Genomic DNA, 115,343 nt, shown 5'->3' with positions numbered 1-115,343 from the left:
GGAATGGTAGTAAGAATATGAATCCTAGGATTAGTGAAGCTATGATTGACCAAATGGGTATTCTATGTTTATTTAATTTGAGGAAGAATTTTGGAAAGTAGCCATCAGCAGCTATACCATAAAAAGTTCTGGTAGTAGTTCCAATGTAGATTAACCCAGTACCACTAGGAGATATTATAGCGTCCACAAGTAATAAATATCCCCAATAAATTAAACCAGCTATACCTAGGGTAGATCCAAGCGTAGTTATCTCTCCATAGAATGGACCACTAGACCAAGGTCCAGATGATAATGCGCTCCAATTCCCTGGAACATATCCTTTACTTATATTTATTGCATATTGCCAGTTTATAGCGCCTATAAATGAAACTTGAAGTAGTGTATAGATTATTATAGCCAAGAGTAATGCTATGACTATTGCCCTTGGTACATCTCTTTGTGGATCTTTAGCTTCTCCAGCAAATTCTACTGGTTGCCTAAATCCCAAGTATGCGAAGACTATTCCAGTACTGGGTATTGCATAAAGCATCGCTGATGGTCCTATAATCCCAGAGGAAGCCCCAGATACAAGTGAAGGAAATAGACCTCCATAAGACGTAAAATTCTTTATATTGAAACCTATAGCTAATAGTAGTATAAATGTAATTGTTGGGACTATAAGTTTCCAGAAAGTTATTCCAGTATTAGTCTTCCCTAATACTTTTATTCCGAAGTAATTTATAAAGAAAAATACTATTAGTAGCAAGGTGGCAAGCCCAATTCCAGGTAACGTTAGAATTGTTACTCCATCAGCTGTAGTGGTCAGTAAACTACCCATATACGAGTTAATGGAACTGATGTATGTTATCGCTGCTTCAGCTTCTATTGCAGGCACTGTCATGGCTGATAATAAGTAAAGAAACCCCAAAATGTAACCAGCGTAACTCCCATGCGTATAATGCGGATATCTAACGATCCCACCAGTTCTAGGTATTGCACTTCCTAGCTCAGCATAAGCCAATCCTACGAACATTATAAGGATTCCTCCAATTATCCAAGCTAGTACTGCAGATGGCCCAGCTACTGAAGCAGCAGCTAATGATGCGAATAACCAACCAGATCCTATTATTGCCCCTAAACCTAAAAATGACATATCTAATAGGGTTAGTTCTTTTCTTAACAGTTTATCACTTTGTTGTGCGGAAACTTTTGTGCCTTCCTCAGCCATAATTAAACTTTAAAAAATAAAACTATATAAATCTTCATTATCCACAACTTATAATTAATTATACTTTACCGAAGAATTAGTACTAACTTTTTATGTATAAGCCTGCTTATATTGAATAATTTAATGTTATTTTGTCTTATTTTATTCTTTTTAGAAAATACTGAATACAAATAGTATTATAGTTAAATGAAAGCACGTCAATCATTCAAAAGTTTTAATAGCTTTTTTGAGTAAGCTAGTTCTGGAAAAGGGTGTAACATAATGGTTGTGAAAATAACATTTTTCCATGACGTATTATGTCCCTTCTGTTTTGTAACGTCTAGGAGGTTAAGGAGTGTCGCAAGGAAATTTAATGATGAGATAGTGGTTAAGCATAAGGCTTTCATGATAATATCGTCGCTGGACGATCTAAAAGCAGCTGCCCCAACGGAAGAGGAAGCTAGAGAATTATTTAAACAAGAATTTTCTATCATAAAAAGGTATTTTCCGGACTATGATCCAGAAAAAGTAATAGGTAAGGGTAAAATAACGTGGGTTTGGTCTCTTCCTCCTTTGATGGCATGTAAGGCAGCTGAGTATCAAAGGGGCGATAATGGGTATTGGGATTACTTTGATAAGGCTCAAGAGAGGTTCTTCTTGGAAGGTGAAAACGTTAATGATGATAATGTTTTGATTCAGATAGCAGAAGAGTTAGGCTTAGATATAGAGAAATTTAAGGAAGATTTTAAGTCTAAAAAGGCTCGGATGTCAGTTTATGAAGATGAAGCTGAAGCTCATGCCATGGGAATTAGGGGAGTACCAGCGTTGTTGGTTAATGATTATTGGCTAATTAGGGGAGTTCAAGATGAGGCCTATCTTGAATCGGTTATAGAAGATTTATTATCTAATGGTGGAGAACCTAAAAAAGTGAAACTAAAAGCTTATTGGGAAGCTACTTAAAATCTTTATACATGCTTAAACGAATTAAAGATTTCATGTCAACGCCAGTTTTCCAAGTAGAAGCAAATACTTCACTTCAAGAAGTATGTAAGTTAATGCTAGAAAGGGGAGTAGGATCAGTAGTAGTGACAGAACAAGGTGTCCCCAAGGGAATATTTACTGATAGAGATGCAATTAAGGCAATTGCTGCAGGGTTAAGTTCCAGTGATGAGGTTAGATTGGCAGCTACCATGGGGAATCTAATAATTGTTGACGAAGATACCGATGTCTTTGATGCATTAAAAATAATGGCATCAAATAAGATTAGGCATTTGCCAGTTAAGAATAAGAGTGGGAATATTATAGGAATGTTTTCGATAACCGATGTTCATAAGGTTTATAGCTAGCTAAAAATATTAATTAGTATTCATATATCCTTATAATGTGAAAGTAGGCTATCTGATAGACAGTAATGGTGAAATTACTAACCTCAGCAATGCAATTAAGCTAGAAGTCATAGATGGGTCCAAAGAGATTATAAGTTTAGCTTACGGAAAGCTGTCAGATATACCCAAACTTAATGTTCTAATTGGGAGAGATTATTTACAAGGTGAAGTTTTATTTCTGAAAAATTATACAGATTTTCTTGTAGATAAAAATAAGCTTGCCAGTGTAATTCCCATTCGGTTACCTTTAAATAGACAAGACGCAATTTGTGTTGGGACTTTCAATTGCTATGGTATATCTTTTAAGGATGTGATTTTCTCATATCCATTTCCTTTTAGAGACTCATCGTTTAATTCCGCAATTATTTTTGAGGTTCTTGATCTAGATATAATTAGAGAAGTAAATAGGGTAGTTAAAAGTGGCTCTAAAGTATACATGATCTTGCGTGATAGATTATTTGGTGGAGCTGATCCGTTAGAAGGTTTAAGAAAGCTTTCCAGTAAATTTAAAGTAGTTATGGTCAAGGAGAAGGAAGGATTTTGGATAATTGAAGGAGTTAAAAAAGATAATCCAGTACTTCATGCTTTGAAAGGCTAAGTTTCCTTCTATCCTTTATCATTTGGCAGTGAATCCAGGCTTAACTAGTTTGCTTAAGTCTAATATTTTATTTATTTCATTATCACTATACCCTAATTCCCTTAAGGCTTCACGTATAGACATTCCCTTATTTAACTTCTTTCCTATTTCAGAAGCTTTATCATAGCCTATTACAGGAGATACTATGGTTATGAGTGAAGGAGATGATTCAGCATATCTCTTCATTTTCTCCACATTTGCTACCATTCCATCAATTACCAATTTTGACATCTTCTCTAAAGCCTCAGAGACGAAATTAACTTGAGTTACAATATTATAACCAACTAATGGAATACCCATTGATAACTCAAATTCCCCTAACATTGAAGCGAATTGATTTGCATGATCCAATCCCACAACCTGGGCTGAAATTAGTAAAGCAGCCTCAACTGTAACTGGATTAGTTTTACCAGGCATTATCGAGCTACCAGCAATCTCTTCTTGTGTGGGTAAATCTATTTCGTTAAGACCAGTTAAAGGACCGGAAAACATTAACCTCATATCTTGTCCTAATCTGTACAGGTTTACTGCAATGTTTCTCAATGCTCCACTTAATAGTAAGAGATCCGTGAGTAATCTCATTGCCCTAAACCTATTAGCTGGCTTAAATCCTAAACCAGTGATTCTGTTTATTTCATTAATAACTCTCTCTTGAAATTCGGGGTGAGTATTTAGTCCAGTACCAGTTGCAGTACCTCCAATTGGCAACTCCTTTACATATTCTAAAATATTCATAACTTGCTCGCGTTCATGTTGGAAGGCATCAGCATACGCTGAAAGTTCTTGACCTAAAGTTACAGGCAAAGCATCTCTTAAATGGGTTCTACCTGCTTTTACAACATCCTTATATTCCTCCGCCTTCTTATTTAAAGAAGATATTATTTGTTGTAATGCAGGAAGTAATCTATTCGTGACCTCAGCTACTGCAGCGATTCTAATTGCTGTAGGTATAGTATCATTCGATGACTGGCCAAAATTCACATGATCATTTGGATGCACTTTAAGGTTAGAGTAACTAGAGGCTACTTCTGCTATAACCTCATTTACGTTCATATTAAGTCCAGTCCCAGATCCCGTTTGAAAGACATCAAGTACTATTTTATCATCTAATTTTCCATCAATTAAATCTTCAGATGCCTTAATAATTGAATCCGCAATTTTTTTGTCTAATAATCCAAGATCTGCGTTCACTTTGGCGCAAGATTTCTTTAAAACTCCCATAGCCCAAATAATTCTTCTAGGAAACTTTGTTCCGGTATTCATAAAAAGCTTGGGCGCAGTATCGGTATATTTCATAAGTAAAAGAACGTAATCCATTGTATTAAATCTTTATAAGCAATTACCTTTGAAAAAATCTTTAACCCACTTTACGTAATACCCAATGTATATGCCCGTAATAAGACTTGAAAATGTTACCAAGATTTATGAGGGGAATGTAAAGACTGTCGCGCTCAGAGATATAAACCTAAGTATTGATGAAGGAGAGTTTATTTCAATATTGGGACCTTCTGGCAGTGGAAAATCAACTCTCTTATCAATCTTAGGAATTTTGGATAGACCATCTCAAGGGAAGGTATATATTTATGACATGGACGTAACTAAGCTAAGTGATAACGAAATCTCAAAAATCAGAAATGAGTATATAGGCTTTGTATTTCAGAATTTTAATCTAATTCAGAGGCTTAGTGTACTACAAAACGTTGAATTACCACTAGTAGCCAGAGGAATAGCAAAAAAGAAAAGGGAGGAGATAGCAATAAATTCTCTAAAATTAGTAGGATTAGACGGATTAATAAACAAAAGACCGTCAGAACTTTCTGGGGGACAACAGCAAAGAGTAGCTATAGCTCGTGCATTAGCTCAAAATCCAAAGATCATATTAGCTGATGAACCTACTGGAAATTTAGATAGTATCAATGCAAAAATTGTAATGGATATATTCAAAAAGATTAATGAGGAGTTTAAAACTACAATAGCAGTAGTAACACACGATAGAGAAGTTGCGAGTTATACAAGGAGAAAGATCTACATCAGAGATGGAAAGATAGTTGGTGAAGAGAGATGATAAAGAAGTTAATAATTATCTTATTATTACTTTCATTGATTCTCCCTATAATTCCAGTAAAGTCACAGAGCACTGTTGTAATATCCAGTTGGGGATGGGGAACACCACAAAATCCAATAAGGGCACATCCAGGTTATAATGACACGCCATTTTATGTTATAGCCTCACAGCAAGTAGGGTATCAGATTGTTTACGCATATTTGATTCTCTCTGGAACACCAATAACTTCTGAAGGAGGAAGTAGCATAGCTTATGGTTCGGTGACCTCATCGTCTTTAACAACTTCACAAATAACGTTCTTCCTCAGTGTAAATGATAATGCTGAGCCGGGGACCTATAATGTACCATTAGTAGTAGTATACCAAAACGCAGTTACTGGTGCTGAAAGCCAGATAATTCAAGAAATAACTATACCCATTTATAACGTAACCTTTCCAGTTTTGGATCAAGTATTTTGGGGAACTGCACAACAACTGATATTTGCTCAAGTAGGAGAAGGCTTATTACCTCTTACCTTTAGCGTCTTTAATCCCACAACTGAACCCATGCTAAACGTAACCTTAAACGTATTCTTACCAAAGGGAATATTTTCCCAAACTGGTAGTAGAGAGTTAACAGTTACAATTCCAGCCTTACCCGCTGGAGAACCAATATTTGTATCTTCAATAGTGAACGTGAGTAATCTTGTTAAACCGGGAGTGTATACTCTTAATTATTCTTTTTCATTTACTAACTTTCTAGGATATTTCTATAAGCAATCCTCAAACAAGAATGTAAACATAACGGTATATCCTCAAGCTAAGATTAACATTTATTCCGATCCCATCCAGTCAACTCCAGATAATATAACTACCCTCATAGTAGGAATTTCAACTAACGTTAGTAGCTTTATAATTAGTATAAGGCCAGAGTTGTCCTCAAACTTTCTACCAATCTCCTCAAACTTTACGCCTACCTCTCTATCGCCTGGGGAAAAGATAATATACGCTTTCAAGATTTACATACCCCAAGGAGTAATACCCTCAATATACCCTATTCCAATAGAAATTAATTACACTGCATTGGATCAAAAACTAGCGATAGCTTATCTAACATATGCCAACATCTACTATAATGAGACCCCTAAGATAGTTGAGGCAATTTGGAATACTACGATAACGCCGTTTCCCGGAATAGGAACAATTCCCTTAACATTGGTCATCTATAATCCATTGCCAATACCCATAACTGGTGTCAACATTACATATACATTTCCTAATGGCGTATTTCCCTTACAGCCTTTCATTTTCTTACCCGGAATTCCTCAGTATTCTTCTATACCAATAACTATTCCAGTGGAAATAACTCCAAATAGCTCAGTAGGTGTACTTAATTTCACTTACAAGATTTCCTACAATCAAGATAAAACTGTGGATGGAGTGAACAATATTTACGTTTTACCTCCTGCCCCAGTGATAATTGAGGCCAATCAAACAGTAATAGGTAATGGAGAGTATGCCTTAGTACCAATTAAGGTTGTGAACCTTGGGGTGGAGTATGTTTATAACGTAAATCTAATAACCCTCACACAAGGCTTAGAGGTAATCACATCTGTAAACAATACAATTCCCTTCGTAAAGCCCAACTCATCAGTAACATTCTACTATACGCTATACGCTCCACAGAGCTTACCACCCGCTGTGTATCCGCTAGTAATTAAATTGACTTATACTTATTTTACCAACGAAATAGTGAGGACGTTTACAATTCCAGTTCTAGTTACTTCGTCACAATCGCCAATACTTATATCCTTTCTCAAAACCACGGTTTATTATAATACAAACAACACTGAAATCCTAGCAATTCAAAACCTAGGCAACTTTACGATATATAACATAAGGCTTGACTTAAATTACCCGTCACAAGAAATTTACCTCTCACAAAATCAGCTTTACATCCCATATCTTCCTCCTCGCTTCATTTATACAGTCCCATTATATGTTATACCACAAATTCCGCAAACAACGTCAATACCTATCGTAGTTACTCTGAATTATGTGTTAGGCCAGGGATCTCCACAGACCTATCAATATCAATTAAACTTACTCAGTACGGGATTCGTTAAAATGGAGATAACGCAAGTTTCCGCACAAATTGTAAACAATACAGTGGTAATTAACGGGTTATTAATAAATACTGGATCACAAAACGCACAATATGTTACAATATCCATTAATAACTATTCCTCAATTTATATTGGAAACGTACCCCCAAATAGTCCAACACCGTTCTCTTTTACTTTAGCGTTATCCCCGGGTTTATATAAGTTCAATATTACTGCAAATTACGAAAATGAGTTATATCAATCTAATATGACATTTTATACATTTTCTTACGTTGTATCTTATCCAACGTCAACTAATTCTCAAGATAAAATATCACTAACCTCAATATTATTGATAGCAGTGATAATAATCCTTATAGTTATTATAATCTATTTGAGTCTTAGGGGGTTACGGAAATGAAGATTCTGGATTTTATATCTTATGCTTTAAACTCACTAAAAGAAAGGAAGGTTAGAGCAATACTTACCATCCTTGGAATAGTTGTTGGACCAGCTACAATAATCTCGATAAACTCCATGGTATTAGGTTATTCACATACAATAATTTCTCAAATATCGAATTTTCTCTCACCTTATGACATTATCGTGACGCCTACTGGAAGGGGATTGCCATTATCTCAATACCTCATACTCCAATTAGAGACTATCCCTGGGGTCAAAATGGTCATTCCATTTTATTCGTTTCCGGCGTTAATTAGAACACCCAATGGCTATGAAGGAGCAACTGTATTTGCAGTAAACATAAACCAACTTAAGATAGCGGCTCCGGCTATAAGTTTATCATCAGGTTATTTTCCAGGTGCAGAGGTTAGTTATGAAGCTTCAATAGGTTATCAATTGGGAAATCCGCAAGGTGGATATAGTCCAATAAGACCAAATCAAGTGATACAAACAATTATATTCTATAATGGGAACAATTTCAGTAAGACATTTTTAGTAACTGGAGTTTTGAACGAATATGGAAGTTTTCTCGGAGTTGATATAGATAAGTCAATAATAGTGCCTTTATCTTTCGGTCAGTCGATTTCGAGTTCTTATAGTGGAGCAATAATAATAGTAAACTCTTTAGGTGAAGTGAATGAAGTTGCAAATGAAATAAAACAAAAGTTTGGAAATTCCTTAGATATTGTAGTGGCTGAGGAATTTATACAGTTAATAGATAACACTTTACAATCTCTTAACGGGTTGCTAGTATCTGCAGGGGCAACATCTTTCATAGTCTCGTTTATGGGCGTAACTACAACAATGTTTACAACAGTTGTGGAAAGAACTAAGGAGATAGGAATATTAAGAGCATTAGGATTTACAAAGTTTGATGTACTCACAATGTTTTTAGTTGAGGCCAGTGTAATGGGATTTATAGGTAGTATAATAGGGCTAGCGTTAGGTTCAGTAGTAGCATTAATATTAACACAAGAGCATTTCGGATTGGGCTTTAGTTTTCTAAAGGGTCTTTCAGTATCGCCGATTTATTCTCCAACCTTTATGTTATTAGTACTAATATTTTCTACAATGTTAAGTGTTATAGCAGCACTAGGACCAGCTTATAACGCATCTAGGCTAGATCCAAATAAGGCTTTGAGATACGAGTAGTTAGGAAAAAAGTTTACTAAAGAGTCTCTCTAACTCCTTTATCTCATCTTCTGATAATTTGCTTAGAAAAGAAGATAAGACATTTAAGAAGATCTTCCTACTTTCCATTAATTTTTCTCTTCCCTTTTCGGTCAATTCAACATAAATTACTCTTCTATCACTTTCACTTCTTACCCTTCTAACAAGTTCTTTCTCTTCAAGTCTATCAATTATGCTTGTTAACCCTGCTTTTGTCAACATATATTTCTCAGCTATTCTGCTCATTGGGACTTTTCCTTCTTCCTCCAACGCGCACATTACCTTGAACTCAAAGTATGATAGTCCTATTTGCTCAAGAGCCTTATCTGTATCCTTGTTTATCTTTCTAGTTAATCCAGTTATTAGATCCCAAACTTCTGAATATTTTGTAGCCAATATCACAGTTAGATATTTAACTTTATAAACAATAAAGTTTTTCCTCATTACAAAAACTCGCAAGCCCTATCTAAATTGTATTACACTCTTATTCTCAATTCCCTAAAACGAGAATTGTATCCTAATTTTGTGTGGAGAAGGTACTTATATATATATCTTTTGTAGATATTATAAATATGGAAAGTAAACTTATGAGACTGGAAGAGGCTGTGGAACTAGTGAAGAATGGAGATTCTGTGACAATAAGTGGTATAAGCATACATAGAAATCCTATGGCATTTATATATGCTTTGGTGAAGAGAGGAGTTAAGGATCTCTATTTTATAGATAGAGAGCCTGGCTTTGGTCTTGAGATCTTGTTAAAATATGGATTGGTAAGGAAATTGAGAATAGCCATGTCTACTTTGGAATGGTTCTCAAGCATCCCAAGGCATTTTAGGAAAATGATCGAAGAAAGAGAGGTTGAAATTTTGGAAGATACTTGCGGTGCTTTCATTGCTGGGATAAGGGCAGGAAGCTTTGGTATACCATTTATGCCGGTTAAGGGAATAATAGGGTCTGATTTAGTTAAAATGTATGAAAGAGAAGGTACATGGAAAGTTATCGAGGATCCATTCAGTGGAGAGAAAATTGTACTTGTGAAAGCTATTAACCCCGATGTTGCAATTATACATGTAAATAAGGCTGATGAAGAAGGAAATGCAGAGATTCTAGGTCCACTTTATGAAGATGAGTATAAGGCAAAAGCATCCAAAAAAGTCATAATAACTGCTGAGGAGATAGTTCCTAGATCCTACTTTTATGGTAGAAGGCCAACTATTAATGGGGAATATGTTTCCGCTGTAGTTCATGTACCTAAGGGTGCAGAGCCAACTAGTATGTTCCCGTATTATGATGCAGATTATGAGAAAATCATAGAGTTTCTAGAGCACTTCTAAGGTTATAAGGATCCATATCATTGATGAATCTCAAATCTTCATTAGTTAGATCTATCAACCTTTCACTATCTTTTCTCTTTACCTCAAAGTTGGTATTCTCTACTACTTTCTCATATGAGCTAAATGGATAGGTCGCCTCTAAGTACCATTTTCTATCCTCTCTATTATACGCTAAAACTCCCAAATTTGTCACTACGAATACTTTATTATTTGAAAACTTTGCTGTTCCAGTTATGAAGTCCACCTTTTTGACAAGAGATCGCTTAGAGTGTTTTAGGTTCCATAGTATTGCCTTTTTAGAAAGGGGTAGGATAAACGCTGTTGCTGCTCCACCGGGTAATTTAACTTTAGGATTATAGTAGTCATTTCCAATCATAGTTAAATTTACATTAGTTTCCTCGTCTATTTGGGCTGGACCTAAGAACATGACATCCAGTTTACCTTTCTGTGCAAAGTCAAATGCGTCAGCAGTAATTATAACTGGAGCGGCTTCAACGAAGAATGGATTTCCGGTAGATGGGGATAATGTAACTCTTGATGGATTTGAGGCTTCAGCTACTCCTATTATTCTTATCTTTTTTCCGTAAAGGTCCCTGGCCATGAAAGATGCAATTAGCGATGGGATTGAATTTAAGCCAATATATACCAATTCACCATCTTCTAATAATGTCGAAATAGCCTTAATGACGTAATCTACACTGTAACTTTTCATGAATAATTTTAAGTTTCTACGTGTTATTAAAGATATTGATGGTAAAGGTTTACAAAATAGGTGATTATTACATAGCTGGTGTAGAGCACGTAATTCAAGGATACTTACAAGATGTTGTTTTCGTTTATAGGAACAATAATAATTGGGTTAGCGTTAGTGCTGAGAGATTTAGGAGCAATGATCCTTCTATTAACAAAGTGAAAGAAGCGGTAAAGTACGCTACTCACGAGGAGGATCTAAAAAAAGCAGTAGAGGAGTTACGAAGTAGTGGTATCAAGATAGAGGAAGTCAAGGAAATACCATTCCCCAGAAAGTTTATTGAAGGGAGGAAGAAGATTCAAGAAGAGTTTGATTGATATACAATCTAAGGAACCTTTACCCCTCATGAGATATGAGTCTTAAACTTACTTTTCTTCAGCGCCAATTTCAATAATTTATCGTCAATTTTTAGCCAATTTTTTAAACCAATTATTGCATCATAATCAAATTTCTCTAACATATTCAATTCCCTAACTAACCTGCTTACTTTGTCAGCATTTGATTGGGTTGATATAATAGCCTCTTCTAGGTTATTTCCTACAATGACTTTCAATAGTATCTCTATAATAGAATTTATTCTATCTGGGACTCCGACTGTAGAATTTCTTAACGAAATCTTGACTTGTGGTAACTCATCATATCCATATTTTCTTGATAGATCATAGGTCGCGTTCTTAAGTCTTCTTCCCTTATCAACTATCCCCCCAATTATGAAAAACTTAGTATTCCTTATTATCTCCTCATTTGCAATGGTGTCACCATAAGGGTTTAGCACAATAGCGTTATCTTTAGGGATGTGATTAAGAATCTCTATTTTATTTCTACTTTCCAATTTGAAAGAATCTGGAGTATGAGCTAACTTCAGATTATAGTCAAACAAGTACTCCCTAATGGTTTTTATCGAAACTTGTATTTGTTGTTCTAGACTTGTTTTCTCCTCGTCTTGTAATAAATCAATATTCCCTAAATCTATTATGAATTGCGGACTTTTCGGTATTATGTCACTGGATATCTTTATCTCCCCATTTTTTAACAAAACGTAATCCGTAATTTCCTCTCCTCTTCCTTTTAGAATCTTTATCTTTTCTTCAACAGATGTAACCTTACCATAATCGTGTTTTTTAGATATTCCATAATCGTAAAGAAGCATGTTTATTGCAATTGATTGTAGATATCCAGTTTTGAATAGTTTTTTCAGAGTAGAAATTTTTAATGTCTCTATTCCAAGAGTGTTTGTGAGATATCTTGCTAAAGCTTTACCTAAGATCATTGTCGCATCTTTCTAGTTATTTCTGATAAATCACTCTTACTATCATTACTCAACTTTTTAGTCTCCTCAATTAATTCTGGTCTTTTAGTTTCTTCGGCAACTCTCTTTAACTCATTGAGCACTTTGGTTGCATCTTTTCCAGCCTCTAAAGCTTCTGAGTACTCTCTTAGTAATCTATAGTATCTAATCTCCAGTATCACATCTCTATCCACATGACTTTCCACAACTTGCGGATTACCTCTTTGTAAAATAACGCTTTTTGTTACCGTCTTTCTTTGATTATCTATAGGGTCGATATAGTCTGCACTGAACGTAATCGTGTATGGTTCCTTTCCAGCAGGTATGACGAGACTTCCATACACTGCAATTAGCTTTTCTACTATTGGTATTCTTATGGGAAGATCGTAATTAAAAGGCATAAAGCCCTGAGGAACTATTAAATTCAAGTTATGTGCATATGTTGATGTAGTTCTTTGGCTCTCAAAAACATTAGGCAATTCAGATATATCTTTTATATGGTAAAATTTTCCTGATGATCTATCTGCTAATTTCTTTAATATTCTTTCATTATAATCGTTGCCTATTCCTACTGTAATTATTTGAGTGTTTGGTGGAATATCAAGTTTTTCATAATCCTTAACGTTCCTCTTATCAGTTGGTTTTCCGTCAGTTAGCATGATGATTTTAGTAGGTACTTGTGATTGTTTAGCTAGGTTAATGGTGAAGCTAACGGCTTCATGAAGCCTAGTGGTATATCCTTTACCTACATCGAAAGTTATTATTCCTTTAGCTGGTCCTTGATACTTTATTTCAGGGTGGTTAGAGAAGAGAATTAGCGTTACGTAATTTCCCTCATTTAAATTATATAAAAGCTTTTGGGCTGATTGTACTGCAGTATTTAGCTTTTCACCACGCATTGATGGACTATTATCAATCATTATGATATAGTGTATGCTACTTGTTACTGAAATTTGCTGAGGGGTTATGTAAATGACAAAGCCTACTTCAGTTGGTCTATCGCTATAAGCGTAAGTATGTGATTGTTTAAGGTTAATAGCAATAGTCATATCTAAGATATTATAGTAGAAATTTTTAAGTACTATGACGCCTTTTATACAAACATGACATGGAAATGTCCAGTTTGCGGTTATGAAAATGCAGACGACTCTCTATTTTGCATCAAATGTGGTACTAAAAAACCAGAGCAACAAGCGGAGCAAGCTCCGGTACCTTCCGTTGAAAATCAAGCAAGTGGACAACAGTCAGTAGAGCAACAGCCAGCAGCTGAGCAACAACTTGCTCAACAATCCACAACATCAGAGCAACAGTCAGCAGCCGAGCAACAGACACCTCAGCAAGTGGTAGTTGAACAGCCTAGTGAACCAAAACTTGAACAGCCTCAGCTAGCTACAACTACTGTAAGTAAATATTATCTCCTTTTTATCAATACTCCTAATCCAGCATTTAATAAGACTAAATTACCCCTAGATTTCGATATATTTCCCTCAATATCCATAGGCAGAAGTCCAGAAAACGTAATAGTTATCCCAGATCCCGAGGTATCTAGAAAACACGCAATTATTAGTTTTGAGAACAACGAGTTGTACCTAGAGGATCTGAACAGCACTAATGGTACTTATATCTATGATGGAAAAGTATTTCAGCCGGTGAAGGGGAAAGTTAAGGTTCAGCCTAATTCAATTATAAAACTAGGTAATAATACTGTAGTGAGAATTGTGGGAGAATGATGAATTTAGATGAAGTTAAGAGCGTTGTGAGTAGTGCTGTTGAAATGTATAAATCCAAATACGATTCGCCATTTGCGGGAAATTTTGAAGTCAACGGTAACGTGATTTTTGTTGGAGATACGCACGGTGCAATTGACGTTACCAGTAAGGTTTTTTCCGATTTCGCTGATAACGCTGATTTAGTAGTGTTTTTGGGGGATTACGTTGATAGGGGAGAGGATCAATTGGGAAACTTACTCTTAATCTTACGTAAGATGGTAGAGAATCCTAATAAGTATATAGTATTGAGAGGGAATCACGAGAGTCCAATAACCAATGAGTATTATGGATTTAAGGAGGAGGTTAAGGAAAAGTTGGGGGAAGAAAACTACGAAATGTTTGTTGAGCTTTTCTCCTATATGCCCTATGCTGCTGTAGTTAATGAGTATTTTTGCGTTCATGGAGGTTTACCAATGGGTTTGGAGAAGGTTGAGGAGATTAAACAGTTACCTAGACCAGATGTGAATCCAGATAACCCAATAGCCTTTCAGTTATTGTGGAATGATCCGAGGGAGGGGATTGACGATCTAGACTTCTTACCAAGTATAAGGGGGGAGGGGATATATTTCTTTGGGAAAAGGGTTGTTGATAATTTCTTGGAGAACAATTCTTTAAAGGGTATAATAAGGGGGCATGAGGTGGCAGATGGTTTTAGGACTGACATGAGTGGTAAAGTAATTACGGTTTTTTCCAGTAGGTATCATCACATGAGGGCTGGAATTTTAGTTATGACAAAAGAGGGGGAATTTGATTACGCGTATGTTTAGGTGATGTAATGTGACTCTTTCATTAAGAGTAGATACAAGTCATAAGTACTCATTTAGCGGAGATGTTAGGTACATTTTCAAGGTATTATTAGTTCCAGAGAAATTGGGATCAGCTACGGGCTTCCACTACATTGTAGCTCTTGATACTAGTGGGTCCATGACGGGATATAAAATAGAGTTAGCTAAACAAGGTGCCATAGAGCTATTTAAGAGAATACCTAAGGGTAATAAGGTTTCCTTCATAACTTTCTCATCAAATGTGAACGTGATTAAGGAATTCGTTGACCCTCTAGACTTAACCAATGAGATATTACAGATAACTGCAGGAGGGCAAACTGCACTCTATACCGCTATCTTAACTGCAAATAGTTTAGCAAAGAAATATCAAATGCCAACTTACCTATTATTGCTAACTGATGGTAATCCAACTGATGAGACGAATGTGGGGAACTATTTAAAGTTACCTTATTTCGAAAAAATGCAAGTGTATTCCTTCGGAATTGGAGATGATTACAATGAACAATTGTTACAGAATATTAGTGATAAGACAAGTGGAGTAATGTATCATATTTCAGATGCTAATGAGATACCTCAAAAGCTTCCTCAAAAGGCTGTAACGCAAATAGCTGCAAAGAACGTTACAGTTGATATAACTGCTGAGGGTAATGTGAAACTTTTGAATTACGCTACAACACCCGTAAAAGTGAATGGAATAGAGAATGTTATCAAAATCTTTGGAGAAACCATTTTACCAGCCAATTATGAGGGTAACTTCTTAACTGTGAAAGTCAATTATGAGGATCCAGTAACCAATAAACCTGAATCGTTACTGCAAGTTGTTCAAGTTAAGAGAGCGCAGGATCAAAACACCTTTGTATCTGGTATAAATAATGATGTGATAAATGAATATAGGTACTACGAACTGTTGGATAAGTACGCTAAGCAAGTTCAAGCTGAACAATTGATTGAGGCTACGAAAACTCTTAATCAACTAAATGAAATAGCCCAACAGACTAGGAGGATAGACTTCATGGAGACTACTAGAAGGTTGTCAGAGGGATTAGAGACCACTAAAAGGATAGGTACTGTTGAACAGACTAAAAGGCTATCAAAAGAAGTTACTAGTGAGGTTACTAGAAAGCTTAGGGAATGATGGCAGTGTAATCTACGTCTAAAACCTTTACATCATTTCTTTCCTTATATTCAATCCCATCAACAATTGTAGGTATATTAGAGACTGTAACATAATAATTTTCTTTTAAATAATCTATTAATTTGTCCATCAATTCCTTTTTATTGGACGCTATGATTGGTACGTCATTCAAAATTAACATTCGATAGAGTCTTTCATTCTTTATTCCAAGAAAATGCAGTTTTGTCATCAATCCAATCATTTCTCCTATGACCTTTTTGTAGGCTTTTAGTGCTATCAGTAGTTTATCACTACCTTTAAGTGAGTACAAGTTATCAGTACTTTCAATTATCTTTACAGTATATTTGTAATTAGGATAGAAGTTAAAACCAATTTTTGGAGGATCAAATATTATGAGCTTTCGCAGAACGTTATTATTTAAATCATATGATATATATGCTGGAAATTCCTCTGCCAAGGAATCCACGAACTCATACCTAGTTATTATGTAACTAGTTTCAGTTGAAATTATAGATGAAATGTCAATTCCATTTAATTTCATATGTATATCTCATCTTGGTAATATTTAATTATTTCTTAATTAACGTTGATCAAACTAAACAAAAAGCTAATTTGTCATTATGTATTTTCCTAGAAGATTGAATAGTTTTTAATAAATGACGGCATTTACTTTATAGAATATCTTGACTATAATTCTATAAAATCAGCTTATTTTGTTGGATATAATCTATTAAATAATTAGCAACTTTCTTAGCTTTATTTACTAGTGAAGAGTGCATGTAAATGCTTTTTTTATTTAGCTCATCCTCATCCAATACTATTATTTCTGAATCTCTAATTGCAATATCAATTTCCAAATCTAAATACCTTATTTTCCCTCTAAGTAATTCTGGTGGTGTTGATATATTAATATAGATTCCCTTTAACGAGTTATCTATACCACTATAATACTTATGAATCTGATACCACTTATCAGAATTGTACTCTACAATATCATAGTCACCATTCTCTATCCTTTTTCCTATACCATCCAGAACTCCATTACCGTTAAACTCACGCCTAAGAGTGATTCTATATCCGTCATTATTAACTTCCTTCTCAATTACTTTCCCACCTCTTAGGTAGATCGCTTTTCCATCAGCCTTAATGTGCTCAATCTTCATGAAATCGGAAATTAGCGCTTCTAATAATTTAACTGGAGAACCTTCCTTATCCTTTTCTAGGGAGTCCACTTCCCTATTATAACTTAACTTTAACATATGATGGTACTTAATGGTGTTAACTATGCTCTTTCTGGCTTCATCTAAGTGCAGTTTATCCGGTAATGAAAGGGTTATTAAATAGAAATCCTCTCCTTGATCTCTAAACTCCCTATTTTCATATCTCAATACTAATCTCTCTAGATCTTCCTTTAATTCATTTAGTGCTCCATATTTTGCATTGCTTCTCCACTTTACGTTATATCCTTTTCTATTAAGAGGTGAACTTAAGGTTAGTAGCCTCAGCCTTTCCTCCTCATTGTTGATGTGCTCGGAAAAAGTAGTTACTCCCTTCCCTCTCCATACCATTGCGTACTTACTTACAGCCTTAGTCTCACTTAATACTATTTTTCCATCATAAGGCGGTTTTATAACGATTCCCTCTTCTAGGCATGGTTCTACTTTAAAGTTACCGTAAGTGCAACTTTCGTCTGTTTCTATTACCGAGTATAGTTTGATAGGACTTCTCCAGTGGAATGAGTACTTAAATACATAATGTAGGTCCTCCTCAATAATTCCATTTCCCATCACGATGATCTTGCCTCTATCATCCTCAAAATCCTTTATGGTAATGTCTGCTGGTAAATTATTTACTTCCAGCATAAATCGCTCAGCTATCTCCGCAGATTGCTGTACAATTTCGTATGAGAAAGAAGAAAAAATTGACGTTAACGCTGTAGCGTAAATTCCCCTTATTCTAACTCTTCCTTTCATTTTCTAAGAATTTCTCGAGCACATAATTTAATATTCCTCCTTTCTTGACATATGTTAGTTCAACGTTGTTATCTATTCTTGCAATTCCCTTGGTAGTTATTTTCTCTCCATTAGATTTCACAAACTCTATGACTAATTCTTTCTTAGGTTTAAGATCCTTAATACCTTTTATGTTAATAGTCTCATCTCCCTTTATTCCTAGACTTCTCCAGTCTTGAATTTGTATAGGTATTACACCCATAGCTACTAAGTTACTCCTATGTATCCTCTCAAAGCTCTCAGCTAAAACGGCCTTAACTCCTAACAATTTAGTTACTTTTGCCGCCCAATCTCTTGAACTTCCACTTCCATATTGTTTACCCGCTACTATCACTAGAGGAATTCCCTCCTTCTTATACTGCATTGCCACTTCATAGACACTAGCAATCTTTCTATCTGGGAAGTGGACAGTATATCCTCCTTCTTTTTCCACTAATAGGTTCTTCATCTTAGGATTGAAAAATCCCCCTCTTAACATTACCTCATGGTTCCCTCTTCTAGCACCATATGTATTCAGATCACTTACACCAAATTGTTTTAAGTATAATCCTGCAGGTGAGTCAGGGGTAATTGGACCAGCAGGCGAAATGTGATCAGTAGTTATCTTATCTCCCAATAACAATAATATTCTAGCGTTAACTATATCATCTAACTCTTCCTGCTTTTCTTCAGTGTACCATGGGGGTAGTCTTATGTAGGTTGACTTCTCATCCCAACTGTACACATCTCCTTGTGGGGTCTTTAATGAGTTCCACAATTCATTTCCTTCAAAGATATTGGAATTCTTCTTGTACAGTTCTGGCTTTAAGGCCATGTTCATATATGCCTTTATTTCCTTTAAGGAAGGCCAGATATCCCTTAAATATACTGGTTTTCCATTGGGATCGTGTCCTATAGGCTCATTGTAGAAGTCTATATCAATTCTTCCCGCTAATGCATAAGCAACCACTAATATTGGAGAGGCTAGAAAAGTGCCCTTTAATAATGGGTTTATTCTACCTTCGAAATTCCTATTTCCACTAATTACCGCATATGTTTCGATACCATTTTCCTTAATGTCCTCCTCTACATGCTTTGGCAAAGGCCCTGCATTACCTATACACGTTGTGCATCCGAAACCAACTAAGTGGAAACCTAAGGCCTCTAAATACGGTAATAATCCCGTTTCCCTTAAGTACTCAGCTACTATTGGTGATCCGGGAGCAGTGCTCGTTTTAATGTAAGTAGGTACTCTTAATCCCATTTCAACAGCCTTTTTAGCTAAGATACCAGCACCTAACATTACAGTGGGATTAGAAGTGTTTGTACAACTAGTAATTGCAGCCAGGACCACAGCGTTGTCCTCTACATATTTGCCCTTTTTCTTCTTCTCCTTACTTAGTTTTCCTTTAACTTCTCTTAAAACTATTCTCTCATCAGGATTTCTAGGTCCCGCTATTGCTGGTTCTATCTTACTTAAATCCACTTCTACCACATCCGTATACCTTATCTTCCTAGAATCATCATAGAATAAATCTTGTAGTTGGGAATATTTCTTAACGAATTCTCCATCTCTATTTGTAAGTTCAAGATAACTTACTGTTACATCATCAATTGGGAAGTACGCTGCTGTTGCACCGTACTCTGGTGCCATGTTAGCTATAGTAGCCCTATCTGGTACAGAAAGTAGCGATAAAGATGGTCCGAAGAATTCCACAAATTTACTTACCACGTTCTTTTTCCTTAATAACTCCGTAATGTAAAGAACGACATCAGTGGGAGTTACTCCTTCTTGAATCTCTCCAGATAACCTTACACCTATTACCTCTGGTACATTAAGGTAGTATGGCTCTCCTAAAAGTACAGCCTCTGCTTCTAATCCGCCAACTCCCCATCCTAGGATTCCCAGACCTTCAATCATAGTAGTGTGAGAATCTGTTCCAATAATTACCTCTGGAAATGCTGTTAACAAACCCTTTACTTCAGCCTTTGTGACTACAGTACTTAAGTATTCTAGGTTTACTTGATGGATAATCCCTTTACCTGGAGGCACAATTCTTAAGTTTCTAAATGCACCTTGAGCCCATTTTAAAAATTGATATCTTTCTAAATTTCTTTCAAATTCTTTTTTCATATTAAACTCTAGTGAGTAAACTGTACCGTAATAGTCCACATGTACCGAGTGATCTATAACTAGGTCGGCTGGAACTACTGGGTTAATCATCTTGGGGTCTTTTTTCAGTTGAATCATCTTCTCTCTCATTGCTGCTAAATCAACTAATAGGGGAACTCCGGTGTAATCTTGCATTACAACTCTAGTTGGCATAAAAGCTAACTCTTCTCCTACCTTCCATTTAGCTATGTTCTCAAGGTCTTCTTCTGTAATCTTATTTCCATCTAAATTTCTGTAAACGTTTTCAATAAGTATTCTTATTGAATAGGGTAGATCACTTATTTTATAACCTTTTTCTTCCAGTTCTTTTAAAGGATAATAATATATTTCTGACCCTTTGTATGAAAATTTGCTTGGCATATATAAACATACTCACTCCGAGCAAAAAAATTAGTTTATAAAAAGACTGTCAGTGATAAAGATATTTGCAGCACAAAGTAGTATTGTATGTGAGCGAGATTTTAGAGATCTGCAAAAAAGTTAAACTACTAGCATATTTCGGATCTTATACAAGGCAAGAGGATTTCGTAGAGGGTATCTCAGATGTAAATGTTTTCGCTATAGCTGAGGATAAATATTTAATGCTTGAACTTGCAAGTTTAGGCTTCTCTCCTATTGTACTTTCTGAAAGGAATTTTATAGATCTATGTGAAAAGGGCGATCCGATTTGTTATTATCTACTTTATGACTCTAACGTTGTTTGTGGGCAATTTTCTAAGAACATTAAATTCAATTTGAATAACTTCACTTGTGAAAGGATAAGAAAATCCATTTTTTCCTTCTTATCATCAGCAGTATCAGGTTTTTTAAGACAAGATGAAATTTCCGCTGTTTCAAATTCCTTTAGGGCTTTAAGAAGTGTAATACAGTGGAAATCATGTGTTAATCTAAAAACCATACCATTAAGAAACAATGAATTAAAGAATAGATGCAGCGAATTAAATCTTTCAGTCTGTAATGAATTTTCAGATATAGTGCTTATTAGACGTATGAGAGCACCATTATCGCTTTGGAGTTTAGACAAAATAGTTGAGGCGATCTGTAGTGAGGCTAAAATCAACTGCGTGAAACCATCTAAAGTATTGGAATTAGTTAAGAATCCCATGCAAGTTACGTACAATGAAGATGGTACAGTTATAGTAAAAGACAGTTTAGGTAAGGAAACTAAGATACCATAAAATTTTTTATTGTAAAATGATATTATAGTAATTGATGAGCGAAGAGATTAACCGTGATATGGAAAGAGCAGAAGAATATGAACAAACAACCACTAGGGTTTCCGCATTAGGTCAAAATAAATTTGAATTAAGTACTGGACTCATAATTGCAGCAAGATATGCTGATAAGTTAAGGAGAGTTGCCTTAGTAGCCTTTAGCAAGATAGCTCCTAAGGAAGTTATTATTAGAGATGTAAGTGAACTAAATAAACAACTATATGCTAAAATTGTAGAGGAGATGAAGCTAGGTAAATTGGATGTTATTAGAATATCAGTAGATGCTGAATATGATGATCAAAATAAAAAATTAATTTTCAGTAATTTGCGAATATTGAGATATATTACTGAAGAGCAATGTGTAGAGAAGTACAAGGATGTCGTTAGTGAGAATGAAAAATTGAAAGAAGAAATTTCAGAATTGAAGAAAAAATTGGAGGATATATTATCCCTTTTAAAGTAGAAATTACCCTTTTATTATTCCTATTATGAATCCTATAATGAATGTTAATGAGGTATATGGAATTATTGATTTCAAGTTCTCAGCACTTGAAATAACATAAGGCAGTCTTGCTGATAATGTATGTAAGAAGTTTATCACATCTTGAGGCGTAATGTAGCCAACTGCGATCAGTATTATAACAATAGCAAGCAATATGAGGCCTATTTGTATGATCTTTTTCACTAGAAAACCTATTAGCAACCCTAACAAAAATGCTATAACTATTGAAACTATTCCACTCGTAGTTAATGCAGGCAACATGCTAAATATATTTTGTAATCAAACTTATAACTTTGTATGGATTAGCATGAAATATGAAAGTTGTAAAGTATAATCTGAAGGCTAAGATTGAAAAGCCCGGAAAAGAATCTGTGACCATAGAGAAGAAATTTAGAAAATTGGTCAATGCAAGAAGGTTTATTGACGAGATAGTAGGAGAAGATCAAGTAAAGTGCACCCCATTGAGTAAATCTGAAACTTTAATGACTAAGCAGTGTGAAGGTGATCAAGTAAAGTACTTCTTCGAAATCAGTATAGAGAGAATTAAAAAGCCAAAGAAAGAGGAAACTAAGAAGGAAGAGAAGAAGCAAGAGCAAGGAACTACTTCTTAATCGCCATAATGTACTCTAGTTTCTCTTAACCATTTTCTAAAACATGCTTTAGAACAAAATAGATAAGCCCTGTTTTTATGTACTAAGATAAATTCGGCATAGTCTACTTCCTTCCCACACTGACTACAAACACCAAAGTTAGGAATAGACAAAATTTGTCTTATAGACCTGAATTCAGCCATATAAAAATGTTTGATTGAAAAAGTTTAAATGACTATTTCTAATGCAGTGTGTTTTTGTAGTGCGTCCTTTACTGTACCTGCAAGTTTTTCTAGATCTGTTTCTAATTTCCTGTATAACCTCTCTTTTTCTACCCAATATATGTAATTTGGTCTCCCTTTCCTTTCCTCTTTTTCAGCTGGAGCCTTTTCTCTCTGTATTAAACCTTTGTCAAGTAAGTTATTCAAAGCTTTACTTATAGAAGCTTTAGTCACGTTTAATTTTTGAGATAGGTCGTCAGTGGTCATCTTTCCATTTTGTAATAATATGTGTAGTACCTCTACATCACTTTTAGATAGACCATACATGAAGGCTATGAAGTCATGTATATCTACTTCTCTTCCATCGGGGAACCTAACTTTTTCAGCCATTTCTTTTTCACCATATATCTATTTAGCTTACTTACTTAAAAAAGTCGTGTATATCCAAATATACATTTGCCCACAAATGTATATGAATGTATTTCAATTATCTTCTCCAAGACTTTCTTATTATGATAAACACTGTTAATGGTCAATTATAAAGGCTAATAATAAATGCTGTTAAATGTTTCTGCGAAGAGATAATATATATGCGTTACTCCACATTTTGTGAAGATGGATATGTTAATGTAGTTCCAGCTTTGAAGGTTACGTTAGTAATGAGCTTACTGAGTAAGGGTATATCACTACGTGAGGCTTGTAAATCTGTTAATATGTCAATAACGGCATATGAGAGGCATAAGAAAGATAGTATGGATAAAATTCAGAAAATTAGAGAAGATAGAGAGATTAGTGACATGATCAATTCTTTATCAGAGAGAATAGTAAATAAAGAAAGAATAGATCCTATGATGTTCTGTTCAGTCTGTGGTAAGTCGAGAAGGTTATTTAACTTACCAGTATGTTTTTAAGTTATGAAAGGTAAGGCGGTAATTTTCATCTCCGCATCGTCATTTTTCCTCTCGTATTTTTCCAGAGTAACCTGGAGTATTGTAGCACCTCTTTCCACATTGAAAACCACAACTACTGAAGATAGTATAATATTTGCACTTTTCTTCCTAGGTTATATTCTAGTCCAAATTCCTTCTGGAATGTTAGCGGACCGTATTTCTGCAAATCACTTGCTTTTCCTCTCTTTATTAGGTGTAGCAATCACGTCGTTTATCTCAGCTACTTTTCCTCTTATTATGGTAGAGTATCTCGCAAGCTTTCTAATGGGATTTTCTGCTGGTTGGATATATCCTATTACGGTGAAACTACTCAGTATATCCTTTGATGGAAAAGATTTACCAATTGCCATGAGTATTTACAGCATAGCTTGGCCCTTATCTATAGTAGCTTCCGGTATTATAATACCCTTTTTAGCTTTAACATTTAGTTGGGAATCCTCATTCTACTTTGTAGGTTCCCTTTCTACAATTTTAGGTATTTCGGCCCTCCTCTATCTTCCTTCATTGAAGTTAACGAAAAGTGTAATTAAGTTTAAGGACGTAATTAGAGATAAAAACTCCATTTATATTTCAGTCGGAGGTTTTCTATTCTATTTAACATATTGGGTACTTGTTCTATATCTTTATAAGTATTTATTAGGTGTAGTTAGAAACGAATATGTAGCAGGTATAATATACTCGCTCACTGCATTAACCGGAATTTTCTCTACTATTCTAGCTGGATATATAATAAAATCTTTAGGTGTTAAGAGAACATTTCTATTGTTCATAAGCTTGTATAGTTTCTCGTTACTTATTTTTTCATTTACGAAGAACGTAATTGTCATAGGTATTGACGCATTGGCTTTAGGTTTCTTCAGGTTTGTTATAACGCCAACGAGTTCTACAGCAGTAGCTGTAATTGGGGGAAAAGAGCGGAGCGGTAGTGTAACTGGATTTGCTAACTTCTTTTGGCAATCTAGCGGTATAGTTGGCTCCATAATAGCCCCTCTACTTATAAACTTATTTACATATACATATTTGTGGACTTTTGTTAGTGTACTCTCTTTTCTTTCTTTAATTTTTTACTATAAACTTAAATTTATGAGAGATTATCTTTAATATCAATACTCATTCGTTCAACTTCTGCAGAGGAAAGCGTGTCAAGTATTTTTCTCATATAAGCCTTTACAAAATAGTATATCTTGTATTTTCGAAAAATCTCATACTCTTTTTCTACTACTTGATTTAAATAATCATCAGGTTGATATGTAACTACCTTGAACTTCTTTCCCTCGATCTCAACTTCATTAGGAACGTTCAACGTAGTAACCAGAAGTATCTCATTATTATTTATTCCAGCCAAGTAAACGTAAAACTTATCCACCTTCTCTAATGCGCTTAACACTATTTTCTTATCATCTAACAACTCTTTTTGCCTCCTCCTCAAATTGCTTGTATGCTTCTTGAATTGGTTTGAAAGTTCTTTTTATAATATCGACATCCTCTATCCTTATCCTAATTATCCAACTATCATAAGGTCTTTCATTAATTAATGAAGGATTTTTTACTACTTCTTCATTTACGTCAAAAACTTCACCCTCTATTGGCAACCTAAACTTACCTATCCATTTAGCGCTCTCAATGGAGAATAAAACACTCCTTCCATTTACTTTCTCGCCCTTCTGTTTCGCTGTAACTTGAAATATTTTGCCAGCCATATATTGTCCTAGATCAGTAACGCCTATACTAATTACATTATTATCTTCTATCCTTACCCACACGTGTTTTTCCGGTTCATAAAGTAAATCATCAGGGAAGGTAAACCCTAAGATCTTCATAAATATTTGACATATTTTTAAGCTTATAAACTTTATTTAGTAAACCATAATTATGGTTAATTTCGCAGTTTGGTTAGATGGAGTTATTCTAAAAATAGATCTAACTGGCTCACTTTACAAGATTTACAAGGGAGACAAGATTAGTTTACCTATCACTTATGATATTAATGATGATTGGCTCAAAATCTATGATCAGATTAGAGAAGTGGAATTAGCCATTCTCTCTCCCTATGATGAAACTACTACAAAGACCATTTTGGAGAGAATTAATTTGAAACCCAGTTATGTCATAGCCAATAGAGGAAGAACTAAACCATCAAAAGAGCCGTATAGGATTTTAATTGAGGTCACTAGATGGGATCCTTTACAAATAGTAACTTTAGCATCATCCCCCTTAGATTTACTATCTGCAAGGTTTTTCGATTCTAGAATAAAAGTTATTTGCGTGAAGAGGTATCAAGACTGTTCTAAATACTCTCCATTCTTATATTCTGCTAATCTAGAAGACGCTATATCCTCACTTAAGAGACTTAAAGTTATAAGGTAGGAAAAGTGTTTTTAAATAAGTTTATAATTTCTGAATGAAATATAAGAATATGTCGATTGAGAATGAGGCAAAGAAGTTAGCTGCTACTTATGCGAGATGGTTAAGGAATCCCCAAGATGCTCTCTTTGGGAAAGATGGGGAGGGAGTTGTTCTTCAAATTTATAAGAAACTAAAGCAAGCTAAGGACAAAAATGAAATAGCTGAAATACTAAAGTTAGATCAGTATACAATGGAAAAGAGCACGTTGAATGATATGACCAGATTTATAAGCGATTTACTAAATAAGATTCAGCAAATGGATGATCAGTCTGCTTTGCGATTTAGTGTAGAGGTATTTAGGTATTTTCAAATAGCGTTGGCTACTAAATTGGAGGATATGAATAAGGGTTTGTGGGCATAGAATTTCCAAAAAATCACGTTAACTTTTTTTGCTAAAATAAGGAAAGATTTATATATACGTTTTTTCTGATATATTCATATGCAAGTAGAGAATATAAGAGTTAGGCTTCCATCTGGAAAAGAAGTTGGATTAGTAGATGCACTGAACTTCTGCTATGATATTTCAGATACTGACTTCCAAGTGTTAAAGACATTACTGAACAGTGGACCGAAGACTGAAGATGAACTAGCTGAAATGCTTCATTTAAGTAAGGCTTCAATAAATAGATCTGTAAATAAATTAGTTTCATTAGGCTTTGTGGATAGGGTAAAAGATTCTTCATCGAAGGGAGGAAGACCAAGATATATCTATAAGCCCATAGAAGCGGACAGAATTACTGAGAAGATCTCGAATGATTTCAAATACTGTGCTGATTTATTCTCTAGCACAATACCACAAGAATTGAAAGGAAAGTAAATTAGTTTGTTTTTAACCTTCGTTTTTCTTACATTTAAAGGCAAATCTATCCGGTTCTCTTAAAAAGGCTAACATACATATTTCAGTGTCAAAATAGTACTTAATACTATTATAGTCAGTAGTATAGGGAGTACATTCAGCTTCAAACAACCTATTACATACTGGGCATATGACCTTCATGTTGTTAAAAATAAATTTTTTATCTTTATAACGTTAATTCTTTGAGTATGATTGAAGAAATGGATTTAACTTCGTTTGAATGCCCTGAGCCTTTCATGAAGGTAGTTGCAAAACTCATGAAGATAGAGAATGGAGAACTTAAGATTAGGTATAAGGATCCCAAATGCAGGGAAATGCTGCTGGAGGCTATGAAGCTAATGAATTGCAAGGTTCTTGAGGATTCACAACAAGATGAGATATTTTTTATGCATATTAAAAAAGAAAGTAGTAGTTCTGAAAAGCCTAAAAAAATCGAACTAACTGGAGGTTGCTGACAGTATCTTAGAAGCACAGTTAGTTAAATCTTGTTTTATTTTACTCTCAGCATTATGTATTACCGCATATAGATATTTAGGTCTCCCTATTCTCTTCCCTTCCTCTCCATCCTTATTCCTAACTATCAACCCTATTTCTATTAATTTCTTTAGACTATTTTCAACTGTAGTTTTACTGAGTTTCATTATGGAAGCTAGCTCTTCAGCGGAAATTGGTCTGTTAAGCTCAACTAATTTAAATAGGCACTCAACATCAGTATCTGATATTTTATAACAACATCTTATTGCCTCTTTGCTTTCTGAAAGTTTTAAACTCATAAACTTATTTTATCTTTTCTAGTATTAAAACTTTAACTATTTTTTAAGGATGATACTGGGGGAGGATTATTTACATTATATATTTTTTTCATGTATTCCCTATACATACACCTATCTTGAATAACTATAAGTCCTGCTTTTCTAGCCTTTTCCGCAGCCTCATCATTTCTAATACCTTCCTGCATCCATATTACCTTTACGTCACCAACCTTATTAACTCTCTCCAAAACTTGATCAACAATTTTAGGTACCTCATTTGATGGTCTAAATATCTCAACGATTTCGACCTTATCCGGTACGTCGAGAATCGATGGATAAGACTTTTTACCTAATATTTCACTCGCAGATGGATTTACTGGTATAACGTTATATCCATGATCCATCAAAAACTTGGGCACTTGAAAAGCTGCTTTAGATGGATCTTTAGAGAATCCAACAGTTGCTACATTTTTATATTTAAGTAAAACTTCCCTTATGACTTCCTCTTCGTTCTCCATAATATTTACTCGTATTTTTAGCTTTTAAATTTGTCTATGTCAATTTAATGTTTTTCGAAGATTTAGGAGAAATATTTTTATATTAAGTTAACTAAAGCATCTAGGAATGAGAGAATTAAGGTTTTTAGTTGAGAGAAATAATCAAGCTTATATACTAGCAGGTGAAGAGGCTCTTCTTTTATCAGTGGCTAACGGCTACCAACCAATTTTACGATTTGTAATATTTGATCCTCCAGCAGTTCTTATAGGTTACCATCAAGCGGTTGAGCAAGAAGTGAATATAGAAGAAGTGAAAAAAAGAGGCTGGGAGATAGGTAGAAGACCTACTGGAGGAGGTACAATTATAATGGGTCCATGGCAATTGGGTTGGGAAATTTACACGAGCAATGATCTGTTGGGATACACTCCAGAAAGTGCAATAAAGATTGGCGCAGAAGGTGTCATTAGGGCACTAGATAAGTTGGATATAAAGGCATCTTTTAGACCAAAGAACGATGTAGAGGTAAATGGGAGGAAGATCTCTGGAATTGGAGCGTTTTCTGAGGGCAAGTATATAGCAGTTACCGGCACGATTCTATTGGATTTCGATGCGGAAGCAATGGTTTCAGTTCTTAGATTATCTTCTGAAAAACTTAAGGATAAATTAGCGAGAGATTTTAAAGATCGATTAACTTGGATTAATAAGGAATTAACACGCCCAATTGACATGGAAGAGTTAATAAAAATCTCTAGAGACTCCTTTGCGGAAGCATTGGGGATAAAACTTGTAGATGGAAACTACAACGAATTTGAAAAGAAGACAATACATGAATTAGGGTTAAAGTACTCATCCCCAGAGTGGATATTCAACTTAAGGCGACCATTAATTGGAGATGATATAAGATACGTAGAAAAGAAACTTCCAGGTGGGCTAGTTAAAGTACAAGTCAAAATGGCTAGTAAAAATCTGATAGAATCAGTTCTAATAACCGGTGATTTCTTTATAGAACCGAGAAATGCCATATATGATCTAGAAGCTAGGCTAAAATGGAGTAGAGTTGAGGATTTAGAAGACGAAATCAAAACGTGGTTTAATAACGTGAAAGCAATTGGAATAACTGCTGATGATCTCATAAAAATAATAGAAGAGGCGGTAAGATGAGGCCATTATTACTTTACGCTCCTAATTTAAAAAGGTATGAGACTGATTTTTTAGATTCTAGAAAGGGATGGAAGTCCATATCAGTCACAGGGACATATTGTGCATTTAACTGTAAACATTGTGGTAGGCGAGTATTAGAATCAATGATTGATGGTTCCACTCAAGATAAAGTTGAGAAGGAAGTAATGGAAGCAGTAAATAGAGGAGATGAGGGAATTATACTATCTGGTGGTTCTACGCTGAGAGGAGATGTTCCGATATGGAAGTATTCTAACTTATTGAAAAGATATTCCGATAAACTCACAATAATAGCTCATACTGGCGTAGTTAAAAATGAGGAAATAGCTATGAAATTTAAGGAGAGTGGTGTAAAAATCGCACTATTAGATATGGTGTCTGATAATGATGCGATCAGAGATATTTTAGGGCAGCCATTTACTGTAGATGATTATCTTAACTCATTTAAATATCTAAAAAAGGTCGGTATAAAAATAGTTCCTCATGTAATATTAGGATTGAGTAAAAAGGGCTTAGATGGTGACTTAGAGTCAATAAGATTACTTCAAGAAGTTAATCCTGACGCACTAATAATTGTTGGTCTAATGCCATTGGTTGGAACACAGATGAATAATTCCAGACCCCCAACTCCGGAGGAGATGATAGCTGCCCTAAAAACTGCGAGGGATACTTTTCCTAATATTCCGATAAACTTGGGCTGTGCAAGACCTAGAGGTAAATTGTATCTCGAGGTTGAAAAGTTCGCTGTGGATTACGATATTGACGCAATAGCTTTTCCAGAAGATGAAACGTATGAATATGCAAAAGGTAAAAGGGAAATATTTTTAAGTTATGCTTGTTGTGGTAATGTAGTTTTTGATATATTTAAGGTGATAACCTCATGACTCTACGTCTAGTTTCAAGTCCAGATTGGGTAAGACTAAGTTTTGGAGCAGATATGGTACTAGGTTTTTCTCCTGGGGTGTTTTTAAAGGGAGCTCTAAATACTACAATAAATCTGTTGCAGTATTACCCAGATGGATGCAAAGCAAATTGCTCATACTGTGGCCAAGCTAGAGAAGTTGCCAATGGTCCAGAATGTAAAACCTTGATAAGGGTAGAATGGCCACTTAGACCTTTAAATGAGGTGTTAAAGAGAATTTATGAAAGACAAGGAAACCCAGAATACGGTCTTCAGAGAATATGTGTAGGTCAATTGGCTCATCCTAGGGCTTCACCAGATGCCATAGAGATTACGAGGAGGATTAGGGAGGCTGGAATTGAACTACAAATTTCGGAGTTAGTGACAGCCACTTATACGTTTAAACACCACATGATTGGAATGAGGAAAGCAGGAGCTGATATGATTGACGTTGCAATAGATGCAGCTAATGAGAAAGTGTTCGAAGAACTAAGAGGTAAGAAGGCTAGAAGCATGCACTCATGGAAGAGGTATATAGAGGCAATAGACGAGGCAGTGGAAGTATTTGGCAAAAAGAACGCCGGTATTCACTTAATAATAGGATTAGGTGAGACTGAGGAAGATGCAGTAAAGCTTATGTGGTATGCCCATAGTAGGGGAGCTAAAATCTCACTCTTTGCGTTCTACCCAGAAGCTGGAACTCCAATGGAAAAGAAAAAACCAGTCCCAGTTCACGTCTATAGGAGAATGCAAATAGCTAGATGGTTAATTGAAAACGATATTGTTGATATCAACGCGTTCAAGTTTGATGATAAGGGAGAGCTTATTGATATAGAAATGCCATCTGATATAACCTTAGACGAATTAGCCCCAGCATTTATGACTAGTGGATGTCCAGGCTGTAATAGGCCATACTCCAATGAGCGGCCAGGGGGAGTATTAAAGAATATTCCTTGGTATCTAAATAGAGAAATGACTTTACGTTCAATTAAAGCCTCTAGATTAGAGTCATTAATAAAGAAAGTAGTAAGGTAAATATGTTCGTAAAGGATGGCTCTCTAATAAGCTATTTTTCAAGCGGTTTTCCTTCACATGTAAGGGTAAAGGCAATAGATATCTCATCTCCTGATCTTAAACTGTTTTACTCCCCGGTTAAAGGTGAGATCGTAGATATAGTACGATTCGAGATAGGACGGCCAAATAGGTTTTCTAGTACAAATTACGATTATATGATCTTAATTGAAAATGAAAATAGAAAGAGGATAAAGATCCTTCACGTCTTACCATGGGTGGAGAAAGGCGAATATGTTAAAGAGGGGCAAACAATAGGGGAATTTCTTCAAACCCCTTATACTGGTGGTGATTTTCCTCACGCTCACATTGAAGGTATTACAATAAGATTTCCAACGATTTCAACTTATAGAGATTCTAAAATTGGTATAGTGTACAAGAAAGATAAGGAGTTTTTTGATGTGATAATAAAGGACTTTGCTGAAGCTGGAAAGCTTAGAGGATTAGGTTGTTGTGGAGGATTATTGAATGCGAGTTTACCCTACGCTTGTTATGGTGGAATCATTGGGGGATTCACTGGTCAATTATCACTTTATGGCCTAAATTTAGGATATCTAGCGGTTAAACGTAGAACTTACCTCTTGTTTGAAGGTAAGAAGAACTTATTAAGAAATTGGGAGGAAGACGCTTCATTCAAGGTTCTTGCAAATAAGCCCATATGTGGTTTCGCGTTTATGGAAGTTGTTCTGTCTTATAATGGTTACCCCATGATCAGATTCTTTTTAAACGAGATAAATGTGAATGAAGGTGATGAGATTGATATATCAGAGTTCATTAGGAATCGTTTGGGATCAAAGATTTACTGAAATTTCGTTCTCTCATCCCATGATTAGGGATATGTCTAAGGCTAGAGTAAGAGATTTCATCAAATTAGCTAGGGAAAAGCTCTCTTTTGTAGAAATAAGACCAGAATACGCTACTGAAGAAGACTTAATGACAGTTCATATAAGGGATTACGTTAGTTTATTAAAAGAGAGCAGTAAGATTCCCTATATAGGATTTTTAGATCAAGGCGATACAGTTCATTATCCGGGGATGTTTGAAGACATCCTACTAGTATTAGGTTCTTCATTTACTTCCATAAAGTATTCTAAATTCTTAGATTACGTCTACATTCCCCTAGGTGGATTTCATCATGCAATGCCTAATAAGGCAATAGGGTTCTGTCCAATTAACGATGTTGCAATAGCGGCTCTTAAACTATTCGAAAATGGTGAAAGGGTTGCGATTGTAGATATTGATGCACATCATGGCAATGGTCTGCAATTCATACTATACGATAAACCAATTTTAAAGATGAATATTTACGCATATGATGGCAACTTTTTCCCTGGAACTGGAAAGATTGATGAAATAGGGGAAGGTAAGGGGAAAGGTTATAATATAAATATCCCTTTGCCTTTAGGATCTACCGATGACGTTTTTGAGAAGAGTTTGGAAATTCTAGATTTATTAGAGGTCTATAGTCCTTCCTATATTCTAGTCGTAGCTGGGGTAGATGGTCATAAAGATGACCAATTAAAATCCTTAGAACTTACAACTAATTCCTATAACCTATTAGGTCTTAGAATAAGAAGAATAAAAAGGGCTACTAATGCAAGTGTAATAGCTTACGGTGGAGGAGGATATGGCCCAATGTCAGCCTTAAGTATGATTTCATTCTTGGAGGGATTAATAGGTAGAAGAACTTCTTATGAACCACTTACATTTTCTAAGAATACAGAGGAGATAAAAAGAATAGAAAAAATTATTTCAAGATCTAAAAGTCTTTCCTACTTCTTTAGCCAATTCAAGCATCAATCCTAAAGCATAGCTAACGTCTTTATCGCTAGTAACTCTCAATAATCCCATAGTTCCAACTGGCCTTACGTTTGGTACATCATTAACCCAAGCTTTGAACGCCTTAGAGAACTTGTCCATGACCATAACTAATCCATTAACGAATTGCGGATCAGACATTATCTCTAATAGTTGCATAAGTCTATCTAAACTACCTGACTTTTGCATTTCGACTAACTTATTTGTTAACATAAGTAATGAGTTAACGTCTATTTGCGATATTATCTTAACAGTCTTTTCATCCGTTAGTTTCTTTAATAATGGCATTGCTGCTTCTAAGGCGCCAAGTGAAGACGCAATATCAAATTGCTGAATGATCTTTATTGCCTTATCACTTGTTAGTTGTTTCATGATTGGTGTTAAGGCTTCTAATGCGTTAAACATTGAATCTAAGTCCAAACTTTGTATTAAGTTTAGGGTTCTTTCGCTTGTTAGTTTTTCTAGTATTGGCCATATTGCTTGTATTTTTGGTAGTTGGTCCATTCCGAAGGATATGAGTGTGTTTATTAGGTCTGCTTTTTGTACCGCATCAAGTAGTGACATTCCTTGTTCCATTAGGTTAACCAGCATGTCAACCTGACCTTTGCTAGACATCTGATCCATTAATGACACAAGTTTATTTAGTGTAGGAGCCATCTTTGAAGCTAGGTTAAGCAACATATCAATATCTAAGGCTTCAATAGCCTTAACAGTCCTCTCATTTGCGAGTTTGGAAAGAACTGGCACTAACTTCGAAGTACTATCTATTAAAGAGTCATAGTCTATTTGATCAAGTACCTTTAACGCTTTTTCATCTGTTAACTTCTTTATTACGGGAGATAACTTCTCTAACGCTGTAAGTGTAGAGTCTAAGTCTATCTGTGATAATAACTGTAAAGCTCTTTCGCTTGTTAGTTTTTCTAGTATTGGCCATATTGCTTGTATTTTTGGTAGTTGGTCCATTCCGAAGGATATGAGTGTGTTTATTAGGTCTGCTTTTTGTACCGCATCAAGTATGGAAACTGTTTGGTCAAATAATGAAAGTAAGAAGTCCACTTGCCCTTTCTTATCCATCTCCGTTATCTTATCAGTTAATTTCTCTATTGTGGGTAACGCGTCGACTATCTTAGATAACTTACTTAAGTTTTCTGGTTTTAATATTTCCTCAAGTGGATCTACTGTTGAAATGCTCATACTACTATACCCTAAATTAATTAATCCGGCATGTTTATATATATTTAATATGTTTGCAGTTATCTCACCAAGTGCATTCGGAAAATTAAAAGAAATACTGGGTTCAAATAAGAAGTATAAATTTGTCATTACAACATTAGGAGTTTCTTTTGCGATAAAGAATGGTATTGATATTGATAATGCACTAGATCATGGAGTAATAGTGAGAGCTTTTTCTCACAAACCTCCTAAGGTAGGAGATCTACCACAATATGAATCTGAAGCAATTATGGTTGCCTTGGAGCTAAACGCACTACTTATAGCAGAGGATAAGGATGTTATAGGCAAGGCGAAAGAACTTGGAGTTAACGCAGTTCAGATTGAAGAGCTTTTAGCATCATCTTGAGTATCATAGTTGAAGGGAATCCACCTGGAATTTCCACCTTTTCGTTAAATATAATTTTTGGTACACTCAAAACCCTATATTTGTCTCTTTCCTCCTCATACTCTGTAGTATCGTAGATCTCCAGTTTAACATTCTCATTTATTTGCGATACTTGATATAAGAATTCCGCAGTAATTGGACATTTAGTGCAATCTGGAGTTACAAATAATTTAACGTTTCCCCTCACTTGCTTTGCCAACTCCATCTCCTTTTCATCTAGGTTAACAACGTTATTAGAGATTCTTACTAACGAGTTAAGAAATGGCCATAGTTCATTTGCTATTGGAATACCATAATAAGTATAGTAAACCCTATCTCCCTTCTTAACTATAACAAGAGGTTTTTTACAATTATCTAGGGTTTCCACTTTGACGTAATTTTTAAACTCATGAAATAAGTCATCTCCATTACACTGCTGGATCATTATATCTCCCTTCTTAATCGCGTTAAGATACTCCTTAATAACGTAATCATAGCTCATACGAAATACCTCAAACTTTCTATACCTTCTAGTGATTTAATAATTGAGTTTTCTAAATCTTCTCTATTTTGAAACCTTTTAATAATATAAATGGTTGTACCATTCAATTCATATTCTAATGGTGCTCCTAATCCTTGAGAGATCCTAGATGCTCTTGCATACTTTGTCCCCATTCCTATCAGATCATCTAAACTCTCCTTACCTGTAGGTAATGGAATCGGCAAAAATATGGTTGAGTTTTCAATAAAGAACTCATAGTCATCCATTATCACCCTTTCCCTTTTCCCCTCATTAAATAGGGAAAATCCCTTCTTCCTTAAGTACTCCTCAAGTTTTCCCATCCTTGCTCTTATATTTATCCACATCTAAATCAAAAAAGCCCTTCGCTGCGTTAACTATGGCCTCAGATAATGAAGGATGAACAAAAGGCATTAGCGCTAAACTCTCTATTCTCATTCTGTTATTTACTACTAACGTTAAAATATTGATTAATTCTTCAGCTTTGTCACCAATTACTTCTCCAAAAACTATCTCATTCCTCTCATTTATTCCTATTTTAACGTAGCCATCCTTTATTCCGTTAATAATCGCCCTTGTGGTAGCAGCGAATGGGAAAACTGAAAACTTCTTAGCTTCTTTGTGATCACCTATAACACCTACTTGTGGATCGGTGTATAATACTACAGGTATTTTAAAATTGTCTGATGGAATAAACGTAGTCTCCTTAAGGATATGTAGTGACGCAACCAAGGCATCGAACATTGCCGAATGTGCCGTTTTCCTTTCCTTATCTATCACATCACCTATTGCATATACATTATTCTTTATTTGTTTATATTTGTCAACAATTATTCCACATTCATTGATTTCTAATCCGAGTTTCTCTATACCCTTGGGGAGCTGTGGTCTTCTTCCAGTAGCGTAAACTATCACATTTCCCTCTATCTCACCCTTCTCCGTGATCACTTTACCATCACGAAGCTTCACTATTCTAGTGTTTTCCACTACATTTACTCCATCGAACTCTAAGGAATCTTTCACAACACTCCTAACATCCTCTGGAAAAGTTGGTAAAATTTCACTTCTAGATAATAAGGTAACTTGTGATCCTAATCTGGAATATATTTGAGCTATTTCAACTCCTGCGTAACCTCCACCAATTATTACCATGGAAGAAGGTATTGAATTCAAATTCACCGCATCATCCTCACTTATTGCATCTTCAATACCATCAATATTCGGTATCATTGGTTTAGATCCGGTAGCTATAATTAACTTGTCGAATTCAACAATTCTCCCATTTACCTTTACTTCACTAGGAGAAATTATTTCAGCCTCGCCTAACTCAGTCTTACCACCTGAATCCTCAATTAACCTCCTACCTGCATTTGATAAATAATTTATAATTTCATTTCTCTTACTAAAAAGAAGATCCTTGTATTCAATTTCACCATCTAAGCCTAGATAGTACGCAATTTCTTTAAATCTATTTAATAAGAAGGTTACGTCAAAAAGAAAAATACTTGGCACACAACCGAAGTTTACACAAACTCCGCCAAATTTCTCCTTTTCGATTACTAGTACCTTCTTGCCTTTTCGCGCCAATATGCTTCCAGCAACATAACCAGCAGTACCGCCGCCAATCACTACTATATCATATTTCATGCTAGATCATTTAGAAGAATAATGTCCTATCAGCTTCCATTGTCAGATCTATTAACGTAGATCCTCCAACTAGTTCTATACCTTCTATCACATCATCTTCTTTCATATGGCACATATCCTTTAGGCTTTGTACACAAACATACATCTTAACTCCATTGTCCTTTGCCATATCGAAGAAGTGTATGAATGGATTCCCACCCTTTTTCCTCTCCTCCTCTTGCCATTTCTTATCTAGTAGTTTTGGTCCCTTTATCATAAAGAACACTGAAGTCTCATATTCCATTGAAGCTGCTATTGAAGCCATAAATAATGGGGCATACGTCCTATCTAAATCCTCAGGACCATGAGTTACTACAATTAATATCTTCCTTTTTTGCTCTTCTTCTTGACCCTGAGTTTGAGCTTGAGCCATATTTTATTCCCAATTATAACTTCTTAAAGAACTTACTTAAATTTTTTATTAAACCTTTATTCTCTACTAATAGGTTGCGGAAAATAGGAAATAATTAAAATAAATGAAAAGGATAAAGCTTAAATAACTTAAACGTAAAAATAAATATGGTGAAAAAGTGGTCGAAGAAAAGAAGAAGAAATTATCAATAATAGTCTTCTCTGGTACGATAGATAAGTTAATGCCAGTTGGAATTTTAACATCAGGTGCAGCAGCATCTGGATATGAAGTTAACTTGTTCTTCACATTTTGGGGGTTACAAGCAATCACGAAAAGGAGTTTGAATAGTCAACAGCCACCTCAGATTGATAAGAACTACGAACAAATGGGTCCAGTAATGATGCAAAAGATGCAGGAAATGAAGTTCCCAATGTGGCATCAACTAGTACAACAAGCTAAGGAGGTTGGAGAAGTTAAAGTATTTGCATGCTCCACCACTATGGAGTTCTTCGGAATAAAGAGAGAAGATCTAGCTGAGTTCGTAGATGATGTAGTTGGTGTCGCCACATTTTTGGATAGAGCGGAAGGAGGAACCACTCTATTCATCTGAGGTGAGAGGGTATGTCTCAAGAGGTTAGGATTGCAAAGACGTTAGATGCTAGGGGAATGTATTGTCCAGGCCCAGTTTTGGAAACTGCAAAGGCAATTAAGCAGATAAATGTTGGTGAAGTTTTGGAAATACTTGCAACAGACCCAGCTGCGAAACCAGACATTGAAGCGTGGGCTAGGAGAACCGGAAACCAAGTAGTTGACATACAACAACAAGGAGGAGTAACGAGGATATTAATTAAAAGAATGAAATAAGTTAAGCTAGAATTCTTTTTTAACAAAGTTTATAAGTATCTAATTCTTCTATTTAATTGTGAAATGGTATGGCTACTAAGACTATATTGCCTCCTCTTCCTGACGATCCAAGATTTCTAGATATGTCATATGATGTTCAAGGACCACTACCTGAGGAAGAGAGGAATTTACTAAGCAATTTAAAACCAGAGGATAGAGAAGTAGCGATAAAGTTCTGGGAAGCTGTTAAGAGTGATTTCAGATATGACGAGTATTTAAGAGGGTGTTTGAACTGCGGCGTTTGTACCTCAAGCTGCCCCGCGGCAAAATTCTACGATTTCGGTCCTAGGGAAATGATACAGTACATGATGAGGAATGAAGTGGACAAGATATGGGAGTTCGTTAATAAGAAGGTTTGGGCTTGTGTACAATGCTACACTTGCTCAATGAGATGTCCATTTAATAATGAAATCGCTGGTTTGATAATGGTATTAAGAGAGTACGCTGTGAAATTTGGTTTGCAATCAGCTAAGGAAGTATTAGCTCCTTATAGAAGAGTCTTATTAACAGTAATCACAACGGGTAATCAAGTTACACCAGATATGATCCAACCCGATGCCTTCCCAGATTGGGGACCACAAGCTGTAGAGGAGTCTAAGAATATGGATGTGTATAGGAAGGCAGTTCCAGTGGATCTTTTACAAAGGACCGATATAGGCTGGCACGCTTCATTACAGACTGCAGTTGAAATGATGACTATATTTGTAGAAGCAGGGGTTCTAGATTCCTTAAAGAACGTCGATAAGGACTTATATGATATGATCATGGACATATATGAGGAAAGGAAGCAGCAATTAGAGGAGATCAAGGAGAAGTGGGAGAAAGGAGAGTTAAAGGAAGAGGACTTACCAGATAGTTGGTTAGAGTTATAGTATACTTTTTTCTAATAAAAGTATTTTTTCTGTAAAGTTTGTTACTATATAAACTGTATCATAATACTAAGAGAGAGTTGGTTGTATCTGTAACTAACGTTTTTCCCTCAAGTTGTGATAAAAATTATATTTACCCTTTCTTCTTGTTAGAAAGAAGTTTTAAAATAAAGTTTATAAATCTGAAATAACTAATATAAATAAGGTGGAATGTTGAGTCAAGAAGAGAAGCAAATTCAAAAGGCTGTTCAAGAAGCCTTCCCGATGTCCGATAATGTTGATTGGAATGAAGTTTATCAGAGGATAATTTATAGGTATAGTACACCTCATGGGCTAGAACACGTTAAAGAGGAAATGTACAAATTGGAGGATAAGGGCGAAATCATTATACATCACATTAAGCCCTATAACAATCCAGTAGAAGCGCAAACACTAAATGGATCTCCAAAGAAAATACCCACAACCAAACTATGGCATCACAAGAGTTGTGGGCAATGTGGTCACATTCCCGGTTATCCAACCTCTGTTTTCTGGGTGATGAATAAGTTAGAGATAGATTATCTAGACGAACCCCATCAGACCTCATGTACTGGATGGAACTATCACGCTTCTGGCGCATCTAACCCAGTAGCCTTGGCAGGAGTATATGTAAGGAACATGTGGAGAGCTTATGAAACAGGTTACTTCCCATTAATACATTGTGGAACCTCATTTGGCCATTATAAAGAAGTTAGGAACATGATAATACTACACAAGGAGATAAGAGATAAGCTAAGACCAATTATGAGAAAACTGGACATGGATATTGTAATACCAGAAGAGGTAGTTCACTATTCTGAATGGTTATATGTAATGAGTAAGAAAGCTGCACAACAGAAAAAGTACAATCTAGAAAACATAAAGGCCGCAGTACACACTCCATGTCACGTTTATAAGTTAGTTCCAGAGGACACTGTTTACGATCCTGAAGTCTTCCAAGGTAGAAGACCAGCAGCCCCATCTGGAACTGTACAGAATTTCGGTGCTAAATTAGTGGATTACTCCACTTGGTGGGATTGCTGTGGATTCGGATTTAGACATATCCTAACAGAGAGGGAATTCAGTAGGAGTTTTGCATTATTTAAGAAGGTTATACCAGCGGTTGAAGAGGGAAATGCTGACGTCTTCGTAACCTCAGATACAGGATGTGTTACCACACTAGATAAGAGTCAGTGGGCTGGAAAGGCTCATGGTTTCAATTATAACTTACCGGTATTGGCTGATGCGCAGTTTGCGGCTTTAGCAATGGGTGCAGATCCATACATAATTGCACAAATTCACTGGCACGCAACAGATGTCGAAGGTTTCTTAAGAAGGATAGGCGTTCCAGTAGATGACTATAAAGAGAAGTTTGTACAATATCTACAAGATTTAAGAGAAGGTAATGCTGAGCCTCAATACTTGTATCCAAAGCATAGAAAGATTGACTTCTACCTATCCTTGCCAGATAGAGTAAAGTGGTATAAGAAGGAGGTTCCAAAGTAAAAAGAGTAAAAGCAAAGTTTTTTAAATTTAATTTACTTAATAAAAGGTGGTGATTAAGTGGCTAGTAAATCCGTCCTAGTTATAGGTGCTGGGCCTGCAGGTCTCTCAGCTGCTAAAGAACTAGCAAATATGGGAATTAATGTTACACTTGTTGAGAGAGAGTCGTTCTTAGGTGGTACGCCCAAAAGGCTAAAGTATAGTTTATTATTCCCCGAGTTAAGACCAGCTTCTGAGGTTATCGATCCATTAGTGAAGACTGTTCAAGAGAATGGCAATGTTAAAATTTACATGGAAAGCATAGTTGATGCTGCTAAAAACACCTCTGATGGCTTTGAGGTAAGTATTAAGGATAAGAAGGGCAATGTAAAGGTGGAGAAAGTTAACGCTATAATTGCGGCTTCAGGTTTTGAGCACTTCGATTCTAGAAGGAAGTACGAATACGGTTATGGTATAATTCCCAACATATACCAAATATCTGACATAGAGGGCATGCTCCATGAGAATAAGCTAGTTACCACTAAGGGAACTCCACCTAAAAGAGTTGCGATATTATTATGTGTAGGTTCTAGGGATGCCACAGTAGGAAATACATATTGCTCAAGAGTGTGTTGTGCTGTCTCAATAAAGCAAGCTATGGAGATCAAACAGAGAATTCCAGATGCAATAGTTCACATCTACTACATGGATATAAGAACTTATGGTCTAATGGAGGATAAATTATACTGGAAATCGCAATTGGATTATAGAGTTGGCTATATTAGAGGTAGAATTTCAGAGTTCATGAGAGGTCCTAATGATACTGTGATAATAAAGGGAGAAGACACAATGAACTTGAATAGGGCATTGGCTGTACCTTATGATATGGTGATATTGGCTAATGGAATGGAACTTGGATTGGGTTCAAAACAAGTGGCTAAGATATTGGGATTGGAGTTTGAAGAGCACGGTTTCGTTAAGCCGTTAGATCCCGATAGATTACCAGTCCAATCCACTAAGAAAGGAGTATTCTTAGCTGGTGCAATAACCGGACCTAAAACTATCTCAGACTCAATAACCGAGGGATATGCTGCAGCAATGAAAGCATACGAATACGTTACTCACGGAATATGGGAAGAGTCGGATTTCGCAAAGAAAACCGCAGAAGCGAAGGTGGTACATCATTAACATTTTTTTAAACGTTGACTATGTAAGGGATATTTTTAACGCGATGTTAGCTAAGGATGTAAATAATACTGTGAGAAATAATCCTAAGGAGTCACTATCGGTAATAATTAAAGCAATGCAAATGAAGACCGATTTCCTCAATTCTTTAGAGATCAATACGGAGGAAGATGTAAAGAAGTTATTTGATGTGATATTTTATGCTAAGAGGCATTACAATGAAATTATAGGTAATAATGGAATTGATAAGATTAAATTAGCCTTCAAAACCCTTAGAAACAAGGATTTGCCTTACGGTGAAAGAGTTAAAGCTTTTACTTTGCTTAAGGCAAGTGAACCAGAAGACATAGAGGATATGGCTAGGGAAATAATTCACTTTTTAGAACCAGAAAAGTATCCATTGTGGACTAGATGGTTGTGGAACCCAAACAAAAATTCTGGTTCCATCACTTACATACTAAAGGATGGAGTAGTGTTGAAGAATGAAAAGGATTATTTTGACGCGGTTTCCGAATTGAGGGAGATTCTTTCAATCTTTGGGTTAGACTCACCTACTTATTATTACGCCTCAATTTTTTTAGTATACTCCTACGTTAGATACGTAGATTACGCAACTCTACTGGCTGTGGATAGAAAGGGAGGTGGACTTTATCCATCTCACCTTTCTACTACAGCCATGGTTTTAGGTCTCAAATCTTTCCTTAGGGTGATCCAACTTGCCAATTCCTGAATTAGAAAAACCCATAGTTAAAGGTCTAATTCAAAAAGACAAGGTAATAGTTGATGGTGTAGAGCTAGATGGAACATGGAACGCCTTCATGATTGAGAGAACACAAACTGGCTACGACCCTACAGTATGGGACGAAATAGCCAATACTCTGGAAGGTGTTACAATAAGTGCTTGCTGGCAATGCGGAACTTGTACCTCAGGTTGTACAATGAGAGAATACGATCCAAACTATAGTCCAAGAGGGTTTATAGATCTTGCTAGAAAGGGCGATAAGCAAGCGCTTATTGAACTACAAAACTCGCTCTGGAGATGTGTATCATGTCAAAAATGTACTCATAGATGTCCAAAGGGAGTACTAGTAGAGGAAGTAGTGCATTCTATTCATCATTATCTATTAAAGCACGGACTAGTTAAGAAAGATCCCGGTACAGTGTTCGATGAGCTATTCTTAGAGACCGTAATCAAAAACGGCGGAAGAATTTCAGAACTGACATTAGGTGCTGCTGCAGCTAAAGCTGGAATGGTTACACTAAGCTTGAAGGATCTAATTAATATAGGCGCAGCAATATTGAAAGGAGGACTTATAAAGGATGTATTAAGGCCTAATAGGGTTAAGAACTGGGATAGAGTACAAAAGGTATTGGAAGAGGCAATGAAGGAGGAGGTGGTACCAGAATGACATTACCTACACCTTATGGTAAAGTAGCGTTTTATCCAGGCTGTGCTTTAGACGGATTAGGCAAATCTTATGACGTCTCATTAAAACTAGTAGTACAAGATTTAGGTATCCCATTAGAGAAAATCGAGGACTATAACTGTTGTGGTGCATTAGAAGTAAAGAACGTAAATACTATGGCAGGGATATTGCTACCAGCAAGAAACTTAGCGTTAGCAAGAGAAATGGGAGCTGATGCAGTAGTTTCAGCTTGTCCCGGCTGTCACTATTCCTTATCTAGAACTCAATATTACCTAACTAAATACCCCAAACTAAGAGAAAAGACAAATGTGTATTTAGAAAAAATGGGTACTAAAAATTACGATCTGAAGCTGATGCTAGTTCACGCTGTTGAGTATATTTACAACACAGTAGGGATTGAGGCTATCAAGACTAAGGTGAAACGACCACTTACTGGACTAAAAGTTGCACCTTACTACGGTTGTCTATACGTTAGACCCAAATCGTATACTTTGGCTGGATATATGAAAATGAGGGATGATCCAGAGAGACCGTTCTTCATGGATGAAATACTCAAGGCATTAGGTGCGGAAGTCGTACCATTTGAGGCTAAAACAATGTGCTGTGGTGGTCCCCACGTTTACTCTGATGTAGAGGTAGCCTTACACTTAGAGGCTAGAATACTAAAGGAGGCTAAGAGAAACGGTGCGGAAATATTAGTAACAGATTGTCCACTAGGTCACGTAGCTATTGAAACTAACATGGAGAAAATAGCTCAAAAATATGGGGAAGATCTAAGGACACCATTAGCTTACTTCTCACAACTGGTAGCTTTCGCCTTTGGACATAGTCCAGAAGAAACTTTACTTACAGCTAATATCACTAATCCAATGTCAGTACTCAAAAGGTATTTGTAACCTTTTTCCCCAATATTATATATGGTTTTTTCCTTCATAGATTTTAACACGCATTACGGAATAAAACTATATAATTACCTAGAAGAGCCTAAACTAAGAGAGGATAAAATAGAGATAAATCGAATTGTATTAAATCCGATTTATAAGTACTCGTGTGACTGTTGTGTGGATGGTTTTTATCAGCAATACCTTTGGGGAAAGAAAGATTACATACTTAGGCTGGGTATATATAATCCGAGATGCAGAGTTCCTCCTCAAGTAGAGCTTCTTAGACAAGTGGAAAGGGGAATAATCGGTATTGTTCTAAGTCCAAAACACCACAACTTTTCATTGCTTCACCCATCACTTAGTTTCGTGTACGAACTAATAAATAGGAAAGGATTATTCCTAGTACTTTATGATCCTTCTTTAGATGAACTAAAATGGTTATTGGATAAATATACTTTTCCCGTTGTACTCATTAATAGTAAACACGTTATTAACGACGAGAGGGTTTATTATGTAGTGAACCATACCTCGACAATTATCGATCCAAGAAGTAGTATTTACGGCAGTGATGCTCCTTATAATTCTCTTAATTTAATTCAAAGCGCAAAACTCTTTATTAATAATCACGGTTACGATGAAGGTGTTGCATATAAGAACGCAATTGGACTATTGAAGAGAGTTAATGTTGATTTTCAATAAGACCAACATTAAAGGTTTTTATAATAACTCTCCGATACTCATTATTGAAATGTGTGAGTTTAAAGTAGTTACTGTTGAAAGACCCATAAGACAAGATAATAATATTGTCTTAATTGACTATTATGATTTTGTTAAAATAAGCGATATTAAAATAATGAACGTCCTTGTCAAAGATTCAAGGGAAAATTACAGTAAAAGTTATTATTATTACATCAGAGACTATCTTAACAAGTTAAGGATACTTAAGGAGAACATGATTAACGTCAAACTGGTATTCCCTTTTGAAAAGGCTGATGGTTCGTTAAACCTTAAGAAAGGGATAATTTACGTTACTAATGATAAGCAAGTTGTTTACATGAACTTGCATTCAAATGTGTACACTAATTGTGAAAACTGCGTAGCGAAACCCTTCTGTACTTATTATTTAGCAAAAATCGTTGGGGAAAATAAGTTAAAAATTGGTGTAAATAAGGGCAATCCGGGAGAAAGTTGGGATAAGATCATATCCTCTTTACAATCTAAATATGTGAAGACTAAAGTAATTGAACTTCCTCCTTCTGTCTAGGCGGAAAGTTTAATAGACGTTTATCAATATCTTCAGTATAGTGATGAGCCCAGCTCACTAGATTTGATGAAGAAGGGTACGAACACTGATAAAAAGTTTAATAGATGTTTTTGTTTTCATAGTATCACATGAATCCAATAATCTTGGCACTCTTTGATGTATCAATATTCATCTTGCTAGCGGAAATTTTAAGCTCTCTTGTACAGAAGTACAGTTTGCCTAAGCTGATAGGCGAATTATTGGCTGGAATGATAATAGGTCCTTATGCCTTAGGTTCTTTATTAAATCAGTTAGTGGGTTTCTCCTTGATAAGTATAAATAGTTATATCGAATTTTTAGCCGAGTTTTCAGTAATTCTGTTAATATTTGCCTCTGGTTTAGAACATGGAATTGCACCGATAAAATCTTCTGGAATTCTAGGATTCCTAGGCGCAACATTTGGTGCATTATTACCTTTTCTCGCAGCATATTACTTCTATATGCCAAATTTTGGTTTAGATTCCTCGTTGATACTTGGTGCCGCAATGGGAGCTACCAGTCTTGCAGCTGTAGCGTCCATAATAGAGGAAGAGAAATTGAAGGGTAAGGGAATAAATTTCATGGTATCCGCAGCAGCATCTGATGACGTAGTTGACTTACTCTTATTGTCAGTCATTCTAGCTATTTTACAAGGTACGTCTACAAGCGTTACCTCTATCAGTTTGAAAATAATTACTCTTGTTGTCATATGGCTGGTTATTTTAACAGTCTCAGTTATCTTAGTTCCGAAAATCACTGATAGATTAAGCGATAAGTACATTGAGGAGTTTCCGCTAGCGGTGCTATTTGGCCTGACGTTATTAATGGTTTCATTGGGATATTCTCCTATAATTTCAGCTTTCGTTGCTGGAGTTGCTTTTGCAAATAGTATAAAAAGCGAAAAAATTAAAGAAATTAGTAACACATTACTTAGTGTTTTTGGACCATTATTTTTTGTATATATAGGAGCTGAAGTTAATTTCCTAACACTTAATCTCAATACGTTATTGCTATCCTTAGAATTAACTGCTATAGCAACCGCTTTCAAGTGGCTAGGAATCTTCCCATTCGCCCTAGCTTACTTAAGAAATGTGAAAGCTGCTAATACAGTAGCGTTTGGAATGGTACCTAGGGGTGAGACTGGATTAGTTATTGCTTCTATAGGCCTTTCGTATAATGCGCTAAACTTGGAGGAGTTTGAAGGTATAGTTTTCATGTCGCTTTTCACTACGTTAATAGGTAGTGCATTGTTTAAGAGTTACGCTAAGAAGCACTTGGTCTCATGATTAAGCTTAGGATTAGTCCAAAGGAGATTAGAGAAGTTACAGCAGCGAACAAGTATGCATATGTATAGCTTATTTGATACAATAACCCCATGATCACATTACCGAGAAATATTCCAACGCTTCTACCCGCTGATAAATACCCCATACTTGTACCATATGCCTCCTCTTTAGTTATTTTAGATATTATTGTGGGCTCAAAAGTCTCAGTTGAGGCAACACTAATTCCCATTAAGAATGAAAGGGGATAAAGGGAAAACAAACCAATGCCAGATAAATACGCAAATCCAAGAGATCCTATTGCCCCAATTAAGTATCCTAGAAACGCCAAACTTTCAAATTCCTTTAGTTTCATTCTACCTAATAAGTAACCAAATAGTGAAGAAGCGCCGAGGAACACACCGTAGGCCAATACTCCCAAATAGTCTTTTCCAGTAATTTCCGTGGTAGTTAGTATGGGAAAGCCGAAGCTGTATTGACTAAATCCAAAGAACATTGTAGATAATATGACAGTCCAGAAGACCCTTTTTTGCACTATTTTACTCTCTGTCTTCTTTTCTCCTTTCTTTCCTGCGTTAACGAGGCTTAAAACTATTGTTGACATAAGCAAAGGTATTGAGGTGAATAATAGAATGAAAAATATGGAAACATGGAGGTAAAGTAGCACAGTCAGATAAATTATTGCTAATAACGCTCCAGCTATATCTAAGGAATGCAAAATTCCAAAGGCTTCAGATCTCTCATCTGGTGATGTAACTTCAGCCATCATTGCCCTTCTTGGTGGGGATCTGAAGTTCCTAAACCACCAGCCTATCATGAAGAAAATAAGGGCTTGAATGTAATTCCCTGCTAGTCCTACTAGAGAAACAAACAAGATGAGAATATTTCCTAGAATCGCAATCCTCTTTCTACCATACTTGTCTCCCGCCATACCACCTAGATAAGCCATTACAGTACCAATTCCGTAATTCAATGCTTCAGCTAAGCCGTAAAGGGGTATTGGGGCCTTGAAAATCAATACGAAAATTATTGGAAAAGACGCTACTACAGCCTGATATCCGAGATCGGCGAAAAAGGCTGAAAATGAGATTTTCAAAACTTCATTTCTGTTTTTAAGCATACGAAAATGTAGTTGGAAAATAATATAAAAATAATAATGTCTTATCTTCTCCTTCTTATTAGAGCAAATATTGCCAAAACTATTGCGACAATACCGAGTACTAAAGATATAGTCTCATATTCTGATAATGCAGTCCTTAAGGAAGATATGGAAGATGACAAACTATTACTTACATTAGTCAACTGATTAGATATCACACTAACCTTTCCGTTTATATTGGTTAAACCGTTTTCAAAATATAGATAGCTACTATTGCTACTACTTAAACCATCGCTCTGAATTGCTGTAATTGTTAGATTATATCCACCATCTGGGTAGTTTTGAGTATTTATAGTTACTACATGAGTCCCATTGTTTGTAAACGAATTTATCAGATTACCATTTAAGTATACGTTAACTTCACTTACGTCTTCACCTACCACGGTAACAGTAACGTTAATAGTTCCAGTTATGTTCTTAGAAGGTGAGTTTATTGTAATAGTTGGTAATTCTGGATGTAAACCTTGAATGTGTACGTTTATTGGAACTACTTTAGAGTCAATTACATTTAATCCGTTTATACTTCCACCTATTGCGTATAGAGTTGAATTGTACAATACAATATTATTTGCATTAGTCTGCATCATGAACACTGTGGAATTTCTAATTACTAAACCAGATATATTTCCACTCAATATTTTTACGTTACTGTTAATTATGGTAACATTGGTAAGGAAGTCATTCAATAAGTTACCATTTGCGTTCGCTATCTTCACGTTAACTAAATTTGCGTAATATGGTAACGTCTTATTTAAGGTTTGATTCGCAATTAAAGTATATGGCAATACGTTGATTGTATAGGCATTACCGGGGTTGGTAGTGGTTGGATTTCCGAAGGCAGAAATTCCGGTTATTAAGATCTTGAATGGCATCCCGAAATATCCTTGTCCAGCTAAGTAAGTTAGATTCCCAGCGCTAATGGTTGAAGGCAGTGTGAAATTCCCTTCCCATTCTCCTATCTTAGGATTATACCATAACGGTATCTCTATTATTGAGCTTATCGTACTGTAATAAAATGAGAGACTGGAGGGATACACAGTGGCACTAAACATTCCAAACTTGACTTCACTAGTACCATTAGTTATATTAGCGTAAATGAAAACAGTCTGTCCCTCGAATGCGTAGCTAACTGACTTCACTGAAATCATAGCCTGATTAGAAATGTATATCTGACCGTAGTAGAATCCTTGAATTGTAGTGTTTAAAGTATAAGAGTAATAGTTTGCGAACAATAAAATGTTATAAATCCCTGGAGAAGCGTTTTTGGGTACGTATAAATATCCAAAGTATATTCCATTTAATGATAATGGAATATTAGCCTCACTTATTGCAATTCCGTTACTATTCACCAATTTAGCAGTAATGTTAGTACCATATAATGCGTCTTGGAATGTACTACTGGGTAAGTTAATTGGTGGTATAATCGTTCCTTCTATTGTGATGTATTGTCCCGGTGATACACTACCGGGCTCAACTACCACTTGTGGCAATACGAATAAGCTTTGCATGTATATTCCATTAGTAAATGCATCAAATCCATAAGCACTGCCTACCGCTTCAATCAATAGATCTCCTACACTTAGGTTTGCTGGTAAATCGATAACTCCTACACCATCCTTAATAGGTACATTTAACGTCGTTACAAGTGTATATTCGTTTGTCGTTATGTTATAGGAGTAAATATTAAGGGTAATATTCATTACTCCAATTGGTGCTTGGAAGTATGAGTTAGATAAGGTAATTCCCAGTTCAGCATTTTTCAACTCTGTATAGACTGGTGTAAAAGTCATTGTATAATCGAATGTTACGTAATATCCAGAGAAGGTCTCATAATATCCAATTCCCCTTACTCCATCACTACTTCCATAAACATAGATGAATAAAACACCACTAGCATTACTGGGTAAAACGCCACTACCAGTCCATAATTTAGTAAGTGAATTATATGTTAGGTTAAACGTAGTTAAGTTCCCCAGGTAGTTCTCTATTAATACCTTGAATTCTCCAGTTTGCACTGGACTTCCGTTAGGATACGTTATATTAGCAGTAACTAGAATACGTTGTCCAGGGTAGAATTGTTGAGGAGGTACTGTGGGTATTGATGTATTATAAACGCTAACAATTACGTTCAGTTCTTTTGATAAATTAAGTGTAGATAGTATTTTTTCAAAGTAACCCGCGTTGATTGTACCGTAGCCGGTTACCAAGTTATAGCCATAAGTTGCAACCCACGGTATGTTATAACCAAACGTTATTGGCTCTATTGCTTTACCGTAGTAATTCTCAGCCATGTAAGCTAGTATAGGATTAAGTAAGCCTATTCTGTGATGAGTATAGCTTTCAATTGTGGCTAGCACTCCAGCAGTTAGGGGAGAAGCCTCACTTGTACCTCCTCCTATCCCGGTTGTGTTACCTGGTAAAACGATGTATATCCCAGGGTATACGTTAGCGTTGGCGGAGATCTCTGGTATTAGCTTACCGTTTGGATAAGTAGATGGGGTTTGTAGCCCCCATTGATACCATGGTTTAGGCTCAATTATGCTTACACCACCCGTTGAACCACCATAATTTACATCATTTGGAACGAAACCGTAGTTAGACCAAGCAGTCTGATAATACGAGCCGTTAGGGAATTGTAAATATACAGTCGTACCTCCCACTGAAGTTACGAAAGGTGACGTTGAGGGATATCCTACTGTGCCTATTGGTCCATTACTATACCCAGAACCTCCAGCATCTCCAGAACTTGCTAGGAAAGTTATTCCCTCAGCTGAACCTAGTGCATAGTACTCATCACTTAATATTATGTATGAATAGAATAATGGCCCGTTGAAAAGTGAGGAAAAGAAACTTTCTGGTATGCTAAAGCTTTGGGATAATGTATCAACTTTATTTTGACTTGTAATATATGCGATAATAGCGGGTAAAGGAATATTTGAATTAGCGATATATAGCGTTATGTTAGCCTTTGGGGCTATTGCGTGTGCTACTTCAACATCTAGGCTAATTTCACCAGCCCAACCAGTTGCAATTCCTAAGTTGGGATTATAGGGTCCAATTTGTACTACAGTAAAGTTGGGAGGATTTGGTAATCCAGTAACCTTGTCGAAATACGCTAATTGCTGTACAATGTAAGGATCACCATAAAAGTCCAGTATTCCTATTGTAGTATTCTCTCCCTCTGTAGTAACATTGTAAACTTTTTGCAATACGGTTGGCCAATAGCCTTCAAGTGGAAATGTTTGATTTATCTCTTGTTGAAAGCTCTTTATTGTACTCTCAGTAATTAACGTAGATGGATGGGCGAAGAATATTGCAGAAATGTTACTGGAGTATACATATGCGTTTATCTTGGGATATCCGTAGTTGGTGTAGTATGTTACCGAACCATTAGAGTAAACAGCATAATTAGTACCTAAATACTTCTCAACTTGCCCCACTGTACCTTTTATTACTATTACTGAATTCGATGCAGTAAATATCACTTGAAATCCGCTACTTTTGACGTAGTTTAGAATTTGATTATACTCTTCAGTAGGTAAGAATAACTGCTGTACCTCTTGAGGACTTAAGAATTTATGATATAGCGGTGAACTTGGGTTTGAGGTTGCACTGGCGTAATAGTATAATAGATCTAGATTTTTAAGCGGTACGAAGATTGTAACTATTACCTCTTGATTGGCATTTAGAGTTCCTATTTCTCTAAATCCTTTTAAAGTTACTGGATTTTGGTATAGACTGGAATTTGATGCAAAAACTAGGGGTATAATGGAAATTAATAGCATCGACATTAAAAATATATACCTATACATATTTGTTTATACTGTTACTAATTTTTAAACTTTTCTACCAATAAGTGTACTGATCAGTATACTAGTATCCTCTAATTCTTCTTAAATAGAGCTATATCTATTGTTCTATCTCGATTTGGTATTATCAATTTATGTATTACTTGACTATTAGTTGATTATAAGATAAAAAATCATTGAACCTTTCTGCTCTGCTTAGTAAATAAAAGTGGTAATAGGGTAAGAACTCCTATTAGGCTACAAGTCAAAGTGTATATTTCAGATGTTCTAAGGCTTATCGTGTAAAGCAATGCAAATATAACACTACCTAACACACCTCCTAATGCCTTACCAGTATATAATATTCCACTATTCACTGTGGAAAACTTAAAGCCGAATATCTCCGTGGAAACGTTAAAATAGAGTGTAATTAGTGAGCCTCCCGCAAAGCCTACTAAAATCGTTGAAAGTGCTATTTCGCCGAAAAGTAAAGATATGCTACCTAGCGTTAATATAATGGTAAGAAGGAACGTTGTTCTCAATATGCCTAATCTATCAGCAATGTAACCGAAAATTGGCCTTAATCCTCCACTTAATAAGGGTAAGATTGAGATCAAAGTTACTAATTCTTGTTGAGGTAAACCTTTTCCTAGTACTGGTAATTCTGAAGAAAGTACTGTTAGCGGAACTATGGAAGTTGCGAAAGAAATGTAGATTAGCCAGAATTTGACACTTAAAACGGCTTGCCTTGGAGTCTGACCAGATAGTTTAGGAGGATAATCTGAGATGTACAAGAGAATTGGTAATAGTACTATCTCAACTAATCCTATTGCGAGTGTTACTATTCTGTAATTACCAACCATGGATATAAAGGGATTAGCTATGGCCGATCCTATTCCAAATCCCATTGACACAATCCCAGTTGCAAATCCCATTCTTTCCCTAAACCACTTCATTGCTAGGTTTGCAGCTATTCCGTAAAGTATGCCCTCTCCTATACTACCTATTGACCAGCTTACAAAAAAGACGTAAATATTAGGGGAAAGATAAGTACCCATAAAACCAATTGCTGACAAAATTGCTGAGATCACCCCTATCCTTTTTGGGCCTTGTTTATCAGCAAAGTGACCTCCAATTGGTTGAAAAACAGAGGAGAATATGCTGAACAACGTAAAGCCTAAGGCTATCTCAACTACACTAACATTAAATCCCTCTCTTAAGAGAGGCTCTAAAGCGTTCCAAGAATATTGGTAAAGTGAATTAAAGCACATTATTATGAAGCCAATAATTATGTACTTGTTCCTATTCATGAGAGGATATGTTCACAATTAGTTAAAAAACTTACTAAAGGACGAGAAAGAAGACGTTAGTATTTTGGAAAAGTTCTTTAGACTATGATTTAGTGGTACATCCTTAGTCGAAAGCTATAAACTTTCTGAAAACATTAGTGTATATTTTTAAACCATTACATAAGTCACCTTTCAGCGCTTGAAAGCACTAAAGGGCATTAAGTTCTGAATTCAAGGAGGAATTCAGAAACTATTGTCTTCTTATAACATATCTACTTAAAATGACGAAAATGAAACCGAAAATTATTATCCCTAAACTCCATAGTAAGGAAATAGGATTACCTAGGAAAGCGTAATATAAGGCTTGAGAGACGTAAGTAGTAGGTTCAATATAAGTCAAATAGCGAAATGGTAATGGTATAAAGGTTACTGGGAAGTAAACTGGGGCGAAGAAGGAAAGTACGAAGCTTATAATTGTTGAGTATTGATTTACGGCGTATATGTTCCTAATTCCTAAGCCTAATGTCATACCTAACATTGAAGCCATGAATAGAGACGATACCAATGCTATAAGTAGAAATGGAATTGATTTTATTTGTACATGAAGTAAATAACTACCTAGGACTAGGATTATTGGTATCATAATTAGTGTCGCAATACCATTACTAAGAGCTATACTTATTGCATAGAACTCCCTCGGTATACCAGTTGCTATCATTAAGGAAAATCTGCCAGCATTTCTCTCAAATGCAAGAGATTGAGCAACAGAAGTTAAAACACCAATTGAAACGTAAAACGTTATTGTCCCAGCTACTATGAACGGCGTCAATGATCTAATTGAGATATATCCAAATACTAGCATAAATCCTATTGGGAAAAGTATTGAGAAGAAGAGAAATACCGGTAAGTACGCCTTTATCATCTTTAGTTGCATCACAATTAAGTTAAGAAATTCACTCAACATCCTTCATCACTTGAAGATATATTTCCTCTAAACTAGGCATTCTAACTTCAAATTTGCCGTTAATCGACATTATGATTTTCTTGAGCTCCTCCTCACCCTTCACCTTATACACCTTACCGTTAGTGTAATCAGTTACCTCGTACCAATCAGCGAATTTCTCCTTTATTTGTGTAGGTGTTCCCTCAACTATAATCTTCCTGCTTAGAAAATATATCTTATCGGCTAGTCTCTCTGCCTCATCCAAATAGTGAGTAGTAAGTAACATACTCTGACCCTCCTTTCTCATGTTAAGCAATATTTCCCACACCTCCCTCCTGGCTTCAGGATCTAAACCAGTCGTGGGTTCATCAAGTATTAGGAGTCTAGGATTATTTATCAAAGCCATTGCGATTAGAGTTCTCCTCTTTAAACCTCCAGATAGATCCCTAGCCAGAGTGTTCCTTTTACTTCTCAAATCCAATCTTTCTAATAATTCCTCTCCTCTCTTCTTAATTTCATCCTTAGAAGCTCCCTTTAATCTCCCCATGTAATATATATTATCCCATACTGTTAGATCACCATAGGGTTCACATTCTTGCGGGATTACTCCTAAGAATTTCTTAACGTGTCTATCAGTTGGTTTCTTACCTAGAACCCTTATTTCACCCTTAGTTGGGGTTAACTCACCGTAAATTTGCTTAACGAGGGTCGTCTTACCAGCGCCATTGGGTCCCAATAACGCTACTATTTCTCCCTCCTTAACTCTCATCGTAATGTCCTCATTGGCAATAATCTTACCATAAGCCTTCCATACGTTATTTACCTCAATGACATACATTACATTCCTTTTTTCTGATTGAGTCCTTTTAAATTTTTCGTTAATAGTTAAAAAAATAGGAGAAAAAAGTATAAACTTCTCTAACGTAGTAATGGCTATGAAAATACGAATAGATTTGCCTCAAGATGAAATACCCACACAATGGTATAATATCCTACCAGACTTACCGGAGGAACTACCCCCACCACAAGATCCCACTGGCAAATCCTTAGAACTATTGAAGGAAGTTTTACCGAGCAAGGTGCTGGAGTTAGAGTTCGCTAAGGAAAGATACGTAAAAATTCCAGATGAGATTCTGGAGATATATTTACAAGTTGGAAGACCAACTCCAATAATTAGGGCAAAAAGGTTAGAGGAGTACTTAGGAAATAATATCAAAATCTATCTGAAGATGGAGAGCTACACTTACACTGGTTCTCACAAAATCAACAGTGCCTTAGCACATGTATATTACGCTAAATTGGATAACGTGAAATTCGTTACGACAGAAACTGGAGCTGGTCAGTGGGGATCATCAGTTGCGCTAGCCTCAGCCCTATTTAGGATGAAAGCACACGTCTTTATGGTTAGGACTAGCTATTATGCAAAGCCTTACAGAAAATATATGATGCAGATGTATGGAGCGGAAGTTCATCCTTCTCCTTCAGATTTAACAGAATTTGGCAGGCAATTATTAGCTAAGGACCCTAATCACCCTGGATCTTTAGGCATCGCAATAAGTGATGCAGTAGAATATGCTCATAAAAACGGTGGAAAATACGTTGTGGGAAGTGTGGTAAATTCAGATATAATGTTTAAAACAATTGCCGGAATGGAGGCTAAGAAGCAAATGGAGATGATTGGTGAAGATCCAGATTACATTATAGGAGTAGTAGGAGGGGGATCAAATTACGCAGCATTAGCTTATCCATTCTTAGGAGATGAGCTGAGAAGTGGAAAGGTTAGGAGGAAGTATATTGCATCTGGATCCTCAGAAGTTCCAAAAATGACTAAGGGTGTTTATAAATACGATTATCCAGATACTGCGAAATTGTTGCCAATGTTAAAAATGTACACAATAGGGTCAGACTTTGTACCACCTCCAGTTTATGCAGGTGGGCTAAGATATCATGGAGTAGCCCCAACTCTCAGTCTATTAATGAGCAAGGGAATTGTACAAGCAAGAGATTACTCTCAAGAGGAGTCGTTCAAATGGGCTAAATTATTCTCAGAACTGGAGGGATATATACCAGCTCCAGAGACTTCTCACGCATTGCCAATATTGGCTGAAATAGCTGAAGAGGCTAAGAAGAGCGGAGAAAGGAAGACAGTACTGGTGAGCTTCTCTGGACATGGACTACTAGATTTGGGCAACTACGCCTCAGTGTTATTTAAGGAGTAGAAAATGAGGACTTTAGTAGGAAGTATACTCTTAACAATTTCCCAATGGTACGCCTTCTTTTTATTTTCCCAGCTCTCTTTCATAGAATTTAACGTTATAATTGGCTCAATAATTTTCGTTCTGGGTTTTATAGCAAGAATGCTAGGGAGCATAATATTTGGGTATATTGGGGATAGGGTAAATAGGAGAGTTGCCTTAATCTTAACTGGCATTACGTTAGCAGTTTCATCCCTAATAGTGTTGATACCTAATGTCTATCCTTTAATTATTTCAAGACTTTTGCAAGGTCTTAGTTTAGGCGGAGAATGGGGTGGAGCTAGTACTATCGTCATAGAAGCGTATTCTGAGCACAAATTTAGAGGGTTTATTACAAGTTTATTGCAATTATCAGTCCCAATTGGCGTTATATTATCTTCACTCACTATCCTAGTAATCTATAATTACTCTGTTTACTGGCCTTACTCATTTCTCTCAATAACCTTCCTATCACTTCTCTCATTATTGTTAGTCAAGGATGTAACTGCGCAAAAGGTGACTAGAAGTGAAACACAACCACTATTAGAAGCAATGAGACACGACTGGAAGAATATTTTAAAATCAATAGGGATTAAAGTGAGTGAAAGTGCAAACTTCTATATCTTTACCTCCTATATTTTCATAAACTCATCCTCAATTTCCTTCCTCTCGTTAATAGTACTAATCTCTATTTCCTTTCAGCTCTTCCTAATCCCGTTCTTTGGCTACTTAAGTGACCTATTTGGAAGGAGGAAGATCGTAATTATCGGGTCAATACTAATGATCCTAGCCGGTATTGTGCTATCAAGAAGAAATTTACTCCCAGGGGAAATACTGATGTCGGTTTCGGATTCAGCATTATATGCTCCACAATCTTCAATATTTACTGAAATATTTGATAAAAGATATAGATTTACTGCATCAAATTTTTCCTATCAAGTAGCGAGTATACTGGGAGGTTCACTGGCTCCAGTGATACTAAGAGCTAATCAATCCTCTTTCTTACCAGTCACATTATTATACATATTGGTAACGTTCATAAGCGTAGTGTTAATTACCGAAACCAAAGGGAAGAAGATCTAATTCCTCTCTATTACAGCTGTCATACAATGAATCCCACCAGCACCACCAGTCAAATTCGAAACCTCAACCTCTATTACATCATACTCTTTTTCAAGCTTCCTATTTGCGGAATTTTTAGGCGATAAAACCTTACCGTCATCTATGGTCAAAAAATTAGTTACGTAATTTTTGGCCTCACCCACACTCACTTCAATTAAACTAAATCCCTTCTCCTTAATCACGTAGTCGTATAGCGTGGTTTCCCTTATAACTTTTCCATCGTAATAAATTACAACCCTACTCTCTTCCATGAAACTCCTAACACTAACTACTGAACTAGAAGATCCAACGTTGAAGAAAGTATCCAAATGGATGAACTCTTCCCTATTCCAATACACTACCCCTATCTCTCCATTCAAAACATTAAATAGCTCACTTACACCCTCTAAATTACTTCTAACCCCAACACCTATTAGGCTGAAATCACCCATTGGAAAGAAGTCCCCACCCTCGAGTTTACCTCTACCTATCTCCCTATATTCCATATTTAACGCTTCCCAAAACAACTTCATAACCTCGATTTCCTTCTCTCTCTGATGCGTAGCCATCCTTCCCATTATTATTCCCTTCTCTGTAGTGATCTGCTGATCCCTCATGAAGTAAAGATTAGATAGAGGGTCAGTAAGTTTAACCTCTAAGTGTACACCTTTCTCCCTCTTCTCGTAACCAAGAATGGGTCTTAAGATCAACAATTCCACAAGGAACTCGGGATCATCACTATTAACTCCAACTTTTCCTATCACCTTCTCCCTAAATTTACTATCTCTTCTAATCCTGTTCGCAATTGTTTGCCTAAGCCTATGTATTTTAACTCCTTCTTCTTTTAACGTTCTTCTAAGGTTGTCGTGTTCTCTCTTTGCCTTACTCCAATTGAATCGCCTCTCATAAAGGAAAGACGAGGGATCCAGAAGACCAAACATTACCTCTAAACCAGGCTTATGCATTCCTACAGCTCTAAGCTTCCCCCACTCAGCAATCATTAAAATAAGATTGACGTGAATCAAAATAAACTTAAGGAGACAGATTAAGGGCCGCATTTAATATCCTTTCCAGTGCGTGCTCAGTACCTTCCATGAAGTGACCTCTATTCCAACTCTCTGTTAGTTTTAAAAGACCACTCATAGTAACCCTCCATTCAGAAGAGATTTTCCCTTTGGAAATTTTCACCTTATTATATCCCCTTATTGGTCCATCTACATACTCAAAGGTTAACGTCCTTTCGTCGTCATTTACAATTATTCTAACTTTACCCGAAGATGGGAACGCGAACCTTATTTTTCCCTCATAAACGTTTTTATCCACTTCCTTAATTTTCAATTCCCTAACACCCCTCCAGTAGTTAGGAATGGAGTTTACGTCTCTGGCTATTCGCCACACTACATCCTCTGGCATATTGAAACTCTTCTCAATTACGAACTCTATCATTATGGCAATTATCTCGTTCAAGGATAAAAACATTATAATAATAGGACTACTTGTTCTCTGTCTTCCATCCGAATCCTTGTTATTCTAATTAATAATGATTTTAAAACTTCCAAATCATAAAAGATATTATGTATCTCATTGCAACTAACAATGGATTATACAAGTTAGACAACAAATTGGAGAAATTAACAGAAGGCTATGAGGTTAACGATGCCATCTTACCATATATTTGCTCATCGGAAAGAGGAGTAATTTTCAACAAGGAGGTAATAATAAATGAAGGGTGTTGGAGATTATGGGAGTTTGACAATACAGTTTACGCTTCAATTGAGGGACCTAAGATATATGAAATTAAAGACGGAAAAGTAAAAGAAATACTAAACCTAACAAAAGAGGCAGAAAGATTAGGCTGGGAATTTCCCTATGGCCCAGCACACATAACAGATTTCGCATTATTTAGAGATAAGATAGTTGCAACTGTTGAAGAAGGGAATCTACTAATAGGGAAGTCCATAAGTGAATTGAAGCCCTTGGATTTCTTCGCGGACATGCACAATCTTCTGGTTAGTGGTGAGAATCTGTTAATAGCTGCAGCAAATGGAATTTACGTAACTGAAGATCTGAACAGTTTTAACAAAGTAATGAGTGGTTATGCTCACGGATTGGAAAAATTAGGAGGGATAATTGTGGGACATATAATGAGTCAAGAGCCCCTAATAATTTCTAGAGATGATGGGATTAGTTGGGATAAGGTAAGTGTGAAGCTACCAAGACCTACATTTGGTGTTACTGCAATAGCTAAAAAAGATGAGAAAAGGGTAATTTACTCTACTACTGCAATATACGAAGTCGATGTAATAGAACAAAAAGCGGTAGAGTTAGTTAAAGATATATCAATGACAAGAAGAGTAATAAGGGTTTAATTATAAGATAGTGAAGTATGAAGCTAAAAGGAAAAATTTAAATTCCAAAAAGCGAAATTAATAATTTAAGATAGAGATTTTACCACAAAAATTATTTTTTAAAATTTTTCATATAAGCTTCTAACACTCTCCGTAATACCCACCTTATGACTAGGTTTATACTGGAATATTTGTTTATATCTTAGGTATTGAAAGTAGAAACTTTTTATTGAGTTGATTTTAGCTTAAACTCTCAATTTCCAATAAATCTTATTCATTCAAATACTCGTGTTTATGGGAGGTATTACGTTTTCACTAACTGATTAAAAATGAAAGTAAACATGTACACCCTAGCCTCAAGTCAAGTAGTAAGGTATGCAATAATAATAGCGGCAGCTTCCCTACCATTAATCCTAGCAGCACTACACGTAACACATGCTGAAGAATCGATTGGTCCAGTTACTGATTAGATACGTTAAACTCTTTTTAGAATTTTGAAGATAATATTTTTATTCATTCACACAAGTTATAGGAGAGAGTATGACTGATTTTTCTGATATACAAAAACTTGCGAAATTGTTGCATTATGTTCAGAGGTTTGGTGATCACAATCACGAGTTATTGAGTGAGGTAGCTGGAATAAAAGCCGTCAGAGATGTCTTGTCCAAACTTAAAGTTATAGTTATTCCATCTCCAAAATTTCATACGCTAGGACTATCCCTCTTTCATACTACCATTAGACTATCAAAAGAGTCTAAACTTCAACCCCTAGCTTTTTATTACCTCCTTGACGGTATGATTACTGCCTCACTAAAGGACGTTTTAACTAATGATACAATAATTTTGACCGCAGTATTTCCTAAGGGTAGATGGGATTTCGTTCAAATTTTAGAGATGATAAATGAAAAGGGGTTAATCAAAGATTATAAGACATATCTAGAGTACAAGAAGGAAGTTTACCCAGTCGATTACTCAACATTCAATTTCGATACTTTAACCTTTGAAAATGCCATACTGGATAAGCCTAGGGAGCCTTTCCAATTACCGGATTTGACTGATGATTTTAAGCCGGACTGGATTGATATTTACACACTTGGAAAGAAACAAGCGAATCCCTTAAGGTCATGGGATGAGATCGCTAAGTCTTTGGACATTTCAACAGATGAAGTGGTAGATCATTATTTTAATCACGTTGTTGGTAAGGGTTTGGTTGATGCGTTTTACACTTATTTAGGTAAGACTGACTTTAGAATGTCGTTGATCGTAAACGATACTAATGAGGAGATTGTTAGGGAATTGAGTAGGATCGTGACGCTTTTACGAATATCTTATTTACATAACGATAAAATATATGCAGCTATTATAGGTCAAAAACATATGTTGCTTGATATCATGGAGTTCATTAATAAACTATCCTCAGCATATCACTTTTCATACGAAATTTACGTCCACCCAATTACGCCTTTAAGGGATTTCGTTAGAACGTATTCCATACCTTATGAACACTTCACAAAGGACAATAAGTGGTCAATAACTTTACGCGAATTAAAGGAGAACTTCGAGAAAGAATTGAATAGAGTATTGGAAGAGAGGAAAAATACCTAAAATACTACTATGATGACATTCTTACTACTAAAAGTTTCGCCTTTAATGGGAAAAAGTAAAAGTGTTAATGTGAAGACGAAGTTAGAGTTGGCAACCTTTTTATTCGACTAAGTTTATATCATAGTATGACTGATCTGCAGTCCCTTTACGATAAATTCAGATATCCTTACGTGGAAGTTAGGAGGCATGTCATGTCGACGTTTGGGATGTCTTTTCTTAATGGTAGATTAATGGGATCGTTTAGGTTTAAAGATGATGGTTATTCAGTTAGATATTACAAGGAAGGCGTACTATATTTCGCTTCATCAAATAATCCCAACGATTTAATCAACGGCAATAATAAGGAGTATAAGATAGAGGGATGGGAGGGAGGTTTTGATAACACTGAACCTAAGGAGGGTAGTTATGAGGTTAAAGAGGGTAAACCTTTTGACCTTATGTCAATTGACGAGAAGATAAGCTTCTTTAAGAACCTATATGAAGCTGTAAAGGACTTTCGTTCACTTAAGAGCGTTTCATTTTTCTATGACGAAAGTATTGAGGAGAGGGAGATCATAGTTAACGGCTCACGTATAATTGGAAGAGTCCCTAGGCTTTACGTAGGAATGAATTTAGTCCTCAACGAAAACAATAGGACAGCTACTGCATTCTACGAACTTGGAGGTAGTGGTGGGTTGGAAGTGCTAGATAGAATGAATTTGAATGAGGTTATAGTGGATAAAGTTAGGTCCGTTACTGAGGTCTTGGCTAAGGGTAAAAGCCTTGGTGAGAAGACTACTGATGTAGTTTTAAGCAATATGTTAACGGGGATAATGGCTCACGAATCTGTTGGGCATCCATTCGAAGCTGATAGAGTTTTGGGTAGGGAATTCGCTCAAGCCGGTTTGAGTTACCTAGCTGAATTGAAGGATAATAGGATAGGTAGTGATGTAGTTACTGTCATAGATGATCCTACAATACCGAATAGTGGTGGTTATTACACAATAGACGATGAGGGCGTTGAGGCTAGACCCAAATATCTAATTAAGGATGGTAAGGTTAACGAATATTTGCAAAACAGGTTTAGTAGTAGTAAATTCAAGGTTAAGAGTAATGGTTCAGCGAGGGCTGCGAACTTCGATAGGGAACCTTTAATTAGGATGTCTAATACTTTCTTTAAACCCGGTAACATGACCTTTGATGAGCTTTTAGAGGACGTCAAGGAGGGCGTTTACATAAAGAGTTACATGGAGTGGAATATTGATGATATGAGGTTAGGTCAGCGATATGTTGGGTTGGAAGCTTATGAGATTAAGAACGGTAAGATTGGTGATCCAGTTCTATTCCCAGTTTTTCAAGGGAAGACCACTGAATTGTTAAAGGCAGTTGATGCAGTTGATAATACTTTAATATTTTATCCGGGTACCTGTGGTAAGGGCGATCCGGATCAAGGTATACCCGTTTGGCTAGGTGGGCCTAATATGAGATTGAGAAATGTTAGGATTAAGGTGATGGGAAATGAATGAGGAAATGGTAAAATACGTTCAAGAAGTAAAGGGAGAAGAAGTAGGATTATTAAGAGTAAAGATGAGGAGGATAATCATTAAGCTAGTGGAGAGTAAGGTAGCTACAATACAGAGAATGACTAACAGTTACTATTTCCTAGCGTTAAAGAAGGACAGCCAAGGGTTCTTGGGTAGGATAAGCGATCTAAATGAAAAACCTAAACTAGCCCCAGTAGACTTCTTCCCTGTTATGAGTAAAAATGAGCGAGAATACAAAATGGTAAGGAATAACACTAGCATTTTATCACTATTTGACGATTTATCGCCTCTTCTATCCCTCATAGAGTCTGAATATCCACTTTACGGTATAATATCAATAGATGATGTGGAAAGATCATTGGTTACATCTAAGGGATTTAATGGAACGGAAAACAATCAAAGCATAAGCGGTTACTTTAGGACTAAGAATAGGGACCATAGCGGACAATGGGCTTTTTCTTCTACTAATTTCTCTCCATCTCAAGTTAAGGATAGTATAAAGAAGGCTAATGAGTTGGCATCAATTACTGGCAAATACGAGATTTCTGAAGGTAAATATGACGTGATTCTCTCTCCTTTAGTAATGGGTAATTTAATGGAGAGCGTTGCGAGGATGGCTTCAGGTTACGCTATAATGTCTGGGATGTCGATGTTGAAGCTTGGAGAAAAGGTGGGATCTGATAAGTTTACCTTATTAGACACTCCTAAGGAGGATAGACCTAACTCGTGGGGATTCGACGATGAAGGCACGTTCACATATAACAAGGCTATAATTGAGAAAGGTGTATTTACAACTCCTTTACTAAATAACGAGTTGTCAACTGTCTTTAAATCACCCAGTACCGGGAATGCGGGATGGATATACCCATCAGCGTGGAATTTAGAGGTTAAGGAGGGTGATACAAGCTTCGAGTCATTACTTTCCGGCAATTTAGTTTTCATAAACAATGTATGGTACACTAGATTCCAAAACTACGCTGAGGGTGATTTCTCAACAGTTGCTAGAGATGCCACTGTAGTTTATAAGAACGGAAATCCTGTTGGAGTAGTGGGCAGGGTGAGGATAGCTGATAATTTAAAGAAGATTTTAAAGAATATAATAGAGTTATCAAGAGAGAGGTACTCTGTAAGATGGTGGGACGCCCCTATGCAAGGAGTTTATCCATATGCTTTGGTCAAGGATGTTAGACTAAGTGTAGCGTGATGAGCCGTGTTTCAGCCGATCTGTGACGATAGCCCTTCGGCTGAGCAATTTTTTATTTTATAATTACTAATTTTTACTTGTGAATGAAGAGGAGTATAGGTTAAAGTTAAGGGAATGGATAAGAAATAACGCTTCTGAGTCGTTAAAGGGAAGAAAAATCCTATTTGAGACAGTAGAGTTTGATGATTATAATGACTTAAGGTCTTGGCAAAGGAAATTGGCTGATGCCGGATATTTGGGGATAACGTGGCCTAAGGAGTACGGGGGTCAAGGCTTAGATCCAATTTACGAAGTGATCGCTTATGAGGAGTTCATAAGGGCGGGATTACCATATGGTAGAAGTTTAGGTTCAATTGGTTTGATGGTAGTTGCTCCTGCCATTTTAAAGCATGGAAATGAAGAGCAGAAAAGAAAGTATCTGCCTAGAATATTAAGAGCTGAGGATATATGGTGTCAAGGTTTTTCTGAACCACAAGCTGGTTCTGATTTGGCTTCAGCAACTACTAGGGCTGAGGATAAGGGTGATTACTTTTTAGTAAATGGGCAGAAGATTTGGAGTAGTTACGCTCACATTGCCAACTATATGATTCTCTTAGCGAGAACTGGTGAGGATAAGTATAAGGGCTTAACAATGTTCATTCTTAACATGAAGCAAGAGGGAATCAGAGTATCCCCCATAAATCAGTTAACGGGAAAGAGCGATTTTAACACTGTGTATTTCAACAATGCTAAGGTTCCTAAGGAGAACATTATAGGTAACGTAGGTGATGGTTGGAAAGTTGCAATGACAGTTTTAAATCATGAGAGGTTCATGTTGGGAGTTACCATGTTATTTACGTCGAAGATTGCCCTAGAGAGTTTGAGGGGAGTGAAGGAGAGAGAGGAGTTGGAGGATGAGGTTGAAGGTCTGGAGGCGTTTTATAGGAGAATTTTGGTAAAGCTAAGGAGAGGAGAGGATATAGACGTAGAAGGTTCTATGTTGAAGCTCTTGGCATCAGAATTATTGCAGAGGATATACGAGATTGCGGTTACAAATTACGATTTGGAGACAGTGATGAAAGAGAAGTGGTATTTAGGTATGTTAGCTTCTAGAGGTAGAACAATAGCTGGTGGTACCTCAGAGATTCTCAGAAACGTTGTAGGTGAGAGAGCTCTTAAACTTCCGAAATAATTATATTACATTTCTCCTTTCTTATAATATGTTCTTCGATGATTTTCAAGTCGGCCAAAAGTGGGAGAGCAAAGGAAGGACTATAACTGATGCAGATGTTGTAATTTTCACCGGAATGACTGGCGCGCTTAACCCATTATTTTTAGATGAGGAGTACGGTAAAAAGACTAGATTTAAGGGTAGAATAGTGCCGGGGTTATTAACCGCATCAATTGCAGTTGGTTTAACTTATCAATTATCATCAGATCCTTTTGGCGAGGGTTTCGTGGCTTTAACTAGACTAGAGATGGACGCTAAGAGACCAGTGAAAATAGGGGATACGTTAAAAGCTGTAATTGAGGTTACTGATAAGAAGGAAAGGGAGAAGGATGGTAGAGTGTATCTGACAATAAGGACGTTAAATCAGTTAGGAGAAGAAGTAATGACACTAAAGATGGAAATATTGTGCAATAAGAGAAGTTAAGGAATGGAAAAAGTGAAGGGACAAGTTAAGTTTTTGTCATCTTACTTTACGTTAAACAATTTATAATTAATAAGAAATACATTTAAAGAAATCTATTCTTTAAAATACTATATTATAACGGGATTATTCTCGTTTGTTTTGATCCATACTGTGGATCAAATTCACGTAAAAATGATCCATACTGTGGATCAAACTTATTAACATTTAACCGTAGATTTTCTTAGTGAATAGGGAGTTAATATTAAAGGCGTTAATAGACTGGAATTTCTGGTATAAGAATCAATTTATTGGTATTGAAAGAGATTACTCCAATCAATTGTTAAGCTTATTAGGTAAAGGTTTTGCAATATCAGTGATTGGCGTAAAAAGATCTGGGAAGTCAACAATTATTAATCAAGTTGTTAAGAAGCTAATTGACAAGGGGGAAGACCCATTTAATACGTTAATAGTCAACTTTGAAGACTCTCGCTTTGGCGAGATAAGGACTGCTAATGATCTGTTTTCATTGTACGAATTGTACAAGGAGATAAGAAAGAAAAAGGATAGTAGACCTTACGTCTTTCTTGACGAAATTCAGAAGGTCCAGGGATGGGAGGGATTTGTCAGATCAGTAGTGGATAGAAAGGAGGCTAATGTAGTTATTTCTGGTTCCACGTCATCAGTAAATAATAAGAATGTTAGAGAAGTATTAGCTGGAAGGCACTTAGTATTAGAAGTTTTTCCTCTCTCGTTTAAGGAATTCTTGAGGTTCAAAAACATCAGGTTGTCAACGGAACTAGATATGATAGCCAAGGAAAATGAGATAAAAGGACTATTCTCAGAGTACTTAAACTATGGAGGATTTCCGCTAGTAGTATCTAACGATAACGAGAAAGATAAGGAGAAAATACTTTTGCAATTGTACGAAGATATAATGCTCAAAGACGTAATTAACGAATGCAACATAAGGAATGAGGAGGATGTCAAAAACCTAGCCTTATTTTACATCTCAAATGTAGGAAATAAGATACGTTACAGAAAAATATCTAACTCTCTGAATATTCCCTTGACTAATATTTTGAGATTCACTGAATGTATAAAAAATGCCTATCTAATTTTCTTCGTGAAAGCCTTAAGCCCAAAGCTGAGCGAGATGGTAAGATATGATAGGAAGGTATATAGTATCGATAATGGTATATCTAACGTGTTAGGATATAGGCTAAACCAGAACGTTGGTAGCTTATTTGAGAATCTAATATTCCTAGAGCTCTTGAGGAGATATGGGATTAACAACATTTTCTATTACAAGGGAAGAAGAGGCGAAGTGGACTTCGTCGTTAAAGTAAAGAATGAAATAAGGGAAATATATCAAGTAACTTATGAGTTAAGCGATCTAGAGAGGGAAATAAAGAGTATCGAGGAGTTTCTAAAGATTAGGAAGACAAAGGCTTACATTATAACTTTTGATAACGAGGGAGAGGTAAAGATTAACGATAACGTGGTGAAAGTAGTTAAAGCTTGGAAGTGGTTACTGATGGAATAATTTCTCTAGCAATACAACCCTCTTCAGATGAAGGTGTAAGTCAAGATCTGCAGTAAACCCTATTCCCCCATGCGACTGAATTGAGTTGAGAATTGCTTTGAAGGCTCTAGTATAGGCGTGTTTAAATATCCTTACCGGACTTGTTGGATTAACCAAATATCTAGACCTAACTAACTCTATTCCTAAGGCATCGTCAACAATCCTGTGTTTTATTGCTTGGTAAGAACCAATTGGTTTACCAAACGCTACTCTATTCTTAGAGTACTCAACAGTCTCCTTGAGTACTGCAGTTGCATGACCTATAACTTGAGCTGATGCAAGTAAAATTACCTTATCAAAATCCACATCTGATTGTCTCCACTTACCATCAATTACCTTATAAACTCTCACTGAGGGGTCTGGTGACTCTATTTCTTCAACACTTACATTATTTTTATCTGAAATGCCCTTTGGTGTAACAATGACTTCTGCCTTATCAACTTCAGCAACGTAATTAATACCAACACTTATAGGATAATCAACTCCTAACATTGAGCTAAAAGCAACTATTCCCGGCAAGAAGTTCTCACCAATAATCTCATTTATTAACAAGGCGTTTGTTAGGCTAGTTTCCTTAATGAACTGAAAGATACCCAGATCCCTAACCTTATTGAATATTTCCAAGATTTTATCTCTACTAACCTCATGTTTCTTAGCTCCATACTTATTCCATTCCCTACTTAAGAACTCATTAAGTGAGTTTCTAACTAGTTCTAAATCCTCATTTGTCTCAACGTCTAAAAGCAATTAACCTTCACCACAATTCATAATTATGAATCAAGGTTTAAATTATTAGACTAAAAACTTAGAGGAACTAACGCCGTGAGAGACGTAGACAATTGATGGGTTAAACGCCTTTATCTTCTTAACGCTTTTGCTTAGCCCCTCAAAATCCTCGTAAATATTGGGATACTTTAATCCACTCTTATCGCCTTGCAAAGTATCACCAACTATAATAGCGTTCAATTCTGGCAAGTAAATTGATACGGAATCATTGGTGTGACCTGGAGTCTTAACTATTTCAACACCCTTAACGAGCTCACCTTCCTCCAGAACGAAATCAACGTTTACACCGTTAAATTTTCTAAAGAGAAAAGGTTTACCAATTGAGAAAATAATCTTAAGTGCCGACGAATGCAGAACTGGCTCCCTTATTTTACCGTTCTCTAGATAATCGATCCCGTTCCTATCAATCCCGAACTTAACGTCATTAACAAACCTCTTCAACTCAGATGCCCCTCCAATGTGATCTGCATGGGAATGGGTGAATATTATACTTTTTATCTTGTTAGGATTCTTACCAAGTCTAGTTATTCCCTCGATAATTTTTCTCCCACTACCAGGAGTACCACTATCAACTAGGATAAGTCCATCCTCGTTAGTCTCAATTAAAAATGCCTTAACGAAACGTAAAGGGATTTCAAAGACTTTCATAAAAGATGATTGTAAGACATAAGTATAAATTCTCTGGGCAACATAACTAGTTTAATTTTCCCTCTTACTACTTTTTATTTAATGGCAAAGTGGTTTGAAAAGAGCGAAAGGGAAAGGGAAGTTGCACTTCTCCTCTTCGATAAAGGATACTATCCAGAGACATGCTTTCATTGCCATATGGCAGTTGAACTCAAGTTTAAGGGAATTCTAGTTGAGAAAACTGGTGCAGTAATTTACACTCGCTCGTTAAAGAGAATCTTACAAGAAGTTCAAAAGGTTAAAGATATAAAAATTACCGATGAGATATTAGATTGTGCAAATTACCTATCAATGTTATATACTGGCTCTAGATATCCAGAAGAAAGCCTCATTGATATGGGCAAAGAAGAAGGTGAGAAGTGTGTTAAATGCATGGAAAAATTACTCTCTCTATGACGACTTAATGGGGATTTATAGGGAAGAGGAAAGGGAGGCTAAGGACTACATTTCCACAATTTGCAAGAAGGAGTACACAGTTATCCTCTTCGGTTCAAGAGCTAGAGGGGATAATAAGATCTACAGCGACTGGGATATTTTAGTCATAGGAAAGGAGAGACCACCAATACCTCCTGCTTCAATTGATTTACATTACGTTAGCCTCGATAGGGTTGATGAAAAGATCAAGGATTTCAACGCCATTGTTATTGATGCATTTTATGAGGGGAAGGTTCAGTGTGATAACCTTTCAATATATGATAATGTAAAAAGGAAAGTTCTTGAGAGGATAAGGGGTTATAGAAAGACTAAGGAGGGATGGTTTAGGGAGGACAATACTAACTTTTCCTTAACCACTCATATAACTCCTTGAAATCCTTTACTACAACATCTGGCTCGTAACCCAATGGGTCAACCTGTAAATTCCTCCTATTAACATATATGGCTTTCATTCCAGCATTTTTAGCGCCAATAACATCAAATGGATTTGACGAGACTAAATACGCCTCTCCTTTAATCGCTTCAAGGAAGTGTCTATACACTTTAGGTGAGGGTTTATATTCCTTTACCTTTTCTGCACTGAAGATCCCCTTAAAGTAATTTAACATGCCGTTTAATCTGAGAAGTTCTTCAATGCTCCTAGTAGTGCCATTAGATAGGATGTAAATATCAGCTATGGTGGATATGTCCTTTAAATATACTGCATCTGGATGTGTCCTTAGACTTCTCCATTTATTTAATTCATCCTCCATTTTGCCCTCTCCTATGGTGTATCTTATTGCCATTTTAGTTACCTCATCGAAATCCACATATCTCCCCATAATGGTTAACAGCCAAGTATATTCTAACTGTTTCCTCCTCATTTCTTGTGAGATCTCAGATAGATCTAAAATTGTACCGTATAGATTAAACGCCAAAATTTTCTTCTCTTTTCCCATATCTTCTCTTATGCTTTTATGTATATAAGCAATTGTAAATATCTCTTAACCAACTCTGTCAGCTACTGCAATATTAAGACGTAATGGTTGTTATAAATATTATTGACTGGTATTTTACAGTAGGATACAAACATTTCATCTGTATAAATAATTCTAAAAAACTATTGCTTATTTGGGCTATATCAAATGGCTAAAGTTTGTGGATAAATGGTAAGGGGAGTATTACTTTCAATTTATTGTGCGATCGAAAATACCACTATTTCCACTGGAGTTTAGGCTTTAGTATTAAGTTGTTCGGTTAACTGGAGGTTAACTCGTCAAATTCACCTAACTCTTTTCCAGAAGTCTTTGAGTGCCTAAAATTAACGATATAACGTGAAACTATGCTCAATACCCCGTTCTGGCTATTTCCTATGCATCTAGTAAAAATAGTAACACAGGAGAGTAAAAACATTAATTTCACAAAAATATTTCTCTATATACTTAAAACTGATTATTAATCAAGAAATATTCTATTATACTCTCTATTCCCTAAATTTTCCCCTAAAACTTAAGGGAAGTAGAGTCTAGACTCACGTTAAAGAATGAAATTATCTCATCATTATTTTTATTTGGTTTCACGTGAATATGAAAAACATAAATAGTTAGAGTCTTAACTATTAATTATGAACTCAAGCAATCTAGCACTTCTAGTTCTCGTCTTCGGAACTTTGATGTCAGCAATTGATACCACGATAGTAGTTTTAGCGATCCCGTCGATAACTGAAGAACTTCACGCAGATCTATTCATTATGATCTGGGTAATAATTTTGTATTTACTAGTTATAGCAGTATTCACTACACAGTTGGGGAGGTTGGGCGACATATATGGAAGGGCGAAGTTTTACAATTTGGGTTTCGCAATCTTCACATTAGGTTCTGCGTTATGTGGAGCATCTCCCAATGCGATTTCATTGGTCGCATTTAGGGGAATTCAAGGTATTGGGGCGGCGATGATGCAAGCCAACGCTGGGGCAATAATAGCAGATATTTTCCCTCCAAATAGAAGAGGGAGGGCTTATGGATATACTGCAATTGGTTGGAATGCCGGGGCAACATTGGGTATAGTGTTAGGAGGATTTATTACTACCTTTATTGGATGGCGTTACATATTTTACATTAACGTACCGATAGGAATTATTGCACTTATCTTAGGTTTAAGGTATATTAAAACCTTAGAAACTAGGAAAGTTAAATTGGACATGGTTGGAATGATCACTCTACTAGTTGCATTGTCATCCATGGTTTATGGTGCTGTTGATATCGCTGGATATGGAATTAGGGCTTTAAATATTGTCTTGATTTCTCTAGGTCTAGTGATTTTGCTAATATTCTTCTGGTTAGAGAGAAAGCATGAGTTTCCAATAATTGACTTAAGGGCTTTTAAGGGAAATAGGGTCTTCACGTTTTCGTTGCTTGCGTCTTTCTTACAAAGTACTGGTTATTTAGCTACAGCGTTTATTATAATAATGTATTTACAAGGCATAAGGGGGTTATCTCCTCTTAACGCATCCCTTCTTCTCGTTCCCGGTTATGTCTTAGCCAGTCTAGTAGCTCCATTTACTGGCAGATTATCTGATAGGATTGGTGCTAGAATCCCTGCTACTATAGGAGTTGGTTTAATGCTAATTGCTGTCTTAATTTACCTCACTCTCTCCTTGAATACGTCTCTTTATATTGTGATATTGGCTTCTACAATCGGAGGCTTAGGATCTTCGTTGTTTTTCCCGGCTAATAATAGTGCAATTATGGCTAATGCACCTAAGGGATTTTATGGTGGTGCCTCTGGACTAGCAAGAACATTAGCCAACTTAGGGAGTATAATCAGTTATACAATAGCTATTAGCATATCATCTATTGTTGTTCCTAGATATGTGGCCTTTGAGGTTTTCCTTGGGACTTCAAATTTAATAGGTGGTGTTGCTTCAGCATTTCTTACCGGGTTGAAGGCGGCATTTTACGTTTCCTTAGGAATATTAGCATTAGCGTTAGTGCTATCTGCAATTAGAGGAAAAGAGGTTAGGACACAAATTGCGAAAGATAGTTAATTTATTAATTTCCAACGTCGATAATATATTATGCTAAAAGAGATTCCTCAGATAAGGTCTTCTACTACTGCGAGCAACATTATATCCATAGATTATCAAGCTTAACCTAACAATTTGATCGTCAAGTTGTATACTTGCTTATAGTCTAAAGGGCAACGACATTTCTAAAATTACACAAAAACCTTTCCTTATATTAGGGAGAAAGTCTTGCCCTTTAAAGTCTCAGGGAGTATAAATAATTTATTAACAGTAATGACGGATAAACCTAAGTTTGGCCCTTTATGTGATCCTGGCGAGATGTCTTCAAAGCCATCAAAAATAAGATCTTTTAAAGAGGAAAAAGAGACTAAGGTTAAGGTTAACGATAAGGTAATTGAGGCAAAAGTTATAGTAACAAATATATCGGTTTACGGTGAGTACAGAGACCCATTCGGATTACCTTGTGTCGTTGTCAACACGGTGGTGTTATATTAATAAGATATGCTTTACAGTTCATTCACAAAAGAGGTTAGTGGAAAGAATTGAGCAATTAACTAATACATATGGTCATTGAATAATTGATGAGATTTCAAGAACGTTAGAAGAATTCTCAATGGACCTTGATGATAATAGAGCAAATGACATGCAAAAGGTTAGGTAATGATGAATTAGTTTTAATCATAATTTTTACAAAAAATGGGGGTTAAGGGGACGGAAAGCCCCCTTATAAAGTTTAAATGTTAGCTCTTTTAATTTTCTCCTAATGGCTAGGAGGGTTAAAGCGATCAGAGCTACTGTTTCGATGAAGATCGCCCTATCTGAACCCCTCCTAGCTCTTGTGAATAACTACGTTAAGGCACTACGTTTCACCCTATTTTGGCTAAAGGAGAATGTTCCAAATCCGGAAGAGAAGGGTGTGTTAGGAAGAGTCCATGAGGAGTTATACGATAAGTTAAGAGGGGAATATAGTCTACCATCAAAGGTTGCTGAGGACTGTTATAGGGATGCACTCTCAGTATACAAGGGTTGGTTTAACAATCCAAGGAGGGGTAGGTTTCCTAGAGTGTATAAGCCAACTGTATGGTTAACACCGAAAGCAAGTTATAACGTAGACTTAGAAAGGATGACTGTTAGGATTGCTGGTGTCGGTGAGCTCCCAATCCTTGGTTATCCTAGAAACATTAAGGACTACATGAACTGGAAGATGAAGGAGGCAAGGTTAGTAGTCAAGGGTGATAAGGCTTTTCTAAAGGTTGTTTTTGAAAAGCCAAAAGGGAGTATAGAAGCTAAGGGTAGTATTGCTGTCGATATTAACATGAATGAGATAGTAGTGGGGGAGGATGATACTCATTACGTTAGGATTCCAACTCGTCTTCATGAGGTTCATCATTGGAAGTCTCTAGCTGAAGCTCTGCAGAGAAAGTATTCTAAGAGGTGGAGGGGTAACAAACACATACTTGTAAGGATTAAGCACTTCCACTCTAAGGCTAAGCGAATCATGGAGGACTTTGCTAGAAAGGTAGGGAAGTGGGTTGTTGAGGTTGCTGAGGGTTTTAATGTTAATGTTATTAAGTTAGAGAACCTCAAGAACTTGATTAATCATGTTAATAAACTACCACGTGAGTTTAGGGATGAACTGTATCTTATGCAGTATCGTAGGATTCAGTACTGGATTGAGTGGCAGGCTAAGAAGCATGGCTTGTTGGTTCAATATGTTAATGCTCACTATTCATCAGTTTCATGCCCTAAGTGTAGTAAAAAGATGAAAGAAGTAGGTTATAGGTACTTCAGCTGTCCGTCTTGTGGTTATGAGAATGATAGGGATGTTATTGCTGTAGTTAATTTGAATGGGAGGGGGTCTCTGACCCTCTCGACTGCCCACCAGATGAGAGATGTAAACCCGAATCAATGGTGGGAACGATGAACCCTCTGGGAGGGAACCCTCACCCTTCCACGGTAGACCCAAAATCATTTTACAAAAATAATTCCGGTAAGGTACTATTAATTTTATAGAAAATAAATGGAATTTATAACTATATTAGGAGTTCAACAAATTGAAGAAAAGCTTAAGGTGAGGAAGACGGTATTATCACGAGGTGAACCAAGGTGATAACACCTTGTCTTCCCCACCAAAATAACATTCAACAAATAGGATATAAATTACTTTCCATGTTAGACTTCCAAGGAAAAAAGGCAGAGAACGTAGAAAAAACGCTAGTCTCCGCGTGTTTATGGAACGACTCCATAGAAAACAAGTCAAGCGCATACAACGTATCACCACAAACCGTGAGGAATTACGCGGAGGAGCAAGGTGTGGAAGTAGTTGAGAAACTCTTGGAACAAGTGAGGAAAATATCCTTGGATACGCTGAAGGGAGAAAAGGAAATAGACATTTCAATAGACTGGACCACCAAAACTTGGTACGGGAAACCGGTGGAAGGACTCGGAAGCTCGGAAAAGGGAAACTCGTGGAACTACGCAACAGCAACGACTAAACATGATGGGAAAGTACTCCTACTGGCTTTCGTCACACATGTGAACGGGATGACCAAGGATGATATCGTGAAGATCCTCGTGGAGCAAGTTGTTGCAATGGGATTCAAGATAAGGTTAATAGCTCTTGATGCGGGTTTCTACACAGTTGATGTGCTTAACTTCATTTCGCAGTTCAATTATATAATCGGAGTTCCCGTTGGGGACGTGAAAGTCTATGAGGAGTTTGATGGAGAGTACATGACAAATAGTAAGAGGCATAGGAGGGATGAACAGGTTAAGTTCAGGCTGATCGTGTATCGCAGGGAGAAAATCAAGAGGAAGAAGAAGGTTGTTTACTTCGCTAGGGCGACTAATCTTGACCTACCGAAGAAGGAGGTGTTGAGGTTGTACAATAAGGTAAGGAGTCCCATAGAGACCTCTTACAGGAACATCAAGGCTTTCCTTCCCTTCACCAGTTCCACTAAGTTCGTCTTCCGCACGTTGATCTTCGTGCTGGCCATGGTTTTCTACTCCTTGTACACCATATTTAAGGGTGTGGTGAGGAGGGAAGAGTTCAGATTATTGCTTATCCTTTTGTTTCCTGGTGATTTATTCAATCTGGAAAATTTTCTATTTAAACTAATAAATATGCTTATTAATGTAATAGATTTATTTTTAGGGAGGTGATTTTGGGTCTACCGTCCAGGGTGGGGAGGAAGTCAGGATAGAAAACGACGTAATTAAGATTATAACACTTATCCCAACTAAAAAACTTAATATAATCAAGAGGAAACGTTCTCTTCATCTTCTTCTTAATGTTATAATTACAGATATTATGGCTACTATTGCTATCATGATTCCTAACACATAATATCCAGTTAGTGTTGTAGTCTGACTATTGGTCACGGGTCTATAATTTAAGGCTACCATGACGAACATTGCTGATGACCATGTTAACGGTGAAGTTGTAGGTAAGGGATATGCATATTTAGGATCTATAGCTTCTGGTAAAAGGCCATGTTGCGAATGATCGTACGCCCAATACATTAAACTAAGAGCTTCATTGTATTTGCCTAACTCTTCTAAGTATAAAGCCTCAAATAGTGTGGTTATTATCCATGGAGGTTCTGGCGAAGTGGCGTCATATAGCGATTGAGAGTAATGATATATATCATTAGGAAATCTAGCTAGTCCACCAGCTGTAAGAAGCGTTTTGTTTATAATCTCGAAGTTTGAAACGGAATAGTTAGATGTAGGCGGAAGATAGCCTAAATTAATAGGTAACAAAGCGGCTGAATCTACTGACGGAGGTTCCGGAGACAGTATTGTCTCACTTTTCCCTCCTTCAAATACAACTGAAACTCCTAAAGCTGAGGCGAAATAGTCATCATTCCAGAAATTCTCTATGATACTTTGATTTAATTCCTTCTCGTAGTATAGAATTGCGGTATAATTACTAAAGTTCAATGCCCTATATATCTCGGCTACACTCTTTAATCCAAGGTCATTAATAGCTTCAGTCCAAAAGTGATAGGCCTCTCTGTCTTCCCACACGCTTAAGTCTTGGGGCAGTAAATGATATTTTGACTCGTTAATCATTTCAATTTGATATTTCACAGATTTATATATCGTAGGTAAGATTTGCTTGAGAAAAGTTACATTACCAGTAAGGTTATAATATTGATAGATGCCCATTTCATATAATCCTATTCCATCAAGTTCCGGTATTCCAAACGTGGTGTCAGGTTGGCCATCATAGAAATTATATCTAGTATACCAGACCCCCGGCTGTAATTGACCAGCATTACTCCACCATAGCCAAAACTTCAAAGCGGAGTTATAGTGCCCAGCTAATTGTAATGCCATGGCACTAAAAGCAGAATCCCTTACCCAAGAATAAAGATAAATTGGAGAAGGCGAAGCGGCGAACGTCCCTAAATATGGGTTTTGGTCATCTTTAATTAGTAATAGTGAGAGATAGTACTCTTTCAATAAATTGGTTGGTAACCCTCTTGGTAACTTAGATGAATTAAGCCACTTTCCTATCTCCATGTCGTTTAGTTTAGTCAACCCCGATATGTTGAAATTAGGCTGAGCACCAACACTTAGCTCCACAAACCACTTTCCCTTATAAACGCTTATCTTTTCTGTATTGTTCTGAATAATGTAACTAGCGTTAGTTGAAATGTAAATCATTGGAATAGTGTTTATTCTGACTAAAGAACTATCCACATGCAATATTGTAGTATTAGTTTTAATGTAAATTGAAGTTGATGAGTTAGTGTTGAACAAGATAAGGATATATGGTGTATTTGGGGGTGTAAGTATAGAAATATTTCCATTAGTGCTTATCAGATTAATAGTGTTGTTAAGGTTTAAATAAGCGGAAGTCGTTAGGATATCAAAGTTCACAGTGAGGTTAACAATACCGTATTTTCCTACGTAAAGGTTTCTTATTGATGTATTATAAAGAGGGAATCCGTTAAGTTGAGGGTTTGGTATTGGTATACCAGTTACAACCCAAATTGACTGATTTACCCAATTGTTCAATAGCAAATACGATGGTGAGCTGTATTGAGATGAAGGCGTAGCAGAGATTATTAAAAGTGGACTTGTAAGGAATAAAAACATAATAAAAATGGTAAAAAATTCCTTTCTCACTTCTTCTTCACTTTCTCGTATTGCTCAAGTAGGTTTCTTTCGCTTGAAGCATCAAAGAGTACTACCTTACTAGTATCAATGGATATCCTTACTTTTTCTCCCCTTTCTCGTCTAGATAGTGATTTCTCTATGACTCTAATGGTAGTTTCCTCACTGATCTTTAAGTGAATTATACTATATGGTCCTAGGTCCTCTACCATTTCAACCTTTCCCTCTATTTCTCCGCCATCGCGTATCTCTATATCTTCTGGTCTTACTCCTACAAGAACTTTTTGACCACTTTTCACTAGATTTTTGTATTCTTCCGGTAATCCTACTCTATAGTTGTCTATTATTATCGAGTCACCCTCTATTTCACCCCTTATAATATTCATGGGGGGATTTCCTAGAAAGCTCCCTACCCAAGCGCTATTTGGTCTCTTGTAAATTTCCATCGGATCACCATAAGCTTGTACTACACCATCGTGAAGTATTGCTACTTTCGTTGCTAAGCTCAAAGCCTCAACCTGATCGTGTGTAACGTAAATTATTGTAGGCTTAAGATCACGCTGTAGTTGTTTGAGCTCTTCTCTAGCCACTACCCTAACCTGTGCATCTAAATTAGATAAAGGTTCATCCATTAGTATTATATCAGCTCCCTTTACTAATGCCCTTGCAATAGCAACCCTTTGCATTTGGCCTCCACTTAATTGGCTAGGTTTTCTCTCTAGCAAATTGTCTATTCTTAACATTTTAGCTACTTCCAATATCCTTCTCCTTATCTCCTCTTTTGACAAGTGCATTACTCTTAACGGGAACGCGATATTATCGTAAACTGACATAAAGGGGTATATTGCGTAGTTTTGAGGCACCATCGCTACTCTTCTATCTTTAGGAGGTAAATCATCAACAAGTTCTTCTCTCAGATAGACGTGTCCCTTGTCTTGTCTTAATAATCCAGCTATAATCTTCAAAATTGTAGTTTTTCCTTCTCCAGATGGCCCCAAGATTACTACAAATTCTCCCTTTTCTATCTCTAAATTCAGTCCCTTAAGAACTTGCACTTTCTTTTTCTTTTCCTCATACTCCTTCCAAATATCCTCCAATTTAACATAACCCATCATTGCTTCACCCCTGCTAGATTACTATATGCACGAGTCATCATTCTTTGCGAAACAATGAATAATGCCATTAACGGTATCCCCATTATAACTGCTCCAGCTGCAAATATATTATATGCTGGAGCGCTTGCTTGATTTAGCAAACCAGCCATATAATATAGCCCTATTGTTGCAGTCCACTCTTTTATATTGGGAAGGAGAAACGAATACGCTAATGCGAAATCCAAGTATGTTCCACTAAAGCCTAATAGTGCCGTTAAAGCCACTACTGGTAATGCTAATCTCATCACTATTCTTAAAAATGCCCCAAATCTAGATAGGCCATCAATCATTGCTATCTCTTCATAAGATGCTGGTATCGAATCTATGCTTAACTTTGCAATGAAAGCTGCAAAAATTGACGTTCCCGGAGTATAAGCTAGAATTAGACCTATGTAGTTAAGCAAATGGAACTTAGCAAATAATAGATATAAAGGTACTGCAGAAGCTGTATATGGGAAAAACGTAACAATATAGATAAACGTTGCCAAAATTTTCTTAGCGGGCACATTAAGCCTGGATAGAGCATATCCAGTTATTAAGGCTAATAGAACTGATATGATGGCTGTAGAACCGGCTAATATCAAACTATTTCTAATCCATAACGGGAAGGAGCCTCCATATAAGTTTGTAGTAAATAAGTATTCGTAGGCTGTGAAATAAATGTGTTTAGGTAATAAGTCTGATACAGCCAATGAAATCAGGTTTGGAGCATTACTAAATGAGGTAACGAAGACATAATATAGCGGGAATATGGAAAAAGCAGCCATTATTATTAATACTGCATACGAGATGGCTAATCTTAGGATTTTAAATAACTTGTGTTTTTTTATCTGCGTCACGTGGATCACCTCATGTAAACGAATCTAAAATTCTCGTGTATTTGATAACTATTATTCCCAAAACTATTACAAAAATAGTTGATATTATGGACCAGGCAGCTGCTAAAGCGAAATTACTATAACTAAATGCCTCTTGATAGGCATAAACTATAAACGTCTCAGTAGAAATGCCTGGGCCTCCACCAGTTAAGACGTAAATCGGATAGAAATTATTCCAAGTAAATACGAAGCTGGTTATGAATACGAAGGCAATAGTCCTCCTAAGAGAGGGCAACGTTATAGTTAAGAATTTAGTAAAGGCATTAGCTCCATCTAGATCTGCTATATCGTATAGCTCTCTAGGTATACTTTGCAAGGCGGAGTAGAACACTGTCATAAAATACGGGAAGGAAAGCCAATCATTAGTGAGGATTAACTCTATCCAAGCATCAGTGGTTGAAGTCAAAGAGTTTACTCTAGGTAAATGAAGTAACGGCAAGATTAGTCTATTCATCATTCCGTAAGGGTCAACCCACAATCCTTGCCATATTAGAATTGATATGAAACCTGGAAAAGCCCAAGGTAATATTAATATAGCGTAAAAAATTGACCTTCCCTTAAGGTCTGTTTGATTTAGAATTAGGGCTAATACGAAACCTAACGTCATCATGGTTAATAAACTACCTATGGTCCAGATTAACGTATTCTTTAACAGCTCTAAGAAATACCCATATTGAAACATTATGAGATAGTTCCTCAATCCCACATAGCTGTAGGTTAAGAAGTGCAACAAGCTTAGATTAGTAAATGAAATATAAACTGAATAGAGCAATGGAAATACGAAGAGGAAAAGTGTCACAATAACTATGGGCAAAATATAAAAAAGGGAAAATAACTTATCTTTTTTCATTTCTTAGTTCACCATCTTTTTTTAGGACTAATTATCACAACCATCGGTGTTAATATCGCTGAGATTAACGCTAGCATATATTGCAATGGAGGAATTATGGGTAAAGGTAATAGTGAAGACATTAGACCGTTTTGTACAAGAGCCTGGATAAAAGCTTGTTCCATTCCTTGCGATGCTTGAGTCGCATTTACCTTATTAGCGAAGAACTCACTAGCGTATTGGTGGAACGAGTTCCAATAATAGGCCATTTGAGGTATGTTCGGGAATTGTTGACCATATTGGGCTTGTTCTAAAATACCTTCCATTATTTGATTAAGGTATGCTGGTTGTAACATTCCTTCCTTTAATTGGGTTAAAGCCTCATTGTAGGCTTGTAGATTAGCTGGTATATCGTGTGCAACTTCCCATAATCTCAAATCAGCTTGATAGTTAGTGAAATAGAGAACGAATATTAGCGCTGCCTTTATTTGCATTTGCGTAGCGCCACTAACTTGAGGTGAAGATATTAGAAAGCCTGTAGAACCAATAAATGGCTCTGCCCTTAATCCAGTCTGGCTAACTACTGGTAATGGTGCAGCACCTAAATTAGGCCCCAATGCTTGGAGATACGCATTTAGATCCCAAGGACCATCAAATATTATGGCAGTTTGATTCGCCACAAATAACTGACCCTCAGCACCTCCAGCACCAGTAGAAGGAGCTAAGTAATTGACCTTAAGATTATAGGTTAAATTGTACCAGAAGTTCAATGCGTCAACCATGGCAGTACTGTTCAAAGCAGGAACTATCTTACCATTATTAGTAGAAAATATTTGCCCGCCAAATCCAGCAAACCACGCCGCAAATCTATAACCGTATTCATCACTTGCTCCATACGCTATTCCCCAAACGTGGTATGTCTTATTAACGCTTTCGGCTATTTGTACTAGCTGTTCAGTAGTGTTTGGAGGATACGGGACGAACTTCTTATTGTAGAACATTACAATATAGTTCACATTATCCGGTAGTCCGTACAAGGAGCCGTTTAATTCCCAATCTTTTATTGAAGTAGGTACATATAATGACGTAATGCTCTGAGGCAAATACTGTGATAAGTTTAGTACTAATCCAGCTGCGAATAGTGCACCTCCAGAATCGCTAGTGTCTCTATATACTATTGGAGCTTGTCCAGCCTTCGCAGCAGTCTCAAATTGGGAAGTACCAACTCCAACTCCATATGTTACCTGGACGCGAATCCATGGAAATGCTTGCTCGAATTGTGCTAGTGTCTCATTAAACGCTTGATTTTCGGACGTACTATAACTGTTCCATACCGTTATCGTAACTGGCGTAGAAGGCGCAGTTGAGAGACCAACTAACTGCATTAAGGCTTGAGGATTACTAATATTTAAAACACTTGAAGTTGTTGTGGTTGACGTCAATGACGTAGAATGTTGACTACTTAAATATGCATAAATGCCACCTATGGCTATCACAATTACTACAACTATTATTACTGCTACTAGTGTCTTTGAAATTGCCTTATAATCTATCTTTTTTCCTTTTCTACCCAAGGCGATTCACCTTACTTATTCATTTATTTCTTAGCAAGGTATAAAAGTTTAGCTTGGCGAATTTTGCCTTAAATAATTCATAATGATAATTAATCCCAATTATAGGATACAAACTATTAATATGAGATCTTTTTAGTTATTGATATAGGAGAGATATCTATAAGATTTTATGTAGTTGAGTAACTTTGGAATTAAACTAAATCTTAAATAGAAAAGTTTATAATGATAAAAACCTCATGTTTATCAATGGTTAATTTCCCTAAAAAATCAAAGACACTTTTACTTCTATTTTTTGTCACAAGTTTAATCTCAGCGCCACTCTTCATTTCAACGTCACAGTCGATAAGCGTAAACTTCACCGTTTCGAGCAATGGTATGGTGACTATTTACATTGGAGGCATACCACAAAATAATACTGTCATTTTGCATTATGGAATCGAAAGCGGACCACAACAAGCGTGGACTGAGATATTCAATGTTGCAATGAAATGGAATGGGCAGAATTTCAGTGCAACAATAGGGCCGTTTGCAAACGGAACCTGGATAGCTTGGGTATTTTACGACAATACTACTGGGCAATGGATAAATTACGATAATCATCCATTCTGGAATTGGAATTTAGAAGTTAACCCCCCAAATCTAGGACAAACATATGCTACAGTACTTCAAAACGGTTCCATATTGATAACAGCAATAGGAAGAGCTCCCGACGAGTTCGATATACATTATGGACTAACTACTGGACCTCAGACTGGATTATCATGGAGCGATATAACTGATGAGTTGATGACCTATAATCCATTATGGGGTAATTACACAATAGTGATAGGTCCGTTTAGTCCAGGCCAATGGGTGCAATGGGTTTATCACGATCTGACTCTAAATCAATATTATCATAACGCATCTGGTCAAAACTTCGCAATACAAGACGTTTACTCATTCATTCAGTACATTAATGCTTCATATAATAGATACGTATACGTCGAGGGCCAGCCAGCAAATGTTACCATATATCTGCAGAACACCATTTCACAAGCTATTAATTCCTTAATTTCAATTCAAGTAGCTGGTCACGTTTACAATTTGTCATCAACGTTGAAACCCGGATACAATCCATTATCCTTAACATTAGATACATCCCAAATACCGCAAGGAATCTATTATCCACAACTTAACGTTTACGTGAATAATAGTCTTCAGAGGCAAGCAGCCTTACCACCATTATATGTCCTAAACACTACTGGGAAGAAGCCCTTAAGTTTAGTAATAGTCTGGAATATGCATCAGCCCCTTTATGTAGCTCCAAATGGTAGTTGGGAACAACCTTGGGTATGGTTACATACTGGGCAGGACTTCAACTGGAATGGAAGTTTAGTTGGAGCTTATGAATTGCAAGCCTTGTTAATAAAACAGTTTAACGTTAGCGTAACGATAGATTTCACGCCAGTCCTATTATATCAATGGGAGACAATACTTCACGAGAAGAATTATAGCTTTACGTCCAATTTTGGGATTAATCCCAATCACGACATATCTGCAGTAAATTACACCATAAATCTTTATAGGCAATTAATTAATGAGGGTAAGGTAGACGTCCTCACAGTACCGTTTTATCATCCTTTACAGCCATTGCTCCTCCAAGATGGTTATTGGAGTGACGTCCTAGCTCAAATCAGAATGGGTGAGAACTTCACTCATGAAGTATTTGGAGTATGGGCTAATGGCACGTGGACTCCAGAAATGGCATTTGATATGGATTTAGTGGGGCTTTATAATGAGAGTAACATATCCTATACGATACTAGACCAACAAGGTTTTTTACCTTACGTTACATTGGTTAGCGGTTCATTAAACCCAGATCAACCCTTCATAGTGGAGAATAACCTAGGTCAAACTATTATCGTGCTATTTAGAAATACCACTCTATCTAACGAATTCGGTTTTAAGTTCTTCAGCCAATCTCCTAAGCTTACTGCTCAAGAACTCATACAACAATTGGCTGAAATATATATGAATAACCCTGGAGGTGTTGTAACAGTCGCTTTAGATGGAGAGAACCCTCTGATCTTTAATCCTACTACTGGCCCAGCTGATCTATATGCAATATACCAAGCTTTATCTCAATATCAAGGACAATGGCTAATAACTCAAACTGCAAGTGAGGCAATAGCAACTCATAAACCTTACAGTGTAATAACCAATCTACCAGTAAACTCTTGGGACCTTAATCTAAACTATTGGAACAATGGATACCCTGGTAAGACAGAAATATGGCAGAACGTTTCACTAGCTAGGGAATATTTAGTAGCTTATACAGTAACTGTTGGAGCTAACGTTTCACCATTGGTCTATCTACCTTTAAATGAGACGCCTAATTCAACTAACCTAGTAGATACATTATGGAATTACCTATATGTTGCAGAAGGTAGCGATTGGACTTGGCAAACTGGCCCTCCAGCAAATGGTCCACAATGGTTTAAAGAGCAAGCAATACTATACACTTCTACGATAATTTCAGAGGTTAAACAGCAGTTTAGTCTAATAAAACTACAAAGCGCGAAGTTAGATGGAAATAACTTAAAGCTCAGCATATACAACGGAATCAACACTACAGTACGTTTATTGCTGGTAATCACTAACGGTAAGCAACAAATACAATTACCTATAATGTTGAGTCAAGGGCAAAACGACTTTAAGATAAAATTATCTAATGCGTCTAGTCAGCTCCAGATAGCGCTATATTCTCCCGTCTCTACCTCACAAGTGGGCTTAACATTAATTCCCATTAATAGTTATGGATTCCTAATAGCTCAGTATCAAGTTACCCTAAACAAATCAACGAGTTCCATGGTAACTTACTTGTTGACGTTAATTGGTATACTAGTAGGGTCAGCAATAATAATAGTTATAATGAAGAGAGGTCATATTTAGTTTGAAGCTAATCTTCATCATTTTTTCCATTACTTCCAGCTATTTCTAATACTTCTGCATAGATAAATCCAGCAATTATCCAAGCGAAAAATATGTAGTTAATTATGGGAGTGTTTTCCTGCATCGAATACACTAATATTATTAATGATAATATCGTGGAGGTTGTTGCAAGCGTTATTTCCATTTTCCTCTTCCTTATTTTCTTTAACGCTATCCTAAACAGCGAAAGATTGGCTGAAAGCGATATAATTAAATAACTTAATACCGTAAGTCCTCCTAATACTAGAAAGGTTGTATATAATCCAACGAAGTGAATTAAGAAAAACAAAGCAACAGTGTAGATAATGAGCGATATGGCCTCAGCGTTAAATGGTCTATTATACTTAAGCGATGAAATAATTGATGGCATAAAATTCCTTAATGACATTGCATGAAGGATCCTAGACATTGCTATGATATAAGCTATTCCACCTAATATCCCTCCATTTAAGGCTGAGAAGATCAAATAGGGGAAAACAAATCCAACCTTATTCAATAGAATCTCTATCAGATCCGTTCCGTACAGTGCGCTAGCGTAAAACAGCAAGGCTGATAATAACCCACCTAAAAGTATCACTACAACTGTTATTATCCCCACAATTTTCTTCGCATTCTTTATATCCTCGCTCATTGGGTTCAAATTCCCGTAACCTATGGGCATTCCTATGGAGTAGAGTATAACTAGAAAGGGATTGGCTGGAATTGTAAAGTTAAAACTTGGTTTCGTTTCTAACAAGAGCACAACTGAGCTGATAACTATTGCAACGATTTCAGCAATACTTATGAACTCAGCGTATTTAACGGAAACGTCTAAACCCCTTATAACCAAAAATGCCGAAAACAATAGGACTAAAAACGCTATCAAGTCAGCATTTATCTTCAGATAACTCGTTATAATGTAAATTGAACCTGCCAGTAATGTACCGCCATAAGTAAAAGCGTAAAGTAAAAATAACCATCCAGTTACTAACCCTAGCCTTTCGGTAAGCGAATAGAATGCATAGGTGAAGTATCCTCCGTGCTGTGAATACCTTAAAGAGAGCCTATATATGACTAAACCGTTCATTAACACTAGGATTGTCCCAATAATAGTTGCTATGGTTAAGAATGATCCACCAAGTTGTAAACCTATGGTACCAAATGTGATTATGGAGGTAAATGGTGCTTGACCTCCAAAGGATAGTGAAAACGCTTCAAAAACTGAAAGTTTTCTACTACTCACACAGTCAGTTTAATGTTAACCCTTTAAAAATTCGCTCTAGAGATAGAAGGAGAATATTACTATAACTACGTAAACCCCAATCAAAATTGTAGATTCAATAATCTTAAGCCTCTTGTCGAACAGTACGTATAAGGCTATTATATTTGCAGCTAAAGCTGAAATGTATTCTGGTAAGGCTGACTGTAATTCGTAATCCGTAAACAAGCCTATAATTCCTAAAAGTATAGTAGCGTTCTCTATCTTACTCCCCACAAAACTTAGAATTGAAAGGGATCCCCCATCTTTTGACATTTGAACTAACCTAAATGCAGATATTTTCTCTTCAAGCTCCCCCGCTATTGGAGCTATTATTAGCGAGAGCCATATTGCAGGAACGTTAAGCATTGTTGCTATCTCACTTATATACTCCACGAAGTAATGAGAGAATACTACTAGTAGAACACCTCCAGCCATAATGAACATAATGGGCTTTGCTAAACTTCCCCCTTTTGTCCTCCCTCCCTCTCCTCTGAATTTAACAACCCTGTACACAACGTAAATTATGTAGATTAAGATAAGTAATAGACCAGAAATGATATCCAATTTACCGTAAATCAAAATAAGTAACATTGCAATAGTAGTTAGTATTAGAAAAATATTTTCAACACTATATTCACTAGAAATTTGAAGAGGAGTCTTCCATTTTAATGCGTAAAGCACCCCAACCAATCCAATACCTAGTGTAAATAACAACACGTTACCCCCAATGGCTGAACCCAATGCTATATCAAAACTCCCTTCTAAAGACGCTATGATAACGAATATGGTTTCTGGTAATGCTGTTAGGAATCCTAGTATTATACCACCAGTTATACCTTGGCCTAGGAAATCCTCTAATTCGTCAGCGCCCTTAGCTAAAAGCTCTGCAGATATGAAAATAGCTATGAAAATTCCAACGAATTCCAACCAAAATAACAGCATTTTCATAATTAATAGAGTAATTATCTTATAAGCTTAATCGAAGGAAGCTTAAAATACCATCATGTGAAACGTCCTAAACTAAGTTGATTAACGTAGATATTACTAAAAGATTTTTTAAGGATTCCTCTGTGGATAATACTCAGTGATATGAAAATGAGGGCAAAGTACCTACTTCCCCTAATAACATTAATCCCATTAGTTGCTTTAATAACAAGTGCAGCCTATTCCTCGGGTGGCATAACTTTTTACAGTCCAAGCTACAACGGTGAGACATATTATGTAGGACAATCAATAACAATTGACGCAGTACTCCCACAACAGTTCGCAACAGATGGAGCGACCATAAACTTCTTCTTCCCTAATTCCTCATTGGCAGCGACAATACCAGTTCAAATTAATGGGAGTGGCGGAATTTACGTACTTAACGCCTATACTTTCCCTAATGTTCAAGGAACTTGGCAAATTACAATAGAAGTTGCTGGTGGTGCAGCAGTTGGTTCAATTAACGTTAACGTTATCCAAAAAACTCCACTAGTTACAGTACACTTAGGTTACAGCGTTGTTGGTCAAGCAATACCACAAACACCAAGTATAACCTTAACTTTCCCCAATGGCACAACAACTACAGTTCCTCTTCAAGGTACCATCTCTGTTCCTTCTGGTACATCATATCAAGTTCAGTCAGCAATTACTGAAGGTAATGTTAGATGGGCAACCAATTACGTAAGCACTGGAACCATAACTCCTGCGACCACATCCATAACACCTACTTACTATCAACAGTATTCAGTTACCTTTAACTACACAGTCCAAGGCGGTACCGGTTACACTCCACCCACAGTTTACTATCACAGCCTTGGAACAAACGAAACAGTACAAGCGCCAGCAACAGTTTGGGTAGATGCTAATTCGGCCTATACTTATTCACCACAACTTCAATCCAGTGTTCAAGGAGAAAGATGGATAACAATGAACTACACTGGAATCGTAAAAGCACCTGGCGAAATTAATGCGTATTATATTAACCAATATCTAATTGTGTTACAATCACAAGTTCCAGTTTACGCAATAGTAAATGGCGTTAACGAGACCTTAAACTCCACCAACTGGTTCACTCAAGGCACTACAATTAAACTAGAAAACATAACCCAATATGTAAGCAGTACAGAAAGATACGTAATAGCCAATTTCTCGCCTTCAGCGTTAGTAACAGTAAATCAACCAACTACGATAAAAGTGACTACAATAACCCAATATCTCATTAACGTCAACTCTCCAGTTCAACTAAGCGCATTTATAAATGGCGTAAACGAAACTCTCGTATCTGGTTGGTACAATCAAGGCACTACGATCAAAATAGAGAACATCACTTACTATATGGGTAATGGAGAGAGACTAATCCTAGGTAAAGTTTTTCCAGCTCCTCAATTAACTGTTAATTCCTCTTACACAATAACCGCAACGACAATAACCCAATACTTCGTTAATGTCTCCTCCCCAATACCAGTACAAGTACTAATCAACGGTTCTAAGACCACACTCAACTCCTCATGGATAAACTCTGGGACAACAATACAAGTGCTAAACTACACTTACAACGTTAGCCCACAAGAGAGGATTATAATAGTTGGCGTATCACCCTCACAATCATTTGCAGTGAAATCTCCCGTTAACCTAAAGCTCCTCACAGTTACACAATACCTAGTGACAATTAACGGTGTATCTAAATTCTACAACTCGGGATCGAAGATAGTCCTCAACGCAAGCGTGCCATTCTATGAATCTGCCACATTTAAAGGTACTTACAACGTATCTCCGGGTGCAACAATTACAGTAAATCAACCAATAACTGAAACCCTAGTAGTATCACCAAACTACCTAGTTTTAGGAGGAATCGCAGCTGTCATAATAATAGTAATAGCCGTAGTGGTAATAATCCTCTTAAGGCGTTAATATTTTTTCCTCAACTTTCTTTTCCAATATTTTAAAAAGGTTTTCCATGGGAATCGTATTATCAATTGTGACTACTATATCCTCAGCCTTTTCTGGAACAAGAACCCTCCACTCATGAATTTGTTTAAACTTCACAGCTATTACCGGTATACCATTCATGGTAAACATTGAGAGGAAATCGAACAACTTCTTCACCTGATGTTCCTTAACCTTTACCTTACTTTCCCAAGTACTCTTACATTCGATTGACAACAAATTATTTCCCTTGGTTGCGAAAATGTCCGGTAATGGATTTGGAGAAGAGTTGGAAGTTGGAATCCTAACAGCGTTAAATCCCTCTCCCCTCAAAATAGACACCAACTCCCTCTCAGCGTTCTTACCAATATCCCTATTCATCAGATTTACATAGATTTCCAAGAGTTAAAAAACATGGAACCTTTTAATACGCAAAAACAACACAATATCACAATGTATCCCGAATTTTGCCTAGAAAGATGGCAATCCTTAAGGGATTGGAGAGCCAAATACGTCCTTTCAGAGAGCGGAGTAGAGCCATTAGATCTAAGTGAGATTAAAATACCTAACGTTAAGCTGGAATATGGTCATACCAAGGGATTAATAAAAGTTAGACAGCTAATAGCATCTCTCTATCCCGGGAAGAAAGAGGATGACGTTATAATAACAGCTGGAGGTGCGGAAGCCAACTACCTAACTATCCTTTCCACCATAAATCCAAATGACGAAGTAATTGTGGAAATGCCAAACTACATGCAAATCCCCGGATTATTAAGGGGAATAAACGCAAAGGTAAAGTACATTTGGCTTAAGGATGATTTTAGGTTAGACCTAAACGAGCTCAACGAAATGGTTAGCAAAAACACTAAGGCAATAGTCATAACAAATCCAAACAACCCTACTGGTATGGCACTTTCAGAAAGTGAAATTAAGGGAATAGTTGAGATAGCTGAGGATAATCACGTTACCGTAATAGCTGATGAGGTTTATAGGGGTCTAGAGCATGACGGCAAAATGAGACCTAGTTTTGTCGACCTATACGATAATGCCATAAGTACTAACAGCATGTCGAAAGTTTACGGACTACCGGGAATAAGAATAGGATGGGTTGTGGCAAGTAAAGAGTTAGTTGATAGGATGTGGAGCGTTAGAGATTATACGTCAATTTCCCCTTCAATTATAGGGCAAGAGATTGCCTATAACGTACTCTTAGAGAGGGAGAAATTCATGGATAGGGCAAGGAGAATTGCGTTAAATAATATGAGGTTAATGGAAAGGTTAATTAGTGACCTTGACGTAAAGTGGGTTAAGCCTAATGCCACAGTCCTAGCATATCTTAAATTGAACGTTAAGAACACTTACGATTTCAGTGAGAGACTATTTGAGAAGTATGGCGTGTTGGTGAATCCTGGGGAGTGCTTCGAGATGCCCGGTTATGTCAGGATAGGTTTAGGAAGTACAAACACGGAGTTTTTAAGTGAAGCATTATCATTATTCGTAAGGTATTTAAGAGAATATAAATAAAAAGGAGTGGTTTTTAATTATTGTTAAGTAATACGTCAATTGATAATACTCGAGAGACTCTCTTAATTTGGTATAGCCCAAAGTTCCTAAGAAGCTCTAGTATTTTTATTTCTACAAACCTAGTATACTAGTAAGTGTACTAGTATATCAACTAGTCTTTCTCTTCAGCACTAATCCAAAGTGATAGGGTGTTGGTGTGAATCTCTTTTCCACTGTAAAATCGCTAAACCATTTCATGTAATCTTTCTCATCCATTCTAACACTTAATGGTGGACCGAAACCAGTGTTCTCTTTCCTCCAATCTATAATGATAACCCTACCATCACTCTTTAGGATTCTCTTAACCTCACTTACAACGTATTGCTTATCGTCCATATCGTGGAATGAATTGGCGAAGAAAACGAAGTCAACTGTACTATGTGGGATCTCCTTAGGGCTCGTAAGGGTTATCGCACTGTTGAACTTCTTTTTAACCTCCTCAAGCGCAATAACGTTTATGTCTATGCAGTATAGTTTTGTAGCGTACTCAAGTAAGTATCTAGCGTAGAACCCATTTCCACAGCCATAATCTACTATAACACCTTTCTTTCCCTCAAATACCTCTGGTAAATATTCCTCTGGTCTCTCGAAGGTTCGTCTAAAGTCTTCAGGAGGGTAATAATGCCCATGATGGTGGTTCATATTTATTATACCTATATATTTTAATTATAAAAGTCTAATCGTAACGTAAGGACCAAAAACCATTAGGGTAAAAAGGTTTAACTTAAGCTTTTACGAACTCTATTTCTCTTGAAGCTTCTTCTAGAGATTTGCCTTTAGTCTCTGGGATGGATAGGAATGTTAATAATGCAGCTATTCCAGAAGCGAATGCAACGAATACTACTGCAAAGGATAGTCCATACTGAACGTAAAGTGAGGGGAATACGAAGGAAGCAAAGGTTGCTCCTAATCTACCTCCGACTACTGTAATTCCTTGCGCTATGCTTCTTATCTTAGTAGGAGCTAACTCAACTCCTAGTACTCCAGATGCAGATACTGAACCTGGCCCAGATTGTGACGAAAATTGTTCAAGTCCATACAAGATGATGGCAATTAAGGGGATATAGTTTGGTGATTTTATATAAAATGCGAAGGAAGTTAAGGCTAAAGTCATTCCTATGAAGCCAATTATTTGTAATGGTTTTCTACCAACCCTATCTATAAGTAAAAGTGCTATTAGCCCACCGGGAATGATGAAAAATGCCTCGTTTACTAGTTGATAAGTAGCGGGATCTAAACCCAACTTACTCGCTATTAAGCTTGGACCAAATAAGATTCCAGCGTATGCTGGAATATCGTACAAGAACCATAGTATAGCAGCAATTAATATCGGCCTCCAATTTGTTTTGAAGTAATCTAACGCTTTAACGTTATCCTTAACGTTTGCCATAATGCTAACTTCAGTTTTAGTTACTTCTTTAATCACCTTCTTAACACCATCTATATCACCCTTTATCCTTCCTAAATACCTAGTAGTTTCTGGTATCTTTCTCCTAAGGTATATTACTGCTGCAGCCGGGATAGCTCCAGTAGCTAGTATAATTCTCCATATAAGATCTAAAGGTATTCCCATTGCTTGTAGAATAAGATATAATCCAGCAGCTGTGGATGCACCAAAACCCCAGAACAGCCCAAAACCTAAGGCTAACTTCTTACCCCTATCTATAGCATTACTGTGTTCAGCCATTATTAATGGGGAGAGAACGTAATCTGCACCAATTCCTAACCCTAAAATGAATCTCACTAATACTAATTGCATAGGATTTTGTACGAATGCTTGTAATAAGGCTCCAATTGTCATTAATGCTACGTCAACCCCATAAAATGTCTTCCTACCCATGTTTGCTAGGAAGCCAAAAATTATCGCACCTATTGCAGAACCAATCAGCGCTGCACCGGTTAATAGAGATGAAACTATTGCGAAATCTGGACTACTTTTAGTTATTCCAAAGGACGTTAATAATGCCCCTAATACTATACCAATTGATGACAAGTCATATCCATCGGTGAAAACTCCCATGCCCGTCGTTATCATTGACTTTGCGTGGAACCAACTGAACTTTGCCTCATCTAACGGTTTGAATACATCCCTTATGTCCATGTGTGAAAGTTCTTATGAGAAATATTAAGAATATCGTATAGTATCTATAAATTGATGTGTTTTATATATAATCTATATAGTTTCGTTACTTTTCCTTCTCTTTATCGTGTTAGTCAACTTTTTAAAGAGTAAAATTAAGTAGACTATATAGAAGTATAGAGTAAGACTTTTTTACTTAGTTCTATTATTTGGGTTGATGGAAACGAGGATTTTACCGTATTGGTTTCTCATCTTCACCATAGGCTTTGGATGGTTTTCATTAGCACCCCTAGTACCGGTCTTGGAAAACTACTTTGGTGTTCCCTTAAGTTCAATCCTTTTTATCATATCTGCTTATGGATACAGCATGGCAATTCTGGGTTTGTTGGCGGGTTTCTTATCGGCTAAATTCACTACCAGAAGCGTTTTATTGATTTCATCTATCCTATCGTTTATAGGACTTTTAGGTAGGGCATTATCTAATGACTTTTCTACCTTCTTCCTCTTTGCCATAATAGCGTCACTAGCTTATCCCTTAGCAATTGCACCAGTTGGAAGTATTGCAAAATCCATATTCAAAGGAAGGGCTAACACTGTTGTCGGGATAAGTGTTGGAATTCTATTTATCGGAATGGCACTAGGCTCGTTTTTTAGTCCATCAATACTTTCCTTTATAGGCTTAAGAGGAACTTTATTGCTTACGGCAATTTTAGCTTTAATCGCAATGGTTTTAATTATCCCATTATTGAGGAGCTATCCCAGTCATTACGAAAGATCTCTTAAAGGCAGTTTCAATCCAGGGATGATTAAGAATTGGTATGTCGGATTAGCTGTTGCCTCTATTTCAGTAATGTTTGGTAGTATTTCCTCAGTAATTTTGCAAATTCACGGTGTAGTTACTTTGCTAGCAGTCAGTATGGGAGGTTTCTTAACAGGTCTTAGTTTTCTAGGCTCTGGGCTCGGTGCTATAATATTGCCATCTTTATTAGAAAATAGGTTAAGGTTAGGTTTAATATTGACTGGTTTATTAACGTTTTTCTCAGCAATTACTGCTGTAATATCCATTTCCTTTACTGTTAATTTTCCATTAATAGCATTAGGTTACTTCCTATTTGGTTTCTTTGGGAATGCCTATTGGTCAATGGCTATGGCTTCGACAACTCTATACGTTAATGACCCAGCAAAGGCTGGTTTCGCTACTTCCATGTATAGCGTGATAACAAATGTTGGAGTCTCAGTAATTCCAGTGACAATTGGAGTCTTATTTAACGATAATTCGACTATTGCTGAGGGAGTGATAATAGTGGTTATAATCGAGTTCATAGCTGCTTTGTTATCGTTTTTCCTGAAAAGCTAGAGGAAAAATATATCCGCATTTTTGAAAACATAGAGTTTTAATGAGGTAAGAGGGCTAAAGCTCCTTTTTATGACGGTAGGCCCAAATATTTTTATAAAAATAATTCTAACTATCTAATATTAAATTTGTAGGAAATAATAAGAATTTAGTAAATTAGAAAAATTAAAGTGAAAAAACCGTATTACCACATGTGAGTCCAACAGTGATAACTTCAAGTTTTCCTCACCAAATAAGATAAGGTTTTTATTATTATTAACAAATACTCAACCTGTGAAAGAGCCTTATAAGAGTTTATTGGAAAAGCTCATTAAATTACTGTTAGAAGAATTTGGGGATAGGCTGATTTCTGTGGTGGTCTACGGAAGTGTAGCTCGAGGAGATAATAGAAAGGACAGTGATGTTGACTTGTTAATAGTCATAAGTAGATTACCTAAAACCTTAACTGAGAGGATAATGCTATTCGAAAAAGTTGAAAATAAAATCGAAGATTATATAGAAAAACTTATGAATGAAGGATATTATATTAGTTTTTCCCCTATTATAAAGACACCGGAAGAGGCCATAAGATTTTCTCCTATTTACATGGATATGACGGAAGATGCGATAATCCTTTATGATAGGGATAACTTCTTTAGAAAGGTACTTGAAGAGACTAGAGAAAGGTTACTGAAATTAGGTTTCGAGAGAGTGTGGATATCCAAAAAGACATGGTATTGGAGGAAGAAAGATTACAAATTCGGGGAGGTGATTGACTTTGGGTGATACTTATGAATAATAATGACCTTGCTAAATCTTACGTTAGACAAGCCGAAGAAAGGATAAAACACTCTAAAGAAGCATTGAATGAAGGTAATTATCCTTATGTAGTGAGACAATGCCAAGAGGCTGTAGAACTACTCCTTAAAGCTTCCTTAAGATATGTGGGTATAGAACCACCTAAACTTCATGACGTTGGATATCTCCTTAGGAAAGAAAAGGATAGATTTCCACAATGGTTCCAGGACAAAATAGATGAATTTGCATACTATTCCAGAGTTTTAAGGAGTGAAAGAGAATCAGCGATGTATGGAGATGAGGAAACTGGAGCTACACCAGAAGAATTATACTCAAAATTTGATGCTGAAAATGCTATTAAGATGTGCGAGAGTGTTCATGTATCTGTGAAAAAGCTAATCAAAATAGACTAAAAACAATATTTGGGTCATAAACGTTTATCTGATTTGCATCACGGATTAACTCATTGCAGTTAAAGAATAGCGTTTACCCTAAATTTACGTTTAATTTATGGTGTTCAATCTTTCTGCACTTCATAAAAATCTATGATAAGTCTCTACAAGAGCTTGTTTAAACATGCCACCGAATATCCGTTATAGAGAATTTAACTTCTTTTGAGGTATAAGGTATGGATATTTCATTTAAATCGTTATATACAAAAGCTCACAATTTTCTCATGAGATGCTTCCCCTTTAAACTCCTTTTTTAGAATAGTTATGATTAAAAGGCCTAGATGCTAATCTAAATAGATGAGAGAAGAAGCAGAAAAATGGTTCAGACAAGCCTTAGAAGATTTAGCAACTGCTAAAGATACTATTACAACTGGTCATTATTATGCCTCAGCCTTTTGGGCCGAACAAGCTGCTGAGAAAGCTCTAAAAGCACTCTTAATAGAGGGAGGAAAGATCGAGAGGACTCATGACTTAAATGCGTTGTTAGAGAGAATAAAGGAAGAGATAGGATTATCCGTAGAGGAGATAAGGAGTGAAGTAAACAAACTTACTTTACATTATACTATCTCTAGATATCCTGATGCTGCAAATACTATACCATACTCGTTATATAGTAAGGAAGATGCTGAGGAGTTAGTGAAAAAAGCAGAAAAGGTGATAGAATGGGTAAAGCGAAATCTGCATTAAAAAGTCAAGTTGAATTGGTAAAAGTTGCAATAGAATTTATTAATGATATAAGTAATGAAATTAGAATTGAAGATATATACGTAGTGGGTTCTAGGGCCAGAGGAGATTACTTAGAGACAAGTGACATAGATTTAGTCATAATATCGCGAGACTTTGAAGGCTTAAGGTATATTGATAGACTTGAAAAACTTGGAAAGTACATGAGGGCACGCGTAGAATTCTTCGCTTTTACTCCCGAGGAATGGAATGAGTCTGCATCTCTTTTCGTTAAACAAATGAAAAAAGAAGCTAAGAGGCTAAAGGACTTAGCAAAAGAGATCGGGCTATCTTTTTAACTTAATGGGAATTAGAGGCAAAAGTTGCTTCCGTGAGGAGACATGTAACACCATTTAGCAGTTATTCTAATTTTCCTCGGTAATACAAAATTCCCGGTACTACCGATAAAGTTTTTAGTTTAGTGTTTAGTTAATTAAAAATATGAGGAAAAACTCCTCAGATTAGTTGAGATGTGTTTAGTTAATGCACTAGGTTTGCTGAAAATCTTTAAGCTACGTTAAAGTAGAACAACTGCTAACCATTATATACTTTATAGAATTCTTCAGTTTCCTTAGATATTAAGTTGTTACTCTTATAAATTCAAAATCAAGCGTTAGATTAAAAGTAAGTTTAACGTTAGCTTTGATAAAAATTAAAGCAATCCACAAAGTACTATTTACTTGTTTAAGCCTTTTAGATGATTATCCTCTTATTCCAAGAGTAGAGTCCTAAAACCTCTCGTTGTGAGAGGAGTTTTTATGATACTTTTATATTAAATTTTTCCAGATATTTTTCACATTTCTCCTTTGCCACTTTCCTTTCACCAGAATAAAATATCAAGTTAACGAATATTTTTTCTCTAACTGAATACATGAAATTGTCTATTTTACAGAGTCTTTCAAAACCTAAATTCTCTAATAGTTTCTGAGATTTAATATTCCTCTCATCTACCCATGCAGTGAGAATTTTCACATCTGTAACTTTCAGCAAGTAATCGAATAGAGTATATATAAGTCCCTTTCCCCTATAATGTTTGTCTACCGCATATGCTATCTTACCTACATGAAATTGTCTTTCTAACCCAAAATATCTTCCTTTAGTTAATTGAATACTTCCAATAACCTTATCGTTGTTATAGGCTAAAATCATTAGTACTTGTCTCCCCCAACTTTTAGATCATTCAATTATTCGATTTTCATTAATATCACTATATCTCGTCAAAGTATAGTTATCCTCATCTTTAGATAACGAGATGATAAAATCTAAGTAGTCATTAATATTTTTCTCTGTTGCATTAACCAATAAAACCTGATCACCACTAATTTCAACTCGCACGCTAATCATAACACATATAATTTTCAAGAAGTACATATAAGTTCTTGTCTCTTTAAGAAGCATAAAGTTAGGTGTCACTGCAGCATATAGAATCATGTAATTTATAAGCATTCTGAAGTATTATATCCAAATTACAACTCATAAACTAAGGAGGCTAATAATTTTTCATTATTAGCAAGTAATATCTCTAAATTATAAATATTTCCCGGAACAAACATTACTCCAGATAGAGCAAATTTTATATATATTTTGTTCTCTCCCGCTACAACTGTTTTGGGACTAATTTGTAATGTCTGAAAATTGTGGCCCATAATCTGAGCTGAGATTATTTCAGAGGACTCTTTAGAATAAATGACTACATTTGCATCTCCGTTGCTTTTCAAAATTCCGTAACCTATACTCTTATCGCTAGGAACTATTAGTAACTTTTCTTCCCTAGGGGCTTGAGATGCTTTTCTCATAACTTCATCAGAAGCAAAGTAGGAAATTAAGTAACCTATGAAAGAGGCTATAGATATCATTATCAGAATTCCTGCAATTTTCTCTGTATTTACTTGAAATCTCTGTCCTATCTTATATATAGTATACCCTATCATTACGTCACCTATAAATACTAGGGAACCTCCTATGTAAATTAAAATTGGTAAGATAGCACCGAATAGCAGTGCTATTATTCCGATAATAAATATGTTAACTCCAGTTATGCCTATGCGTGCATTTATTGTCTTCGATAACTGAAAAAATCCCATCCTCATTCTTGAAAATCCTATCAGTAATATCCCGTATGTGACTAACTCAAGTATTAAGACGAAAAAGCTACTAACTAGTGATTTTTCGCTCAATATAATTACTTCTGTTACTAAAGCTATAATTGTCGCTAAAAAATAATATAGCGACCCCGTTTTGATGTTTTTCAAAGCTTGAATACTCGATTCCATAATTACAGTTTAATTTTAGGGTAAAAAGAGTGACTCATGGGAAAGTTGATAGTATATTCAATAAATTATGAGTTAAAGGAGATATAACATGTTCCCTGGACTAAGAACCTTGATTAATATAAATTTTGGCTAAAATAATGAATCTATTTTGTTAAAATATAATTCGATCTCAGCGAGTATTGGATTCTTAACAAAGAAAGATTTCTAATACTTTTTATAGTCAATTTCTTAGTAAGTGCGAAGAGATCTATACGAAATATAGCCAGTTAAATCCCTTAACTCACTCATTCCCCCCATTTAATAGCCCTTTTTAGTCCTTTGCAATTATTATGAAAAAGACTATATGATTTAAGAATCGAAATACCTTGCTAAATACTTTAATTTTCTCAGATACTATGCTATTAATTTTCTTAAATTCCAAATCAAATAGCTAAGAACAGACTTACCATTTATTTAGATAAAAATTGAAGCTAATCACAAAGCAAATCTAAAGTCAAGTTTTCTTCATTTATCACTTGAAAAGTTATAATTTGGCATAACGTTATATTAGTGTGCATGAACTACACGTATCGTTTTGTAGAAGGTCTCTAGAATATCTTCAAGCCGCGAAAGAAGCTTTTCAAAAAGGTTTCTATAATGCCAGTAGTCTCATGTCCCAAATATCCGCCGAACTAGCAATCAAGGCTACTATTGCTTTTTTAGGTTATTCCTTTCCAGAAACCCACGAGATAAGGAAACTTTTATCAGTATTATCTACAGTAGCTATGACGGAGGAAATTACAAATTTCGTTAGAGAAAAGAGGGGAGAACTAATTGTATTAGAAGATGCTAGTCAAAGGGGGCAATATTTCACTTATGGTTTAAATAAAGAGGATGCTGAAGTTTGTTTAAATACTGCTAAAGAGATAATTAATCTTGTAAAGAGGATATGGGGAGATAAGTGGTGTTCGGATTAGAGAGAATAAGATTTTTAGAGGAGAATTGGCGGAGAATAACACTATTAGTCCTTAATGCTTCCCGTAAATTTATTGATGTTAAAGAGGCTGTTGTTTACGGGTCAGTGATAAAAGGTAAGGCTATGGGGAGCAGTGATCTTGATATTGCGTTGATTGTTAGAAATTTAGATGTGAAGAGGTTAACCGATATTCTAGTGAAGATTCATCTTTCCTTACCGGAAGAGATTTCAGAAATCGTAGATTTAAACCTTATTGATGAGAAAGATGAGGAAGACTTTTTGAAATTTGTAGGAAAGTATGTTATACTAAATTGATAAATTCTTAATATAGCAGGTATGAGGCATACTTGAACTTTGACTTTTTTGCTCCCTCTCCACCTCACAGACATGAAGGGTCCTCTGTGAATAATTCATCGTTTCCATCATCGATTCGGAGTCACATTTTTACAAAATCGAGGGATTAAGGGAAAACTACTCATTCCGTGAGGGATGGATAGTCCCCTTATGCAAAGGCTTTTATAACACAAAAACGATAATAGATTTTTGTGTTAGGCTGTAGGAGCTGAGTCGGTACCCTCGGGACTGGGAACTTAAGCTTGTGGAGAGAAACCCTCCGTAACCTCTCTTCCACACGGGGCATTAGAGAACTGTTCCGTTCGATGGAACCTCCGTTAGGGATTGAGGTTTCTCCGAGGATCAGGAAATCTATACCGCGAGGTATAGATACTCCGTCCGTAAGAATGGGTAGTTTACTGATCTTAATCTTACCTATCCTTCTTCTTCCGTAAATTATTATTAACTGAGCTTTTATCCTCGGATATCGCCAGTAGTTTAAATTTCATATAAGTCCTACTAATTAGTTAGAGAGGAGAGTCAAACATAACGCCTTTACGCTATTTTCTTCGCATTTCCTCAAGAAATAATCTTCATTGAAGTCATGTCTTGCTAAAGAATAGATAATTATATCTTTAGCCTTAATCAAATCTTTAACTCCCCTATTTATAGACGCTACTACGTAAAGAGTTGCTAAATCCTCCGGAGATAATATTGGGACTTCGCCCGCTCCTTCTATTCTTACTATTCTTCTCCTCGATACTACCTCATCATCGAACTTATATTGAGGTGGTTTTACGAGGTCAATCCTTATACCTTTAATAATTATCTTATATTGCCAGTGTCCTACGTCATTAGGAAATATTTCGTAATGAGACGATATGTATTCTATGAATTCTGCCAATCTTTCGATATCATCCAAATTCGCTATAAAATCTATATCTAGAGTAGTTTCAGGATTGGCGTAAAAGTTCCTTGCAAATCTTCCTATTATAGCAAATTCTGGATAAAACCTTCTTATCTCTTTAATTGCTATTCTAAACGCATTCTTATATTTCCATTCAATTCCCAAAGCTCCACACCCAGACTTAAGGAGAGAATAACGTATTCTATCTTGGTTAAGTTAATCCTCTTGTCAAAATAGTACTCTAAATAATCGGTAATTTCTTGCTTAGTTATTCTATATTCCTTAGCTATTCTAAACAATTCTTCCAATTTTTTAAAATCCTCTTTTCTCCCAAGATAAAATCTCCTAGGTTTCTTTGCTTGTTTATCCCAAAGTGTTATGTAAATGTAATTACCATTAACTTGTAACTTCATTAAGATATACTATGAAATAATAGTATATAAGCTAAATTCTGAATAGGTCTTTTATTTTACCTCAACTAATCACAGTATTTGAGTTTTTAATTAAATATGATGGTTTATCCTCAGTTTCTTCAAAAATTTTTAGTATATAATCCGAGTATTAGACAAAAGAGGTGCCTTCTTCTTTATAAACCGTTTTTACCCAATTGAATTCGTCATAATATTTAAAACATAATGAATTCACAATGAAAACTTGAATGATCCTAATCTTGTAAGCTATCTATTTTAGCTAGAGGAACACTTATAAATACTATATATTTATGTTTTAAGTAAACGATTTCGGGTCTACCGATCATGGGGATTTCTTGCTTTTTCGCTCTATCCTGCTTATAGTGACTCACAACAAGTAGATTACTTGTAGGAGAGTAATGGTTATTAAGCTATAAATAGTCGCATGAAGGAATTCTTTGTCTAGAGAGAGTGTCCAGAACGCAAATAATTCAATAAATATAATTCGATAGAAATATTATATTATAGTCTACTAGGAGTAAAAGTCAACTTTATCTTTCAATATAAGGAGCGATTAATAGTTTATTGTAATATAAAATAGATAATTATAGGAAAAATGGAATTTTAAACATATCCTATACTACCTTACGTGTTTTATGAGTATTACATCTTCACAATTCCCTATTAAGTATTACTAAAGTTTTCACTTAAAGTGAAAATTCAGAATTTCTTAGAAGTTACATTTTCTTTCGAATCTTATCTATAAACTTATACATAGATTTATTCAATTATTTAAAGTTGGAACAGTTTCTCAAGCAAGGAAGAGGGTTCTAAGGTGTGAATTCATGGCATTCGAGCTTATCTTTTAAGGATGAAGCAAGTTGAATAAGGTTAAATCCCTCCAAGGTCTTGATGTATCTTAGCCCATCATCGTTACATAGGAGTTTCTTTACTTCCCCAACTTTAATCGGTAACTTAGCATCAATGATCTTGTCCAAATTATAAACGCTGAAAAATCCCCACCAACCGCCAAATAAGAAGTACTTCTCATCCACACCAATTTCCTTGAGATTGATTAACTTATCCAATGCCGACAATATTACTCCAACTCCATTATTATAATCCTTATAATTTCTATAAATCCCCATAAGTTTAGCAAGTATATAGGAAGGAGAGTTCACTAAAATCTTGTATGCAATTGGGTGTTGAGAGTATACAATGTTTATATCATTCCAATTATATCCTAAACCTCTTATAACATCTAACTTATTTCTTAAGCGTCTAGTATAATAATTTAGACCCTTTGCGTATCTCCTTTCTCTGGCTAATTCATTATGCAACTCCTCATGCATAAGCGCAGGAATAAAATAGTCGAAACCAACTCTAGAAACTACCTCCCAATCCTCAGCTCTATTTAAATCCCTCCAACTGCCTTTCTCTAACATTATCTCCTTCTTGACAACAAAACCATTAATTAAGTTTACTAATGTTCTACTGTTCTCTGGAGCCCATTCTAGGATTTTATGAAAGCTCTCATTGTACTTCATATCCAGGTCGAAGTAGGTAGTCATACTATTCTCCGGACAATACTTCAAGGAATAATCTCTACCCTTCCCCCTAGTGGATCTTAATCTATATAACATCAAATTATAATCCTTTCTTAACTCTTGCAACCTCTCCCAAGTACCGTCAGTGGAAAAATTATCAGTAATAACAATAGTAGCATCACTTCTCCAAACACTCTTTATACTCTCCTCTAGCGTTAATGCATTATTGAAAACAGTTGCATAGATACAGTACTTCACGTCCTACTGTTTTAAGATTCCATAAAATAAGATTTTCCATTATCGATATTTTGTGGGATCGTTCAATATGTCTCAATATAATCATTTTTATAGTAGTTATTTACATAGAAAATAAATTATTATATAATATTTTATTAATCTAAGCCTTAACCTTAATCACCTTAACAAATAACGAAATTAGCCATTTCGCCTAAGAGTAACCCAAAAGCTTGAACTTAGCCTCAACTGCCTGATTATCATTGCCATAAAGTCTTCACCGTTTAGCTGTAGAGAAGCGAGACTCTTTTCTAAAGTAATATTTGATTAAAATAGTTGTAGCGTAGTCACTGAGATGCAAATTAATATAAGCTAACTAGTCTTCATAAAGTGAAGGTGTTAAAATTGATACTCTTAATATACGTTTGGAATATAGGAAGAGAGTTTACAGCTTAATGGCGACACTATGAAGATGGTCACGAATTATTTTGTGTAATTCAGTAGTGGCTAACAATGCCTCAAAAATTAAAAGCTATACATTAGGTTTATAAAAGTTCTTAACTGAAAAGTTATTGTGGACTATAAGGATTGGTTAGTACAAGCAATTGAGGATTTGGACGTTGCTCGAATATTGATAGAAGGTGGGAAATACTTTGCATCTGCATTTTACTCTCAGCAAGCAGTTGAAAAAGCTCTAAAGGCTTTTATACTCTTCATAGGAAAAGATCCTGGGAAAACCCATTCATTAACGGAACTTCTTTCAATAATAGAAAACGAAGGATTTGAAATTCCACAGAAGATTAAAGAAGATATAATGGTAATTTCTCCACACTTTATTATATCAAGATATCCAGATGCAGCAAACGGGATCCCAGCTAAGCAATACAATAAAACAATATCCATAGACATATATAATAGGAGCAAGGAGGTGATAGAATGGTTAAAGGAAAGTCTGCGATAGAAAGCCAGAAAAAGATGTTACAATTAGCAATACAGATAGTAGAGGAGGTAGCTAAAGAATATCCATCATTAGCGAAAGTTTACGTATTTGGAAGCAGAGCAAGAGGAGATTACTTAGACACGAGTGATATCGATTTAGTTTTCGTAATGAGAGGGATAAAAAATATAAATGTCATAGAGAGAATGTATTTAGTATCAAAATTTGTTAAAAAAGGTAAAGTAGACTATATTGTTATAGATGAGGAGGAAAAACCGCCCAAAGACTCTAAACTCTTATGGAGTAGAGAGAAAGGATTTGTGAATATTGAAGGGTTCTTAATTTAAAGAGAAAAAGAGTACACTCCACTACGATCACTGACTCCTTATATAAGCATATTAGTCAGGTCTGAATAATATAGGCTTGACCGAGACGTTCAGTAATAAAATCTTTCGTTCAAATTCCAAGCATAGTACTAGCAAAGATTGTCACGTGAGTCCTTTCAATTCACGTGATTAGGAGAGGGTTTTCCAATCACCTGGGCTCATAAGGCTTATTATTATACCAAACACTCCATCTATCCTTGGGCAACTTCCTAGCTAAAGCAGTTATTAGGTAGAATGTGTACTGAATGCAGTAAATAATTTAAACTACGGTACCGATATAATATCGGTACCGTATGGTCAAATTCATATTCGGTAGAGAGTTAACTGAAGAAGATGAATTCTTTGATAGAGAGGATTACGTTAACGTTTTACTTAGCTATATAAATAGAAGACAGCCCGTAGCAATATTAGCTCCCAGAAGAATGGGCAAATCTTCACTCCTAAATTATATTAAAATTAAATTAGGTAATGAATATATAGTAGCAAAGATAAGTTTGGAAGGAATAACATCAATAGAAGAATTTGCTGATGAGCTCACTAGCAAGCTAGTGTTGGAGGCATTATCTAAGTCGCTTAAAATGAGAACTAAAAATACGATATCATCTCTAGTGGCGTCATTAAATCAGTTCCTTGGCTCAATCAAAAGCTTAAGCATTAGAATGCAGAATTTAGAGTTATATATTGATCGTTATTCTCTATTTAAAGAGAATAAATTAAAACCCAGTGAAATCTTAGATGATGTGTTACTTTTACCTCAAAGAATCGCTGAAGATACTGGGAAGAACGTAGTAATCATGATAGATGAGTTTCAAAAGATTAGAGTTCTTAAACAACCATATCCAAAGATCTTAGAGTTAACTAGGAAAAGATTACAAGAAAGTAAAAACGTTGAAATAATAGTTTCTGGATCGGAAACAGGTATAATAGAGGAAATGATAACTGAGGCTAAAGAACCATTTTACAACTATTTCAAAATAGAGAGACTTAAACCATTTGACAAAGAAACGTCAATAAGGTTCTTAAATGAAGGGCTTAAAGGAAAATGTAAAGAATATTACGAAAAAGTCTATGAATTAACCGAAGGTATCCCCGCGTGGTTGAATTTAGCCGGATTGATATTTGAGAGGGAATGTAACATTGAGGCCATTCTTGAAGATCCTAATGTAGAGATAGAATTGAAAAAAGATCTAGATGGGCTTACAAAGAACGAAATTAAGGTATTGAAAGGCCTGGCAAAAGGTAATAAATTAAGCGAAATCAAAGTATCAAATATATATAGAGTAATAAAAATACTAAAAAATCGAGGACTTGTAGATAAAATAAATGATGAATACAAGATAATAGACCCTATTTTGTCTTTTTATTTAAAAAAATAATATGTATAAAACTATACAAAGCCTTATGTATTAAAATCTCATTATCTAAAGTATAAGAGAGTGCTTTGTTGATATTTTGAGCTTAATATCCCTTCTATAAACTATGAGTCTTGAATAATTATTTAAAAATTATCTAATATTTTTCCAGCACTTTATGAATGTTTTGTGTTTACTTTTTATAGTTAAAGAGTATGAACGTAATAGGAAGAGGAAGTCGCAAAACGTTAATCTCATTATCCTTGTGGAACGACTTAATAGAGAATACGTCAAAGACTTATAATATATCACTGCAAACAATGATACTTGGAAGATTAAGGTATATAAGTTATAGAAAAACTACTGAACAAAGTAAGAAAAACATTACTTGAAGAATTAAAGGGAGAGAAGGAAATAAACATATCAATAGATTGGACCATAATACAGTCTTTTTCATAATAGGCACCACATACTACGCCTCTTATATAAAACATATTAGTCAGATCTGCGTAATACAGATCTGACTGGGTGTAGGCCGTGAAAGCCCTTGGGCTCAAAGCTCGATGAGGAGCTTGGCCTCCTCCAACTCGGACCGGAAGTTGGGCTTGAAGCCCGAATAAAACATAAGGGTGAGTAAATTTGGAGGACCCAGTCGCGGGAATAGGTATAAGATAAATTAGTAGTGTATTATAATAAGCCCTTTGACGCTAGTGAGTAAAAGCAAGTTTCATCACTTGCTAAGTAGCGTGGACTATGCTCGATTTTCAAGGAAAAGTTTTTATACCGGAAGCTGACAGACCTGGGTTTGCAACCGTAGGAGTTGCAACATACTCTATCACGTAAGGTTTACTAAAGATCTTGGCAATAATTTAATAATTGTTGTAAAGAGTTTTTTATCTTCTAGTTCAACACATTATTATGGCTGAATACTTGAAGAGGAATGCTTTAGACTTTTTTGCTGAGTCTGAGAATGATATCAAAAACGGAAAGTATAATTTAGCTATGTTTCATCTTGAACAAGCATTGCAATTGGCCCTTAAGTATATTTTATTTCAATTTAAGGGTAGTTTTGAAAAGACTCATGACGTTATAAGACTATTGGATGAAGTTATAGAATTGGCTAAAAATGAGAATTTAAGGAAGATTAGAAACGACGAAGCGAGCACGCTAGAGGTAATTAGAGAATCCTATATAATCTCTAGATACTTTCCTTATTCTGTAGATAAACTCGTAGTTGAAAAAGCATATAATGTAACTAAAGTGATTTTAAATGAGCTTAGACTGGTGGAGTAAGAGGAAGGAGATTTTAGCCCACGCAAGAGAGTACGTTAAGAAAATAAAGAAGATATGTGTAGAGGAGATTGATAAAAATTGTAGAGTAATTCTCTTTGGATCCATTGCTAGAGGTAATTACAGAGTAGATAGCGATATTGACGTACTAATAATTACTGAACTTGCAAACGATATATGGAAGAGGGCTGAAATTGCTGTAAAAATCCACAAAAGGCTGGGCTTTAGTGATCCTTTAGAGCTTCACATAGTTACTCTCAAAATTTATGAAGAGTGGTATAAAAGATTTATAGACGTTTATGAGGAATTTTGATTACAAAAACGGGTTGCGAGATTCACTATGTCTCTAAAACCTCGTAATCCTTGTACATAAATGTTTGTTTTAGAAGTAATTTTTAGGTCATTCTAATAATTTCACATTTAGTCCTCGAATAAGATGACTGCATTGGAACACCCCTATACACCTTAATTACCATACTATATTTACACTTTTTCTTTTGAAGTCTAGCATGAAAAGTAATTTATATCCTATGTGTTAAACGTTATCTTGTAGGAAATGTTGTTATCATGAGTCCTCATAGCAATTTCGATTCCCTTACCTTAAATCTTTTTTCTAAATTCATTTAACTCTTGATATCATTATAAACTCCATCATTCTCTATAAATCCAATATTGTTTAGTTAGAGTTATTTTTATAAAACAATTTTGGGTCTGTTGAGAAATAATGCTTCTACCGATCGTGGTCATCCTTCTAGGCGTAAGGCTGTACGGGAGTCGAAGAAGCTGGATTATAATCGTGGGAGGTAGGATATGGAGCCAGGTAATGTATTGAATCCTTGTTCTAAGTCGTAAAGCGTACTTTTGGGTAATCGATTAAGGCTACTAGCTTTGTAGGTCAAATAATTGAGGCTAAGCTTAAGTTTTGGACTTATCCAAGTGGTTTACTTAGCGAATTCTATAGTTAGTAGAGCTTCTGGTATTAGGGTGTGAGCTTGAAAAGAATGTTGAGATAAATATTAATTACTGAAAAATTCTACTTATATATGTTATTCATATGAAATAAATTAAATACGACCACAAAATAGTTCTTTACTTAAAATTTATAATCTATAACGTAGTATATTTTAAAAAAATACATGCGAGAAATGAGGATATCACCGTTTGAAAGTTCACGTATATTAATAGTATTTTATACGTTGATTGTCTATAATATATACACGTCTAATTACATTTCTTAGAGTCAAATCAGTTATCATTAAAAATTCTTCACATATATCGACGTTTAAAAAAGATAATTTATAACAAATATTTATAAGCATATCATTCTTAAATATATTTATGAGAAATGGTGGAGAATATAACTTCAAGAGATTAAATGCGGAATTCTACTCTGAAGGTGTTAAATTAAAGGGTTGGCTTTATCTCCCCGAGGGATCTGAAAAGTTCCCAGCAATAGTCATGGCTCATGGTTTCTCTGCAGTTAAAGAAATGTACCTTGATAACTTTGCTGAAGTTTTAGCTAAAGCAGGTTTCGTAGTTCTAGTTTATGATAACAGGAATTTTGGAGAAAGTGAAGGAGAGCCAAGACAAGAAATAGATCCTTGGCAACAAGTCAAGGATTATAGATATGCTATATCCTACATTAGATTAAGATCGGAAATAGATCCAGAAAGGATAGGAATATGGGGAACAAGTTATAGTGGAGGGCATGTAATAGTAGTAGGCTCTTTAGATAGTAGAGTTAAGGCTGTAGTTGCACAAGTTCCTTTAGTTAGCGGTTCTGAAAATTTAAGGAGGCTTGTTAGATCCGACATGATGCCCCAATTAAGGGCTATGTTCGCGGAGGATTATGAGAGGAGGATTAAGGGTGAGAAACCCTTAACCATTCCGGTTGTTTGTAAAAGTCCACCTGAGATGTGTGCTTTACCTACTGCAGATTCATATGAGTGGTTTATTGAAACGGGAAAGAAAAAGGCTCCTAATTGGAAAAATGAGGTAACCTTAAGGAGCGTAGAATATTTGTCCATGTATGAACCAGTAAACTTTATTAAAGGTGTTAGTCCAAAACCCATAATGTTAGTAGTAGCTCAAAATGACGTTTTAACGCCTATGGATTTAGCTTTAGAAGCTTATGAGAGAGCTTTACCACCTAAGGAGTTAGAGATGCTTTCTGGAGGACATTTCGATGCATATGTTAAGGAGTTTGAGAGGTCTAGTAAAATAGCTACGAATTTCTTCCTACAACATCTCGGTAAAAGGTAAAACATGCTTAACCCACTTTCATGAAAGTTCCTAAAGCCTTAATACAGAGATTCCCCTTATCATTATAAATTTCGCCTTCTACAAATATGGTTCTCTTACCCTTCTTTAAGATCTTTCCTATTACTCTAAATTCTTTTCCCTTTAGAGGTTCTAGGAAGCAGAACTTTAGCTCTAACGTTAAAACCTGGGTATCTGAAACCAATCTCGCTACTGACCAGCAAACTGTATCTAAGACGTACATGGAAATCCCTCCGTGAACCATATCTCCAGGAATACTTATTAATTCTTTAAACGGAAATTTAACTACAACGCGATCCTCTTCTATCTCCTCAACTTTCAGCTCTAAAAGTTTAGACATGGGATGGGATTCTATATAAGTTATGAGATCTTGCTGTGTTACGCTCATTACAATCTCCCTTATGGTAATTTATCTACAATATATACTTTTTTAAGCCTCTTATAAAATGCTACCTTAGAATTAACTAAATTCAGTAATTCTTCTTCTAAACCACTTCTCCTATCCTTAACTATTACATAGGCTACTGGTTTCTGCCCTAAATTACCCTCATCCTCTCCTAATACTTTAGCGTCTATAACCATTTCATGTGTTTTTAATATGTCTTCAAGGTCTCTGGGGAATATGGGATAACCCTTATATTTTAACATCCTCTTCTTAACCCCTCTGAAGTAAAGTAAGCCCTTCTCATCCATGGTGACTAAATCTCCTGTCTTAAGCCAGTCTCCTTCAAATACCTTTCTTGTCTCGTTTTCATCTTTATATCCCAACATAGTCCAAGGGGATTTGATCCATAACTCTCCGACTTCCCCTATTTTAGCTTCCTTTCCGTCATCTTTAACGATTTTTATCTCTACACTGGGTAATGGTTTTCCTATTGTTAATATTCCAGCGTATTCCTTTGGTTGATGAGTTACTCCTAGGCACTCAGTACACCCGTAAGCTTGCAATATATCCTTCCCGTATTTTTCCTTAAAGGACTTTAAGGTATTCGGGAGTAGGGGTGCAGCAGAGCTTATGCAAAGTTCTAGGCTGCTTAAATCAGCGTTTTCTGAGAGTAAAGAGTCGTAAATCATTGGAACTGTAGACAAGTAGTTTATTTTATACGTCTGTATGGCGTTAACCAACTCCTTGATGTCAAATTTCTTCATTATATAGATTGCCCCACCAAATTTTATGGTTATTCCAAGTACGCTATTGCCTAAGACGTGAGTCAAGGGGACTGTTAATATCGATCTTACCTCTTGTATCTGTGATATGTTATAACTCTCCTCAACGTTCTTTATCACCCTTCTGGGACTGTGTAATACTTGCATGGTCTTTCCTGCTATCCCAGCATAATAATAGACTAGTCCAACCTCATTATCCTTATATTCATAAGGTTCCCTTATTTTCTCCTTCATTTGTAGTTGTGTGATTACCTTATAATCCTTTAAAACGTTTTTTTCTCTATTATAAATGTCGTTATCTGTAATTACTGCTTCGGGTTTTGCGTCTTCTAAAGTGAATTTAAGATCTTCTGCCGAGGTTAATGGGTCTAAGGCAACTACCTTTGACCCAGCCCAGAATGCAGCTAAATAAGCGAGAATTGAGGGAATCGAATTATACATTAAGTGTACTACAGTATCTCCTGGTGAGAAGTTTGAGGCTATACTCGATATTTCCTCTATTGTTTCATGATAGGTTAGGATTTTTTCTCCTATTAAGAACGTTCTAGATGACTTACCTTTTTCATAAAGTAAGGTAGCTAAGCTCACATATGTTAATTGTAAAATAAAAATAATAAACTTAATTATTCCTCATAAACGCTTTCAAAGTATTTGTTAGCTAATGGTTTAAGAGAATCATAAACGTTTTTAAATAATTTGTATGCTTCGTAGCCTATCCAATTATTTGGTAGGAGTTCCTCCGGTAACCCAGGATCTATATGAAGGAATTTCCTATACTCATGAAGTATTGTTATCTTATTTACGAAAGCTTCAGCGGGAGATAGCTTATCGATTTTATCTAAAAGTTTTACCCACTTGCCTATAAATTCCTTGTACTTTAACTCTATTTCACTTAAGTTCCAACACTTCCTTATTATAATTTGCGGATCTTGTGGAAAGTAGGCTATGAATAAGTAGACCTTTCCTCCGTCCTTCCAGTACTTCTCTATCATCTCATTTACTACATCTTCTAAAGGATTAGGAGAAACCCAACTTGATGAAGCCAAGGCTCCGAAACCCAACCACTTTAACTCTCTTCTTACTTTATTCCTTAACGCCTTATTATCCTCGCTGAAATTATATACTACTACTCGCCATTTTCCGTCCCAATGTCCGAATCTCCACTCCATAACTCTCCTTATTGCAGTTTCGAATTTTAACAATGTCTCTTGAGAAAACGTATAACTACCCCTATTTACGCTAGTTATTAATCCTTCACGGCTTAGCCTGTGTAGCGTAGTTCTGACTGCACTATTGGTAAAGCCAAAGGGTTCGACCAATTTTACTAGACTTCTAGCCCGGATTGTGCCATTCTTTTTACTCAAATTGTAATCTCCCAGAATCGTAAAAACCAAAGTCTTTAATTTCATATTGCGTCGATATTATCTTAATCCCAACAGATTTAAATAGTTGCCTCTATTCTATGGCAAATCGTATTTAAAAATATTTAATATTCTCTACATGCCATAAACACTGGATTAATAAACTCTTCTGATGAGGCACCTATAATTTCATACCCGTTTTTCATCAGCCTTGAAACTCTATTCTTAGCTACTTCAAAATTATCACATGTTAATCCTATCAATTCCTTAACTATTTCCTCATCTAAGTCTGGAGGTACTAATCCAAAGTCGCCTGTAATCATCGCATCTTTAATTCTATTATTATCTAACGCTAGTGAAGCCTGAACAAGCTTTCTGTACTTCTTCTGGGCGAATCTATACTTATAACTTGAATTCTTAGTCATAAATTTTTCAGTAGACCTTCTGAAGATGAAAGCCTCTGATTTTAATATGTTTAAGTACTTCCTCCAAACGTTTTCCTCCTCATCCGATAATTCGTCCATTTCTACCTTTGCATTAAATTCCTTACTTACAGCCTTCGCTAGGGCTTCTCTAAAGTCTCCTAATTTCGGGGTTGAGCTTCCGTCTATTTCTATTGCCGCAAAATATTCCTCTGGCTTTTTAATTGCCTTATCCGTGAATTTCTCTGGAGGTATGTTAAGGATCTTGAAGGGCAATTCTGGGTCAGGTTTCCATAAGTTAGTGAAGCCATTGAAAAATACTACTTCTCTTTTATCACTTAATATGCTAACTCCGGTTCCGCATAACTTCTTCCCCTTTACCCTTATATCGTTAGGGCTAACGTATTCGGCGTTTGTAACTCCGAGACTTTTCACCACATCGAGGAATACTTTACCTACTAGGATATCGTAAGCTTCTGGAGAGTTCTTGAAGATCTTTTGTGGAAATATTATAGCCCATCCGCCGGTAATCTTATCCATGAAGATATTGCCCATTCCCAGTTTCCATCTTCTAACTAGTTCCACATTATATTTCATAACATTATCTAATTTAACTTCTCTATCAACATCTTGATAATAGCCTAAATAAGAGAAAGGTCTACTGAATCCTTCCATCACTATTAGTGTAGGAGGTATTTCTTTTAGCTCATTTGTCGAATATGCATATGAGAGTATTGAGGCTAGATTAAAAATTTGGGGATCTGCTCCCTCGAAATACAACAATCTTATATTCATATAGTTTAATAATTACGCTATCTTATATATTTTATGGGCAATCTTTATTAAAATAAATTCTATATTTTACAGTACATTAAATTATATAAAAACTAGTCTTAAGTAGATACTATGAATTATCCTAATTCCTTCAGCTTATACTTCTGTATTTTACCGCTCTCGGTCTTAGGAAGCGATGCGACGAATTTCACTTCCCTCGGATATGCATGTCTTGAGTACTTTTCCCTTACGAAATTAATTATTTCATTTGCTAGGTTATCCGATGACTTATAATTTGGCTTTAAAACTACGTAAGCTTTAATTATCTTTCCCTTAACTGGATCATCTACTCCTATTACCGCTGCTTCCATAATTGCGGGATGTTGTATTAAAACGCTTTCTATTTCAAATGGACTCACTCTGTATCCTGACACTTTTATTACTTCATCCTCCCTCCCTATGAACCAGAAATAACCATCCTTATCTATTTCCGCAACGTCACCAGTTAAATACCAATCCCCTTTAAATACCTTCTTAGTTTTCTCTTCATCATTTATATAACCTAAGAAATAGAATCCTTCACAATTCTTGTTAATTGCTATTGCTCCGTCAATTACAGTGACCTGATATCCTGGTGCTGGCAGTCCCATACTTCCCGGTTTAACGTCAGCCTCATAGCCCCAGCCGTTATATACTATCATTCCAGATTCCGTTTGACCGTAATGGTCCTTTATCATGAAGCCAAAATTTTCCTTAAACCACCTTATAACTTCTGGATTTAATGGTTCTCCTGCAGAGCTAGCTCTAGTAATCCTTAAGTTAAACTTCTTAGGCTCTTTCACAGTTCCCATTATCATTCTGTAAGCAGTTGGCACGAAAGCAAAATTAGTAATTTTAAAATCTTCAATAAGTTTCAGAGTATCCTCGGGAGAGAATAACTTATCGAAAAATATCACTGTTTTCTCGAATATTATAGGAGATATTATCCCTACTCCAAGACCATAAGCCCAACCTGGATCTGCTGGAGTCCAGAATACATCATCATCCCTTAAGCCAATACCGTATTTTATGTAAACGTATAGACTATAAAGTGTTCTGAAGTTCTGTAATGCTCCCTTAGGTCTTCCAGTAGTACCAGAGGTGTATTGTAAACCCGAGGGATCGTTGGACGAGATCTTCTCCCAGTCCTCTCTCTTTAATCTATCATAAGATATGGCTTCATCAAAGGATATAGAATTTCCCCTCTTTCCTGGAAATGTGACTATATTATCAAACATGTCCTTAATTTTATCGTATTGATCTTCTTATGCTAATATAACCTTAGGCTTCCTATCTCTGGTCCTCATCTCTATTGCGGCTGAACCGAAAGCCGTGAATAAAGGCTCATATATGGCTCCTAACATCCAGCTCGAAATTAAATAGATCACTTGTTCGATTTTCTTAGACGCTAGACAAGCTACTACGTCACCTTTCTTTACCTTAAATTCGTGTCTTAAGAACGTACTTAGTCTCTGAGCCTTATCCTTTAATTGAGAGTATGATAGAGACTCCTTATCCCATTTGCTATCTACTCTAAGGACCGCGATATCGCTATTATCCCTTATTAACTTATCCCTAAAATCATTACCAAAGTAATTTTTTACCTCATTCCAACTAAAATTTTTAACTAATTCTTCATATTTCATTAAACTAGTATTTGATAAAAAACTTAAAAAGCTTATGTTAACGCTTTTCACATAATTTCCAGATTACTTGTTAATCCCCTAGTCCTTATTATATTTGCTATGTTAACTGCAGCTCTAATATGTCTTAATAAATTGAGCTTGTCTCCCTTAACTAATTTAAGCTTACCGGTTAGTAAGGCTACTGCTAAGTCTAATTCATTTAACAATATGGACTTCCATATTTTATAATCCCCCTCGATTATGTAATCAGCATCTTCACCTTCTTCAACTCCTAGACATTTTCCTGCTTTTATGATTACTTTAAATTTCATGTCATTATTTTTCACATTTCTTAGTATGAATAATATATCCCAATTCCATGACCTCATCTCATCTATCTCAATATTATTTATCTCATTGCATAATTCCTCAGCCCATTCGAGACTAGGGAATTTCATTATTTATTACACCTTAATGCCAGATCTCGAAGTGTCTTAATATATTCTCAGTAAGTACTTCCTCCCTATAGTATTTCTTATAGAATTCTATATCTAGGTGATGGACTTGCACAGCCATGGGTATCCATATAGGATCGACTCTGGGGAACATTCCATATTTTGCTACTGAGTAATCTATAAACGATATCACAGCTTCCTTTATATCTTCCTTAACTTTAATCTTCTCATCCCTTCTGAGCATTTCGTAAATGTCTCTCTTCCACGCTACTAGATTAGGATCCCTATTGGGGCTCCATATCCCGTCATATTCTAGTTTATTTGGCTCCTTATACTTACCGTACTTTATATTTAGGAAAGCCTCTACCAATTCCCTACCGTTTTTATAGGGCGAATCCTTACAGCCTTCTATTATAGAAAAACTCATTTTAACGTTTTTTATTCCGACCTTATATGGCCAGATTCTCTTACTTTTCTCTGGTGGTTGGCAAACTACAGCTCCTGCTTCCTCTAAACCCCTAAATTGAGGTGCAAATGCACCCATCATAGTATAGTCATAGATCCCACCGAAGATCCAGCTACCAAGGCCTATAGCCTCACTCATTAGTCTACCGTTTTGAACTGAAGTTCCTACAACTACCCCAGCTACTGCCCCTATTGCCCTATCTAATAAATCCATCGTCATTGGTATTTGGGAGGATAAAATTCCCTTGTCTACTAGCCTCTTCATTGCCCCGTTTTGATCAGCAAGCTGACCCGTATTATCATCAATTATGGGAACTCTTTCATATTCAAAATAGTGGAATAGTATGTTAACTATTACCCTCGATGCATCATATATGGGGAGTAGTAGAGTACTACCATTTTCATTAAAGTTCTTATTAAATACCATTGCAAAGGGTAATGTACCAGCTAAGTCAGTTCTCCCGTTAGCTAACTTAATGGAGTAATTCTTATACCACTCCACTATCTTTTCCAGATCCTCCTCACTTCCAACTTCGTATATT

123 protein-coding genes and 2 pseudogenes (2 of these 125 running past the window's edge) are annotated in these 115,343 nt (G+C 36.0%); 71 read left to right on the top strand and 54 right to left on the bottom strand.

The window, feature by feature from the left end:
* Nucleotides 1–1,207, bottom strand: the 5' portion of a protein-coding gene (locus tag J5U23_RS11570; protein WP_218266254.1) for an APC family permease. The gene continues 713 nt to the left of window position 1, outside the view; the window shows 1,207 of its 1,920 coding nt (coding positions 1–1,207); the start codon lies at nt 1,205–1,207; its stop codon lies off the left edge, out of view.
* Between the two features lie 261 nt (nt 1,208–1,468).
* On the opposite strand from J5U23_RS11570, the gene J5U23_RS11565 reads away from it, so the two are divergent.
* From J5U23_RS11565 to J5U23_RS11555, 3 genes are read left to right on the top strand one after another with little or no spacing between them, the layout of a single operon-like run.
* Nucleotides 1,469–2,146, top strand: coding sequence for a DsbA family oxidoreductase (locus tag J5U23_RS11565; protein WP_012735905.1), 678 nt, complete (start codon nt 1,469–1,471; stop codon nt 2,144–2,146).
* An 11-nt stretch (nt 2,147–2,157) separates the two neighbouring features.
* Nucleotides 2,158–2,532, top strand: coding sequence for a CBS domain-containing protein (locus J5U23_RS11560; RefSeq protein WP_218258353.1), 375 nt, complete (start codon nt 2,158–2,160; stop codon nt 2,530–2,532).
* Nucleotides 2,533–2,584: 52 nt separating this feature from the next.
* Nucleotides 2,585–3,169 carry a hypothetical protein gene (locus tag J5U23_RS11555; protein WP_218267544.1) on the top strand — a complete coding sequence of 195 codons (585 nt, stop codon included), beginning with the start codon at nt 2,585–2,587 and terminating at the stop codon, nt 3,167–3,169.
* An 18-nt stretch (nt 3,170–3,187) separates the two neighbouring features.
* Here the strand turns inward: J5U23_RS11555 and J5U23_RS11550 are convergent, their stop codons facing one another.
* Nucleotides 3,188–4,525 (bottom strand): class II fumarate hydratase, encoded by a 1,338-nt coding sequence (locus J5U23_RS11550; RefSeq protein WP_218266253.1) that lies wholly within the window; start codon nt 4,523–4,525, stop codon nt 3,188–3,190.
* 70 nt (nt 4,526–4,595) lie between these two features.
* Between J5U23_RS11550 and J5U23_RS11545 the strand changes: the two genes are divergently transcribed.
* Genes J5U23_RS11545 through J5U23_RS11535 form a run of 3 tightly spaced genes read left to right on the top strand, consistent with a single transcriptional unit; the run spans nt 4,596 to nt 8,970 of the window.
* A complete protein-coding gene (locus J5U23_RS11545; protein WP_218260805.1) occupies nt 4,596–5,273 on the top strand; it encodes an ABC transporter ATP-binding protein in 678 nt (225 codons plus the stop codon).
* Complete coding sequence (locus J5U23_RS11540; RefSeq protein ID WP_218266252.1) at nt 5,270–7,777, top strand: COG1361 S-layer family protein; 2,508 nt, start codon at nt 5,270–5,272, stop codon at nt 7,775–7,777. Before J5U23_RS11545 ends, J5U23_RS11540 begins: the two co-directional genes overlap by 4 nt.
* Entirely contained in the window at nt 7,774–8,970 is a 1,197-nt protein-coding gene (locus tag J5U23_RS11535; protein ID WP_218266251.1) for an ABC transporter permease, read from the top strand. The genes J5U23_RS11540 and J5U23_RS11535 overlap by 4 nt, the downstream gene beginning before the upstream one ends.
* Here the strand turns inward: J5U23_RS11535 and J5U23_RS11530 are convergent, their stop codons facing one another.
* On the bottom strand, nt 8,971–9,432 hold the full coding sequence (locus J5U23_RS11530; RefSeq protein WP_218266250.1) for a MarR family winged helix-turn-helix transcriptional regulator: 462 nt from the start codon (nt 9,430–9,432) through the stop codon (nt 8,971–8,973). It lies immediately after the preceding gene.
* A 128-nt stretch (nt 9,433–9,560) separates the two neighbouring features.
* Between J5U23_RS11530 and J5U23_RS11525 the strand changes: the two genes are divergently transcribed.
* A complete protein-coding gene (locus J5U23_RS11525; RefSeq protein WP_218266249.1) occupies nt 9,561–10,322 on the top strand; it encodes a CoA transferase subunit A in 762 nt (253 codons plus the stop codon).
* Here the strand turns inward: J5U23_RS11525 and J5U23_RS11520 are convergent.
* Complete coding sequence (locus J5U23_RS11520; protein WP_218266248.1) at nt 10,297–11,034, bottom strand: CoA-transferase subunit beta; 738 nt, start codon at nt 11,032–11,034, stop codon at nt 10,297–10,299. The genes J5U23_RS11525 and J5U23_RS11520 overlap by 26 nt on opposite strands.
* A gap of 38 nt (nt 11,035–11,072) precedes the next feature.
* Between J5U23_RS11520 and J5U23_RS11515 the strand changes: the two genes are divergently transcribed.
* On the top strand, nt 11,073–11,390 hold the full coding sequence (locus tag J5U23_RS11515; protein WP_218266247.1) for a hypothetical protein: 318 nt from the start codon (nt 11,073–11,075) through the stop codon (nt 11,388–11,390).
* Between the two features lie 26 nt (nt 11,391–11,416).
* Here the strand turns inward: J5U23_RS11515 and trm10 are convergent, their stop codons facing one another.
* Both trm10 and J5U23_RS11505 read right to left on the bottom strand, forming a co-directional pair.
* Complete coding sequence (trm10, locus tag J5U23_RS11510) at nt 11,417–12,343, bottom strand: tRNA (adenine(9)-N1)-methyltransferase Trm10 (protein ID WP_218266246.1); 927 nt, start codon at nt 12,341–12,343, stop codon at nt 11,417–11,419.
* Nucleotides 12,340–13,410, bottom strand: coding sequence for a VWA domain-containing protein (locus J5U23_RS11505; protein WP_218266245.1), 1,071 nt, complete (start codon nt 13,408–13,410; stop codon nt 12,340–12,342). Before J5U23_RS11505 ends, trm10 begins: the two co-directional genes overlap by 4 nt.
* 54 nt (nt 13,411–13,464) lie before the next feature.
* On the opposite strand from J5U23_RS11505, the gene J5U23_RS11500 reads away from it, so the two are divergent.
* The 3 genes from J5U23_RS11500 to J5U23_RS11490 are packed head-to-tail and all read left to right on the top strand — an operon-like array spanning nt 13,465 to nt 16,050.
* Nucleotides 13,465–14,091 carry an FHA domain-containing protein gene (locus tag J5U23_RS11500; protein WP_218266244.1) on the top strand — a complete coding sequence of 209 codons (627 nt, stop codon included), beginning with the start codon at nt 13,465–13,467 and terminating at the stop codon, nt 14,089–14,091.
* The gene (locus J5U23_RS11495; RefSeq protein ID WP_218266243.1) at nt 14,088–14,897 is read left to right on the top strand and encodes a metallophosphoesterase; all 810 of its coding nucleotides are present in this window, start codon (nt 14,088–14,090) and stop codon (nt 14,895–14,897) included. The genes J5U23_RS11500 and J5U23_RS11495 overlap by 4 nt, the downstream gene beginning before the upstream one ends.
* 10 nt (nt 14,898–14,907) lie before the next feature.
* Entirely contained in the window at nt 14,908–16,050 is a 1,143-nt protein-coding gene (locus J5U23_RS11490; protein WP_218266242.1) for a vWA domain-containing protein, read from the top strand.
* On the opposite strand, the gene J5U23_RS11485 is transcribed toward J5U23_RS11490, so the two are convergent.
* The 3 genes from J5U23_RS11485 to acnA form a co-directional block, all read right to left on the bottom strand.
* Entirely contained in the window at nt 16,040–16,591 is a 552-nt protein-coding gene (locus tag J5U23_RS11485; protein ID WP_218266241.1) for a hypothetical protein, read from the bottom strand. The genes J5U23_RS11490 and J5U23_RS11485 overlap by 11 nt on opposite strands.
* Nucleotides 16,592–16,745: 154 nt before the next feature.
* Entirely contained in the window at nt 16,746–18,023 is a 1,278-nt protein-coding gene (locus tag J5U23_RS11480) for a DUF402 domain-containing protein (RefSeq protein ID WP_218266240.1), read from the bottom strand.
* A complete protein-coding gene (acnA, locus tag J5U23_RS11475; RefSeq protein ID WP_218266239.1) occupies nt 18,007–20,574 on the bottom strand; it encodes an aconitate hydratase AcnA in 2,568 nt (855 codons plus the stop codon). The genes J5U23_RS11480 and acnA overlap by 17 nt, the downstream gene beginning before the upstream one ends.
* A gap of 65 nt (nt 20,575–20,639) precedes the next feature.
* Here acnA and J5U23_RS11470 point away from each other — a divergent pair, with 65 nt between their 5' ends.
* The gene (locus tag J5U23_RS11470) at nt 20,640–21,392 is read left to right on the top strand and encodes a hypothetical protein (RefSeq protein WP_218266238.1); all 753 of its coding nucleotides are present in this window, start codon (nt 20,640–20,642) and stop codon (nt 21,390–21,392) included.
* A 34-nt stretch (nt 21,393–21,426) separates the two neighbouring features.
* Nucleotides 21,427–21,891, top strand: coding sequence for a DUF2258 domain-containing protein (locus J5U23_RS11465; protein WP_218266237.1), 465 nt, complete (start codon nt 21,427–21,429; stop codon nt 21,889–21,891).
* A gap of 3 nt (nt 21,892–21,894) precedes the next feature.
* Here the strand turns inward: J5U23_RS11465 and J5U23_RS11460 are convergent, their stop codons facing one another.
* Entirely contained in the window at nt 21,895–22,191 is a 297-nt protein-coding gene (locus J5U23_RS11460; RefSeq protein WP_218258334.1) for a hypothetical protein, read from the bottom strand.
* 53 nt (nt 22,192–22,244) lie between these two features.
* Here J5U23_RS11460 and J5U23_RS11455 point away from each other — a divergent pair, with 53 nt between their 5' ends.
* Nucleotides 22,245–22,541, top strand: a complete 297-nt coding sequence (locus J5U23_RS11455) for a hypothetical protein (RefSeq protein ID WP_218266236.1) — start codon at nt 22,245–22,247, stop codon at nt 22,539–22,541.
* A 206-nt stretch (nt 22,542–22,747) separates the two neighbouring features.
* Here J5U23_RS11455 and J5U23_RS11445 read toward each other — a convergent pair whose 3' ends face one another.
* Nucleotides 22,748–23,131, bottom strand: a complete 384-nt coding sequence (locus J5U23_RS11445) for a helix-turn-helix domain-containing protein (RefSeq protein ID WP_218258331.1) — start codon at nt 23,129–23,131, stop codon at nt 22,748–22,750.
* A 200-nt stretch (nt 23,132–23,331) separates the two neighbouring features.
* On the opposite strand from J5U23_RS11445, the gene J5U23_RS11440 reads away from it, so the two are divergent.
* Together J5U23_RS11440 and J5U23_RS11435 are read left to right on the top strand one after the other, a co-directional pair.
* A complete protein-coding gene (locus J5U23_RS11440) occupies nt 23,332–23,652 on the top strand; it encodes a hypothetical protein (protein ID WP_218266235.1) in 321 nt (106 codons plus the stop codon).
* Nucleotides 23,653–23,655: 3 nt separating this feature from the next.
* A complete protein-coding gene (locus J5U23_RS11435; RefSeq protein ID WP_218266234.1) occupies nt 23,656–24,792 on the top strand; it encodes an MFS transporter in 1,137 nt (378 codons plus the stop codon).
* On the opposite strand, the gene J5U23_RS11430 is transcribed toward J5U23_RS11435, so the two are convergent.
* Nucleotides 24,773–25,099, bottom strand: a complete 327-nt coding sequence (locus J5U23_RS11430; RefSeq protein ID WP_218258328.1) for a hypothetical protein — start codon at nt 25,097–25,099, stop codon at nt 24,773–24,775. The two genes, J5U23_RS11435 and J5U23_RS11430, sit on opposite strands and share 20 nt — an antisense overlap.
* On the bottom strand, nt 25,089–25,511 hold the full coding sequence (locus J5U23_RS11425) for a glycine cleavage system protein H (RefSeq protein ID WP_218258327.1): 423 nt from the start codon (nt 25,509–25,511) through the stop codon (nt 25,089–25,091). Before J5U23_RS11425 ends, J5U23_RS11430 begins: the two co-directional genes overlap by 11 nt.
* Before the next feature lie 52 nt (nt 25,512–25,563).
* Between J5U23_RS11425 and J5U23_RS11420 the strand changes: the two genes are divergently transcribed.
* The 3 genes from J5U23_RS11420 to lrs14 all read left to right on the top strand — a co-directional run bounded on the left by J5U23_RS11420 (nt 25,564) and on the right by lrs14 (nt 26,914).
* Nucleotides 25,564–26,058, top strand: a complete 495-nt coding sequence (locus J5U23_RS11420) for an HAD family hydrolase (protein ID WP_218266233.1) — start codon at nt 25,564–25,566, stop codon at nt 26,056–26,058.
* Nucleotides 26,059–26,092: 34 nt separating this feature from the next.
* Nucleotides 26,093–26,458, top strand: a complete 366-nt coding sequence (locus tag J5U23_RS11415; RefSeq protein ID WP_218266232.1) for a hypothetical protein — start codon at nt 26,093–26,095, stop codon at nt 26,456–26,458.
* A 78-nt stretch (nt 26,459–26,536) separates the two neighbouring features.
* Complete coding sequence (gene lrs14 / locus J5U23_RS11410) at nt 26,537–26,914, top strand: HTH-type transcriptional regulator Lrs14 (protein WP_218266231.1); 378 nt, start codon at nt 26,537–26,539, stop codon at nt 26,912–26,914.
* 12 nt (nt 26,915–26,926) lie between these two features.
* Here lrs14 and J5U23_RS11405 read toward each other — a convergent pair whose 3' ends face one another.
* On the bottom strand, nt 26,927–27,094 hold the full coding sequence (locus J5U23_RS11405) for a YHS domain-containing protein (RefSeq protein ID WP_218258324.1): 168 nt from the start codon (nt 27,092–27,094) through the stop codon (nt 26,927–26,929).
* A gap of 47 nt (nt 27,095–27,141) precedes the next feature.
* Between J5U23_RS11405 and J5U23_RS11400 the strand changes: the two genes are divergently transcribed.
* Nucleotides 27,142–27,408: a sulfurtransferase TusA family protein gene (locus J5U23_RS11400; RefSeq protein ID WP_218266230.1), complete on the top strand. Its 267-nt coding sequence runs from the start codon at nt 27,142–27,144 to the stop codon at nt 27,406–27,408.
* On the opposite strand, the gene J5U23_RS11395 is transcribed toward J5U23_RS11400, so the two are convergent.
* Nucleotides 27,391–27,726, bottom strand: a complete 336-nt coding sequence (locus J5U23_RS11395) for a helix-turn-helix domain-containing protein (protein ID WP_218266229.1) — start codon at nt 27,724–27,726, stop codon at nt 27,391–27,393. The genes J5U23_RS11400 and J5U23_RS11395 overlap by 18 nt on opposite strands.
* A 32-nt stretch (nt 27,727–27,758) precedes the next feature.
* Nucleotides 27,759–28,223 carry a CoA-binding protein gene (locus tag J5U23_RS11390; RefSeq protein WP_012711139.1) on the bottom strand — a complete coding sequence of 155 codons (465 nt, stop codon included), beginning with the start codon at nt 28,221–28,223 and terminating at the stop codon, nt 27,759–27,761.
* Nucleotides 28,224–28,329: 106 nt separating this feature from the next.
* Between J5U23_RS11390 and J5U23_RS11385 the strand changes: the two genes are divergently transcribed.
* From J5U23_RS11385 to J5U23_RS11365, 5 genes are read left to right on the top strand one after another with little or no spacing between them, the layout of a single operon-like run.
* Nucleotides 28,330–29,364: a lipoyl protein ligase domain-containing protein gene (locus J5U23_RS11385; RefSeq protein ID WP_218266228.1), complete on the top strand. Its 1,035-nt coding sequence runs from the start codon at nt 28,330–28,332 to the stop codon at nt 29,362–29,364.
* On the top strand, nt 29,361–30,266 hold the full coding sequence (locus J5U23_RS11380) for a radical SAM protein (protein ID WP_218258321.1): 906 nt from the start codon (nt 29,361–29,363) through the stop codon (nt 30,264–30,266). Before J5U23_RS11385 ends, J5U23_RS11380 begins: the two co-directional genes overlap by 4 nt.
* Complete coding sequence (locus J5U23_RS11375) at nt 30,263–31,318, top strand: radical SAM protein (RefSeq protein ID WP_218260796.1); 1,056 nt, start codon at nt 30,263–30,265, stop codon at nt 31,316–31,318. Before J5U23_RS11380 ends, J5U23_RS11375 begins: the two co-directional genes overlap by 4 nt.
* Nucleotides 31,319–31,320: 2 nt before the next feature.
* Entirely contained in the window at nt 31,321–32,160 is an 840-nt protein-coding gene (locus J5U23_RS11370; RefSeq protein ID WP_218260795.1) for a M23 family metallopeptidase, read from the top strand.
* On the top strand, nt 32,105–33,160 hold the full coding sequence (locus J5U23_RS11365; RefSeq protein ID WP_218267543.1) for a histone deacetylase family protein: 1,056 nt from the start codon (nt 32,105–32,107) through the stop codon (nt 33,158–33,160). The genes J5U23_RS11370 and J5U23_RS11365 overlap by 56 nt, the downstream gene beginning before the upstream one ends.
* Here the strand turns inward: J5U23_RS11365 and J5U23_RS11360 are convergent.
* A complete protein-coding gene (locus J5U23_RS11360; RefSeq protein ID WP_218266227.1) occupies nt 33,107–34,366 on the bottom strand; it encodes a DUF1641 domain-containing protein in 1,260 nt (419 codons plus the stop codon). The two genes, J5U23_RS11365 and J5U23_RS11360, sit on opposite strands and share 54 nt — an antisense overlap.
* On the opposite strand from J5U23_RS11360, the gene J5U23_RS11355 reads away from it, so the two are divergent.
* Nucleotides 34,359–34,751 (top strand): PIN domain-containing protein, encoded by a 393-nt coding sequence (locus tag J5U23_RS11355; RefSeq protein WP_218260793.1) that lies wholly within the window; start codon nt 34,359–34,361, stop codon nt 34,749–34,751. The genes J5U23_RS11360 and J5U23_RS11355 overlap by 8 nt on opposite strands.
* Here J5U23_RS11355 and J5U23_RS11350 read toward each other — a convergent pair.
* The 4 genes from J5U23_RS11350 to J5U23_RS11335 are packed head-to-tail and all read right to left on the bottom strand — an operon-like array spanning nt 34,711 to nt 37,348.
* Complete coding sequence (locus J5U23_RS11350; RefSeq protein ID WP_218266226.1) at nt 34,711–35,271, bottom strand: thioredoxin family protein; 561 nt, start codon at nt 35,269–35,271, stop codon at nt 34,711–34,713. The two genes, J5U23_RS11355 and J5U23_RS11350, sit on opposite strands and share 41 nt — an antisense overlap.
* A complete protein-coding gene (locus tag J5U23_RS11345; RefSeq protein WP_218266225.1) occupies nt 35,268–35,636 on the bottom strand; it encodes a hypothetical protein in 369 nt (122 codons plus the stop codon). The genes J5U23_RS11350 and J5U23_RS11345 overlap by 4 nt, the downstream gene beginning before the upstream one ends.
* Complete coding sequence (locus J5U23_RS11340; RefSeq protein ID WP_218266224.1) at nt 35,599–36,936, bottom strand: dihydrolipoyl dehydrogenase family protein; 1,338 nt, start codon at nt 36,934–36,936, stop codon at nt 35,599–35,601. The genes J5U23_RS11345 and J5U23_RS11340 overlap by 38 nt, the downstream gene beginning before the upstream one ends.
* Before the next feature lie 10 nt (nt 36,937–36,946).
* Nucleotides 36,947–37,348 carry a DsrE family protein gene (locus tag J5U23_RS11335; protein ID WP_218266223.1) on the bottom strand — a complete coding sequence of 134 codons (402 nt, stop codon included), beginning with the start codon at nt 37,346–37,348 and terminating at the stop codon, nt 36,947–36,949.
* A 157-nt stretch (nt 37,349–37,505) separates the two neighbouring features.
* Between J5U23_RS11335 and J5U23_RS11330 the strand changes: the two genes are divergently transcribed.
* From J5U23_RS11330 to J5U23_RS11280, 11 genes are all read left to right on the top strand, one after another.
* Nucleotides 37,506–37,937: a DsrE/DsrF/DrsH-like family protein gene (locus tag J5U23_RS11330; protein ID WP_012711127.1), complete on the top strand. Its 432-nt coding sequence runs from the start codon at nt 37,506–37,508 to the stop codon at nt 37,935–37,937.
* An 11-nt stretch (nt 37,938–37,948) separates the two neighbouring features.
* Nucleotides 37,949–38,191, top strand: coding sequence for a sulfurtransferase TusA family protein (locus J5U23_RS11325; protein WP_009989047.1), 243 nt, complete (start codon nt 37,949–37,951; stop codon nt 38,189–38,191).
* A gap of 68 nt (nt 38,192–38,259) precedes the next feature.
* On the top strand, nt 38,260–39,102 hold the full coding sequence (locus tag J5U23_RS11320) for a 4Fe-4S dicluster domain-containing protein (protein WP_218266222.1): 843 nt from the start codon (nt 38,260–38,262) through the stop codon (nt 39,100–39,102).
* Nucleotides 39,103–39,309: 207 nt separating this feature from the next.
* Nucleotides 39,310–40,623, top strand: coding sequence for a CoB--CoM heterodisulfide reductase iron-sulfur subunit B family protein (locus tag J5U23_RS11315; protein WP_218266221.1), 1,314 nt, complete (start codon nt 39,310–39,312; stop codon nt 40,621–40,623).
* 57 nt (nt 40,624–40,680) lie between these two features.
* Nucleotides 40,681–41,787, top strand: a complete 1,107-nt coding sequence (locus J5U23_RS11310; protein WP_218266220.1) for a CoB--CoM heterodisulfide reductase iron-sulfur subunit A family protein — start codon at nt 40,681–40,683, stop codon at nt 41,785–41,787.
* Nucleotides 41,788–41,830: 43 nt separating this feature from the next.
* The gene (locus J5U23_RS11305; protein WP_218266219.1) at nt 41,831–42,514 is read left to right on the top strand and encodes a hypothetical protein; all 684 of its coding nucleotides are present in this window, start codon (nt 41,831–41,833) and stop codon (nt 42,512–42,514) included.
* On the top strand, nt 42,501–43,193 hold the full coding sequence (locus J5U23_RS11300) for a 4Fe-4S dicluster domain-containing protein (RefSeq protein WP_218266218.1): 693 nt from the start codon (nt 42,501–42,503) through the stop codon (nt 43,191–43,193). Before J5U23_RS11305 ends, J5U23_RS11300 begins: the two co-directional genes overlap by 14 nt.
* Nucleotides 43,190–44,107: a CoB--CoM heterodisulfide reductase iron-sulfur subunit B family protein gene (locus J5U23_RS11295; RefSeq protein ID WP_218266217.1), complete on the top strand. Its 918-nt coding sequence runs from the start codon at nt 43,190–43,192 to the stop codon at nt 44,105–44,107. Before J5U23_RS11300 ends, J5U23_RS11295 begins: the two co-directional genes overlap by 4 nt.
* 21 nt (nt 44,108–44,128) lie before the next feature.
* Entirely contained in the window at nt 44,129–44,794 is a 666-nt protein-coding gene (locus J5U23_RS11290) for a hypothetical protein (protein WP_218260787.1), read from the top strand.
* On the top strand, nt 44,778–45,359 hold the full coding sequence (locus J5U23_RS11285) for a hypothetical protein (RefSeq protein ID WP_218266216.1): 582 nt from the start codon (nt 44,778–44,780) through the stop codon (nt 45,357–45,359). Before J5U23_RS11290 ends, J5U23_RS11285 begins: the two co-directional genes overlap by 17 nt.
* A 128-nt stretch (nt 45,360–45,487) precedes the next feature.
* A complete protein-coding gene (locus J5U23_RS11280; protein ID WP_218266215.1) occupies nt 45,488–46,663 on the top strand; it encodes a cation:proton antiporter in 1,176 nt (391 codons plus the stop codon).
* Here J5U23_RS11280 and J5U23_RS11275 read toward each other — a convergent pair.
* From J5U23_RS11275 to J5U23_RS11255, 5 genes are all read right to left on the bottom strand, one after another.
* Nucleotides 46,641–47,780 (bottom strand): MFS transporter, encoded by a 1,140-nt coding sequence (locus tag J5U23_RS11275; RefSeq protein WP_218258305.1) that lies wholly within the window; start codon nt 47,778–47,780, stop codon nt 46,641–46,643. The genes J5U23_RS11280 and J5U23_RS11275 overlap by 23 nt on opposite strands.
* Nucleotides 47,781–47,821: 41 nt before the next feature.
* A complete protein-coding gene (locus tag J5U23_RS11270) occupies nt 47,822–51,631 on the bottom strand; it encodes a protease pro-enzyme activation domain-containing protein (protein WP_218266214.1) in 3,810 nt (1,269 codons plus the stop codon).
* A 170-nt stretch (nt 51,632–51,801) separates the two neighbouring features.
* Complete coding sequence (locus J5U23_RS11265) at nt 51,802–52,917, bottom strand: OFA family MFS transporter (protein ID WP_218266213.1); 1,116 nt, start codon at nt 52,915–52,917, stop codon at nt 51,802–51,804.
* Nucleotides 52,918–53,146: 229 nt separating this feature from the next.
* Nucleotides 53,147–53,860 (bottom strand): ABC transporter permease, encoded by a 714-nt coding sequence (locus tag J5U23_RS11260; protein ID WP_218258302.1) that lies wholly within the window; start codon nt 53,858–53,860, stop codon nt 53,147–53,149.
* Nucleotides 53,850–54,677, bottom strand: coding sequence for an ABC transporter ATP-binding protein (locus tag J5U23_RS11255; protein ID WP_218258301.1), 828 nt, complete (start codon nt 54,675–54,677; stop codon nt 53,850–53,852). The genes J5U23_RS11260 and J5U23_RS11255 overlap by 11 nt, the downstream gene beginning before the upstream one ends.
* 91 nt (nt 54,678–54,768) lie before the next feature.
* Here J5U23_RS11255 and J5U23_RS11250 point away from each other — a divergent pair, with 91 nt between their 5' ends.
* Complete coding sequence (locus J5U23_RS11250; protein ID WP_218266212.1) at nt 54,769–56,058, top strand: TrpB-like pyridoxal phosphate-dependent enzyme; 1,290 nt, start codon at nt 54,769–54,771, stop codon at nt 56,056–56,058.
* A gap of 3 nt (nt 56,059–56,061) precedes the next feature.
* Entirely contained in the window at nt 56,062–57,156 is a 1,095-nt protein-coding gene (locus tag J5U23_RS11245) for an MFS transporter (RefSeq protein WP_218266211.1), read from the top strand.
* Here J5U23_RS11245 and J5U23_RS11240 read toward each other — a convergent pair.
* Entirely contained in the window at nt 57,153–58,175 is a 1,023-nt protein-coding gene (locus tag J5U23_RS11240) for an arginine deiminase family protein (RefSeq protein WP_218266210.1), read from the bottom strand. The two genes, J5U23_RS11245 and J5U23_RS11240, sit on opposite strands and share 4 nt — an antisense overlap.
* A 31-nt stretch (nt 58,176–58,206) precedes the next feature.
* The gene (locus J5U23_RS11235) at nt 58,207–58,653 is read right to left on the bottom strand and encodes an SRPBCC family protein (protein ID WP_218258297.1); all 447 of its coding nucleotides are present in this window, start codon (nt 58,651–58,653) and stop codon (nt 58,207–58,209) included.
* Nucleotides 58,654–58,748: 95 nt separating this feature from the next.
* Here J5U23_RS11235 and J5U23_RS11230 point away from each other — a divergent pair, with 95 nt between their 5' ends.
* The 8 genes from J5U23_RS11230 to J5U23_RS11195 all read left to right on the top strand — a co-directional run bounded on the left by J5U23_RS11230 (nt 58,749) and on the right by J5U23_RS11195 (nt 67,010).
* Entirely contained in the window at nt 58,749–59,543 is a 795-nt protein-coding gene (locus tag J5U23_RS11230) for a hypothetical protein (protein WP_218260781.1), read from the top strand.
* Between the two features lie 308 nt (nt 59,544–59,851).
* Entirely contained in the window at nt 59,852–59,992 is a 141-nt protein-coding gene (locus tag J5U23_RS11225; RefSeq protein WP_218266209.1) for a hypothetical protein, read from the top strand.
* A gap of 70 nt (nt 59,993–60,062) precedes the next feature.
* On the top strand, nt 60,063–61,127 hold the full coding sequence (locus J5U23_RS11220; RefSeq protein WP_218266208.1) for a hypothetical protein: 1,065 nt from the start codon (nt 60,063–60,065) through the stop codon (nt 61,125–61,127).
* A 125-nt stretch (nt 61,128–61,252) separates the two neighbouring features.
* Entirely contained in the window at nt 61,253–62,632 is a 1,380-nt protein-coding gene (locus J5U23_RS11215; RefSeq protein WP_218260778.1) for a TldD/PmbA family protein, read from the top strand.
* Complete coding sequence (locus tag J5U23_RS11210) at nt 62,625–63,854, top strand: TldD/PmbA family protein (protein ID WP_218258292.1); 1,230 nt, start codon at nt 62,625–62,627, stop codon at nt 63,852–63,854. The genes J5U23_RS11215 and J5U23_RS11210 overlap by 8 nt, the downstream gene beginning before the upstream one ends.
* Nucleotides 63,855–63,933: 79 nt before the next feature.
* A complete protein-coding gene (locus tag J5U23_RS11205) occupies nt 63,934–65,025 on the top strand; it encodes an acyl-CoA dehydrogenase family protein (RefSeq protein WP_218266207.1) in 1,092 nt (363 codons plus the stop codon).
* A 28-nt stretch (nt 65,026–65,053) separates the two neighbouring features.
* On the top strand, nt 65,054–65,488 hold the full coding sequence (locus tag J5U23_RS11200; protein WP_218258290.1) for a MaoC family dehydratase: 435 nt from the start codon (nt 65,054–65,056) through the stop codon (nt 65,486–65,488).
* Nucleotides 65,489–65,711: 223 nt separating this feature from the next.
* Entirely contained in the window at nt 65,712–67,010 is a 1,299-nt protein-coding gene (locus J5U23_RS11195; RefSeq protein WP_218260775.1) for an ATP-binding protein, read from the top strand.
* On the opposite strand, the gene J5U23_RS11190 is transcribed toward J5U23_RS11195, so the two are convergent.
* A complete protein-coding gene (locus J5U23_RS11190; RefSeq protein ID WP_218258288.1) occupies nt 66,996–67,796 on the bottom strand; it encodes an acyl-CoA dehydrogenase family protein in 801 nt (266 codons plus the stop codon). The two genes, J5U23_RS11195 and J5U23_RS11190, sit on opposite strands and share 15 nt — an antisense overlap.
* Before the next feature lie 45 nt (nt 67,797–67,841).
* On the bottom strand, nt 67,842–68,483 hold the full coding sequence (locus tag J5U23_RS11185) for an MBL fold metallo-hydrolase (protein WP_218258287.1): 642 nt from the start codon (nt 68,481–68,483) through the stop codon (nt 67,842–67,844).
* Nucleotides 68,484–68,564: 81 nt separating this feature from the next.
* Here J5U23_RS11185 and J5U23_RS11180 point away from each other — a divergent pair, with 81 nt between their 5' ends.
* On the top strand, nt 68,565–68,918 hold the full coding sequence (locus J5U23_RS11180) for a HEPN domain-containing protein (protein WP_218258286.1): 354 nt from the start codon (nt 68,565–68,567) through the stop codon (nt 68,916–68,918).
* Nucleotides 68,884–69,330: a nucleotidyltransferase domain-containing protein gene (locus J5U23_RS11175; RefSeq protein WP_218258285.1), complete on the top strand. Its 447-nt coding sequence runs from the start codon at nt 68,884–68,886 to the stop codon at nt 69,328–69,330. Before J5U23_RS11180 ends, J5U23_RS11175 begins: the two co-directional genes overlap by 35 nt.
* On the opposite strand, the gene J5U23_RS11170 is transcribed toward J5U23_RS11175, so the two are convergent.
* On the bottom strand, nt 69,296–69,895 hold the full coding sequence (locus J5U23_RS11170) for a haloacid dehalogenase type II (RefSeq protein ID WP_218266206.1): 600 nt from the start codon (nt 69,893–69,895) through the stop codon (nt 69,296–69,298). The genes J5U23_RS11175 and J5U23_RS11170 overlap by 35 nt on opposite strands.
* A 665-nt stretch (nt 69,896–70,560) precedes the next feature.
* Here J5U23_RS11170 and J5U23_RS11165 point away from each other — a divergent pair.
* From J5U23_RS11165 to J5U23_RS11150, 4 genes are all read left to right on the top strand, one after another.
* Nucleotides 70,561–71,982, top strand: coding sequence for an MFS transporter (locus J5U23_RS11165; RefSeq protein ID WP_218266205.1), 1,422 nt, complete (start codon nt 70,561–70,563; stop codon nt 71,980–71,982).
* A 207-nt stretch (nt 71,983–72,189) separates the two neighbouring features.
* Nucleotides 72,190–72,456 (top strand): hypothetical protein, encoded by a 267-nt coding sequence (locus J5U23_RS11160; RefSeq protein ID WP_218266204.1) that lies wholly within the window; start codon nt 72,190–72,192, stop codon nt 72,454–72,456.
* Nucleotides 72,457–72,724: 268 nt separating this feature from the next.
* Nucleotides 72,725–73,885, top strand: a complete 1,161-nt coding sequence (locus J5U23_RS11155; protein ID WP_218266203.1) for an RNA-guided endonuclease TnpB family protein — start codon at nt 72,725–72,727, stop codon at nt 73,883–73,885.
* A 182-nt stretch (nt 73,886–74,067) separates the two neighbouring features.
* The gene (locus J5U23_RS11150; RefSeq protein ID WP_218266034.1) at nt 74,068–75,123 is read left to right on the top strand and encodes an ISH3 family transposase; all 1,056 of its coding nucleotides are present in this window, start codon (nt 74,068–74,070) and stop codon (nt 75,121–75,123) included.
* 114 nt (nt 75,124–75,237) lie between these two features.
* Here J5U23_RS11150 and J5U23_RS11145 read toward each other — a convergent pair whose 3' ends face one another.
* Genes J5U23_RS11145 through J5U23_RS11125 form a run of 5 tightly spaced genes read right to left on the bottom strand, consistent with a single transcriptional unit; the run spans nt 75,238 to nt 81,520 of the window.
* A complete protein-coding gene (locus J5U23_RS11145) occupies nt 75,238–77,097 on the bottom strand; it encodes a glycoside hydrolase family 15 protein (RefSeq protein WP_218266202.1) in 1,860 nt (619 codons plus the stop codon).
* A complete protein-coding gene (locus J5U23_RS11140) occupies nt 77,094–78,200 on the bottom strand; it encodes an ABC transporter ATP-binding protein (RefSeq protein WP_218266201.1) in 1,107 nt (368 codons plus the stop codon). Before J5U23_RS11140 ends, J5U23_RS11145 begins: the two co-directional genes overlap by 4 nt.
* The gene (locus J5U23_RS11135) at nt 78,197–79,078 is read right to left on the bottom strand and encodes a sugar ABC transporter permease (protein WP_218266200.1); all 882 of its coding nucleotides are present in this window, start codon (nt 79,076–79,078) and stop codon (nt 78,197–78,199) included. Before J5U23_RS11135 ends, J5U23_RS11140 begins: the two co-directional genes overlap by 4 nt.
* Before the next feature lie 10 nt (nt 79,079–79,088).
* Nucleotides 79,089–79,967: a carbohydrate ABC transporter permease gene (locus tag J5U23_RS11130; RefSeq protein WP_218266199.1), complete on the bottom strand. Its 879-nt coding sequence runs from the start codon at nt 79,965–79,967 to the stop codon at nt 79,089–79,091.
* 8 nt (nt 79,968–79,975) lie between these two features.
* Nucleotides 79,976–81,520 carry an extracellular solute-binding protein gene (locus J5U23_RS11125; protein WP_218266198.1) on the bottom strand — a complete coding sequence of 515 codons (1,545 nt, stop codon included), beginning with the start codon at nt 81,518–81,520 and terminating at the stop codon, nt 79,976–79,978.
* Nucleotides 81,521–81,742: 222 nt separating this feature from the next.
* Here J5U23_RS11125 and J5U23_RS11120 point away from each other — a divergent pair, with 222 nt between their 5' ends.
* Entirely contained in the window at nt 81,743–84,451 is a 2,709-nt protein-coding gene (locus tag J5U23_RS11120) for a glycoside hydrolase family 57 protein (RefSeq protein ID WP_218266197.1), read from the top strand.
* A 7-nt stretch (nt 84,452–84,458) separates the two neighbouring features.
* Here the strand turns inward: J5U23_RS11120 and J5U23_RS11115 are convergent, their stop codons facing one another.
* Together J5U23_RS11115 and J5U23_RS11110 are read right to left on the bottom strand one after the other, a co-directional pair.
* Entirely contained in the window at nt 84,459–85,712 is a 1,254-nt protein-coding gene (locus J5U23_RS11115) for an APC family permease (RefSeq protein ID WP_218266196.1), read from the bottom strand.
* Between the two features lie 36 nt (nt 85,713–85,748).
* Nucleotides 85,749–86,678 carry a sodium:calcium antiporter gene (locus J5U23_RS11110; protein ID WP_218266195.1) on the bottom strand — a complete coding sequence of 310 codons (930 nt, stop codon included), beginning with the start codon at nt 86,676–86,678 and terminating at the stop codon, nt 85,749–85,751.
* Between the two features lie 141 nt (nt 86,679–86,819).
* On the opposite strand from J5U23_RS11110, the gene J5U23_RS11105 reads away from it, so the two are divergent.
* Nucleotides 86,820–88,625 carry a hypothetical protein gene (locus J5U23_RS11105; RefSeq protein WP_218266194.1) on the top strand — a complete coding sequence of 602 codons (1,806 nt, stop codon included), beginning with the start codon at nt 86,820–86,822 and terminating at the stop codon, nt 88,623–88,625.
* On the opposite strand, the gene hjc is transcribed toward J5U23_RS11105, so the two are convergent.
* A complete protein-coding gene (hjc, locus tag J5U23_RS11100; protein ID WP_218258278.1) occupies nt 88,614–89,021 on the bottom strand; it encodes a Holliday junction resolvase Hjc in 408 nt (135 codons plus the stop codon). The two genes, J5U23_RS11105 and hjc, sit on opposite strands and share 12 nt — an antisense overlap.
* 72 nt (nt 89,022–89,093) lie before the next feature.
* Here hjc and J5U23_RS11095 point away from each other — a divergent pair, with 72 nt between their 5' ends.
* On the top strand, nt 89,094–90,164 hold the full coding sequence (locus tag J5U23_RS11095) for an aminotransferase class I/II-fold pyridoxal phosphate-dependent enzyme (RefSeq protein WP_218266193.1): 1,071 nt from the start codon (nt 89,094–89,096) through the stop codon (nt 90,162–90,164).
* Nucleotides 90,165–90,311: 147 nt separating this feature from the next.
* Here the strand turns inward: J5U23_RS11095 and J5U23_RS11090 are convergent, their stop codons facing one another.
* Both J5U23_RS11090 and J5U23_RS11085 read right to left on the bottom strand, forming a co-directional pair.
* A complete protein-coding gene (locus tag J5U23_RS11090) occupies nt 90,312–90,845 on the bottom strand; it encodes a class I SAM-dependent methyltransferase (RefSeq protein WP_218266192.1) in 534 nt (177 codons plus the stop codon).
* Between the two features lie 82 nt (nt 90,846–90,927).
* Complete coding sequence (locus tag J5U23_RS11085; RefSeq protein WP_218266191.1) at nt 90,928–92,304, bottom strand: MFS transporter; 1,377 nt, start codon at nt 92,302–92,304, stop codon at nt 90,928–90,930.
* A 196-nt stretch (nt 92,305–92,500) separates the two neighbouring features.
* Here J5U23_RS11085 and J5U23_RS11080 point away from each other — a divergent pair, with 196 nt between their 5' ends.
* From J5U23_RS11080 to J5U23_RS11060, 5 genes are all read left to right on the top strand, one after another.
* Nucleotides 92,501–93,640: an MFS transporter gene (locus J5U23_RS11080; protein WP_218266190.1), complete on the top strand. Its 1,140-nt coding sequence runs from the start codon at nt 92,501–92,503 to the stop codon at nt 93,638–93,640.
* Nucleotides 93,641–93,910: 270 nt separating this feature from the next.
* On the top strand, nt 93,911–94,402 hold the full coding sequence (locus J5U23_RS11075) for a nucleotidyltransferase domain-containing protein (RefSeq protein ID WP_218258274.1): 492 nt from the start codon (nt 93,911–93,913) through the stop codon (nt 94,400–94,402).
* Nucleotides 94,403–94,407: 5 nt separating this feature from the next.
* The gene (locus J5U23_RS11070; RefSeq protein WP_218258273.1) at nt 94,408–94,827 is read left to right on the top strand and encodes a HEPN domain-containing protein; all 420 of its coding nucleotides are present in this window, start codon (nt 94,408–94,410) and stop codon (nt 94,825–94,827) included.
* A 336-nt stretch (nt 94,828–95,163) separates the two neighbouring features.
* Nucleotides 95,164–95,553: a HEPN domain-containing protein gene (locus J5U23_RS11065; protein ID WP_218260763.1), complete on the top strand. Its 390-nt coding sequence runs from the start codon at nt 95,164–95,166 to the stop codon at nt 95,551–95,553.
* A complete protein-coding gene (locus J5U23_RS11060; protein WP_218266189.1) occupies nt 95,529–95,888 on the top strand; it encodes a nucleotidyltransferase domain-containing protein in 360 nt (119 codons plus the stop codon). Before J5U23_RS11065 ends, J5U23_RS11060 begins: the two co-directional genes overlap by 25 nt.
* A 457-nt stretch (nt 95,889–96,345) precedes the next feature.
* Here the strand turns inward: J5U23_RS11060 and J5U23_RS11055 are convergent, their stop codons facing one another.
* The 3 genes from J5U23_RS11055 to J5U23_RS11045 all read right to left on the bottom strand — a co-directional run bounded on the left by J5U23_RS11055 (nt 96,346) and on the right by J5U23_RS11045 (nt 97,862).
* Nucleotides 96,346–96,738, bottom strand: coding sequence for a GNAT family N-acetyltransferase (locus tag J5U23_RS11055; protein WP_218266188.1), 393 nt, complete (start codon nt 96,736–96,738; stop codon nt 96,346–96,348).
* A gap of 27 nt (nt 96,739–96,765) precedes the next feature.
* The gene (locus J5U23_RS11050) at nt 96,766–96,933 is read right to left on the bottom strand and encodes a hypothetical protein (RefSeq protein ID WP_218266187.1); all 168 of its coding nucleotides are present in this window, start codon (nt 96,931–96,933) and stop codon (nt 96,766–96,768) included.
* 122 nt (nt 96,934–97,055) lie between these two features.
* Nucleotides 97,056–97,862 (bottom strand): DUF973 family protein, encoded by an 807-nt coding sequence (locus J5U23_RS11045; protein ID WP_218266186.1) that lies wholly within the window; start codon nt 97,860–97,862, stop codon nt 97,056–97,058.
* 551 nt (nt 97,863–98,413) lie between these two features.
* Between J5U23_RS11045 and J5U23_RS11040 the strand changes: the two genes are divergently transcribed.
* Together J5U23_RS11040 and J5U23_RS11035 are read left to right on the top strand one after the other, a co-directional pair.
* Nucleotides 98,414–98,818 carry a HEPN domain-containing protein gene (locus tag J5U23_RS11040; protein ID WP_218266185.1) on the top strand — a complete coding sequence of 135 codons (405 nt, stop codon included), beginning with the start codon at nt 98,414–98,416 and terminating at the stop codon, nt 98,816–98,818.
* Nucleotides 98,803–99,132 carry a nucleotidyltransferase domain-containing protein gene (locus tag J5U23_RS11035; protein WP_244988790.1) on the top strand — a complete coding sequence of 110 codons (330 nt, stop codon included), beginning with the start codon at nt 98,803–98,805 and terminating at the stop codon, nt 99,130–99,132. Before J5U23_RS11040 ends, J5U23_RS11035 begins: the two co-directional genes overlap by 16 nt.
* A gap of 541 nt (nt 99,133–99,673) precedes the next feature.
* On the opposite strand, the gene J5U23_RS11030 is transcribed toward J5U23_RS11035, so the two are convergent.
* From J5U23_RS11030 to J5U23_RS11020, 3 genes are all read right to left on the bottom strand, one after another.
* On the bottom strand, nt 99,674–100,222 hold the full coding sequence (locus J5U23_RS11030) for a nucleotidyltransferase family protein (RefSeq protein WP_218258269.1): 549 nt from the start codon (nt 100,220–100,222) through the stop codon (nt 99,674–99,676).
* Nucleotides 100,183–100,470 (bottom strand): hypothetical protein, encoded by a 288-nt coding sequence (locus tag J5U23_RS11025; protein ID WP_218266184.1) that lies wholly within the window; start codon nt 100,468–100,470, stop codon nt 100,183–100,185. Before J5U23_RS11025 ends, J5U23_RS11030 begins: the two co-directional genes overlap by 40 nt.
* Nucleotides 100,471–101,297: 827 nt before the next feature.
* A complete protein-coding gene (locus J5U23_RS11020; RefSeq protein ID WP_218266183.1) occupies nt 101,298–102,272 on the bottom strand; it encodes a glycosyltransferase family 2 protein in 975 nt (324 codons plus the stop codon).
* Nucleotides 102,273–102,822: 550 nt separating this feature from the next.
* On the opposite strand from J5U23_RS11020, the gene J5U23_RS11015 reads away from it, so the two are divergent.
* The 8 genes and pseudogenes from J5U23_RS11015 (at nt 102,823) to J5U23_RS10985 (ending at nt 108,475) form a co-directional block, all read left to right on the top strand.
* Entirely contained in the window at nt 102,823–103,209 is a 387-nt protein-coding gene (locus J5U23_RS11015) for a HEPN domain-containing protein (RefSeq protein ID WP_218258264.1), read from the top strand.
* Nucleotides 103,185–103,532 carry a nucleotidyltransferase domain-containing protein gene (locus tag J5U23_RS11010; RefSeq protein WP_218266182.1) on the top strand — a complete coding sequence of 116 codons (348 nt, stop codon included), beginning with the start codon at nt 103,185–103,187 and terminating at the stop codon, nt 103,530–103,532. Before J5U23_RS11015 ends, J5U23_RS11010 begins: the two co-directional genes overlap by 25 nt.
* A 332-nt stretch (nt 103,533–103,864) precedes the next feature.
* Nucleotides 103,865–104,947, top strand: a complete 1,083-nt coding sequence (locus tag J5U23_RS11005; protein ID WP_218260759.1) for an AAA family ATPase — start codon at nt 103,865–103,867, stop codon at nt 104,945–104,947.
* Between the two features lie 191 nt (nt 104,948–105,138).
* A complete protein-coding gene (locus J5U23_RS11000) occupies nt 105,139–105,315 on the top strand; it encodes a DUF4322 domain-containing protein (RefSeq protein ID WP_218266181.1) in 177 nt (58 codons plus the stop codon).
* A gap of 526 nt (nt 105,316–105,841) precedes the next feature.
* Nucleotides 105,842–106,216 (top strand): HEPN domain-containing protein, encoded by a 375-nt coding sequence (locus J5U23_RS10995; protein ID WP_218266180.1) that lies wholly within the window; start codon nt 105,842–105,844, stop codon nt 106,214–106,216.
* Nucleotides 106,194–106,526, top strand: coding sequence for a nucleotidyltransferase domain-containing protein (locus J5U23_RS10990; protein WP_218266179.1), 333 nt, complete (start codon nt 106,194–106,196; stop codon nt 106,524–106,526). The genes J5U23_RS10995 and J5U23_RS10990 overlap by 23 nt, the downstream gene beginning before the upstream one ends.
* Nucleotides 106,527–106,930: 404 nt before the next feature.
* Nucleotides 106,931–107,203 (top strand): annotated as a pseudogene (locus J5U23_RS15915) (IS5/IS1182 family transposase); the annotation flags it as partial.
* A gap of 348 nt (nt 107,204–107,551) precedes the next feature.
* The gene (locus J5U23_RS10985; RefSeq protein ID WP_218266178.1) at nt 107,552–108,475 is read left to right on the top strand and encodes an alpha/beta hydrolase; all 924 of its coding nucleotides are present in this window, start codon (nt 107,552–107,554) and stop codon (nt 108,473–108,475) included.
* A 7-nt stretch (nt 108,476–108,482) separates the two neighbouring features.
* Here the strand turns inward: J5U23_RS10985 and J5U23_RS10980 are convergent, their stop codons facing one another.
* The 7 genes and pseudogenes from J5U23_RS10980 to J5U23_RS10950 all read right to left on the bottom strand — a co-directional run.
* Nucleotides 108,483–108,881 (bottom strand): PaaI family thioesterase, encoded by a 399-nt coding sequence (locus J5U23_RS10980; protein WP_218266177.1) that lies wholly within the window; start codon nt 108,879–108,881, stop codon nt 108,483–108,485.
* A gap of 11 nt (nt 108,882–108,892) precedes the next feature.
* Entirely contained in the window at nt 108,893–110,248 is a 1,356-nt protein-coding gene (locus J5U23_RS10975) for a class I adenylate-forming enzyme family protein (protein WP_218266176.1), read from the bottom strand.
* Between the two features lie 35 nt (nt 110,249–110,283).
* Complete coding sequence (locus tag J5U23_RS10970) at nt 110,284–111,069, bottom strand: PaaX family transcriptional regulator (RefSeq protein ID WP_218266175.1); 786 nt, start codon at nt 111,067–111,069, stop codon at nt 110,284–110,286.
* Between the two features lie 77 nt (nt 111,070–111,146).
* A complete protein-coding gene (locus J5U23_RS10965; protein WP_218266174.1) occupies nt 111,147–112,238 on the bottom strand; it encodes a lipoate--protein ligase family protein in 1,092 nt (363 codons plus the stop codon).
* 116 nt (nt 112,239–112,354) lie between these two features.
* A pseudogene (locus tag J5U23_RS10960) lies at nt 112,355–113,902 on the bottom strand (acyl-CoA synthetase).
* A gap of 47 nt (nt 113,903–113,949) precedes the next feature.
* Entirely contained in the window at nt 113,950–114,339 is a 390-nt protein-coding gene (locus tag J5U23_RS10955) for an SCP2 sterol-binding domain-containing protein (protein ID WP_218266173.1), read from the bottom strand.
* Nucleotides 114,340–114,352: 13 nt separating this feature from the next.
* On the bottom strand, nt 114,353–115,343 hold the 3' portion of the coding sequence (locus J5U23_RS10950; protein WP_218266172.1) for a hypothetical protein. 407 nt of this gene lie beyond the right edge of the window; 991 of the gene's 1,398 nt are visible here — the last part of the coding sequence; the start codon falls outside the window, past its right edge; its stop codon occupies nt 114,353–114,355.

This window comes from Saccharolobus shibatae B12 (assembly GCF_019175345.1).
Taxonomy (GTDB): Archaea; Thermoproteota; Thermoprotei_A; order Sulfolobales; family Sulfolobaceae; genus Saccharolobus; species Saccharolobus shibatae.
The sequence above is the reverse complement of the archived record's forward strand: the minus strand, read 5'-3'. Positions and strand labels throughout refer to the sequence as shown.

Bases quoted from the DNA above. Each gene is read 5' to 3' on its own strand.
- J5U23_RS11565 (WP_012735905.1), top strand. From the start codon at position 1,469: ATGGTTGTGAAAATAACATTTTTCCATGACGTATTATGTCCCTTCTGT.
- J5U23_RS11560 (WP_218258353.1), top strand. From the start codon at position 2,158: ATGCTTAAACGAATTAAAGATTTCATGTCAACGCCAGTTTTCCAAGTA.
- J5U23_RS11550 (WP_218266253.1), bottom strand. From the start codon at position 4,525: ATGGATTACGTTCTTTTACTTATGAAATATACCGATACTGCGCCCAAG.
- J5U23_RS11545 (WP_218260805.1), top strand. From the start codon at position 4,596: ATGCCCGTAATAAGACTTGAAAATGTTACCAAGATTTATGAGGGGAAT.
- J5U23_RS11540 (WP_218266252.1), top strand. From the start codon at position 5,270: ATGATAAAGAAGTTAATAATTATCTTATTATTACTTTCATTGATTCTC.
- J5U23_RS11535 (WP_218266251.1), top strand. From the start codon at position 7,774: ATGAAGATTCTGGATTTTATATCTTATGCTTTAAACTCACTAAAAGAA.
- J5U23_RS11530 (WP_218266250.1), bottom strand. From the start codon at position 9,432: ATGAGGAAAAACTTTATTGTTTATAAAGTTAAATATCTAACTGTGATA.
- J5U23_RS11525 (WP_218266249.1), top strand. From the start codon at position 9,561: ATGGAAAGTAAACTTATGAGACTGGAAGAGGCTGTGGAACTAGTGAAG.
- J5U23_RS11520 (WP_218266248.1), bottom strand. From the start codon at position 11,034: ATGAAAAGTTACAGTGTAGATTACGTCATTAAGGCTATTTCGACATTA.
- J5U23_RS11515 (WP_218266247.1), top strand. From the start codon at position 11,073: ATGGTAAAGGTTTACAAAATAGGTGATTATTACATAGCTGGTGTAGAG.
- trm10 (WP_218266246.1), bottom strand. From the start codon at position 12,343: ATGATCTTAGGTAAAGCTTTAGCAAGATATCTCACAAACACTCTTGGA.
- J5U23_RS11505 (WP_218266245.1), bottom strand. From the start codon at position 13,410: ATGACTATTGCTATTAACCTTAAACAATCACATACTTACGCTTATAGC.
- J5U23_RS11500 (WP_218266244.1), top strand. From the start codon at position 13,465: ATGACATGGAAATGTCCAGTTTGCGGTTATGAAAATGCAGACGACTCT.
- J5U23_RS11495 (WP_218266243.1), top strand. From the start codon at position 14,088: ATGATGAATTTAGATGAAGTTAAGAGCGTTGTGAGTAGTGCTGTTGAA.
- J5U23_RS11485 (WP_218266241.1), bottom strand. From the start codon at position 16,591: ATGAAATTAAATGGAATTGACATTTCATCTATAATTTCAACTGAAACT.
- J5U23_RS11480 (WP_218266240.1), bottom strand. From the start codon at position 18,023: ATGAAAGGAAGAGTTAGAATAAGGGGAATTTACGCTACAGCGTTAACG.
- acnA (WP_218266239.1), bottom strand. From the start codon at position 20,574: ATGCCAAGCAAATTTTCATACAAAGGGTCAGAAATATATTATTATCCT.
- J5U23_RS11465 (WP_218266237.1), top strand. From the start codon at position 21,427: ATGAGCGAAGAGATTAACCGTGATATGGAAAGAGCAGAAGAATATGAA.
- J5U23_RS11460 (WP_218258334.1), bottom strand. From the start codon at position 22,191: ATGTTGCCTGCATTAACTACGAGTGGAATAGTTTCAATAGTTATAGCA.
- J5U23_RS11455 (WP_218266236.1), top strand. From the start codon at position 22,245: ATGAAAGTTGTAAAGTATAATCTGAAGGCTAAGATTGAAAAGCCCGGA.
- J5U23_RS11445 (WP_218258331.1), bottom strand. From the start codon at position 23,131: ATGGCTGAAAAAGTTAGGTTCCCCGATGGAAGAGAAGTAGATATACAT.
- J5U23_RS11440 (WP_218266235.1), top strand. From the start codon at position 23,332: ATGCGTTACTCCACATTTTGTGAAGATGGATATGTTAATGTAGTTCCA.
- J5U23_RS11435 (WP_218266234.1), top strand. From the start codon at position 23,656: ATGAAAGGTAAGGCGGTAATTTTCATCTCCGCATCGTCATTTTTCCTC.
- J5U23_RS11425 (WP_218258327.1), bottom strand. From the start codon at position 25,511: ATGAAGATCTTAGGGTTTACCTTCCCTGATGATTTACTTTATGAACCG.
- J5U23_RS11420 (WP_218266233.1), top strand. From the start codon at position 25,564: ATGGTTAATTTCGCAGTTTGGTTAGATGGAGTTATTCTAAAAATAGAT.
- J5U23_RS11415 (WP_218266232.1), top strand. From the start codon at position 26,093: ATGAAATATAAGAATATGTCGATTGAGAATGAGGCAAAGAAGTTAGCT.
- lrs14 (WP_218266231.1), top strand. From the start codon at position 26,537: ATGCAAGTAGAGAATATAAGAGTTAGGCTTCCATCTGGAAAAGAAGTT.
- J5U23_RS11405 (WP_218258324.1), bottom strand. From the start codon at position 27,094: ATGAAGGTCATATGCCCAGTATGTAATAGGTTGTTTGAAGCTGAATGT.
- J5U23_RS11400 (WP_218266230.1), top strand. From the start codon at position 27,142: ATGATTGAAGAAATGGATTTAACTTCGTTTGAATGCCCTGAGCCTTTC.
- J5U23_RS11395 (WP_218266229.1), bottom strand. From the start codon at position 27,726: ATGAGTTTAAAACTTTCAGAAAGCAAAGAGGCAATAAGATGTTGTTAT.
- J5U23_RS11390 (WP_012711139.1), bottom strand. From the start codon at position 28,223: ATGGAGAACGAAGAGGAAGTCATAAGGGAAGTTTTACTTAAATATAAA.
- J5U23_RS11385 (WP_218266228.1), top strand. From the start codon at position 28,330: ATGAGAGAATTAAGGTTTTTAGTTGAGAGAAATAATCAAGCTTATATA.
- J5U23_RS11380 (WP_218258321.1), top strand. From the start codon at position 29,361: ATGAGGCCATTATTACTTTACGCTCCTAATTTAAAAAGGTATGAGACT.
- J5U23_RS11375 (WP_218260796.1), top strand. From the start codon at position 30,263: ATGACTCTACGTCTAGTTTCAAGTCCAGATTGGGTAAGACTAAGTTTT.
- J5U23_RS11370 (WP_218260795.1), top strand. From the start codon at position 31,321: ATGTTCGTAAAGGATGGCTCTCTAATAAGCTATTTTTCAAGCGGTTTT.
- J5U23_RS11365 (WP_218267543.1), top strand. From the start codon at position 32,105: ATGAGATTGATATATCAGAGTTCATTAGGAATCGTTTGGGATCAAAGA.
- J5U23_RS11355 (WP_218260793.1), top strand. From the start codon at position 34,359: ATGCTCATACTACTATACCCTAAATTAATTAATCCGGCATGTTTATAT.
- J5U23_RS11360 (WP_218266227.1), bottom strand. From the start codon at position 34,366: ATGAGCATTTCAACAGTAGATCCACTTGAGGAAATATTAAAACCAGAA.
- J5U23_RS11350 (WP_218266226.1), bottom strand. From the start codon at position 35,271: ATGAGCTATGATTACGTTATTAAGGAGTATCTTAACGCGATTAAGAAG.
- J5U23_RS11345 (WP_218266225.1), bottom strand. From the start codon at position 35,636: ATGTGGATAAATATAAGAGCAAGGATGGGAAAACTTGAGGAGTACTTA.
- J5U23_RS11340 (WP_218266224.1), bottom strand. From the start codon at position 36,936: ATGAAATATGATATAGTAGTGATTGGCGGCGGTACTGCTGGTTATGTT.
- J5U23_RS11335 (WP_218266223.1), bottom strand. From the start codon at position 37,348: ATGGCTCAAGCTCAAACTCAGGGTCAAGAAGAAGAGCAAAAAAGGAAG.
- J5U23_RS11325 (WP_009989047.1), top strand. From the start codon at position 37,949: ATGTCTCAAGAGGTTAGGATTGCAAAGACGTTAGATGCTAGGGGAATG.
- J5U23_RS11320 (WP_218266222.1), top strand. From the start codon at position 38,260: ATGGCTACTAAGACTATATTGCCTCCTCTTCCTGACGATCCAAGATTT.
- J5U23_RS11315 (WP_218266221.1), top strand. From the start codon at position 39,310: ATGTTGAGTCAAGAAGAGAAGCAAATTCAAAAGGCTGTTCAAGAAGCC.
- J5U23_RS11305 (WP_218266219.1), top strand. From the start codon at position 41,831: ATGTTAGCTAAGGATGTAAATAATACTGTGAGAAATAATCCTAAGGAG.
- J5U23_RS11295 (WP_218266217.1), top strand. From the start codon at position 43,190: ATGACATTACCTACACCTTATGGTAAAGTAGCGTTTTATCCAGGCTGT.
- J5U23_RS11290 (WP_218260787.1), top strand. From the start codon at position 44,129: ATGGTTTTTTCCTTCATAGATTTTAACACGCATTACGGAATAAAACTA.
- J5U23_RS11285 (WP_218266216.1), top strand. From the start codon at position 44,778: ATGTTGATTTTCAATAAGACCAACATTAAAGGTTTTTATAATAACTCT.
- J5U23_RS11280 (WP_218266215.1), top strand. From the start codon at position 45,488: ATGAATCCAATAATCTTGGCACTCTTTGATGTATCAATATTCATCTTG.
- J5U23_RS11275 (WP_218258305.1), bottom strand. From the start codon at position 47,780: ATGCTTAAAAACAGAAATGAAGTTTTGAAAATCTCATTTTCAGCCTTT.
- J5U23_RS11270 (WP_218266214.1), bottom strand. From the start codon at position 51,631: ATGTATAGGTATATATTTTTAATGTCGATGCTATTAATTTCCATTATA.
- J5U23_RS11265 (WP_218266213.1), bottom strand. From the start codon at position 52,917: ATGAATAGGAACAAGTACATAATTATTGGCTTCATAATAATGTGCTTT.
- J5U23_RS11260 (WP_218258302.1), bottom strand. From the start codon at position 53,860: ATGTTGAGTGAATTTCTTAACTTAATTGTGATGCAACTAAAGATGATA.
- J5U23_RS11255 (WP_218258301.1), bottom strand. From the start codon at position 54,677: ATGTATGTCATTGAGGTAAATAACGTATGGAAGGCTTATGGTAAGATT.
- J5U23_RS11250 (WP_218266212.1), top strand. From the start codon at position 54,769: ATGGCTATGAAAATACGAATAGATTTGCCTCAAGATGAAATACCCACA.
- J5U23_RS11245 (WP_218266211.1), top strand. From the start codon at position 56,062: ATGAGGACTTTAGTAGGAAGTATACTCTTAACAATTTCCCAATGGTAC.
- J5U23_RS11240 (WP_218266210.1), bottom strand. From the start codon at position 58,175: ATGATTGCTGAGTGGGGGAAGCTTAGAGCTGTAGGAATGCATAAGCCT.
- J5U23_RS11235 (WP_218258297.1), bottom strand. From the start codon at position 58,653: ATGTTTTTATCCTTGAACGAGATAATTGCCATAATGATAGAGTTCGTA.
- J5U23_RS11230 (WP_218260781.1), top strand. From the start codon at position 58,749: ATGTATCTCATTGCAACTAACAATGGATTATACAAGTTAGACAACAAA.
- J5U23_RS11225 (WP_218266209.1), top strand. From the start codon at position 59,852: ATGAAAGTAAACATGTACACCCTAGCCTCAAGTCAAGTAGTAAGGTAT.
- J5U23_RS11220 (WP_218266208.1), top strand. From the start codon at position 60,063: ATGACTGATTTTTCTGATATACAAAAACTTGCGAAATTGTTGCATTAT.
- J5U23_RS11215 (WP_218260778.1), top strand. From the start codon at position 61,253: ATGACTGATCTGCAGTCCCTTTACGATAAATTCAGATATCCTTACGTG.
- J5U23_RS11210 (WP_218258292.1), top strand. From the start codon at position 62,625: ATGAATGAGGAAATGGTAAAATACGTTCAAGAAGTAAAGGGAGAAGAA.
- J5U23_RS11200 (WP_218258290.1), top strand. From the start codon at position 65,054: ATGTTCTTCGATGATTTTCAAGTCGGCCAAAAGTGGGAGAGCAAAGGA.
- J5U23_RS11185 (WP_218258287.1), bottom strand. From the start codon at position 68,483: ATGAAAGTCTTTGAAATCCCTTTACGTTTCGTTAAGGCATTTTTAATT.
- J5U23_RS11180 (WP_218258286.1), top strand. From the start codon at position 68,565: ATGGCAAAGTGGTTTGAAAAGAGCGAAAGGGAAAGGGAAGTTGCACTT.
- J5U23_RS11170 (WP_218266206.1), bottom strand. From the start codon at position 69,895: ATGGGAAAAGAGAAGAAAATTTTGGCGTTTAATCTATACGGTACAATT.
- J5U23_RS11165 (WP_218266205.1), top strand. From the start codon at position 70,561: ATGAACTCAAGCAATCTAGCACTTCTAGTTCTCGTCTTCGGAACTTTG.
- J5U23_RS11155 (WP_218266203.1), top strand. From the start codon at position 72,725: ATGGCTAGGAGGGTTAAAGCGATCAGAGCTACTGTTTCGATGAAGATC.
- J5U23_RS11140 (WP_218266201.1), bottom strand. From the start codon at position 78,200: ATGATGGGTTATGTTAAATTGGAGGATATTTGGAAGGAGTATGAGGAA.
- J5U23_RS11130 (WP_218266199.1), bottom strand. From the start codon at position 79,967: ATGAAAAAAGATAAGTTATTTTCCCTTTTTTATATTTTGCCCATAGTT.
- J5U23_RS11120 (WP_218266197.1), top strand. From the start codon at position 81,743: ATGATAAAAACCTCATGTTTATCAATGGTTAATTTCCCTAAAAAATCA.
- J5U23_RS11110 (WP_218266195.1), bottom strand. From the start codon at position 86,678: ATGAAAATGCTGTTATTTTGGTTGGAATTCGTTGGAATTTTCATAGCT.
- J5U23_RS11105 (WP_218266194.1), top strand. From the start codon at position 86,820: ATGAAAATGAGGGCAAAGTACCTACTTCCCCTAATAACATTAATCCCA.
- hjc (WP_218258278.1), bottom strand. From the start codon at position 89,021: ATGAATAGGGATATTGGTAAGAACGCTGAGAGGGAGTTGGTGTCTATT.
- J5U23_RS11095 (WP_218266193.1), top strand. From the start codon at position 89,094: ATGTATCCCGAATTTTGCCTAGAAAGATGGCAATCCTTAAGGGATTGG.
- J5U23_RS11090 (WP_218266192.1), bottom strand. From the start codon at position 90,845: ATGAACCACCATCATGGGCATTATTACCCTCCTGAAGACTTTAGACGA.
- J5U23_RS11085 (WP_218266191.1), bottom strand. From the start codon at position 92,304: ATGGACATAAGGGATGTATTCAAACCGTTAGATGAGGCAAAGTTCAGT.
- J5U23_RS11080 (WP_218266190.1), top strand. From the start codon at position 92,501: ATGGAAACGAGGATTTTACCGTATTGGTTTCTCATCTTCACCATAGGC.
- J5U23_RS11070 (WP_218258273.1), top strand. From the start codon at position 94,408: ATGAATAATAATGACCTTGCTAAATCTTACGTTAGACAAGCCGAAGAA.
- J5U23_RS11065 (WP_218260763.1), top strand. From the start codon at position 95,164: ATGAGAGAAGAAGCAGAAAAATGGTTCAGACAAGCCTTAGAAGATTTA.
- J5U23_RS11060 (WP_218266189.1), top strand. From the start codon at position 95,529: ATGGGTAAAGCGAAATCTGCATTAAAAAGTCAAGTTGAATTGGTAAAA.
- J5U23_RS11055 (WP_218266188.1), bottom strand. From the start codon at position 96,738: ATGATTTTAGCCTATAACAACGATAAGGTTATTGGAAGTATTCAATTA.
- J5U23_RS11050 (WP_218266187.1), bottom strand. From the start codon at position 96,933: ATGATTAGCGTGCGAGTTGAAATTAGTGGTGATCAGGTTTTATTGGTT.
- J5U23_RS11045 (WP_218266186.1), bottom strand. From the start codon at position 97,862: ATGGAATCGAGTATTCAAGCTTTGAAAAACATCAAAACGGGGTCGCTA.
- J5U23_RS11025 (WP_218266184.1), bottom strand. From the start codon at position 100,470: ATGAAGTTACAAGTTAATGGTAATTACATTTACATAACACTTTGGGAT.
- J5U23_RS11010 (WP_218266182.1), top strand. From the start codon at position 103,185: ATGGTTAAAGGAAAGTCTGCGATAGAAAGCCAGAAAAAGATGTTACAA.
- J5U23_RS11005 (WP_218260759.1), top strand. From the start codon at position 103,865: ATGGTCAAATTCATATTCGGTAGAGAGTTAACTGAAGAAGATGAATTC.
- J5U23_RS11000 (WP_218266181.1), top strand. From the start codon at position 105,139: ATGAACGTAATAGGAAGAGGAAGTCGCAAAACGTTAATCTCATTATCC.
- J5U23_RS10995 (WP_218266180.1), top strand. From the start codon at position 105,842: ATGGCTGAATACTTGAAGAGGAATGCTTTAGACTTTTTTGCTGAGTCT.
- J5U23_RS10990 (WP_218266179.1), top strand. From the start codon at position 106,194: ATGAGCTTAGACTGGTGGAGTAAGAGGAAGGAGATTTTAGCCCACGCA.
- J5U23_RS10985 (WP_218266178.1), top strand. From the start codon at position 107,552: ATGAGAAATGGTGGAGAATATAACTTCAAGAGATTAAATGCGGAATTC.
- J5U23_RS10980 (WP_218266177.1), bottom strand. From the start codon at position 108,881: ATGAGCGTAACACAGCAAGATCTCATAACTTATATAGAATCCCATCCC.
- J5U23_RS10970 (WP_218266175.1), bottom strand. From the start codon at position 111,069: ATGAAATTAAAGACTTTGGTTTTTACGATTCTGGGAGATTACAATTTG.
- J5U23_RS10965 (WP_218266174.1), bottom strand. From the start codon at position 112,238: ATGAATATAAGATTGTTGTATTTCGAGGGAGCAGATCCCCAAATTTTT.
- J5U23_RS10955 (WP_218266173.1), bottom strand. From the start codon at position 114,339: ATGAAATTCCCTAGTCTCGAATGGGCTGAGGAATTATGCAATGAGATA.